Here is a 115,343-nt window from a genome sequence, read left to right as displayed (position 1 = left end):
ACATAAGCACATACAATTAAATAGTTAGCTCACGGCAAATATAGGAATTATTCCGGAAGAATATCCTCAGCAAACGCCTTTTAATACTTATTTAACATTTAGTTCTTCTTCTTCGAAGAGAACACGAGGGGTGTTGTCTCACGGAGATATGTCGTTGTTTTCCCATCCTCATAGACAGCACCGACAAGTAACTGCATCTCCATAATGGTCTTCTGATAGTCGTATGCTCCAAACGAATAAGGGGAGTTCACATAGAAAGCCACACTTACCTTGTGTTCCGCTCCACCGTAGTTCAGCGTATAATTCAGGGTCATCGGGTTGACAAGGAACTGTATCGGGGAGTTGCTGATAAATCCATAATAGCACGTCAAGGTCTGAGGATCTGCCTTTGCAAGCGCTTCCTTCATGTTTGTATTAGTAACTACGTCTGCTATCAATTTAGCAGGGAACTTGTCGACAGTGATAGTACTGTCATTGATGACCGACCATGTGGTGGCCACTGAGTCAACGCCATTCTGTGAGGTTGCCGCGTTTTTCACGGAGAAGACCAGATGACCGGTATAGTTTCCTTTAATCATCTGATAGCACTGGGCTACTTGTTCCTTGGTTAGAGGTACGATTTTCTCATTATCATCATCGTCATTGATACATGAGGTGACACACAAAGCGGTCAGACCGCAAAAAAGAACACTTAAAAATTTCGTTGCTTTCATTTCTATTAATTGTTTATTATCTGTTTCTATTATTATTGGAACTGCGAATGTAGATAAATCTTGCAGCACTGAAGAGACACTTAACTTTCTTTAACCTACTTAACCTTCGGCTTCAATTCATCCGGCGACTCGTTTGTAAACATATTCACCTGCGGTCCCTGTTTTGTGAACAGGTCTGTGATGACCTGTGGATGAAGCACGGTCGACGGGTGGAAATCATCGCTCTCCATATAGGAAAGGATCGCCCGGCGCATCTGCCTTGCCACGACACGGTGCTCCAGGTCGGAGGAGACGTCCATGGTGGTCATCAACAGTTTGCCTTTCAGGACGCTAGCCTCGACCAGCATGCCCAGTTTACGACTGACGTGCCAGGTATCGATAGGTTGTATCGGTGACTGGTAGTCCTTCGGGAACTCCATGAGATTCATCACCTGTGCCTTGTTCAGCAGCTCCCACCAGTTCAGGTTACCCCAATCGTCGGTGGGGAAGTCGTACTTGAAGAGTGGATGCGTCTTATCGATATAGGCTCCCGTAGTATGAGGCGGTCTCATCTTAAACCATGAGGTATTCCAGAACACCGGCAGGTAGTGCTGTACCACATCACTACCGAGGCGAACCTTCCCTGCCGCCGTCAACAGCACCTTGCCACCTTTTTCCAAAACCTGCAGTGCCTCAGCATCAAGGGTGTCAGCGATATGAATCTGCGTGTTGACAAATTGCACGTCGGTCGATTCGTTCGGATAGACCCAAAAATCCCAGTGATTCTTCAACTCTCCTGCCATGGTCACATGAAGTGTCAGTTTACAGGGTCGCGAGATGCTGTCAAGGGGGAAGCGTACAGTTCCGATGGGAATATTTTTCCCTAACGGCAGATCCTTTAAGGACAACACGCCACCAGCATACACCTTCATACTATCGTCATAAATATAATAAGAGGTACGAACATTTATGACATCACCATACACGGCATTATAAGCCTCGATGGGCACCACCAGTGTGTCGGCTGTCGTATAGACGAACTTCGGGAACCGAGCCAAGGCGACGACAGGCGAGCAGAACTCACGCCACTCATCTGCCGTCGTATAGCCTTTCTCCTGCCAATGCACATTGAGCACACCCTCTAGAGCGGTACCTTGTCCGCTATAGTCGTTCAGTCCCAGGAGTTGAAAACCGCCATAGTCACGAGTACGCAAATTCCTTTCAATCTCATATTTATAACAGAGTGTCTGCAACTTACCACTGGCCATCAGGAATTTCTCAGCCTGCGATGCCATGCCGTGATCACGCAACAAGTCTCGGAAAATCTCAAAGTTTCGGGCCTTGTAAACACCCGTATATTGCGGGATTTCCTTGAAATCTGGGAAGGCGCACCACTGTCCCTGTTCATGGGCAATGACAGGGGTGTTATTATCGGTCGTGTCCCGATAGTTCCTCGGACGTAGAATCTGGTCGTAATAATCGTCATCGGCATGAGGAGCATTGCGGTCCCAGTCCAGCCCTCTGGCACCGCCCTTCACATGATACTCAGAACCATCGTCCCATGCCCAGCCGCCACCGACCGACGCTCCGCAGTAGAGTCTTGTCGGGTCGTATCGTTTCATCTCCCTCACCCAGTCATTGCAATAGGCCACCCAGTCGCCGGCGGGCTCATTACCTGCCGCCATCATCACGAACGACGGATGATGACCATAGGTATCAACGATACGTTTCGACTCATCCAGCAGGTACTGGTCGATTACCTGTCCTCTCCGAAGTTTTACACCATGATTCGGCCACGACGGTCCCTCCGGCTGAAGATAGATGCCCAACTTATCCGCAGCGACAAAGGCTGCCTCCGGCGGGCAATAGGAATGAAAACGCACATGATTCAGACCATACTCCTTGACCTTCGCAAGAATTCTGGTCCACGACTCCTCGTCTGTGGGCGGATAACCCGTCTCCGGGAAACAGCAGTTCTCTACGGTTCCACGCAGGAACAGAGGCCGACCGTTGATATACAACTGTCGCCCCTCGGCCTTGATTTCACGCATGCCGAAAGTGGTCTCATAATAATCGTCACCGACGCCTATGCCTAAACGGTATAGTTGAGGATGAAACTCATCCCACAGAGCGACCTCCGTTCCGACGGGCACATCTACCGACATGGTCTTGCCCCTCAGGTCATAACTCATCATAAAGGCATAGGCATTCTCCTTGTCCTGTTGGACAGTCACCCCCATCACATCAAGCGTATAGAGCGGGTTCACCTCACCGCCAAGTACAACTTTTAGGTTGACATACCCCTTGAATGGATAAGGTGTGATCCTAACCTGCTTGATATAAAGTTTGCGAGGCTGCACCCGAAGTTCCATACGTCCGGTGATTCCGTTCCAGTTGCCTTGTGTCTGGTCTGTGACGCTATGTGAGTCCTGACCGACTCCCACATTATCTATCCCATTGTATACACAGACCTCGATTGTATTCCGCATGCCTGGTCTGATCAGGTCAGACACGTCATACTGATGGGGGGTAGAGAGCGACAGCTGATGTCCCACCCTCTGACCATTGACAAAGACCGTCGTCTCTATATGCGGGCGCTCCAGAAACAGTGTGATATGCTGTCGTTCCCATGACTGGGGGACGTAGATATCTTTCTTATACCATGCCTTTCCCACGTAGTGGTGTTCCGGGGTGAGAAAGAAAGGGAACTTCATCTGGCCTTCCACCCGATATTTCTCCATATAGGGGTTAAAATAGTAGGACGAGTCGTAGAGCGAGCCAGTCCATCTGGTATTGACCGTCACAGGATCACCTTTCCCATTAGTCAACATCGAGCCGGGCAACATTACATATTCATCATATCTAGCAGTATCGCCTACGGAGAAGTCCCATGAACCCGTCAGGTCAAGCGTCTGCTGAGCCTGAGACAGCAGGCTGCAGAAGGCACAAAAAAAAAGAAAAGCCTTTCTCATCTTGTTTTATTGGTTAGTCTTTATGAACCCCACAACATAGCTATAGGATTCGGATTGCAAAGATAGCCAAAAGATATTAGTGGGCAAAAGAAGGGGTGTTAATGTGAGTTAAAGAATCCCGGAAAAACAAGGTGCTTTTCCGGGATTCCTGTTATACGATCAGACAACCTCAATACCTAATTTTTCGCAGAGGCCGAGACTCATCTCCTTTAACTTGAACTTCTGAATCTTACCAGACCCCGTCAGGGGGAACTGATCAATAAAGAACACGTACTTCGGAATTTTATAACGGGCAATCTTACCACGACAGAACAACTGCACATCCTCCGGGGTCATCGTTACACCCTCTTCAAGGATAATGAAGGCACCGACAGCCTCACCATATTTCTTCGAAGGCACTGCAGCCACCTGTACATCGCGGATGCCAGGCATGTGATAGAGGAACTCCTCAATCTCACGCGGATAGATATTCTCGCCACCACGGATGATCATATCCTTGATACGACCCGTAATCTTATAGAATCCTTGCTCATCCTTCACGCCCAAATCACCTGAGTGCAGATAGCCGTTCTTGTCGATCACCTCAGCTGTGGCCGTCGGGTTCTTATAATAGCCCTTCATCACGTTGAAGCCCTTACAGCACATCTCGCCCTGCACACCGACAGGACACTCCTCGCCGGTCTCGGGGTCGAGCACCTTCACATCGACGAACGGATAGTCACGCCCCACAGTGGTGCAACGCTGCTCAAAGGTGTCGTTCAGACAGGTCTGCGTCATACCAGGCGAAGACTCCGTCAGACCGTACACACTCGTAATGGTCATATACATCTTCTCGCTGACCTGTTTCATCAGTTCCACAGGACAGAGCGAACCTGCCATGATACCCGTACGGAGACACGTCAGGTCGAACATATCAAACATGGGGTGGTTCAGTTCCGCGATGAACATCGTTGGTACACCATAAACGGCCGTACACCTTTCTTTATGGATAGAAGCCAACACCACGAGGGGATCAAATTTCTCGACCACCACCTCCGTACAGCCGTGTGTCAGACAGTTCATCGTGGCGAGCACCACACCAAAGCAGTGGAACAATGGCACACAGACACAGAGTTTGTCGTCCTGTGTAAAGCCCATGTTCTCGCCCGTGAAATAGCCATCGTTGGCGATACCGTAATGCGTTAGCATCACTCCCTTGGGGAAGCCAGTCGTACCCGACGTATACTGCATATTGCATACATCATAGCAGTTCACCTGACTCTTCATCTCGTTGAGTTCCTTATCCTCTACGTTCTGTCCCAACAACAGCAACTCTGCGGTATTGTACATGCCACGGTATTTCTCCATGCCGATGAACACCACATTCTTCATATAAGGGAAACGCTCACTGTTCAGATGACCGCGCTCGCAACTCTTCAGTTCCGGCAACATCGTATAGGTCATATCGACATAATTGCAATCCCATGTACCATCGGTGATACAAAGGGTATGCATGTCGGAGTCCTTACAAAGATACTCCAGTTCGTTCTGCTTATAGTTGGTATTCACCGTTACCAGCACTGCACCGATCTTGGCGGTCGCATAAAGAAAGGTGAGCCAGTCGGGAACGTTCGTTGCCCAAATACCCACATTCGAGCCTTTCTTCACGCCAATGGCAATCAGGCCCTTGGCCAGATTATCCACACGTTCGTTGAACTTACTCCATGTGAAACGTAAGTCTCTATCCGAGTAAACGATGTATTCCTTATCGGGCGTGGTTTCTGCCCAGTATTCGAGCCACTGACCGAGGGTACGCTCAGAGAGGGTGTAGCCTGTACTTCCAGTCTCAGCAGGATATGTCCTATCAGGAAGCGGACGTCCTGCCATATCTAATTTCACTTTACTCATGTCTCAGGGTAATTAGAAGGGAATATAGACTACTGCCAAGATTTTAGCTGATTTGCCGGGGGCACCATGCACATGATGCTTCACAATCGAATCATAGAAGATGCTGTCGCCCTCCTTCAACTGATAGGTCTCTTTACCATAGGCAATCTCCACCTCACCACTCATCACATAGATAAATTCCTCACCCTCATGGGCAGATAACTGGAATTCTTTCTCCTCGCTGGGGTTGATATCAATCACAAACGGCTCCATGTGACGACCAGCCTTCTGCTTTGCCAACGGATGGTACTCCATGTGTTTCCGTGCGTCGGCTGCACCATTGGAGAAACTGATGCTACTGTTCTGTTCGCGCTCTTCTGCCCGACAAACCACGGGACCTAGCGCATCATTATCATCCATAAACGTACCTAGACGCACACCCAGTGCTCTGGCTATCTTGATCAGCGGCCCTAACGAAGGTAGATTCTGATCGTTTTCTATGGATAATATCTGGTCTTCAGAAAGACCACTACGCTCGGACATCTCCTCGATAGAGATGTTTTTCGATTCCCTGATCCCTTTGATTTTGGATCCCACAAATGTATTACTATTGGGCATAAAAACAACGATAAAATAATGATTTTTTTGAAATTTGGACGCAAAAGTACTAAATTATAAGGAAATATCGGCCTGTTTTTAGAAGATTAACACATTTCGCGGCATTTTTCTTATGCAGGCATCATGACGTAGCCAGATACGACAATAAAAAAGAGGTATAAATGATGTAAACGCATCGACTATAGTTTTTGCGAGAAAGGCTTTGTTTTTTGGCAAAAAGAACGACGGTTCCATGGAATTTGCCTATCTTTGCAAGCAGATTATAACAGACTAAAACTACAAGACAATGAGAAAGATATTCCTGACCATAATAGTTCTGTTGACAGTTACGGTCACATATGCTCAAGGAGAGAAAGCGAATGAGGTGATGAACATACTGCGCCAAGTGAACAATTACTTCATGGCGAAGCACTCCGACCCTACCCTTCCCACGAACGTAGGTCGTATCCGCCCCTCTTCGCTTTGGACACGAGGTGTCTATTACGAAGGACTGATGGCACTCTATGAGATTGATGCTGACGAGCGTTACATAGACTATACCGACCGTTGGGCCTGTTTTCACCAATGGACGCCACGTAACGGGGTGAAGACCAATGATGCCGACGACCAGTGCTGCGGTCAGACCTACGTAGACCGTTACCTCCAGAGTGGTGGCAAGGAGAAAATCATACATGTCATCACAAACCTGAACAATCAGATGAGCACGCCCAACACCAAGGCCTCGGTTAAGCAGGCTCTACGAGAGACCAACGCCAACGGCGAGTTGTATGGCTGGTGGACATGGATCGACGCCATCCAGATGGCCATGCCGCTTTATATGCAAGTATATAAGGTAACAGGCGACCGCCGATATGCCGATCACGCGATGAAGATGTACCGATGGACCCGTGACACACTGGCAGGCGGACTTTTCAACGAGCGGGAGGGCCTATGGTGGAGAGATAAGGACTTCGTGGCACCCTATCAGACACCCGACGGTAAGAACTGCTACTGGAGCCGGGGCAACGGTTGGGTATACGCTGCCCTTGTACGTTGCATGAACCAGTTGTCACCCAAAGACCAGTACTATAAGGAACTCAAGAAAGACTTCCTGTTGATGAGCAGCGCCCTCAAGGCTTGTCAGCGTCCAGAAGATGGGCTGTGGAACCCGAGTCTCGTATCATATGCCGACTTTGGCGGCAAAGAGACGACGGGCACGGCACTTTTCCTCTACGGTATGGCGTGGGGTATCCGGAAGGGAATCCTAAAAGAAAAAAAATACAAGTCCGTCTGCGACCGAGCCTGGGAGGGACTGGTACGCGACTGCGTACATCCTAACGGTTTCCTCGGTTGGGTACAGGGTACAGGAAAAGCCCCCTCGGATGGTCAACCGCTTTCCTACACGAAGGTACCAGACTTCGAGGACTATGGTACAGGCTGCTTTCTCCTCGGTGGAACAGAATACTATAAGCTCGTGAAATAATGAAAAGACGACATCTGAATAAAGCAAAGAGGTACAGAGGACTAGTATTTTATCTGGTTCTCTGTATTTCCGGATCTCTGTATTCAACAAAAGCATCTGCCCAGCGCACAACGGAAAGTCTGAACTTCGGTTGGGAGTTCCGTCTGAATGATGAGGGTGAATGGAAACAAGTGGATGTGCCTCATGACTTCCAGATAGAACAGCCTTGGGTAGCACCTGCTGCCGACGAAAAAGCCGACAATACCGATGTGGCGGCAAACATCAAGAGTCGTCTGTCTAGTCGGGGGTTCAAGGAAATGGGGAAAGGGTATTACCGTCTACACTATGTTCCGTCAGAGGAACTGAGAGGACAACGAGTACTGCTCGACTTCGAGGGCATCATGTATACAGCCGAGGTACTACTCAACCACCAGCGCATCGGCGGCACCAACTACGGGTATGTAGGTTTCGAGATTGATATTACCGATAGTCTGAGATATGGCGAGGACAACCTTATTGAGGTCGTTGCCGACACTCGTGAGCCGGGCAACTCCCGCTGGTATACAGGTGGCGGACTATTCCGAGATGTGCGTATCGTCACTACCCCGAAAGATCTGTTCTTCGGACGTCATCCGCTTTATATCACCACTAAAGAGAACAGATTCGTCAGTATCTCTGCCGAGTTCACCAACCGCACCAAGGACGAGGCTACACATATCGCAGTTCATATTCTGTCACCCGACAACGAGATTGTCTACGGTGATACCATCGCCATAAGACGACACAAGATGACCCGTCATCAGGAAGAGCGCATTATCACCGACGTGCGTATCCCCGACCCACAGTTATGGGATATCAACAGGCCTCGTCTCTATACCGTTAAGGCACAGTTATTACGCGAGGACGGAACGGTTGCCGACGAGACCAACGACCAGTTTGGTATCCGTACCATCGACTTCGGTCCAGACTTCGGACTGAAGCTCAACGGTCGCAAGGTGCTCCTGAAAGGCTATGCCAACCACCATACCCTCGGCGCTCTCGGTGCAGCCGCCTATCCCAGAGCCATCGAGAAGCGCATCCTACTGATGAAAGAGTTCGGCATGAATCATATCCGCACGTCTCATAACCCTTATAGTCGTGATTTTATCAAGCTCTGTGACAAACACGGCATACTCGTTGTCGACGAGCTCTACGACAAATGGACCCAGCAGCATACCGGTGGTAAAGTGCCCTTTGAAAGGCATTGGCAGGAAGAAGTCCCTGAATGGGTGAAGCGCGATCGGAACTCCCCGTCGGTCATCCTTTGGAGTCTGGGCAACGAACTGCAGCAGGACCCGAACATGCCGTTCAACGATTTCGGGGTGACAATGTATAAACTACAGAAGACCCTTCTCGAGCGTTATGATTCGACCCGTCTCGTCACCGTGGCCATGCACCCACGCTACCGTAACTGGGAAACGGACTCACTGCCACACGACTTGGCTATGCAAACCGATATCCAAGCTTACAACTATCGTTATATGTATTTCCCCGGTGACGGACGGCGCTTTCCATGGATGACGTTCTACCAGAGTGAGGCGTCGATAGCTGCTATGGGACCGAACTTCTTCGAGATGGATCTTGACAAGGTCGTCGGACTGGCTTACTGGGGTGCCATCGACTATCTCGGTGAGAGTCAAGGGTGGCCCGCTAAAGGTTGGGCACAGGGTGTATTCGACATCTCGTTGGAACCGAAACCTAAAGCATGGCTCATGCGTTCAATGTTCAAACCAGAAGAGCCGATGGTCCATATTGCTGTCATCGACTCGAAAAACGATGTAATGTGGAATGGCATACAGACGGGCAACGACGGCATGAGCGACCACTGGTGCCGACAGTCTGGCACTCAGGTTTCCCTAATCACCTATACCAATGCCGACGAGGTGGAACTGTTGCTCAACGGCAAAAGTCTGGGAAAGAAAGTGAATCCAAAAGACAATCCCAAGCAGCGTAACCAGATTAAATGGGACCATATCACCTATCAAGACGGCAAACTCGAAGCCATTGCCTACAATAAGGTTCCATCTTCTGATCAGCGTCACCATTCGGCTCTGTCCAAATTGCCCGATCTCCAACTGAAGCCCGTGGCTCGTCACAGGATAGAGACGGTTGGCAAGGCCGTCAGACTCACAGCTACCAACGAGCCTATCAGATGGCAGGCCGACGGTACCGATCTGATGCATGTACGCATCGAGGCTGTCGACAGCAAAGGGCGTCGCGTGCCGATGGCACAGGACGAACTGCGCTTCGAAGTTACTGGCGATGCCCGCATCGTGGCCGTCACCAATGGAGACATCAACAGCGATGAGTTGAATGTCACCAACCGTCGACATCTCTGGAACGGCTCAGCCATGGTCATCCTCCGGGCCGGTCGTCAGCCATCAAAGATTACACTGACCACACGAAGCGACGACTTCAAGGCTGTCAAGCTCCAAATGGAGACGCATTAAGAAACAAACGTTCGGCTATAATTCGTATAAAGGAAAAAGGCAGTTCCCATAAAGAAACTGCCTTTTTTCGTAGCGGGAGCCGGGATTGAACCGGCGACCTCATGATTATGAATCATGCGCTCTAACCAGCTGAGCTATCCCGCCGTCTTGCTGTTAAGCGGGTGCAAAGGTAGGCATATTTTTTCATTCCACAAAATTTTTTGGGGAAAAATCTTTTTTATTCCGGGAAAAATATTAATTTTGCAGCAAGCATCAAATAACTAAGAACTACAAAACATGACGAATAACGGCAGAATCGACATCGAGTATCCGCTGACAGCCAAGTCACCCAACATCATCTGGGATCTTATCAGTAGCGCCCACGGACTGGAACGATGGATGGCAGACCATGTGGATGAAGCGGATGGCGTATTCACCTTCACTTGGGGAGAGCCATGGACAGAACAGGACGTGCACACCGCACAACTCATCGAATATGTGAAGTACGACCATATCCGTCTGAAATGGGATGAGGACGAAGATGAAGACACCTATCTTGAGATGCGCATCGAGAAGAGCGACTTGACAGGACAGTGGAATCTGCTTATCACCGACTTTGCCGGCAGGGAAGAGGAAGAAGACTTGCGGAACCTTTGGGCGGGGAACCTTGATAGACTGCACCGTACAAGTGGACTGTAACGATGGGCGAATCAAGCGTTAAGAATTAAGAATTAAGAGACAAAATTGTTGTAGTCTGACATTTTTATTGTAATTTTGCAGCCCGTAAGGCGCAAAATAGAAATGTTCCGGATTAAGAAATTAGACATATTCATCACCAAGCAGTTCGGACTGCTGTTCATTGGCACCTTCTTCATCTGCCAGTTTGTGTTGATGATGCAGTTCCTGTGGCGCTATGTGGACGAACTGATCGGAAAGGGTCTTTCGTTGGACATCATGGCACAGTTCCTCTGGTACATGGGCCTGATGCTATTGCCGCAGGCACTCCCCCTGGCAATACTGCTATCCTCTTTGATTGCTTTCGGAAACATGGGAGAGAGCTCGGAACTGACAGCCATTAAAGCTGCGGGTATATCACTGATGCAGGCCTTCCGTCCACTGATCGTCATCGTTGTGATGATCGCTGGTGTCTCCTATTTCTTTCAGGACGTCATCGGCCCAAAAGCCAATCTCTCTTTCTACCAGCTACTGATATCCATGAAGCAGAAGAGCCCGGAGTTGGAGATACCAGAAGGTATCTTCTACGATGGTATCGCTGGCTCGAATATCTACGTCCAGAAAAAAGACCTCACCACCGGCATGCTCTACGGTATCATGATTTACCGGCAGACAGGCAGCTATGAGGATCAGGCCATCATCCTGGCTGACTCAGGTATGATACAGTCGACAGCAGAGAAAAAGCACCTGCTGCTGAATCTCTACAGCGGTGAGTGGTTTGAGAATATGCGGTCACAGGACCTTGGTAGTACCGCCAGCATTCCCTATCGCCGTGAGACCTTTGTCACCAAACGTATCCTACTCGATTTCGACGGAGGATTCAATCTGGCTGACCTTAACGACATCTCCGGTAGTGCCAGTGCCAAGAGCCTTAACAAGATCATGCACGACATCGACTCGATCAAGGAGTTCAATGACAGTGTAGGACTCGCATACTATAGAGAATCGAAGTCTTATCACCTTCGACTCCCCAACGTAAATAAAGAGGACTCCGTGAAGGTACTCAAGGAGGTTACCTCAGAGGACGTCTGCTTCGACTCGTTATACGCACGACTGAAGACCTCCAAGAAACAAGAGGCCGTGAGAGGTGCGCTCAGTCAGGTGCAGTCGACGATGAGCGACATGGAGATGAAAGGCGATTACGCCAAGAGTTTACACCGCTACTATCGCAGTCACCAGATAGAGGCCATCAAGAAGTTCACGCTGTCACTGACATGCATTATCTTCTTCTTCATCGGAGCACCATTGGGAGCCATCATCAGAAAAGGAGGTTTGGGTGTACCTGTCATCATTTCAGTCCTGGTATTCATCATCTATTATATCATCGACAACACAGGCTACAGAATGGCCCGCGAGGATCAGTGGACTGTACCGTTTGGCATGCTCATCTCCTCGACGGTGCTCACACCCGTGGCAGCATTCTTTACCTACAAAGCCAACAAAGACTCCGTGGTATTCAACATCGATCTCTATAAGACCATAGTCATGCGAGTGCTCGGTTTACGCATGAAACGACACATCTACCGGAAAGAGGTGATTATAGAGGACCCGAAGTATGCTCTGGATGCTGAGAAACTGAAAAACGTCAACGAGGAAATTGAAAGCTACAGCGAGACACGCAAACTCCTGCGCTGGCCCAATCCTATCAACGTGTTCTTCCATGCCGGTGATGACCAGCAAATGGAAACCATCAACGAGAAACTGGAAGAGACTATTGAAGATCTCAGCTATACCAGAGATAAGTTGATACTTACAGAACTGAACAATTACCCCATCATAGCCACTCATGCCCATACTCGTCCGTTCCGTCACAAATGGCTGAACATAGCGACAGGTCTTATCCTACCCCTTGGCATCTTCTTCTACTTCAGGATGCTGAGATTCCGTCTGAGACTATATAAAGACCTACGTACGATCCGTCATACCAGTGAGCAGATTATCCCTAGAGCTCTGGAACTGGCCGGGCAACAAGAATAGCTAATATATATAATAAGGTGTACATATTATGGAAGAAATGAGACTTGACAACATAGAAGAAGCCGTCGAAGAGTTCGGTAAAGGCAATTTCGTCATCGTCGTAGACGACGAAGACCGCGAGAACGAGGGCGACCTCATCATCGCCGCAGAAAAAATAACGGCAGAAAAGGTGAACTTTATGTTGAAACATGCCAGAGGCGTACTCTGTGCCCCCATCACCATCGAGCGCTGCAAGGAACTGGATCTACCTCATCAGGTACAGGATAACACCTCTGTGCTAGGCACGCCTTTTACGGTCACCGTCGATAAATTGGAAGGATGCACCACCGGTGTCTCCGCCCACGACCGAGCGGAAACCATCAAAGCACTGGCCGATCCACAGTCGACCCCAGAGACCTTCGGACGACCAGGACATGTAAACCCACTCTATGCCCAAGAGAACGGTGTACTCCGCCGTAGCGGACACACAGAAGCTGCCATAGACCTCTGTAAGATGGCTGGACTCTATCCCGCCGGTGCCCTTATGGAGATCATGAACGAGGATGGCAGCATGGCACGACTGCCACAACTGATGGAAATGGCCAAGGAATGGAACTTGAAAATCATCAGCATCAAAGATATGATTGCCTACCGACTGAAGAAAGAGTCACTCATCGAAGTCGGCGAAGAAGTGGATATGCCTACGGACTACGGTCATTTCCGACTGATTCCTTTCCGTCAGAAGAGCAATGGTCTCGAGCATATCGCACTGATTAAAGGCGAATGGAAGGAAGAAGAGCCTATCTTGGTGCGTGTTCATTCCAGTTGTATGACTGGCGATATTCTGGGCAGCAAACGATGCGACTGCGGCGAACAGCTGCACAAAGCCATGCAAGCCATCGAGAAGGAAGGCAAGGGGGTAGTTATCTATATGCAACAGGAAGGACGAGGTATCGGACTGATGAATAAAATTGCCGCCTATAAACTGCAAGAGGAGGGACTTGACACAGTGGATGCCAACGTACATCTAGGGTTCAAACCCGATGAGCGAGACTATGGTTGTGGTGCACAGATGCTTCGTCATCTCGGCGTTCATAAGATGCGCCTGCTGACCAATAACCCCGTGAAACGTGTCGGACTGGAGGCTTACGGCCTGGAGATTATCGAGAACGTACCCATTGAGGTGACCCCGAATCCCTTCAACTTCCGTTATCTGGAGACGAAGAAAATACGCATGGGACACACCCTTCATCTGAAATAACTCTCAATTTGTCACTTTTTCGCTCCAAATAACGAAAAAGTGGCACATATCTTTCGTGTTCAGAAATAAAATGATTACTTTTGCACAAAATTTCTAAATCATATGGCACAATTATCCAATCGTCTGCAGCGTCTGGCTCCATCTGCCACGCTGGCAATGTCACAGAAAAGCGCAGAAATGAAGGCGCAGGGAATCGATGTTATTAACATGAGTGTGGGAGAACCAGACTTCAATACACCCGATGCCATCAAGGAAGCTGCCAAGAAAGCCGTAGACGACAATTACTCCAGATATTCACCAGTTCCGGGATATGCAGATCTCAGAAAGGCTATCGTAGCCAAATTAAAGAATGAGAATCAACTCGACTATACTGTTAATGAGATTCTGGTGTCGAATGGTGCCAAACAAAGTGTATGTAACACCGTGATGGCCCTTGTCAACGACGGCGAGGAGGTCATCATCCCTGCCCCTTATTGGGTGAGCTACCCTCAGATGGTGAAACTTGCCGGTGGTGAACCCGTCATCGTAGAAGCAGGTTTTGAACAGAACTTCAAGATAACTGCAGCCCAACTGGAGGCCGCCATTACCCCGAAGACCCGCATGCTGATTCTCTGCTCTCCCAGCAACCCAACTGGAAGCGTCTATAGCAAGGAAGAACTGAAGGCACTGGCCGATGTTATCCTAAGCCACGACGATCTGTTTGTATTAGCCGACGAGATCTATGAGCACATCAACTACGTCGGCAAGCACGAGAGCATTGCGCAGTTCCCCGGCATGAAGGAGCGTAGTATCATTGTCAACGGTGTGTCAAAGGCTTATGCCATGACAGGTTGGCGTATCGGTTATATTGCCGCACCAGAATGGATTGTCAAGGGATGCAACAAGTTACAGGGACAGTACACCAGTGGTCCTTGCTCCGTCAGTCAGAAGGCTGCCGAATTTGCATATACCTCAGACCAGCAGTGCGTGGAGGATATGCGACAAGCCTTTGAGCGCCGCCGCGACCTGATTGTCCGTCTTGCCAAGGAGATTCCTGGTTTGGAGGTAAACATCCCAGAGGGAGCATTCTATCTATTCCCCAAATGCAGTAGCTTCTACGGAAAGAGTGATGGTGAGGTCACCATTAACAATTCTACTGACTTTGCCATGTACTTGCTGGAGAAGGGACATGTCGCCACAGTGGGTGGCGACGCCTTCGGTGACCCAGACTGTTTCCGCATGAGTTATGCGACAAGTGATGAAAACATTGTTGAGGCCATGACACGTATAAAAAACACTGTTGAAAAATTGAAATAAATCAATAAATTCTTAGTTAAAAGTTATTAATTCGTTTATTATAACGCTCGAAATTGCTATCTTTGCGAGGTGAATTTCGGCCATAGCTCGCGTATGCGCTGTGGTAGAGATGTAACTCACTCTAAATCGATAATTTACAATAAAACTTTTATAATAACTAAAAAAAATTAAAGATTCATTATGGCAACAACAACAAAGGCTGCAGCCCCAGCTAAGAAATCGGGCTTCCAGGGTATTAAAGCTGCATGGATTATTCTCGTTATCTGCTGTCTCGCAGGTTATGGTGTATGGTATTTCATTATGGGTAACCCCGACAACTTCATCGGTGGCGACCGTAGCGGCCATCCCGCAAACCTTCTTGGAACAGTGTATAAGGGAGGTTTCGTTGTAGGTCTTATCCTGACCCTTCTTTTCACCGTTATCTGCCTTGGTATCGAGCGTTTCTTCGCTATCCGTACCGCTTCTGGTAAGATCAATCTCGCTAAGTTCACCGCAGACGTGAAGAAGCTGATCAAGGAGCAGAAGTTCGAAGAGGCTGACAAGCTCTGTGACAAGATGCAGGGTTCTGTAGCTAACGTCGTAAAGGCTTCTATCAAGATGTATCAGACTGTCGAGGGTGACAGCACACTGAAGAAGGCCGCTAAGATCGCTAAGATCCAGCAGGCTCACGAGGAGGCTACTCAGCTGGAGATGCCTACTCTGCAGATGAACCTCCCGATGGTTGCAACAATCGTATCTCTGGGTACTCTGACCGCTCTGTTCGGTACTGTGCTCGGTATGATCGGATCGTTCCAGGCTCTGTCTGCTGGTGGTGGTGCTGACTCTATGGCTCTGTCTGCCGGTATTTCTGAGGCTCTTGTGAACACAGCATCTGGTATCTTGACCTCTTGGGTTGCTACCGTTGTTTACAACTTCTTCTCAAACAAGATCGACAAGCTGACTTTCGCTCTCGACGAGATTGGTTACACCATCGCTGCAACATACGATTCTAACCACAACGAGGCTTAATTTTTAACCATTTAAAACTTTAAAATCGGTTTTAGTATGGCTAAAATTAAGATACAGAAAAAAGACATCTGGATTGACATGACGCCTATGTCAGACGTGATGACGCTGCTTCTGTGCTTCTTTATGTTGACCTCAACATTCTTGACGCCAGAGCCGGTATCAGTCAACGCGCCTAACTCCGTGTCAGAGCTGAAGATTCCAGAGCAGGATGTGCTGAGCATTCTGGTAACCCCAGAGGGCCGCGTATTCTGTGGTACGGAAAACAAAAACAACATGCAGGCAATGCTGGACGCCATGACCGACAAGTTCGGTGTTCAGCTCAATCCTAATCAGGTAAAGCACTTCCGTGAGGATGCGATGGTAGGTGCAAGCATGTCACAGCTCGCCAGTTACCTCAGTCTTGAACCTGACAAGATGACTGAGGCTATCCAGAAGCTCGGTCTGCCGCTTGATAGTATCAACGGAGGCAAGAGTGAATTCCAGGAGTGGATTACGGCTGCTCGCAGTGTTAACCCCGACATTAAACTCGCCATCAAGTGCGACTCAAAGACACCTTATTCTTCGATTAAGTTGTTGATGTCGGAGCTGCAGGACATGAATGAGAACCGTTTCCAGCTTATCACGAACCTCGATGTTAAACGTTTAAACGACTAGTAGTATTATGGCAAAGAAAAATCTATCCAAGCAGAAGAAGATGGATACCCGCGTGAACTTCACGCCGATGGTAGACATGATGATGCTTCTGATTACCTTCTTCATGCTGTGTACTACACTGGCCAAACCGCAGGCTATGCAGTTGACCATGCCGTCAAACGACGACACGAAGGACATGAAAGAAGAAGATAAGCAAGTTACGAAGGCTTCTCACACCATTACCCTTTATCTGGGAAGCGACGACAAGGTATGGTATGTGGCTGGTCTGCCCAACTACGACGATCCCTCATGCGTTAAGCCGACCACCTATGGTAAGGATGGTATCGAGAAGGTTCTCAATGAGCACACAACAGAGGAAGGTATCAACCCGATCGCCAAGATCAAATTGGCAAAGAGAGAGCTTGATGCCAAGAAGAACGAATATGGTTCAAAGATGACCGACGAGCAGTATCAGGAACAACTCAAGAAGCTGAAGAAGGGTGAACTCCCCAACGGCGAGAAAGTTCCGACGATGACCGTCATCATCCGTCCTCTCAACACCGCTACCTATGCAAATATGGTGGCAGCCCTTGATGAGATGCTGATTAGCAATATTGATAAGTACGTCATTGACAATGTCGACAAGATGAGTGACGACGACAAGGCACTCATCGCAAAGGCAGGTGTCAAGTGATTAACCCCTAAAATGTAGAAAGAACTATGGCAAAAATAGATCTTATAGACAATGGCTGGGTCGACCTTGTGTTTGAAGGTAAGAACCAGGCTTATGGAGCTTATCAATTGCGCAAGAACACAGGTGCCCGTAACCTCAAGGCCCTCATCGTCATGTTTGTGGCTTTCTTCATCATCGCCGCAATCGTGTATGCGAAAGTCTCTATTGAGAACTATATCGCTTCACAGAATGCAGCTATTGAGGCTGACGTAGAGTTGGCAAGTCTGGCAGACAAGCAGGAAGCCAAGGCCGAGAAGAAAGACGAGCCCGAGGTTGAGAAGATTGAGATTGAGAAAGTCAAGAGCTCTGTAGCTTTCACCGTTCCTGAAATTAAGAAGGACGAGGAAGTGAAGGAAGAGCAGGAGATGAAGTCTCAGGAGGAGCTCCAGGAAACCAACACCGCTATCGGTGCCTTCACAGTAGAGGGTAACGACGAGGCAGCAGGTGATGTGCTCAAGGTCAAGGAGACGATTGCAGAACCAGAGCCCCCGAAGGTAGAGGAGACCAAGGTCTTCGACGTCGTGGAGGAGATGCCTTCGTTCCCTGGCGGTCAGTCTGCTCTGCTCGAGTATCTGTCGAAGAACATCAAGTATCCGGTAGTCGCCGAGGAAAACGGTGTGCAGGGTCGTGTCGTTGTAACCTTCGTGGTTGAGCGCGACGGTTCTATCACCGACGTGAAGGTTGTCAAGAGCGTTGACCCATCACTCGACAAGGAGGCTCAGCGCGTGGTTAGAACCATGCCTCACTGGATTCCTGGTAAGCAGAACGGATCGGCAGTACGTGTGAAGTACACCGTACCTGTGACCTTCCGTCTTCAGTAACCTGAATTGAAATGAACGCATTCAACAAATTCACAAGATTAGTTGGATTAACACTTATATTAGGCTTGTTCCCAGGATGTGGGAACAAGCCTAATCCTGCTTTAGAGGAGGCTTATCAGAAGGCTGCCAGCGTATTGGCATCCGATGAGAGTTTCTACCCCATCATTGACGAAGAATTGTACTATTTCACGACGCAGACTCTTGACTCCATCACACCTCTCTATATCAACGAGCAGGATGCGGTGAAGAAACTGATGAAGATCGAGACTTTCCTGGCCTTCACCACCCGTGACTTTACGGAAAAAGAGCGTCAGAGTCTGAAAGACCGGAAGTACTTGCCAAGAGCGATACCTATCGCGTATGACGGTCTGGCAATCATCGTCAATAACGCCAATCCCGACTCATGTATCACCATCAAGGATTTCCGACGCATCCTGAAGGGAGAGGTAACCCAGTGGAACGAAATCTATCCACACAACAAACTTGGCGATATCGACGTGGTGTTCGACAACCCCCTGTCAAGCACCGTGCGTTGGTGTGTCGATTCAATCCTCGGAGGACAGCAGTTCAGTACGGGGAAGAATATCGGTGCCGTGAAAACAAGCGCAGCCGTCATCGACTATGTTGAGAACCACGTAAACTCTCTTGGTATCATCGGCAGCAACTGGCTTAACGACAAGCGCGATACGACCAATGTCACCTTTAAGAAGAACATTAGTGTGATGGGGGTATCCAAGATGGACTCAGCAAAGAGCTATAACAGTTGGAAGCCCTATCAATATTACCTATATAACGGCAACTATCCTTTACGCCGTACCATCTATGCGCTACTTAATGACACGCGCAACGGAGTTCCTTCAGGCTTCGCCCATTTCGTACAACTGCCCAAGGGACAGAAGATCATTTTACGTGCAGGACTGCTCCCGAGATCGGCCAACATGAACGTACGTGACGTCATCGTCAACAAAGAGTGATTAAACTTTTCAGATGATCAGACGTCATACAAACAAAGGAGATGAAGATATCAATATATGTATAACTTAAAAAATGAGAATTATGAAAACAATTAAATATCTTTTAATGGGTGTGTTGCTGGCAGGTTTCAGCGCCACCGCGAATGCACAGGAAGAAGAGCTCAACGCTGTTCTTAATGGTATCAAGTCAAAGGCTCCTAATGTGGCCGAGTTAGCAAAAACTGCTTATAAGAAGAATAAAAAGAATCCGGAGGCTCTCTTGAAGATCGGTCGGGCTTTCTATGCAGAGAAAGATACGGCTAATGCTCGTCGCTTTGCAGAGTATGCCAACGAAGCAGGAAAGCCCAAGTATCATTTTGCACCGGCTTATCTGCTGTTAGGTGATATCGAAGCCACTTATGGTACCGACGGTGGTAAAGCTGCAGGCTTCTACAACCAGGCTATCAATTTCGACCCTAAGAACCCGGATGGCTACAAGAAATGGGCTATGGTATATCGCAAGATCAGTCCTTCTCAGGCAGCCAAGAAACTTCAGGAGATGAAGGCTAACTGTCCCGATGAGGATGTGGATGCATTCACCGCCCATATCTATATGCTGGCAAACGACGAGAAGCAGGCTTACGAGAACTATGTGAAGGCTGACATCAACAAACTCGACAAGACATACCTTAACGAGTTCGTACGCTGCAGCTATTTTACTGGTCATTTCGAGGATGCACTCCGCGCTGCTGAGGCAGGTCTTAAGATTGAGCCACGCAACCCGGTGTTCAACCGTCTGGCAATGTTCTCAAACTATGAGTTGAAGAACTATGAGGCAGCCAAGAGCTATATCAATAAGTACTTCAACGAGACCGATAGTGCCAAGTTCTCTGAATATGACCACTACTACACTGCCCTGATCTATCAGGCTCTCGATGACAAGGAGAATATGTATCTCCACTATGATAAGGCTCTGGAGCTGGTCAACGAGTCATCGATGATTAAGCGTTGGGCTATTCTGAAGAGTGTTTCCGACTCCTATCTCAAAGATAAAGACTTCGACAACGCCATCAATTACTACGAGCAGTTCCTGGCCAGCAAGCCTGAGTTGACATTCGACGATAACGAAGGCCTGGCAACCATCTACTCTAAGTATGCAGAGGCTGATGAGACCAAAAAGACGGAGTATATGAACAAGGCTATCGAACTGTACAATGCCCTGGCAGAGAAATACCCCGTTCAGGAGATCTATGCCACATACATGGCCGCCAGCTTGAACAGCAAGCTCGACAACGACATGAAGAAGAATCTGGCAAAACCAGGATACCAGAAAGTGATAGAACTCCTTGCCAACAAGGCAGAGCGCACGAACGGTGAGAACATCATGCTGAAGACCAGCTACCACTATATGATGTTCAACAGCTACATCAACAAGAATGTTGCTGCCGCCAAGGACTACGCAGATAAGATTCTAGCTATCGACCCTGAGTATAAACAAGCTCTCGAGATTAAGAAGTTGAAGTAAGCAATATCCCGATAAGAATCAGAGGTGCCTCCATATGGAGGCACCTCTGATTCTTTTTATACGACAGGCCGTATTTATTTGTTTATAAATACCACCGCCATAAAACAAAGATGTGCCTCCATCTCTGGAAGCACATCTTATTTTGTTATATCCTTATCTAATTAGGGAAGGCTGATAGCCTCAGAAGGACAAACGCTTGCACAAGTGCCACACTCTGTGCAAAGATCGGGATCGATAGAATACTTCTCACCCTCAGAAATTGCCTCAACGGGGCACTCACCCTGACAAGTACCGCATGCGATACAGTCGTCACCAATTACATATGCCATAGTCTCTAAATGATAAATTAATAATGTTAATACTCACTTTTAGTGACGCAAAGGTACGACAAAATCCCGAATAATACCAAAAATTAGGTAGATTTTTATATAATTTATACGATGTCGAAATAGTCTATCACATAATAACTGAGGTAATTCTGCGTTATTGTTTAGGAGTAGAAAAGAGAAAGAAAACAAGACGCATGCGAAAAGGCATTTTCATCATATTACTGACCGTTGTTCTTGCCGTCATTACGGCAAGGGGACAGGTGCGTACCGTCCAACACAGACCATATACCGACCTGCGCCCATTACATTTTGGTATTCTGGTGGGGATGAACATGCAGGATATTGAGTTCACAAATCTCGGTCCCCAGACCATCACGCAAGAAGACGGAACAACAGCCGAGCGGACGATCCTCTGCGATGCAGATCGATGGAGCAGTGGTTTCAGCGTGGGTGTACTGGCCGACCTGCGTCTGCACACACATCTGAATCTGCGCTTCTCGCCGACCATGCATTTCGGAGCGAAGCATCTGTCGTTCAGAGACCCGTCTGCCCTTGACCAACAAGGACAACCAAGCATTCAGACACAAGACATGAAGAACACCTATATATCCTTCCCTGTCGATCTGAAATTTTCCGCTGAGCGTTGGAACAACTACCGCCCATACATGATTGCCGGTGCTAATCCGATGATAAACCTGACCAGCAAGAGTCAGGATTACATACAACTGAAACGGTCTGATCTGTTTCTTGAACTCGGCGTTGGTTGCGACTTCTATCTTCCGTTCTTCAAACTAATCCCCGAACTTAAATTCTGTTATAGTCTCAGAGACGCCCTTGACCACGGTCATTCTGACGAATTGAAAGACGCGAACAAACGTATATATACAAATGCTGTGGCCAGTGGCCACAGCAAAATGATTGTATTGACATTCTATTTCGAATAACGATTCTTTCTCGCCTTATTTTGCCAAATCAAGAACAATCTTACCCACAAAGACGCCGTGTTTTCCATTCTGGTCAACCGGAATCTGTTTGCCGTTCTTGTCGGGTGTATACTCCATGACAGGCATATAAGTATGGGTATGACCTCCCAAAACGAGATCGCAGCCTTCCGTCAGACCGATGAATTTCGCATCGTCATATTCGCCCCCCCAACCGAGGTGTGAGATACAGATAACGACATCGCACTTCTCCTGCTTCCGGAGGATATCGATGTATTTCTGGGCCGTCTCCGCAGGATCAAGGTAAACAATACCCTCACAGTTGCCATCGAAGACCAAACCCTTCATCTGAGGCGCAAGGGCAAAGAAACCAATCTTAACACCATCACGTTTGATCGTGATATATGGTTTAACCAAGCCCTCAAGCACCGTACCCGTACAGTCGTAGTTGGAACAGACGATGGGGAAGTTTGCCATCCGAAATAGTTTGGCCATATTGTCAAGTCCGAAGTCAAACTCATGATTACCGATGGTTGCGGCATCATAACCCATCTCATTCATCAATCCGACCTCTACCTCTCCTTTAAACAAAGTGTAATAGCCAGATCCCTGAGAGAAGTCACCGCTGTCGATAAGCAGGAGGTTTGGATGTTGCTGACGTTGTTCCTTCACCATATTAACACGACGAAGGAAACCACCACGTCCTGCCAAATCCTTATTATCAAGATTCTCGTTCAATGGCATGACCGTGGAATGAGTGTCGTTGGTATGGAGTATCACAAGCTGCTTTTTGCCCTTGGCACTTACCGACACAGAGGTCAGCAGTGCAACTATTATCATCAAATATATACGTTTCATATCTGTCCTTTGCTTCTTATTGACTATTCTGTTGAACCTCACTTATCCCGTTTCACGATAATACGTCCTTCGACCTTCGAGTCCACGACTTCGCCACAAGCCAGTTTCTCACGGAAATAATTCATGATCAAGAAACGGGTATTGTTACTCGCCTCACCGGGGGCCACAATATCACGGCCTTGTCCGAGGGCAGGCATACCGTCGTTGCCTTCGATCAGATAGTTGATCGTAGCCACGCGATAGTCAGCCTTAGGATCAATCTCCTGACCATGCAGTCGAGCAGAAAGCAGTTCCCCACTCTTAGTGATGACAAGTTCTGTGCCGCGACTCACGCCCTCTCCTCCCCGACGGGCGATCTGACGAAAAAGATCCATCATCTGCTCACCAGTCAGCGTGACGAAGCATATCTTGTTCTCGAAAGGAGCAATATCGAGCACATCACCATAGGTTACGTCGCCTTTCGTAAGATCAGCTCGAATACCACCCATATTATAGATGCCGAGCACAGGAGACTCATTGTAATCCTTAGCTGCCCAAACCAAGATATCAGACACGAGGTTAGACAGATCACTCTCCGGACGATCAGGATGCATATTGTGGGCCACAGCCCCAACAACGGGTCCCATAATACTGTCGTTCACACGCTTATATGGTGCGATAAAGCGAGCAGCAGACTCGTCGGGATGCTCATCGTAACGGCTGTCGACAATGACTCGTGTGCGTTCAATACCGACGATCTGATAATGCTTAGAAGCGCACGAGAGCATCAACATCGGAACAAATACACCAAGAAATATTTGCTTTTTATTCATAATTTGTAGTTTTATTGGGGCAAAGTTACACAAAGTTGAGAGCAAAACAAAGAAACTCGTTTCTTTTTTTGCCGAGTGCATGTAATTTCGCCACCTTTGATGGCAAAGTTACACAAAAATAGAGAAGAGAACAAACGTACCTTTGAGCTTCACTCTTAGGTACTTCCGTTCGAAAAATACAAAAAAGTTCCACTTTTATTTGTTTTTTTGCTCACTTATTCGTACCTTTGCACCCGCTTTTCGGCGTAATCGCTGGCAGGAAGTAACGAGTTGCCTGTTATGTTGCGTTGGAACGATACAACAAATTTAATTAGTTAAAGTACAAATGGATTTAATTAAAGTTGCTGAAGAAGCATTTGCAACCGGCAAGAAGTTCCCAGAGTTCAAGGCTGGTGACACGATTACTGTCGCTTACAAAATTATCGAGGGTTCTAAGGAGCGTATCCAGCTCTATCGTGGTGTGGTCATCAAGATTGCAGGCCACGGAGACAAGAAGCGCTTCACCGTTCGTAAGATGTCTGGTACTGTAGGTGTGGAGCGTATCTTCCCCATCGAGTCACCGAACATCGAGAGCATTGAGATCAACAAGGTTGGTAAGGTTCGTCGCGCTAAGCTCTACTATCTGCGTAAGCTCACTGGTAAGGCTGCTCGTATCAAGGAGAAGCGTCGCGCCATTACAGCTGAGTAATCAGCCTATCGAAAGAATAAGAAGAGATGCCTTTCAAACGAAAAGCATCTCTTTTTATTTGTAGTTCTCGTCGGCACTGGTATCACCATGAAGCGCATCTTGGAATGAGTCCCAGTCCTGAAAGCCGGCCAACAGCGACAGACGATCGAGCATCTTCCTGTCCGGTTTACGAAGAATCTCCTTCTCTACCGCCTCCAACAGTTTGCGGAGGGCAACACGTTTTTTCTCCATAATAATCTGTTTGTATGGTGCAAAATTACAACTTTTTTTTGTAATTTTGCACGCGAAAAGGAATTTATCGCGATCAAAATGAAAGAATTAGCACTCAAGTACGGATGTAATCCGAACCAGAAACCCTCACGTATCTTCATGACAGAGGGTGAGCTCCCCATCGAAGTGATTAACGGTCGTCCAGGATATATTAATTTCCTCGACGCGTTCAATGCCTGGCAGCTAGTGAAAGAGTTGAAGGCAGCCACCGGTATCCCGGCCGCCGCCTCGTTCAAACACGTAAGCCCCGCCGGCGCAGCTGTGGGACTACCTCTCAGTGATACCTTGAAGAAGATCTATTTTGTAGACGACGTAAAGGACCTGGACGAGAGTCCTATCGCCTGTGCCTATGCCAGAGCCCGTGGTGCCGACCGTATGTCGAGCTACGGTGACTTCGTGGCCCTTTCCGACACCTGCGATGCAACGACTGCTAGGTTGCTAAAACGTGAGGTGAGCGATGGTGTCATCGCTCCGGATTTCACACCCGAGGCTATTGAGATCCTGAAAGACAAACGTAAGGGTACCTATAATGTCATCAAGATTGATCCCAACTATGTGCCAGAGCCTATCGAACGTAAGCAAGTGTTCGGTATTACCTTTGAACAGGGTCGTAATGAGATTAAACTTGACGATGATGCTCTCTTCGAGAATATGCCCACACAGAACAAGACCTTCACACCGGAGGCTAAGCGCGACCTGATCATCGCCCTGATTACACTGAAATATACACAGTCGAACTCTGTCTGCTACGTGAAAGACGGACAGGCTATCGGCATCGGAGCTGGACAGCAGAGCCGTATCCACTGCACACGTCTGGCAGGTAACAAGGCCGACATCTGGTGGTTGCGCCAGCACCCGAAAGTGATGGCACTGCCCTTCAAGGAAGGTATCCGCCGTGCCGACCGCGACAACACTATTGATGTTTATATCTCAGAGGATGAGCACGACGATGTTCTCCGCGATGGTGCTTGGCAGCAGTTCTTCACCGAACAGCCCGAGGTACTGACGATGGAAGAGAAGAAAGCATGGATTGCCAAGAACACGAAGGTGGCACTTGGCTCAGACGCATTCTTCCCCTTTGGCGACAATATCGAGCGCGCCCATAAGAGCGGTGTGGAGTTCATCGCCCAGGCAGGTGGTAGCGTGCGCGACGATCATGTGATCATGACCTGCGACAAGTACGGCATTGCCATGGCCTTCACGGGGGTACGTCTGTTCCATCATTAAGCAACAGATTTCACAGATTATATATATGGACGATTTTCAGAAGATCCTCGAGAACGGCATTAACTTCGGTCGTGGTGGCGACAAGCCGAAAGACGACGGTAAGGTGAAGACCAAAGCCAAGAAAAAGCAGTATATCACCGGTGCCCACGGCAGCGGTTCTGCACGGCAGAAGGCCAAGTATCGCGAACAGCGTGCCAACAGGCATAAGAAATAAGTTCTATAGCACACTACAATGCAAGTGGCGCCTACCTCAAAGGTAAGCGCCACTTGGTGTTTTATCAGGAGTCTGTACGCTTAGAACGTCAGTTCCTGACCACGATAGAACTCGAGGAGTGCATGCTGATAGAGATTCTCATAACGAGCCTGAACTAAATCTGATTCAGCTTTCAGGTAAGCATTCTTAGCCTCATTAAACTCTGTGATGGTTGCCTTACCGTTTTCATACTTAGCTTGCATCAGGGTAAAGGCATCCTTTGAACTTTGGAGAGCCTCCATAGAAGATTTCTCCTTCGTCTGAGCATTCAAGGCATTATAATATACCTGCTGAATCTCTTTATATAAGGTCTTTTTGGTGTTTTCAACCTGCAATTGCTGTGTCTCTCGCTGTATAATAGCATCACGCACCCTATTGCGTGTCTGAAAACGGTTGAAGATTGGAACATTCAAGCTCAGGCTGACCCCCTGCTTGAAGTTTCCGTCAAACTGCCTTCCCATACTATTGGGCTCTACTGAGCTATAGTCCGTACTCATATTTGCTCCAAAAGAGAGCGTTGGATAATGAGCAGACTTAGCAATCTTGATATTATGATTGTAGGCTTTCAAACGCAACTGCTGAGCAACTATCTCAGGCTTAATACCCAAAGCTTCTGCATAAATCTGATCAGGTGTGACCTGAAGAGCAAGAGCATTAGACATTTCTTCGGGAATAGGACGTACAATCGTGAAATCATCAGGGGTCGGCAACTCAAGCAACTGCGTAAGCGTAAGCAAAGCCAGACGCGTGTTATTATCGGCCTGAGTAGCTGTCAGTCGACTATTAGCCAAAGCCGCGTTCTGCTGTGAAAGCTCAGCCTCAGATGCTTTGCCATTTTCCACAAAAGCCTGAAGACGCTTCACTTGGGCAGAATCAATCTCGATCTGGCGATGAGCCACGTCAGAGATCTCCATGTCATAGAGGATCTGGACATAAGCCTGAGCCACCTGCATACGGACATCATTCTTTGCCTTCTCTAAATCAGCTGTATAAGCTTCAAGGTTCAGCTGACTCATCTTGATCTCATTAGGAATACGAAAACCCGTAAAAAGAGGCATACTGGTACTGAGATTTAACGACGTACCGTTCGAATTCCTACTCACATAGACATTATCGGGAGTCAAACTACGACCGAAACTGAAACTCTGGCTTACACTACCACTGAGATCCGGTAAACGAGAGTTCTTGGCCGTAGAGACCTGCAGTTCCTGCTGACGACGCTGATTATCTTGCTGTTTGATACCGATATTATGCTCCACCGCATAATCGCAACACTCACGCAGAGTCCACTGTTTGGGTTGTGCAGAACTCAAGGTGCAATACATCATGCACAATGCACAGAAAATGTTTTTCCTCATCTCTTATACTATTTATTTTGTATCATCTGCTATAATCTCCGGGCCACGCACCTTATCCTTAGTGGTAACACCCTTCTTTATCTCGATATTCACACCGTCAGAGAGCCCTGTCTCAACCAACGTACGCTCATAGGTCTTCTGTTTCCCATTACCTTTAATAACATAGACAAAGGTAGAATCGCCACTGAACTCAATAGCGCTCTCTGGTATGCTAAGCACCTTCTCGGCCTTGGAAAGTACGATCTCAGCATTTGCACTATAGCCAGAACGAATCTTGCCGCCTTCTGTGAGCTTCACAGCAGCCTTGATCTCAAACTGATTAGCCCCATTGTTCTCAACAGCCTTCGGAGAAACATATTCCAAGGAAGCATCGAAGCTCAGATCCTGCAAGGCGCCGATAGTAATTTTCATAGGCATGCCGTTTACCAACTGTCCGACCTCAGTCTCGTCGATATTACCACGGAAGATCAGGTCATTCATGTTAGCGACAGCGGCAATAGTGGTACCATCATTAAAGGTGTTAGCTAAGATGACCGAGTTACCCACCTTCACTGGGATGTCGAGGATGACACCCGAGATCGTTGAACGGATGAGTGTAGATGAAGCCTTGGCATTCGACTGTGACACGCCATCGCGCACGACCTGAAGTGCATCTACAGCAGCTATCTTCTCTTCCTTAGCCTGCTGAAGACTCTGTTTCACCTTATCGAACTCATCGGCAGATACTAGCTTTTGGTTATAGAGGTTCTCCTCACGGGTATAATTAATCTGTGCCTGCTTCAGATTGATCTCAGCCAGACGCACACGTCCCTCTGCACTGGAGAGCTGTCCCATATCAGGAATCACCTTCACCTTAGCAATCACATCACCAGCGTTCACGTAGTCGCCTGGTTCCTTATACAACTCAGAGATAATACCCGAGATCTGCGGTTTCACATTCACCTCGTTGCGAGGCTCTATCTTACCGGTGATAATCGTTGTCTTCTGGATGTTTTCCATCTTGGGAGTGAACTCGTTGTAGACAACTTCCTTAGGCTGACCCTTCTTCCAAAGGAACACGAATGTTCCGATGAAGATCAAAGCGATAATCGCTGCGATAATAAGCTTTCTGTACCTTTTCATAACTATTTATATTTTTTCTTTTTTTTACATTCTTACTTCTTTCCTTTTATTCGTCGCGCATAGCATCTACAGGTTTGATACTCATGGCACGGGCAGCAGGAGCTAATCCTGCCAATACTCCTAGCGTGCTTACCACGAAGCCACAGAAGAGGGCTGTCCAGAAGCCCACCTGATAATGGGTGGTAATCATTCCATCTTCCATACTTCCTGTCTCGAGCATCTGAAGTATCATGACTCCAAAAAAGATGCCGCTCATACCTGCCACCAGCGTTAACACGATACTCTCTGAGATAATCTGTGAGAGAATCACCCTGGGCGTTGCCCCGATGGCACGACGAATACCGATCTCCGTTGTCCTCTCACGCACAGTCACCATCATGATATTAGACACACCGATGGCACCTGCCAGCAACGTTCCGATACCCACAAGCCAGATCAGTAAGTTCAAACCCGACATCAGACTGTCAAGCATCTGGAATACCACTTCCGTATTGAGCAACATCGCACCCTGTTCGTCTGTGGGATCGATATAGTGAGCCCTTGCCACGGTTGCACGGATACGGTCTGATATTTCCGACATCACAACACCGGGCTTTGCAGTAACGCCAATCAAATGTACTTGATTGCCCAGATTATAGACCTGTCGCATCTGAGAGAACGGCAAACAAACACCCGTTCCTGGCTCTCCGCTAAAGCTTATGCCTTCTGCTGCGCCAAAGTCTACACCCACAATCTGATAATAGGTAGAGTCAATCCGTATTGATTTTCCACAAGGATCGCCTCCATCCTTAAACAACTCTTGATATACCTTCTTCTGGATGACGCAAACCTTTCTGCGCTCCTTAATATCCATCTCGTTAATGTAACGTCCGTAGCGTAACAACGGATCTTGTATGGCACGGTATGTAGGCTCCACACCTGACACACTAATAGTCGCCTTTCTGTCGCCATAATAAGCAAAACTACTGTTACCAAACAAAATGGGTGTCACCACATCGAGTTCGGGCACCTGTTGCTTGAGTCGTGCGATATCTTTATAATCCATGTTCCAACTACGGCCCTTGCGGAATCCCTTGTAAGGCTTCGACGTGTTCTGTGCCCAAATCATGGCTGAGTTTGTTGCGAAGCCCTGAAAATTCTTTTGAATCTGCTCCTTAATACCTGAGCCTCCGCCAATGAGAACAATGAGCATGAACACACCCCAAAACACGCCAAATCCCGTCAGGAACGAACGCAGCTTGTTGCGAGTCAGCGTGTCGAGAATTTCTCTATATGAATCTATATCTATTTTCATAATCTTATTCTGCTCTTAATGCCTCAATGGGGCGGATTTTACTTGCTTTAAAGGCTGGGATAAGACCGGCGATAGTTCCGGCAATCACCATGACCATCGTTGCTTCGATACACACATCCAGTCCTACCGTCGGGTTAATGAACATCGGCATCGAACCCGCTCCGAAGTCAGCCACTCTATGTCCTACCGTAGCATCCATATATTCATTAGCAGCTATGCCCAGAACCATACCTATATAGCCAAAGAAGGTGGTAATGATCACGCTCTCAACGATAATCAATTTCAGAATGTTCCAAGGTTTAGCACCAATGGCCTTACGAATACCGAACTCGTGAGTTCTCTCTTTCACCGTGATAAGCATGATGTTCGACACACCCACGATACCAGAGAGCAATGTCAGAAGTCCAACCACCCAAAGCGCCGTATGGATAACTTTTACCGCCAGATCCATCTGAAGACTCTGTCTGTAGTTATTACGGATCCAAATGGCACTTTCATCTTCAGGATGTACATGATGATTCTCATTCAGACGCTTACGGTAGCCCTTCTCAAATTCTAAATTCTCTCCGTCGGATTCCAGGCCATGGAAAGTAAACTCGATACGTCCTGCATCATCGTTCTTAGCTCCATAGATGCGCTTGATAGCCGAATAGGAAGAATAAGCATCCGCACGGCTGTTTTCTCTTTCCTTATAGATACCAACTACCTTATATGCGAAATTACCCACCTTAACATATTGCCCCACCAGATTCTTATAGTCCTTAGGGCAAAGCTCTTTTGCTTGCTTATTACTCACGATAAGCACCTTACGACTCTGTTTTATATCAACATCGTTGATAAAACGGCCGTAAAGCATCTCCATCTTCTCAATCTTTGTATGATTTGGGTAGACACCACAGACGGAGGTTGATATATATTGTTGTCCCCGACTGACAACAGCAACAACACGATACTGCGCACCCACCTCGTCGATATTCTCCTTGAATTCTGTCTCTGTAGTGCTGATGTCGCGCTTCTGAAGATTGATCCAGCGACCTTCCTTGAGACCCCGATAGGCCTTTGAGGTCTCGCCACCATATACAATCATCGATGACGACAGGAAGCGCTGATTCTGCAAGATGGTGGCATTGATGAGACCATTACCTGAGCCCAGCAGCACGAGTAGCATGAAGATGCCCCATGCCACAGCAAAGCCTGTAAGCGCAGTACGCAGTTTATTGCGTCTGGCCGTTGACCATATTTCACTTGCTATATCTCTCATAACCTGTTTACTTCATCATGCCGTTGATACCGAAGGGACTTGCATTGTGCTCGAGGTTCTCCTCAATCTGTCCGATGATACCATCCTTGATATGTACTATCTTGTTCGTCTCATTTGCCACACCACTCTCGTGAGTCACCACGACAATGGTCATTCCATCGTCCTGATTGAGTTGCTTGAGCAACTGCATCACCTCCACGGAGGTCTTCGAGTCAAGTGCGCCCGTAGGCTCATCGGCCAGAATGATCTGTGGTTTGGTGATGAGTGCTCTGGCTATCGCCACGCGTTGTTTCTGTCCTCCCGACAGTTCATTAGGATAGTGTCCTGCCCACTCAAGCAGTCCCAGACGATCCAGGTATTCCATGGCCATCTGATGACGCTTACGGCGCGACACGCCTTGATAAAATAATGGCAACTCAACGTTTTCCACGGCGGTTTTAAAAGAGATGAGATTAAACGACTGGAATATAAAACCTATCATATGGTTACGATACTCAGCCGCCTTCCGCTCCGAGAGATTCCAGATAGGCACACCATTGAGTTCATAGGTCCCCGAGTCGTAGTTGTCGAGAATTCCTAAGATATTCAATAAGGTACTCTTACCTGAGCCCGATGCACCCATGATGGATACGAATTCTCCCTTCTTGATATCGAGTGAGATACCCTTTAGCACATGAAGCGGCTGCGCTCCCTGATAGGTCTTGTTAATGTCTTGTAAATGAATCATATATTTTATTCTACCTTAGTTCTTGCACGTTCGACGCACAAAGTTACCGGAAAGTTGCAGATTTTCGAAGAAAAAAACATTTATTTAACACTCTGTAAGCTTTTGTAGGCTTCTGCAACATCTTCGATGGATATATCGAGCAATTGCATCTGGCGGAACAGTTCCGGCAGACTTTCCTTCATAAACGCTTTCTTGCGAGCCTTGAGTATCTGTTTCCTCGCTCCCGGGGTCACGAAGTAACCCAGTCCACGTTTGTTGTAGATAACCTCCTCGCGTGACAATTGCTCGTAGGCCTTTACTGCGGTATTCGTGTTCACCTCGAGCAGTACGGCATACTCGCGTACGCTGGGGATGCGATCATCGTCTTTATATACACCCGAGAGGATCTCCTCACACAGCCGATCGGACATCTGGATGTAAATGGGTTTATCATTTGTGAAATTCATAATTTATCCACTTTTTAGTTATTAACTCGAATGCTTTGAAAATATGGAACGATGCCCAGTAATTTACCACAGAGAACACAGCGAAGAATGTTGTAAGCACGTAGGCCATGGTGCCTACATTTTCAACCTTGCCAACACCTTCTACGTAGTAGGTACAGAACATGCTGATTTCATGGTTTTTTGAAAACCAAGCCAGCATGGTAAGACCTATCACCATCACTATACTTGTAATCACAAACGCATTCTTGCGCAGTATTGTTCCACCAAGAGTAAAGAAAGAGTGCAGCCATGCAAGACCGCTTACCAAAAATGCCAGTCCTGCCAGACGATAGCCTAAAGAATGAGGCGCAACCATGCCACCAGATGATATCATATCGATCAAGTAGGGATAGGTAAAAGCATGCCACGAATCACCATAGACCAAAGCACGAAACACCACACGCAACGTATCGCCTACCCCAAACGACAGAACCATCATAAGGATACCTGATACGGTAGCATAAATAGTGGCAGACAAGAACTTCTCCATATTCGTTGCTGGCAGCATGAGGAATGCATGGCGACGAGGTTTCTTATCCAACTCAACAAAAAGATTACAGATACTAACCATTACACCTATGATCAGGTACACCACAAAGAATCCTGCCAAGGCAGCAAATTCCCGACCATCACGAGACCCACCTGTACGAATCACCGGCAGCAGCATCAGCTCGCCAAGGAAAACACCCAGCGTAAATCCCAAGGTCCACATCAGCAATGAGCGGAAGTTTACGCTTATTTTCCAGCGCAAAGTCTTTCCAAATCTATTCATATCGAAATTATTCATCACTTCAATTCTAAAATTATTAAACTCTTCAGTTCTTCACAGGTTTACAAATTTACCAATATTCTGTGTGCGACAGAAGAGCTTGTACGACAACCAGTAGTTCAGGATAGCCCATATGCCGTAAACAGCATCGGATATGTATAGCTCCGGGGTAACATGACCATCTTTCATGATTTCCCCACTGCTGAAATTGGGGAACAACCATGTCTGTACCATCGACAAGAAGATGAGTACCAAGATGGTAAGAATCCACGAATACTTAGCCGAACGGAAGAAGGTTGCTCCAAGTGCAAAACATGAATGGAACCAGACAAACGTAATAATCACCATGCTAAAAATATTAACCTTCACTGAGTCCACGCATTCCCAGTTAATTGAGAAGGTCTTCATGTGACTTGCAAGAATACCTATTACGAACTGCGGATTGTTACCTATCAGCCAGTTAATCACATACTGCACCAAGTCAGCGCCAAAGCAACCAATAAGCCAAAGACCGAATAAAACTATCCAAGTAGCGTATCGCATCAGGTACTTCTCAAAATTAGAGGCTGGCAACAGCAACAGGGCCTGCTTGTCGTATTTTCCTTTCATGCTGTAAAACATCATCGATGGACCCATGGCTATCTGAAGAAACAACATCATCACCACAACCACACAACAAGGTTTATAGCCCGTATCAGCACCTTTCAGCCAGTAAAAACTCGTGGTAAAAAACAGGAATGTCAGCGTCAATACCACAAACATCTGAAGAAACATACGCATGTAGAAGCTCTTGTCGTTAGTGAGCGACCAGCGTGCCACCTTTCTAAACCTATGTATATTAAACTGTATCATATAATTACGTGCCTTATGTTCTTTATATCAAATCTTCCCTTCGTTTACAGCATTAAACAGCAGTTCCAGATTAACATGAGTTCCAGAACTATCCTCCTTACGAGGTGCAATCACGGCATTACCCTGAAGCGAAGGCTCGGCATAAAGAACATCGTCCATCTCGGCAGGTGTACGATACTCAAAGGTGAACTTCTCCTGAATATCAGCCACACTGGCATCAAGCAACAACTTCTGTGGCGAGAGAATCAGGATATGATCAAGAAGTGATTCCACATCGTGCACCTGATGGGTTGAGATTATCAACGTGCGATCACCGCTCATATACTGGGCAACCACTTTACGGAACAGGCTCTTCGAAGGTATATCAAGACCATTCGTCGGCTCATCCATCAGCAGCACCTTGGTATTGGTAGCAAGCGCGAAACTCATAAACACTTTCTTCTTCTGTCCCATCGAGAGGGCATTCAACTTCAAGTCGCTGGTCAGCTCAAAATCCTTCAAGCAGCCCTCCAGTACGGCAGTACTGAACAAGGGATAGAAGGGACGGTTAATCTTTACATACTCATCGAGCGACATGGCGGGTAGGTCAAACTCCTCAGGTACGATAAAGATGTCCTGCAAAGTTTCAGGGCGGCGCAGCTTTGTCTCGACACCATCAAAGCTCACGGTACCCTTCTTGGGGCGCAACAGTCCAGCTATCAGGTAAAGCAGGGTGCTCTTACCCGTACCGTTCTTACCCAGCAGACCATAAATATTGTCCTGTTTCAGTTTCAGACTGAAATCATCGAACACCAGGCCCTTCTGACCTGCATACTTAAAACTAATGTTGTTTACTTCAATCATAATCGTTTTATCTTGTTATTATTAATCTCTGTTATAGTGTACCACAATAATAGTACACTGCAAAAGTAAGACTTATTTCCTTTCCATCCAAATAATTAAGAAAGAAAAAACAGATAATTAATATTCTTTAAATCTCCTGCCTCGCGTATTCCTTATTTAATATACTTATATCACCTGTCATTTCACCTTCTTTCCTTATCAACGGATTGTAGTTTTTTAACAATACAGGAGCCCTACGTTACAAAACTTTTCGTATCTTTGCACCAACTAAATTCTTCTCCCATCATGAACGGCCAAACAAAGAAAAGAGCAAGGCTGCTTTTCACAGTTCTCCTGATATGTCTGACCTGCGCGTTCTCGCAGGAAAGGAAAATGGGGGAAGAGGAGGTTCAACTGCGTAATCATGTCTACGAACTTTTCGACGGTAACGATAGTGTTGCCTTCGTTAAAGCTGTCAACAATCTGGCCAACTACTACAGGAAATCCGGCGACTGGCACCAATACTATACAGCCAGGGAAAACGAGATTGTCTATGAGATCAACCATGATCACTACTATCAAGCCCTGAAGAAGACAAGCGAGATGAACAGCGACATCCTGGAGAACGGACTGAAGGACGAATTGTACAGGATGAACTACCTGATGGGCGTTTTCTACGGATCACGCGACAATAACGAGATGTGCGAGAAATACCTGAACCTGTCGTTGGAGCAGATGGGGTCGAGCCAACAGATATCTGAGCGTGTCAATATCTACCTCATGCTGGCCAATATCCACATCTTCGACAATCCCGACTTAGCAACCATCAATATCAACAAGGCTGCCAAGGTTAGTTCTGGCAACCACCAGCTGAGTGCCGTTCTTGACATGAAATGTATGATTGAGTTCTCCAGGAACGACAAAGAGAGTTTCCATCAAGTCTATACGCAGATACAGCAGATCAAAGAGAAGACCCCCGACGAATATAATCCCACATACGAGAGATACGTAGACATCTGCCGTACTGCCTTTGACGGTGATTACGACGAGGCCATCAGACAATGCAACGATCTCATTCGCGGTGTGGAGAGATACCAGTTCCTCTGTAAGATCCATGAGATGAAGGGCGATAAGGACAGTCTGATTGTAAATCTAAGGAAACTGATTGAGGCAAAGGAGGATCGCAACAACAAGATCTCGACCATGGAGATCAACGATATCAGTCACGACATGAAACTGGAAAGGGCCCGTCGCGAAACCAGACGAGCCTACAGTCTGGTGATTCTGCTAGCCTTTATCGCTGCCATCATTGCGGTGATTCCCCTGTCCATCTTCGGATGGTCACGCCGCAAACATGTACAGGCTCTGCAGGTGCAGAACCGGGAACTGAGACGGGCACGAGACCATGCCAAGGAGGCCGACCGCATGAAGACTGCTTTCATCCGTAATATCAGTCACCACATACGTACACCGCTCAACGTCGTATCGGGGTTCTCGAATATTCTGGCCAAACAGGTCGACGAACTTTCGCAAGAAGAGCGCGAAGACCTCTCCCAGCGCATTAACCATAATGTCTACGTTATCACAAACAGTCTCAATCATCTGATTGCTCTCTCCGAGGTGGAAAGCGTGCGCGTCTCCGATACGGAAGACGAAGTCAACTGCAACGACCTGTGTCAGAGCATTGCCGATGACTTCAAACCCATAAACGAGAAACTGTCGTTCACTTATACCACATCGGTCGACGATCACACCGTCGTGAAGACCAATAAGGACAGACTCAGAAGTGTGGTTATGGAACTGTTGATTAATGCCGACAAGTTTGCAGGTGAAGGAGAGATCATGCTGAACAGCGACATCGTCGGCGATACCTGGCAGATCTCTGTGACCGACACAGGCAAAGGTATCGGAGAAGGCGACGAGGAAAAAATCTTCGGTCATTTCGCCAAGATTGACGACTTTACGGAAGGACTTGGTCTCGGCCTCACATACTGTAAGAGCATCGCCTCACAACTGGGCGGCGACGTCACCTTAGATAAGAGTTACACGGACGGTGCCCGTTTTATCGTCACTGTTCCCTTGAGACAAGCCTAACGTGCATCCTCACCCCACATCATCTTTTCACGCAGGGTATTGAAGTAACGACGTCCACTCCGCTTGACGACCTTCACGTCATAAGGAGCACGGCGCAGAGTGAGTCGTGTACCCTCCTTACATTTCTCTGAACGGCCGTCGATGGCAATCAGAAAATTATGGCTACGGCTCTCCACGGTCAGTGTAATCTCCGACGAATCGGACAGCACGATCGGTCTGATGTTCATGGAGTGCGGTGCCACGGCCGTCATGGAGAACACCTTCGTACCCGGTACGATAATCGGTCCACCATTGGAAAGCGAATAGGCGGTCGAGCCCGTCGGTGTACTCACGACCAGTCCATCGGCCTGGTAGGTTGTCAGATGATCGCCATTGATAGACGCATGGATAGAGATCATCGACGCCGTATCACGCTTCAGGATTGCCACATCGTTCAAGGCACAGTCATAACCCTCAAGAGGCTCTCCGTCGGTCTCCACCTTGATCAGAGCCCGGTTCTCGATAGAGAAATCGTCCTGATAGATGGCCTCCACACATCTCTCGATATCACCGGGACTGACATCTGCGAGAAAGCCCAGTCGGCCCATGTTCACACCAAGGATAGGAATCATCTTCTCACGGACACGACTGGCGGCCTTCAGGAAGGTGCCGTCACCACCCATAGAGATCACGAAATCTGCCTGGAAGTCATCATCCGTAAAGATCTTCGCGGCATTCACATCAATACGCTGGTTATCCTTCAGGAAGTAATAGTACTCCATGTCCACATATAGTTCCGCGCCATGTTCAGAGAGGCAGGAGAGCACTTTCTGTATCGACGCCGACTTCTTGGTCTGATAAATATTGCCGAAAAGAGCAAATCTCAATTTCCGATGTTCCATATCACTGTATATCATGAGATGGCAAAGTTACGAAAAAATATTCACAAAGGTTATAATGGCAGTGAAATTAAGTTTTTTTTTGTGTCCATGATGCCCGTTATGCCCATTTTTGTCTATATTTGCATTCTGGAAACCAAAGAACAAAAAGATCATGGCAAAAGTTTATGTATTTCTGGCCGACGGCTTCGAGGATGTTGAAGCCCTGATTCCCATTGACGTGCTTCGCCGCGGAGGTGTGGAGGTTGTGACAATAAGCACAACATTGTTCACGCTTGTAGAATCGGCTCACGGTGTGAGTATTGAGGCCGACCTGCAGTTCGACGACAGCGACTATGCCGACGCCGACCTACTGATGTTACCAGGCGGAATGCCCGGAGCCAGTAATCTGTTTGCACACGAAGGCGTCCGTAAGGCTGTGCTCGCCCAGGCAGAGAAAGGAAAGAAGATTGCCGCCATCTGCGCTGCCCCGGCCGTTGTGCTCGCGCCACTAGGTATTCTCAGTGGGAAGAAAGCCACCTGCTATCCCGGCTTCGAGAAGGCGCTTGCAGAAAGCGGTGCCACCTACACAGCCGACCTCGTCACCGTCGATGGCAATATCACCACCGCCGAGGGACCGGCCGCTGCCTTCCCCTACGCCTACGAACTGCTCACCCAGTTGGTTGACAAGCAGACCTCCGACCAGATTGCCGAAGGCATGCGTTTCAAGCACCTGATGGAATAAAAGGATATGGATTATATTATCATTGTGGCAGGCGGGAAAGGACTGCGGATGGGAGGCGACATTCCCAAGCAGTTTCTGCCTATTGGTGGGAGACCGGTGCTGATGCGGACGCTGGAGAGGTTCAGGGCGTATGCTGCGGATCTGCAGATTATCCTTGTACTGCCAGAGGCACAGCAGGATTATTGGCGCCAACTCTGCGAGGAATACCGTTTCGATGTGGAATATACGTTGGCCAATGGTGGACAGACGCGATTCCACTCCGTGCAGAACGGACTCGCAAAGGTCCCCGATGATGCGACAGGCGTGGTTGGCGTGCACGACGGTGTGCGTCCCTTCCCGAGCATCGAGGTTATCCGCGACTGCTACGAGACAGCCCGCACAGCCAAGGCCGTCATCCCGGTCATCCCGGTTGTCGAGACCGTACGCCATCTGGAGGATGGGAAGTCAAAGACGGTACCCCGCAACGACTACCGCCTGGTTCAGACACCACAGACCTTCGACATCCAACTGCTCAAGGCTGCCAATCGCCAGCCCTACAACGACGGCTTTACCGACGATGCCTCTGTCGTGGAGAGCTATGGTCATCAGATTACACTCGTCGAGGGCAACCGTGAGAACATCAAGATCACCACGCCCTACGACCTCATCGTGGCGGAAGCCATTCTTAATGCTCAACACTAATTGGATATTCTCAATCAAGACATTCAATACCTGTCGGGCGTAGGTCCGAACCGGAAGAAGATCCTGGGCGACGAGCTTGGGATCCACACCTATGGTGACCTTCTGGAATACTACCCTTATAAGCACGTCGACCGTTCCAAGGTCTACACGGTTCATGAGTTGACGGGTGACATGCCCTTCGTTCAGATTGTCGGACACATCCTCAGCTTCGAGACCTTCCAGACAGGACCGAGGAAGGAGCGTGTCGTTGCCCACTTCACCGATGGCACTGGCATCGCCGATCTCGTCTGGTTCCAAGGCGGCAAATATGCCAAACAGAGCTACAAGGTCGGTGAGGAGTATATCGTCTTCGGCAAACCGACCGTCTTCAACAATCGCATCAACATCACTCATCCCGACATCGACCGGGCAGACACACTGGAGCTCTCCACCATGGGCATGCAGCCCTACTACATCACGACGGAGAAAATGAAAAAGCGCGGGCTCTCCTCACGCACCCTGGAGAAACTGACGAGAGCCATGCTGGAGAAGCTCCCCACCCTACCTGAGACCATTCCCGACTTCATCACCCAACCCCTGCATCTGATGGGACGTGACGAAGCGCTTCGCACCATCCACTATCCTCAGAACGCCAAGGACCTGGAGAAGGCCCGTGTCCGTCTGAAGTTCGAAGAACTGTTCTTCGTGCAACTCAATATCGTCAGGTATGCCAGCGACCACCGCAGGAAATACCGCGGATATATCTTCTCACAGGTAGGCGACGTCTTCAACACCTTCTACAACAAGTATCTGCCCTTCCCACTGACAGGGGCCCAGAAAAGGGTTATCAGAGAGATCAGGGTTGACGTAGGCTCAGGAAGACAGATGAACCGTCTGCTACAAGGCGACGTAGGCAGTGGTAAGACCCTCGTGGCACTGATGTCAATGCTGATCGCCATCGACAACGGCTACCAGACCTGTATCATGGCACCGACGGAGATCCTGGCCGAACAGCATCTGCAGACGATCATGGGTTTCCTGAAGGATATGGATATCCGTGTGGCCCTGCTGACGGGTGTCGTCAAGGGCAAGCGACGGGAAGAGATTCTCGAAGGACTGGCCGACGGTACCATACAGATTCTGGTGGGTACGCATGCCGTCATCGAGGACACGGTACGGTTCGCCCGCCTCGGACTGGTTGTCGTCGACGAGCAGCACCGCTTCGGTGTGGCCCAGCGCGCCAAGCTCTGGAGCAAGAGTGAGAACCCGCCTCATGTGCTTGTGATGACCGCCACCCCCATCCCCCGCACGCTCGCCATGACCCTCTATGGTGACCTTGACGTGAGCGTGATCGACGAGCTGCCGCCCGGTCGGAAGCCTGTACGTACCACTCATGTCTTCGACTCTCGCATGACCACGCTATATGACGGTATCCGGCAACAGATCCATGAGGGACGACAGGTCTATATCGTCTTCCCACTCATCGAGGAGAGTGCGAAAAGCGACCTCAAGAATCTTGAGGACGGCTTCGAGGTGTTAAAGCAGGCCTTCCCAGAGTTCCGACTGAGCAAGGTCCACGGTAAGATGAAGCCGAAAGACAAGGAAGAGGAGATGCAACGGTTTGTCAATGGCGAGACGCAGATTCTCGTCGCCACCACGGTTATCGAGGTGGGCGTCAACGTGCCCAATGCCTCCGTGATGGTGATTCTCGAGGCACAGCGCTTCGGACTCGCCCAACTGCACCAGCTCAGAGGACGTGTGGGGCGCGGTGCCGATCAGAGCTTCTGTATCCTCGTCACTCCATACAAGCTTTCGGAAGACACCCGCAAGCGCATCGACATCATGTGCGACACGAACGACGGTTTCCGCATCGCAGAGGCCGACCTGAAGCTGCGCGGTCCGGGCGACCTGGAGGGTACCCAACAGAGCGGCATGGCCTTCGACCTGAAGATTGCCGACATCGCCCGCGACGGTCAACTCATACAGATGGCCCGCGACGAGGCTCAGAAAATCATCGATGACGACCCGGAATGCACCTCTCCGCGCTACCAGATGTTATGGAACCGACTGCGACAATTGCGGAAAGACAACATCAACTGGTCTGCCATTTCTTAGGAAAAAAGTCTGCTGAATACGCACGAAACCAGCACACGAAGTGTTAAAACTTCCCAAAACTATGTTAACGAAAACCGAATTTCTGCATATTTTCAGAATCTTTTTCCTATCTTTGCAACGCATTATAGCTTTTTTAGCAGATAAAACCAAAACCCGGATGATAACGATTAAGATTCTTAAGACAACTGTTTTTATGGCTTTCATGACACTCTCGGCGATCCCCTCACAAGGGCAGGATCTCTTGGCGCGTCAGGCACCGGTTGACCGGAAAATGAAGGCAGTTGACTCCATAGTACTCAATAGACTGATTGAACAAGAGATGCTGGAGAACCCCTCCGGCGACCTCTATAGTGAGTGGGACACAGAGGCGACCCACTATTATGGCAACACCCTGCCCGACGAGGCCACTATCGACCTTCGCGGCTTCTGCATGCCGACCCCGAGCCGCGTCATCACCTCGAACTTCGGTGCACGCTGGGGCCGTCAGCACAAAGGCCTCGACATCAAAGTATATATCGGCGACACCATCCGTGCTGCATTCAGCGGTAAGGTGCGTATCGTAAAATATGAGCCACGCGGCTACGGTAAGTATGTGGTCATCCGCCACTACAACGGACTGGAGACCTACTACGGACACATGTCCAAGCAGCTGGTCCGTGAGAACGAAGAAGTAAAAGCAGGCGATCCTATCGGTCTCGGTGGAAACACAGGCCGCAGCACCGGTTCACACCTGCATTTCGAGACACGTCTCTGCGGCGTAGCCCTGAACCCGGCTCTGATGTTCGATTTCCGCAACCAGGACGTGACGGGCGACTTCTACACCTTCCGTCGCAACAAGTACGCTGCCGAGTCGGCACAAGCCACTCGTCTGCGCGGTGTCAGTGGAAAGAAAAAGGGCGGTCGTTTCGATGCCGACTCTGACGATGACTCCGAATTGGCTATCGCAGCCCCGTCGGCCTCTTTCGCACCTGAGGTACACTTCCACAAGGTGAAGAAGGGTGAGACCCTGCAGTCCATCGCCCGCAAATGTCACACCACAGTCGATGCGCTCTGCAAGCTTAACCGTATCGGCAAGAGCATCCGTCTGATGCCGGGACAGATCTTGAAATACAACTAATCAACACATACATCCGATCAAAGGCTTCCTTAACGGGAAGCCTTTTTCATGTCAGCCCATATCTCCACGGGTGAAGCTCATACCTCCCTTAAAAGTAAAACAAGTTGTTTTGGTGTCGTAGAAGGTATCTTTACAGGTCATAGGAGACGTCTCTTTAAAGGTAAAACAAGTTGTTTTACTTTTAAAGGAGGCATCAGCATGTGTTGAGAAGATATCGTTTATCCATGACACTCCCTATTCGTGAATAGGGGAAACTTGGCCATCAAAGATGACGAAGATACTCCATCTCGGTAAAAAAAGAAAGATTTCTTTTGTTCTGCTCTCGATTTTTCGTATCTTTGCCCAAAACTTTAAACTATAGATCTTATGTTCGACAAGGAAAGAGGGCTGTATATCGCCCACTGCGCCAATGGTGCACTCAGTATCACAGGTAAGATGGCCAACCGACATGGACTCATCGCCGGTGCCACGGGTACAGGAAAGACCGTCACCCTGCAGGTGATGGCAGAAACCTTCTGTCAGGCAGGCGTGCCTTGCTTCATGGCCGACATGAAGGGCGACCTCAGCGGCATATCGCAGGTCGGAAAGCTGAGCGGCTTTATCGAGAAGCGCCTGCCCGAGTTTGGTATTGAGAACCCAGAGTTCCAGGCTTGCCCCGTCAGATTCTTCGATGTGTTCGGTGAACAGGGACACCCGATGCGCGCCACTATCTCGCAGATGGGTCCGCAGCTGCTTTCCAGACTACTACAACTGAACGAGACGCAAGACGGCGTACTGAATATCGTGTTCCGCATTGCCGACGAGCGCGGACTGCTGTTGCTCGACCTGAAGGATCTGCGACAGATGCTCGACTGGGTATCGCAGCATGCCAAGGAGTACACCACAAAATACGGCAACATCTCCATCGCCAGCATCGGCGCCATCCAGCGTGCCCTCCTGCAACTGGAGAGTCAGGGAGCGGATAAGTTCTTCGGAGAGCCCTCGTTCGACATCTACGACCTCATGCAGACCGAAGGTGGCAAAGGTGTGATGAACGTACTGGCTGCCGACAAGCTGATGATGCAGCCAAAGCTATATTCCACGTTCCTGCTGTGGCTGCTCTCCGAGCTCTACTCCACCCTGCCCGAGGTGGGCGACATGGACCTGCCGAAGCTGGTGTTCTTCTTCGACGAGGCACACATGCTCTTCGACGGTACCTCGAAGGCTTTGCTCGACAAGATCGAGCAGGTGATCCGTCTGATCCGCTCGAAGGGTGTAGGCATCTATTTCATCACACAGAGTCCGACCGACATCCCAGAGAACATTCTCGGACAGTTAGGCAATCGCGTGCAGCATGCCCTTCGTGCCTATACGCCGAAGGACCAGAAGGCTGTGAAGACGGCCGCCGACACCTTCCGTGCCAATCCGGAGTTCAAGACCGACGAGGCCATCATGAATCTGGAGACCGGTGAGGCGCTTGTGAGCTTCCTCGACCCCAAGGGTGCTCCCAGTGTTGTGGAGCGCGCGAAGATCCTGTTCCCGCTGTCACAGATCGGTGCTGTCAGCGAAGGACAGCGTCTGGACATCATCAAGCAGAGTCGCATCTACGGCAAGTATGACACCCCCGTCGACCGTGAGAGTGCCTTCGAGGTGCTGATAGCAGAAGCCGAGAAGGAAAAAGAACTGTCCGCTGAGACGACAGACGCTTCGACGGAGAAGAAGACAGAGGGCAAGAAGAAATCAGGTATGATGAGTAAGGTGATGAAGGCCATCATCACGGCCGTCACCTCGACCTTCGCCACCATCCTTGGCACCTATATCAGTGACAAGGTGACAGGTAAGAAGACCAAGTCGAAGACCTCAGGTACTGGTCGTGTGGTGAAGAATGCCACCAGCGCTGCCACCCGTACCATCACCAAGGAACTGACGCGTGATATCCTTGGTAACCTTGTGAAGTAACCCCTCTCCAAAGGGACCGGGAACTACCGAAAGGAACAGACCGTATAAATATACCGCTGTCGATCGACAGTGGTATATTTATATCTATCCGTATCAATCACCGACTTCATATCCTTGCTGATACCTGTTCCTACGAGTTTCATCGTTGCCTCTTTCATCGTCCACAAACGGATAAAGGTGGTATCGGGCTGCTCGGAAGTCTCTATGTCACGCACTTCCTCGTCGTTCATCGTATAACGACCCAGACGCTCCTTATAGGACCTGACAGACTCAACGTCAATACCCACCGGCTGGTCGCTGATGGCACAGGCCACGGCTTCCTTGCAGTGACTCAAGTTAAAGAAGATCTCAGGATGACCGACGATGAAGGGTTTCCCATGCTCGTTGTATTCAAAGACAGGATTATCCATGATGCCGTATTCCTCACGCAGTCCCTGCTTAAGAAGCAGGTAGGCAAGTACACAGAGACGGCGCCCTTGTTCATGCTTGAACCTCAACGCCTGCTCCCGGCGCTGCTCCGAGATCTCCCGCAGCGACGACTCGAGATCAAAGTCCCATATATCCTCTCTGACGTATATCATTCCAGTCCTATCTCCGGCATGGGAATCTTACGGTTAGGATTCTCCTTGGCACCAAGATCCACAAGCTCGCGCCCTTTCTGGGCCACGCTCTGACGTCCCGTGATCAGTTTGTTATTCGCATTATCATAAGCCTCCTGGACCTTATGGATCTTCTCACCCAACTCATGATAGCGCTGCACAAAGTCGCCCAAGCGGTCGAGCAACTGCTCGGCCAGTCCAAAGACCTTCTGCTGATTCTCTGCCTGCTGGTTCTGTACCCAGGCGATATGAATCATATGAAGGATACCCAGGAGGTTCTGCTCTCCCGTCACGAACACCTTCTTCTCGAACGCCTCGCGCCACAGCGTCGGGTCGTTGGCTAACGCCAACTGCAACGACGACTCGAACGGCATGAACATGATAACGAAGTCGACCGCGTCGCGCCCATTCTTGATATACTTTGAGTAATCCTTGCGAGCCAGCTCGTTCACATGACTGCGCACACTCTTGATATGCTCCTGCAGATAACGCTCCTTCTCCTCGGGTGTTTCGGCATTGACATACTTCTCATAGGCCACAAGCGACACCTTCGAGTCAACGATAGCGTCCTGTCCCTGCGGATAATGCAGGATCACATCGGGCTGCATCTCGCGCCCCGTCTCGTCGTTTTTCAGCGGACGTCCCATCTCGTCGCGTAACCGGGCCTGCACCTCATAGTGGATACCCTCCGTGAGTCCCTGACTCGCCAGTAAGTCGCCAAGGATGATCTCGCCCATATTACCACTCACCTTATTGTCGCGGCGTAACACATTTGTCAGACTCTCTGCCCGCTCGCCCAACTGCTGGGTCTGTTCCATCATCTGACGGATCTGCTCACGGAACGATGCCGAATGAGCGGCCGACTCCTTCTGGTTGTCGCTGATAGCCTTCTGCATGTTCGTGATCGCCTCCTTCAGCGGTTGGGTGATGCCAGTCATGGTCTCTGTATTCGACTCCTTCAGTTTGGCAGCACTCGTCTCCATCAACTGCTGAGCCATATTCTTAAACCGCTCCTCATGTCGTTTCAGTTCCTCATCCATCTGATGTCTAACCAGCTCCAGTTCCCGTCCTTGCGACTCTGCCTTGGCTGAGAGCATCTTGTTCTCAGCCTCCAGATGGGTCACCCGACTGGTGGCCGCACCCAACTGTTCGTTACGCATCGACAGTTCAATATCCTTCTTTCCGCCCTCAATGCGGAGTACATCCATCTTACGATCCATGAAGAGGTAGAGCACTACTGCGCCTACCACCAAACCAATCAGTATATATAATGCTATCATCATGACGCTCACTATTTTGATGGCAAAATTAGCTAAAAATATCCACAAAGGATACAAAGGAATGAAAAACTTAAAGAAAAAAATGCTCTTTGCATCCATTATAAAAGAATTTTCGTATATTTGCCGAGTAATATCCTATTTAACAATCAACTAAAAACAATTAGAGTATGGATTACAAGATTATCGACATTGAAGGTGTTGGCGACGTTTACGCAGAGAAACTAGTTGCCGCAGGTATCAACAAGGTCAGTGAGTTGTTGGAGAAGTGTGCCGCCCCTAAGGGACGTAAGGAACTGGCAGAGGCCACAGGCATCGCCGAGAAACTGATCCTCCGCTGGACAAACCATGCCGACCTGTTCCGCATCAATGGCGTAGGTCCGCAGTTCTCTGAACTGCTGGAGAAGGCCGGGGTTGACACCGTGAAGGAGTTCCGTCACCGGATAGCAGAGAATTTGCAGCCGAAGCTGGAGGAGATCAACGCCCAGTATCACATCTGTGGCCGCGTGCCTGCTGTAAGTGAGGTGCAGAAGATGATCGACCAGGCCAAGGAGCTTGAGCCGAAAATGACATACTAACACACCAAGAGCCCTGGTCCTGCCGGGGCTCTTTTTTATACGACCATTGTTAACCTTTTTTAGGAAAGGGCAAGAGGAAAGTCACAGATTATTTCGTATCTTTGTAGTCAGACACCAGATTACCAACTTACAACTATTATTACGATGACCAAACCCGACAACAGACTGCACGCAGTCCAACTGTGCTTAGTCGCTATCATGCTTATCGGCCTCATTGCCTGTACGACCGACGATGCCACCAGCCAACAGTCCTCACAGGGCGGAGCTCCCGTCTACAGTATCCGTATCCCCGCCACCTTCGGCGAAAACCTGTCAAAGACCCGCGCCGTAAACTACAATAGTGAGACGGGGGCGCTCGACGCCACCTTCACCACCGATGATGTTATCTTCGCTACCATCGTCAGCGCAGGCGACAACCAGGCAGCCACGACGATACTGAAGCCCGACAATAATGGCAACAGTGTCAACCTCGTGCCCTATACAGGTTCTACCGTGTCATTCCATGACAACACGGATCCAGATCTTTCCACCAATCCTACGCTTGTCTCTCTCACGGGCGGCGAAACGATATTCCTAGAGTATCATAGCACGGCCATCAATGAGTTCTTCGACTACACGGGCCTGTACACAGATCCTTTCGGTGTCACGCAGAACGGCACACTCGCAGGTCTGAGCCTTTTTGACTATGCCACCGCCACCGTCCAGGTCACGGGCATCACAGGCAATGAGACCGACGGCTACGCCCTCACCACCACAAACGCCTCGTTCAATAACCAGCAGTCGATGTTCAAGTTCACTTTCACCGGTCTGCCTTCGGGTGTCGGGGTCAAGAAAGTCGTCATCCACTCCAGCGAGGACAAACTTGTGACAGGATATTCACCGACATTGATGACATTAAGCACGTCTATCAGCATGCCTGCTTCTCCCATCCTCTACGGTGACATCACCATCGACCTCGGCACTGCCGCCTCTGCCAGCAACAGCACCGTCTACGCAGCCTTGCGGTTCGATCCTTTGGACAACGAGACGGCAACCGACAACATCATCTTCACCATTACGGGCACCGACAACAAGACCTACACCACCACGAAGACCTCACCCGCAGGTGGTTTTCAGAACGGCAAGTACTACTCGTCGACCGTTGCTCTGCCCACCTACCGTGTGTACACAGCCCAAAACGTTTATACCAACGAGCAGATTCCCAGTGATGCAACGAAAGTAACAAGCACTGGTCCTACCAGTTGGGGCACAGGAACCTACGTCGTCAGTGACGATGTCACCATTACAAACGGTGTGAACCTCACTGGCGATGTCAAGCTCATCCTGATGGACGGTGCATCACTGACCGTCAAAAGAATCACCAATTCAGATGAGGGGACTCTGTCTGTTTACGGTCAGAGCGCAGGTACCGGCAAGCTCACGGTTGATAATACCATTCTGAGTGATCCGAATTATAGCGCCATGACCGTAAATGGTCTGACCGTTCATGGTGGCGAGATAGAAGTGAAGGCAGCAAGAAGCAATGTCAATTATCTGGTTGGGGGGGTGCTTTCTTCTGGTCCGGTCACGGTCTATAACGGCAAAGTCACAGCAACCTCCGACAATGGTTGTGGTATCAGAATCACATACAACCATCTGATCGTCTATGATGGCGAGGTGAATATTACATCGAAGGGGGACGCAATCTTACTCTATAACGACAATAATTTGACTCATACTGACTTAGAGATCAAAGGCGGCTCAGTAACAGCCAAGAGCACCGTTGGCTCTGGAGTCCATATCAAAAGTGGAAAAGGCGATAAGATCACCATTGATGGCGGATTATTGACAGCTATTGGCGGTGAAGGGAATGGAGGAGCCGATGGATATGGCATATATATAGATCCTTGGAATAAAGCAAACATCCAAATCGAAAGCGGCACTTTAGATGTTACCGGCGGTAATGCGACAACCAGAAGAGACGGAAGACCAGGCATTTCCATCTGGGGAGACATTTCCGTTGAAGACGGCACCTTTACGGTTAAAGGCGGTGAAGGCTCTGACGACAGAAATGGCGGTCATGGCATCTACTTCAAGACCGCAGGACTTCTTACCGTCAATGGCGGCACCGTGGATATTACTGGCAGCAAAGGCGCTAACGGCATCAACGGCTCCGTCAGTTCCAGTATTCAGGCTTTCAATGGCGGACAATCATCAATTACTGGTGGAGAAGGCTCCAAGGCCTTCAATCGGGCCGTGAAGATAAAAAGCGGTCTGACAGCCTATTGCAGCAGTTCTACTGATTCTCCGAGCACCCTCATCACAGGTGAAGACCAGAACGTCACCTTATCCTATCGCTATGTCAATATCAAATAATTAGGCCTCTTTGATGACTGCTCAGATACGGAGCGAGCGTCAAAGGTTGGTCTGGGTGGGGGGCCAGTTGACGAGGTAGAGGGTCTCGGTAGCGCGTGTGAAGGCGGTATAGAGCCAGTGGATATAGTCGGGCGTAAGCATCTCGTCGGTCATATAGCCCTGATCAAGATAGACGTGGGCCCACTGACCGCCCTGCGCCTTATGGCAGGTGACGGCATACGCGTATTTTACCTGAAGAGCATTATAATACCTGTCGCCCTTCAGTTTTTTGATGCGCTCGCTTTTTAAGGAGACATCAGCATAATCCTCCATCACAGCCTGGTAGAGTTGTTCTTGCTGCTCACGTGTCAAGGCAGGCGTCTCCGACGTGAGAGAATCGAGCACCACAGTAGCCGTCAGTTCATAATCGTCGTAGTCGGGAAACCGCATCGTCACCTCCGCAAACCGGAAGCCATATTGTTCATGTATATTCCTCACCCGTTGCACTGCAGCGATGTCTCCATTAGCAATAAAAGAGGGAGCCACCACCTCTGTCCCCTCCCCTGTAGGAGCAGGAGTCGGACTGGTCCAATAGTAGTTGTTCTTCACGACCATCAGCAGATCGCCACGACAGAGCTCCTCATCACGGTCGAGTACTCTGTTACGAATGCCCTGATTATAGACATTCGCCCACTTATTACTTCGGGTGATCACAATCGTCTCGTCATGCCCAACCTTACTATAACTGTCGGCCAGAGAGTCGATCAGTTCATTACCTGGCACCATCCGGATATCAGCGAACCCCTTGAAACGGATACGTGGGAGAACCAGATGACCTTGGTTTTCCCTGATCTTCGTAGCGTTCCAAAGGATACCCGACGTCTCGCTCTGGCGGAGTACCTGGTTCAGGTCGCACTCATAGACCTTCATGCCATAACCACGGAGCACGTCGGCCATCAGCGCCGGACTCTCTGTCTCGCCAACCGGCGGCAACTGCGCCCTGTCACCTACCAGTAGCAGCCGACAGTTCAGTCCGTTATAGACGAACCGCATCAAGTCGTCGAGCAGACAACCACTACCAAAGTCTATGGCATGACCGGAATTGGAGGAAGAAAGATGATTGCCATTGGAGATCATAGAAGCCTCATCGACGATGAACAGAGTGTCGCGGTTCAGATTGACATTCAAGCCAAACGACGACAGACTATCGGCCGTCTTCTCACGATAGATACGGCGATGGATGGTGAAGGCTGAATGACCGGCATTCAGTGAGAACACCTTAGCGGCACGCCCCGTCGGTGCCAATAGTACCATCTTCTGTCGCAGCGCCATCATTCCCCGGACGATGGCACCGGCCAACGTGGTCTTACCCGTACCTGCCGAACCACGGAGGATCATCACCACCTCCTCGGAGCGGTCGGTCATAAAACAGGAGAACACATCCAAGGCATGCTCTTGCTCAGATGTCGGCACGAAACCGAACGACTGTCTGACACGGTATTTCAACTCGTCTGTGATCATATCAATTGCAAAAGTACATAATAAAAAGCAATTTTCGTTCTTCCATTCTTCCATTTTTTCATTTTAAATTATTAATTTTGCACCCAAATGCGGATTACTGACAAAGAGATCAATATCGTACTGGCACTGACTGCACTCGGACTACTTGCCATCTGTGTAGCCAGCATTATCCACGGATAGAGAATGGACAAGAGAAAGATGACCATACGCATCGGGAGAAACAGTCTCTCGTTTACCATGCTCGACGCTACGGACACGGAGCGGCCGATCATCTATGAGCCCTATATCGTGAAAGGTGGCATCTCAATGGCCGCGAACCTACGTGAGGCCTTCAAGACCGCCAGTCTGACTGCCGCAGACATGCGGAGGGTCCAAGTGCTGCTCGACACACCTTCGATGCTGGTACCTATTGAGCAGTTTGAGGAAGAAGAGAAGGAGGTGCTTTTCAATCACGCCTTCCCCGCCGGGCAGGAGCCAAGGGTTGTGCTGCACAATGTGCTGCCCGACCTGAAAGCCGTCTGTCTCTTCGCCATCAACAAAGACCTGCGCGGTGTGATCTGCGACCGTTACGATGACGTGCAGTTCATCCATGCCATGGCTCCTGTCTGGCACCATTTGCACCAACGGAGTTTCACTGGTCATCGCAACAAACTATACGGCTGTTTTCACGACAGACAGCTTGACGTGTTCTGTTTCCAACAGAACCGATTCAAGTTCTGCAATAGCTTCGAGGCAAGTCATGCACATGATGCCGTCTATTTTATACTCAACGTCTGGAAACAGCTTCGTCTTGAGGCAGAGCACGACGAGCTGCATATCGTCGGTGATATTCCCGAACAGGAATGGATGATAGCAGAGTTGAAGAAATACCTGCATAAGACCTACGTGATCAACCCAGCGGCAGACTTCCTTCAGGCACCTGCCACAAAGATCAAAGATATGCCTTATGACCTGATGACACTACTCGTCAGAGGAAGATAAAAGGAGGAAAAAGACACATGAGAATCATCACAGGGAAATATAAAGGCAGACATTTCGACATTCCAAGGAACTTTAAGGCAAGGCCTACGACAGACTTTGCCAAGGAGAACATCTTCAACGTACTGACAGGCTATATCGACCTTGAGGGTGCGACTGCCCTTGACCTGTTCTCAGGTACAGGAAGCATCTCTTTAGAACTGCTTTCACGTGGCTGTAGTCATATCATCAGCGTAGAAGCTGACCGCGACCACCACCGTTTCATCATGGACTGCCTGAGAAAGCTGGATCCAACCCTAAAGGGAGATGACCGCCACGCACAGTCTGCCATCCCTCTTGGAGAGGTAGGAAGAGTCCTTGTTCCTCTGCGCGGTGATGTCTTTCGTTTCATCAAGTCGTGCAAACAACAGTTCGACTTTATTTTCGCCGATCCGCCTTATGCATTGAAGGAACTGCCAACGATACCAGGACTGATCTTTGAGAAAGGATTATTGAAAGACGACGGCATCTTCGTGTTTGAGCACGGCAAGGATCAAGATTTCTCCAATGATCCGCACTTCGTGGAACATCGGAGTTATGGCAGTGTCAATTTCTCTTTGTTCAGAACAAGGGGGAGAGCATCCGAGTAACACTTTCCCATAGTCTGACGAAGAATCCCCCGTTCATTCGTCCTGGAAGATTGGACAAAAGCACAGAGCGTTCCTCGTCGCGGAGGAAAATCTTCTTCATACGCAGGGCTATTCCCTCGTCGTAGAAGAAGATATTCGCCTCGAAGTTATTCTCGAAACTACGGAAATCCAGATTGGTCGATCCACAAGTTGTAATGGCATCATCACAGACCATCAGCTTAGAATGAAGGAACCCCTCCTCATACAAGCTCACCTTGATACCGGCCGCCACCACTTCCCTCAGATACGAGCGACTGGCCCACTCCACAAAACGGGCATCGCTATATCGTGGACACAGCACCCTCACATCGACACCAGCCAATGCAGCTGTCTTTAACGCAAAAAGGACGGAGTCGTTAGGAAGGAAATAAGGAGTCTCCAGATACAGATAGCGACGAGCCCCCAGGATGACACGTACAAAGCCCTGCATGATTTCGGGGTAAGGAGTCACCGGCGTACTTGTCACCACCTGTGCCAGACAATTGTTCACAAGCACACCACGATCTGACGACAGTTGAGGATAGTACTTGCGATCTGAGAGCAGGGTTCTGTCCACGAAGTACCAATCAACGAGAAAAGCCCGCTGGAGTGCATAGACAGCACCACCCGTCACCTGTATCATCGTGTCGCGCCAAGGTTGGCTACCCGTACCCTTCACATAACGCAAAGCGATGTTCATTCCACCGACAAAGCCAATACTACCATCGATAACGATAATCTTACGGTGGTTACGGTAGTTGACCTTACTTGTGAACGAAGGAAACCTAACGGGCAGGAACGACACGACCTCAATACCCTCCTCGCGCATCCGCTCAAAGAAACGATGTCTGACATTCCAACAGCCCACATCATCGTAAATCAGGCGTACTTCCACTCCTTCATGTGCCTTGGCTATCAATGCGTCGGCAACCAGACAGCCCAGAGCATCCTCAGCAAAGATATACATATCGATATGGATATGACTCTTTGCCTTATGGATGGCCGCCAATAAGGCCGGGAAGAACTGGTAACCATCGGTATATATCTCCACCTTGTTGTCCTTGAAGGGCAGCGCAAGGTTCTGATTGATGAACAGATCAATCAGAGGTCTATGTCTGTCGGGCAGGCGAAGGTTTTGCTGTTCGGCGAATTCCAGCATCGAACGTTTCGTCAACTGACTCATGCTGCGTTCACTGATATGCCGTTCCTTCCGGGTGTTGAGACCAAAAAACAGATAGAACACAATACCCACCACAGGAACGAACCAGATGACCAGGACCCATGCCATCGTCTTGGCTGGTTGTCGATTATCCATGATCACATGGATCACCGCCATAATAGCAATGATCTGATAGATCAAGAATATGACATTTACCCAACTCATTTCATCTCACCAAATCATTTCCCAGTTGCTTAGCCAGAGCATCGCGCAATTGCTGCGTATCCCGATATTCCTCCAGGAGAGACTTAGCTCGTTCCATGTCGCTGCCAACATTTCTCAACTGGAGCTGAATATCCTTCAACCTTTTCTCTATGATGTCAAGTCGCAAGTCAAGTACCAGATGGAGCACATGCTGTCGCAAGGTTCCCTTCTGTTCCTTGGGCTGGAACCCTTTACCTAACTGATGACGGTCGATGGCGAGTCGGGCAGCCAGTGAACTGAGTTCAACATCAGGATGCTGCATGAAATAGGTTTCAGCCTTAAAGTCTGGATCTCCGCTATGTGCCATCGCCTCGTCCAAAATCCGGTTATAACGCTCGTCATGGAATCTCAGACCATCCTGTCCCAGATCATAACCGATATATTGGGCTACCGTCAGACTCGTTGTTCCGCCGTCTTCCGTCTCAACATTCTCGAAGATTACCTTCTCGCCGTCACGGATAATGCTTCTCACAAGCAGACGTTCCACTTCATGCGTCTGTTCATCGACAGAATGCAGACCGATGAACTCCTGAGAAGTGGAATTTGTTTGGAGAGAATCTACGTTTCCCTGTTCCTGAGACAAGGATTGTGAGACACCATCAACAGCCCTACCCCGTTCACGCTCCTTCTCTTTCTCCTCGATATCCTTTCGTATATAACCGTTCATCGAGTTGAGAAGGGTCTGCTCCTTGATACCCATCCGCTGGGAAAGTTCGCTTAGATAGGTGGAGCGTAATATCTGGTCGGGGATGACAGAGATACTCTTCACAATACCACCGATTGCCTCAGAGCGTTTCACAGGATCGGACACGTTCTCCACCGTCAGTTGCGTCTTAAACGTGATAAAGTCTGTCTGGTGCGCCTCGATATAATCCTTGAACTCCTGCGCCGTATGCTTCCGGGCAAAGGAATCTGGGTCATCGCCGTCAGGTAACAGCAACACCTTGATGTTCATGCCCTCTGCCAATAGCATATCGGTACCACGCATGGCTGCATGGATACCAGCCTCATCACCGTCGTACAACAGGGTGATATTCTGTGTAAAGCGTCGGAGCAGTCGAATCTGGTAGTTCGAGAGAGCAGTTCCGGAGTTGGCCACTACATTCTCAATACCACACTGATGCATGGCAATCACATCAGTATAGCCCTCTACCATATACACACGATCTTCCTTCGCAATTGCCTTCTTAGCCTGGAACAGTCCATATAGCTCACGTTCCTTATGATAGATCTCAGAATCGGGCGAATTCACATATTTCTGTTGTACACCCTTCGTACGAGCATCAAGCAGACGACCACCGAACGCCACGACCTTACCACTGACATTCAGCCAAGGGAAGATCACGCGCCCCGCATAACGGTCGACAAGCAGGTCTCCTTTCATATAACAGAGTCCTGTCTTGATAAGGAACTCCGGTTGATAGCCTGCCTTTTGTGCTGTCAAGGCCAGGGCATCTCGTTTTGTTAGCGCATAGCCAAGACTGAATTTCTCGATAATATCATCACGGATACCACGGCTACGGAAATACTGTTTACCAATGGCGATACCATCGGGGTCATTCTTCAGCACATCCTGGAAATATCCCATAGCCCACTCGTTGACGATGAACATCGACTCACGGTCACTCTGTTCCTTCTTCTCCTCGTCAGTCAGTTCCTTTTCCTGAATCTCTATGTTATATTTCTTCGCCAGCCAACGCAAGGCCTCCGGATAAGTGATCTGTTCATGTTTCATGAGGAAGTTTACGGCATTACCGCCTTCGCCACACGCAAAGCAATGACAGATCTGCTTCGACGGAGAAACCATAAACGACGGGGTCTTGTCGTCGTGAAACGGGCATAGTCCTTTGTAGTTCACACCTGCCTTACGGAGCGTGACGAACTCACCGACCACATCCACGATGTTGACGGCATCCATAATCTTATCTATCGTCGCCCTGTCTATCATATCTGCCGACAAAGTTACGAATTTTTCTTAAAGTGCCACTCACTTTAAGGGAAAATATGTATCTTTGCAACATAAACATTAAAATAATTAATGATGAGGAACCTATCAACACTTATAATACTCCTAACGTTTACTCTACCACTGGCAGCACAAGGTTTTGATGATCTCCCTACCCCTGGTGGTGAAGAGAAAGTCATCGACAACACCCCCGACTCTATTGCTAAGGCACTGACGAATCGTCCTGCCCCCGGCTCCACGCGTCAGGGTACGAACCCAGTGCTATTCCTGATTGGTAATTCGACGATGCGCAACGGCACCTTAGGTAATGGAAACAACGGCCAATGGGGATGGGGATTTTTCGCCAGTCAATATTTCGACAGGCGACGTATCACGGTCGAAAACCAAGCCCTCGGTGGCATGTCTACTCGCACCTTCTATACAGATCTGTGGCCTGCAGTTCGAGAGGCTCTGAAACCCGGTGATTGGGTGATCGTATCCATCGGCCATAACGACACGGCCGATTTCTTCGATGCCAAACGGGCGCGAGGAGTTATTCCCGGCGTAGACCCCGACACGTTGGTCGTCGGTTTCAACGAACGCCGACAACAGAATGACACGGTATACAGCTACGGGACCTATCTGCGTCGTTATATCTCGGAAATCCGGGCAAAAGGTGCCAACCCCATCCTGATGTCACTGACTCCACGCGATGCTTACGAGGGAGGAAAGATTGTCAGGAAGCCACAGACACAATGGGCTGCCTACGTCGCTGCAGTAGAAGGGGTACCCTTCGTTGATCTGAACGAGATATCTGGCGCCAAACTTGATCGTTTCACTCCATGGAAGGACAAATACCATTTCTTCGGTGATCATATCCACACTTCTGCTTTTGGTGCAGAATTGAATGCCCGGTCGGCTGCCGAAGGAATCTGGTACTCACAGAACCCGCTGCTGAAGCCTTTACAGGAGATGATGCAGAATATAGAACTGCCAACCTATGGAGAGAATCGCGAGGATGGCAAGCCGATGGTCTTTATCACGGGTGACTCAACGGTGAAGAATGCCGACAAAGACAAGAACGGTATGTGGGGCTGGGGCTCACAGGCCGGCCTCATCTTCGATCCAGACAAGATTACGTGGGAGAACGTGGCGATGGCGGGTCGATCAGCGCGAAGCTATCTGCGCGAAGGACGTTGGGATAAAGTATACAATGCCTTACAGCCAGGAGACTTCGTATTGATCCAGTTCGGTCATAACGATATCTGTCCGATTACCGACAAGAAAGAGCGCGGGGTCATTCCCGGTACAGCGGATACCTGTCATGTGTACCAAATGGAAACAGATGGGCGCTATGAAGTGGTCTACTCCTTTGGATGGTATCTCCGTAAGTTCATCGATGATGTTCGGGAGAAGGGTGCCACCCCTATCCTTCTCTCCCTCACGCCACGCAATGAGTGGCCCACCGGAAAGATTGAGCGGCGTAACGACACCTACGGTCGATGGTATCGCGAGGTGGTTAGTGAGACTGGTGTTGATTTTGTCGACATCCACAATATCTCGGCAGACTTCCTCGACAAGAAGTTCGCCGGAAAAAACCCAGAGAGGTGCAAGCAGAAAGCTTCAATCTACTTCAACAACGATCATACCCACACTTCCCTTATAGGAGCTCAGATGAACGCTAAGAGCCTCGCCAAAGGCCTCAAACAACTTCACCATCCTCTTGCAAACTATCTCAAGAAATAATCATCATTCATTATGAAGAAACTGTTATCAACTATTCTGTTGGCCGTCATCGTCGGAGCGGTACAAGCAAAAACCTACAGAATCATCAAAGCCCCAGAAGTAACAGGCTGCGTGAATATCAGTCAAGGTGAATTAAAAGTCCGCGAGGTGATTATGAGAGATACGGCCACTACAGTGCTCTTCACAATGGAATATCCTAAGGGTATGAACTTTGTTCTTGCAAAGAACGGCTACTTGATGGACGAAGAAGGCAACCAATACTTTCTGCACTCAGCCGAAGGGGTAGCTCTCGACGTAGGAATACTTTCTCCCGAAAATGGTCAAACAGACTTCACAATGCACTTCGACCCGATGCCTAAGAAGGTTCAAGTGTTTGATTTCATAGAGGGCGATGTATCTGGAGCTTTTATGGTCCTCGGCATACACGACAAAAACGCTAAAATGCCAGCACCAAAAGGAGATGCCATATACGAAGAACTGGTAAAAACATACCCATATGCTCTGCCCGAAGAATGGTTCAAGACCGATTCCGTAACCGTGAGAGGTCGTATAGAGGATTATGACCCAGAACAATCCGGATTTACTCAGATGACTCTTTTTGATTGGGACATATCCATGAAACACCCCGAGAGAAAGGTCATCAACATCACTCCTAATGGCTCGTTTGAGAAGACATTCATGATCAACTATCCGAGACTCTTGACGATTCAAAATGCGAAAATCAATATCGACGAATTGATACCCTACTATGCCATTCCAAACGATGTGAATGACATTACCGTGAAAAAGAATGAGCAAGGAGAATACGAATATATCTATAACAACGGCAGCAGCAAGGATGTAGAGCGTTGGCTGAAATTGACCTACATGTTCTATCCTTTTTCTTTGAGTAACGGCAATGTCGCTCAAGCCAATATCCTAACAGAACGCCTGTGGCAGAATATGATGCTCCGCCTGCGAACAGCCATCCGTCACAATCAGTTTACACCATTGGAGGTAAATCTGGCTCTTTGCAACGCACAGGTGAATATTGCCTTCAGTTTCTTGGATTACATCATGATCCACAAATTCGATGTAGTCAAACAAGAGGAACGTGACGGCCGGCGCTACACGGTCATTCTCGACAGTGCAGAATGGGCAGCGATAAACGAGCCGAAAAGCTACCCCATACTACAGCGTATTAATTTCGACAATCCTATGCTGATGGCTGCAGGTAATTATCCCATACTTGTGAATCGCATCCAATATGCAGATTATGTTCGTAGCCGCCAGATTCCCATGAACGCCCAACTGAATGTGAGTGTCAAAGACGCAAACGATTTCCTCATGAACGGCTATGCAGCCATGCGTGAACTGATGGGCACCGATCATGATAACTTGATGGCGCAAATATGCACCTATCAAAACATGCTCAACTTCTTCGATAGTTGGCGAGAGTATGAAGGTTATCTTTCAGACATCATTCCCTTATATCAGGCCTCGTTTACACATCCTTATGTGCGCCTGAAGGCAGAGCAGTTCTATGCCGATAAGATGGCTCAACAGGCATTCTCGTCACCATTGCCAGATACGCCTGCAGCCCAACTTATACGTTCACTTTCAGAACGCTATCCAGGTCGGATGCTCTTTATAGACTTCTGGGGAACAGGCTGTGGCCCTTGTCGTGCAGCTATACAAGACAGCAAGAATCTACGGGCAGAAATAGCCAAACGTGACGATGTGAAGTTGATTTTTATTGCAGGCGAACGTACAGAAGAAGGCAGCAATGCCTACAAAAAGTATGTGGATGAATGGTTGGCTGACGAAGACACCATCTGTCTAACCAACGAGGAGTTTGCCCGGATGCAAGAACTTTTCGGTTTTAGCGGTATCCCATTCTATGTTACCATCACTCCCGACTGTCATCTAGTGCGCGACGACCTGAAGATCCGCTCTTATAATTCCTTTAACGAAGATATTCAGCGGTTAAAGGAGAAGTTAAAGTAAAAAGACTACAGCGTGTGCATAATCCCTATAGCAGTAAAATGTCGTTATGGCTTCATAAAGACGAAATAGACCGCCGCCACTAAGCAGAGAGCGGCCGCAGCATGATTCCAGCGTAGCTCTTCGTGTTGAAAAAACAAGTTGGCGATAACCGCAAACACCACCAATGAGATACATTCTTGGATAACCTTCAACTGTACCAGTGAGAACGGGCCGCCATTGTCAACAAAGCCAATTCTGTTGGCTGGAACTTGACAGCAGTATTCGAAAAAAGCAATCATCCACGAGAAGGCAATCACCAGATAGAGGGGCCAATTGGTCGAGATACCCGACTGCTGTAGGCGGAGATGCCCATACCATGCGAAAGTCATAAACACATTGCTCATTATGAGCAACAGAACCGTATAAATTCCGTTTTGCATAACGCGAGTTTTTTTCGCCTGCAAAGTTACACATTTTCAGCGAACCACAATCATCTCGACTGAAGAATTTCGGTAGAGATACGGATATTAGAGGAAGAAACACCGGTTGCGAAGCGGATAAAGAGGACTGCTATGACAACTGGTCGTTTATTTGTATTGACAGAAATTGCACAAATTGACCAAAATGTGCACAAACCCGTCAATTTTGTGCATTTTTTTTGGCTGTATGCACAAAAAACAGTACCTTTGCGAGCGATTTCAGGAAATCGCCAGCAAAAACAGACCGTAACCGAGCATAGTACTACAACCTTGCATTCGTTCTGCACTGTTCTTTGCAGCACTTTTTGAATATCAAGAACATACATTATTAATAATATATTATGGCTTTAAAGATTGTTGTGCTGGCCAAGCAAGTGCCAGACACCCGTAACGTGGGTAAGGATGCCATGACCGCTGAAGGAACGGTGAACCGCGCTGCCCTACCCGCTATCTTCAATCCAGAAGATTTGAATGCCCTAGAACAGGCCCTTCGTCTGAAGGAGCAGAATCCGGGCTCCACAGTAGGAATCCTCACGATGGGTCCTCCACGTGCAGGTGAGATTATCCGTCAGGGACTTTATCGTGGTGCAGATACTGGTTGGCTGTTGACCGACCGTCTGTTTGCAGGTGCCGACACCCTCGCCACCTCTTACGCTCTCGCCACTGCCATCAAAAAGATCGGTGACGTAGACATCGTTATCGGTGGTCGTCAGGCTATCGATGGTGACACCGCTCAGGTAGGTCCTCAGGTGGCTCAGAAGCTAGGTCTGAATCAGGTGACTTACGCAGAGGAGGTCCTGAGTGTAAAGGATGGTAAGGCTACTATCAAACGTGTGATTGACGGTGGTGTGGAGACTGTAGAGGCTCCTCTGCCCGTTGTTATCACCGTTAACGGAAGTGCTGCTCCCTGTCGTCCCCAAAATGCCAAGCTGGTGATGAAGTATAAGCGTGCGACATGCCCCATGGAGCGTCCTGCCGAGGGTACACCGTACGACTATCTATATGAGGAGCGCCCTGAACTGAATCTGAATCAGTGGAGTGTCGCCGATGTTGACGGCGATGTCAATCAGTGTGGTCTGAATGGCTCACCGACAAAGGTGAAAGCCATCAAGAACATCGTGTTCCAGGCTAAGGAGTCGAAGACTTTGACGGCTTCTGATGCTGATATCGAGGGAATGATCAAAGAATTGTTGGACGAGAAAATCATTGGATAACGAGATATGGCTAATAACGTATTTGTATATTGCGAAATTGAAGGTACTCAAGTACAGGAAGTATCTCAGGAGCTGCTGACCAAAGGTCGCAAGCTCGCCAATGAACTGAAGGTTGAGCTCCACGCCATTGTTGCCGGCACAGGCATCAAGGGCAAGGTCGAGGACCAGATTCTGCCTTATGGTGTTGACAAGTTGTTTGTGTTCGATGCCAAGGACCTGTTCCCCTACACCTCCGCTCCACACACCGATATTCTCGTAAACCTCTTCAAGGAAGAGCAGCCACAGATCTGTCTGATGGGTGCCACCGTGATCGGTCGCGACCTCGGTCCTCGTGTCAGTTCGTCATTAACCTCTGGTCTGACAGCAGACTGCACAGAGTTGGAAATTGGTCCTTTCGAGGATAAAAAGAATAATAAGGTATATGAGAATCTGCTCTATCAGATTCGACCTGCCTTTGGTGGTAACATCGTAGCTACCATCGTTAACCCCGACCATCGTCCACAGATGGCTACCGTGCGCTCTGGCGTGATGCAAAAGGCTATCTACGAGGGTGCTTGCAAGAAAGAGGTTGTATATCCTGAGGTTTCTAAGTACGTTAGTCCTGAGGCTTTCGTTGTTAAGGTTCTTGATCACCATGTTGAGGCAGCCAAACACAACCTGAAGGGTGCTCCCATTGTTGTAGCTGGTGGCTACGGTATGGGCTCTAAGGAGAACTTCGACCTGCTGTTCGATCTTGCCAAGGTGCTTCACGGCGAGGTTGGTGGTTCGCGTGCAGCCGTTGATGCTGGTTGGTTGGATCACGACCGTCAGATTGGTCAGACAGGTGTTACCGTTCACCCCAAGGTATACATCGCCTGTGGAATCTCCGGACAGATTCAGCACATCGCTGGTATGCAAGACTCTGGTATCATCATCTCTGTGAACAATGATCCCGATGCCCCTATCAACAAGATTGCCGACTACGTGATTGTTGGTACTGTCGAGGAAGTAGTTCCCAAACTCATTAAATACTATAAGCAAAATTCGAAGTAATTATGGCAAATTATTATAGCGATCATCCTGAGATCGGGTTCTACTTGAACCACCCCCTGATGGCTCGTATCGTTGAGCTGAAAGAAAAGGGGTTCGCTGATGCGAAAGAATATGACTACGCCCCCGTCGATCTGGGCGATGCCATCGAGAACTACAAGCAGATTCTCGACATCACCGGCGACGTGGCTGCCAATATCATCGAGCCAAACTCCGAGAGCGTTGACCTGGAAGGTCCTCACCTCGAGAACGGTCGTATGATCTACGCCTCAAAGACCTACGAGAACCTTGACGCCACCCGTAAGGCTGGTCTGTGGGGTGTCAGTATGCCTCGCCGTTACGGTGGCCTGAACCTGCCCAACGCAGTGTTCTCTATGCTCTCTGAGATGATTTCGGCTGCCGATGCCGGTTTCCAGAACATCTGGAGCCTGCAGAGCTGTATCGATACGCTCTATGAGTTCGGTAGTGAGGAACAGCGCCAGAAATATATCCCCCGCGTTTGTGCTGGTGAGGGTATGAGTATGGACCTCACCGAGCCTGATGCTGGCTCTGACCTGCAGCGTGTGATGCTGAAAGCTACCTTCGACGAGAAGGAGAACTGCTGGCGTCTGAACGGTGTGAAGCGTTTCATCACCAACGGCGACTCTGACATCCACCTCGTATTGGCCCGCTCTGAGGAGGGCACGAAGGACGGCCGTGGTCTGTCTATGTTCATCTACGACAAGCGCCAGGGTGGTGTGAATGTGCGTCACATCGAGCACAAGCTCGGCATCCACGGTTCACCGACCTGCGAGCTCACCTATAAGAACGCAAAAGCAGAACTCTGCGGAAGTACGCGTCTCGGTCTGATCAAGTACGTGATGGCTCTGATGAACGGTGCCCGTCTGGGTATTGCCGCTCAGTCTGTGGGTGTTGAGCAGGAGGCATACAACGAGGGACTTGCTTACGCTAAGGAGCGTCAACAGTTCGGTGACAAGATTATCAATTTCCCTGCTGTCTACGATATGCTTTCTCGTATGAAGGCTAAGCTCGATGCCGGTCGTTCTCTGCTTTATGAGACAGCCTGCTATGTTGATGTCTACAAATGTCTTGAGGACATTGAGCGCGACCGTAAGTTGGAACCTGAAGAGAAACAGGAGTTGAAGAAGTTCCAGCGTCTCGCTGATGCCTTCACACCGCTAGCCAAAGGTATGAACTCCGAGTACGCCAACCAGAACGCCTACGATGCGATTTCTATCCATGGCGGATCAGGCTTTATTATGGAGTACAAGAGCCAGCGTCTGTTCCGTGATGCTCGTATATTCTCAATCTACGAGGGTACCACCCAGTTGCAGGTGGTTGCTGCCATCCGCTACATCACCAACGGAACGATGCTGAACAACATCAAGGATATGCTTGCAGCTCTGCCTGCTGATGCCAATACTGCTCTGAAGGCTCGCGTTGAGAAGCTGATTCCCGTATACGAAGAGGCTCTCGCCAACGTGAAGGCTCTCGAGAATCAAGACGCTCAAGACTTCCTCGCTCGTCGTCTCTATGACATGACGGCCGAACTCGTGATGAGTCTGTTGATTATCCGTGATGCAGCTAAGGCTCCTGAACTCTTCGAGAAGAGTGCCAATGTCTACGTCCGCATGACAGAAGAGGATGTTCTCGGTAAGAGTGCCTACATCAAGAACTTCAAGGTCGAGGATCTCGACAGTTTCCGTGCCTGTTAAGGTATCGGCTTGATACAAACGAAAAGAAGGATGTGTCCGATGTACACATCCTTCTTTTATTATCTATACTTGCTCACACCTGACGTGATGTGAGCAAGTTCTCTTTCGTGATTATTTTACGACGACTTTCTTACCATCGCGAACATAGATGCCCTTACGGTTTGGACGTCCTTCGCGACGTACACCTCTCAGATCAGTGTAAGCAACAGGAGCCTTATCACGAGCAACATTCTTAATACCCGTCGAACCGACAGAGAGATGGATATCACGAGTGCCGAGCGGTGACCAGTCACTGCTAACACGTAACAGATAGTTACCATCAGGCAGCGTACCACCAACCATCATAGTATCAACTACAGCCATTAATCGCTCACCTTTAGCGAAGGAAAGCGTCTGGCTACCAGAACGACGCTCAGTCAGTTGACCGTTGTCAACAACATCATAAAGTGTATAGCGCGCTTTCTCTGAACCTGTGAAGTCCGTCGGAGTATAAGGGTAGCCTGTCGTCAGGTGAAGTTCAAGACTGAGAGGTTGACCACTGGCTACTGCAGTATCGCCTACAAGACGAATAGAGGGTTCGTCACGAACTATGAATTCTTTGTATTTCTCACAACTAGAAAGATCCTCCCTATTTTCCCAATAGATTTTTTCATTGATATAAGACCACACGTAATACCAACCACCTCGGCGAATCTCATGTTCAATATCAAAAGAAAACTTATATGAACCGTCTTTGGCTTTCTCGGGAAGTGCGACGAGATAGTCGTAGACAGCTTTTTCCTCTCTCTTATACGTCATCTGACAATTCTCAGCAGCATCAGAGATACGAGCATGCAAGTAGATGGAGTCGGAAGGTTTCACGTTGGGTACCGTAACATCAGGAATGTCTACAAAATTTACATGATAGACAAGATGCCCTAGATGTACCTCACCATCATCCTCAACCGGAGTCGTCTGATAGTCACCACTATAGGTGTCTTTCTGTTCATAATAGCTCGAGTTTTCCACATATTCATCATATATTCCCATCAGGTTCTCCACCTCGACGACACAGTCGGCCAAGGCAGTTCCGTCAGGCAGACAAAGAATCAAGTAAACGGTACCACCACGCATTGGTTTGAATCCAAAGGTAACATCGGAGCTCTCATTTACCCGAAGATATGCACCGCTCCACAATGGATCCCCCTCAGAATACGGAGTATCGTCTGTGATATCATCAAGCTTCACATCACCGAAGTAGTATGGTATAAGTACCAATGGCATTGTACTTTCAAAAGGGCCATTATTATAAATAGTGGCCGTAATCTCATTACCCATTGCAACACGTGCCGGTCCACCTGTAAAGCCAATTTTCTTAATATCCAGATCGGGGGACATACGAAAAAGGAAGAAACGATTATCATCTGTACGTCCTGCGATGACATTATACTCCAAGGAACCAACCAGATGCCAATCGCTACCAGGAATATTGGGGAATTTAAGCATTGGGTATAGCACCTGTATATCTCCAGGCTTGAAAAGCGTTGAATCAATCCAGACCTCATGGAAATTTAATGACCTGTTATAGACAATGCTATCGGAAGGATCACCTTTATAAATCGGTTTCAGAGTACCATCTTCTTCTCGTGTGCCAAGAGCAAAATCTACGAGGATATGGTCATATGAATATGATCTGAACTTATAGCTGAAACGGACGGTATCCTGACCTTCAACACTTATGGGATCTAATTCATTAAGCCATACCTGAGGAATGGCAGTCTGGGAGTAGGTACCCTCTGGAGCGGGTTTTACTCCAATAATAACATCCTGTCCCATACAAAACCCGATACGACTGGAACTTGCTCCTGCACTAGTATTGTTATAAGGATTGAGTACGGCGAGAGCAAAATATCCGTCATCCGTTCCTTCCCATCCCCAGTTAATATGAAAAAGTCCATTGCCGTCATAACCGTCGCAGACAAAAGAATGTCCAGTTTCATCAGTATCGCCGGAATACTGCACGGGACGTCCCTCGGCCAATTCGTCATAGATCATCTGCTCCCACTCATCAATACCGCAGCAGACACGCTTGACAGAACGGAGAGCAGGATCGTAGCCAAAATACTTGACCAGGGCCTCGACAACCTCCTGTGCGTCAGAGTACGAACCCTCAGGGGAATAACCCATATAAACCGACTGACTACAATAGCGCATCAACGTAGCCACAGCATCCTGCTGAGCCTTTGTACCCTGAATCTCATATCGTTTGAGCTCATAGTTGGGCACTACATAAGTATCAAGCATGTTATCCCAGTCGAAGGTGACAGACGGTAGCGCTTCAATATGCCATATCTTCTCTTTATTCTGGTAAGCCGTCTTCAGATCATAGGCAGGAATCTCCGATGTCGCGGCCCTCGGCCACTTGTGATAGTTCATGATCTGAGCCATCGCAGTGGCAATGCAACCGACATAGGAGGCCTCACCCTCATAGTCTGGATTTGCACCTTCATAGAGAGGTACCTTATTATTATATGGAAATCCTTGATCCCATGTGGTCTTCAGCAAGGGATTGATGGGAGCACGCTCTGCCCGCGTCTTTTTCACCTTTATCGCATGCTGGAAGACGCCATCGACGAAATCATTTCTGTTACCCAACGTCTTCATGGCCGCGTCATAGCTCTTCAGCCATACACGCATGTTCTCTGGCATTTTCTCCCAGTCGATTTTACCTTTAGCAGAATAGCCAAGTACAGGTAAGGATCGACTATCTGCAGAAGCGATAACATATCCACCGCCATCTATATTGAAAGCATAGATACTTTGAGCCTCCACCTTGGTTGCATCTAGTCTCGTAGTCGCATTAGCATTCAAACCTCTGGTTTTTGCTGCCGAGTTACTCGCGAGATACCGTAAGGCACGTTCCTTAGCCTGCTGTTCTGTAATCTGTTGGGCCATGACATTAAGAGTCAGGAGGGCCAGCACAAATAAAAAGAGTAGTCGTTTTACCATTCTCAATATAATTTATGATTGATTAAAATGTAAAGGTACACACTTTCTTTATAAAAACGATATAAAATAAGTTAAAAGTGTTGTTACGACGATAAGATTGCGTATCTTTGTAATTAATAAAAGAAACAGTTCCTTCAAATAATGGAGTTGTCGCTAACCGTTAAAATCTATGGCTTCACATAACGAATTTGGGAGATGGGGCGAAACACAGGCCGCCGAGTATCTTGAAAAGAAAGGGTATACGATTATCGAACGCGACTGGAAATCTGGACGCAGAGACATTGATATTATTGCGCTTGACAAGGACATTGTTGTATTCGTCGAGGTGAAGACCCGTCGAAACAACACTTTCGGCGAACCTGAGGAGGCCGTCGACTATTGGAAACAGCAAAACTTAAAACAGGCCATCAACCACTATGTAAAATCGAAAAACATCCACATGGATTTACGATTTGACATCATCTCCGTCGTTGGAGCATTGGAAAATGAACTAGAGATCAAGCATATCAAGGATGTTGCGCTCATATAGATAAACCTATAAAGACTCCAATAGAATCTCTATTAAACGGGGCACAGCATAATCACTAAACTGCGTCTCAGGAATCCATATATAATCACTAGGAAGTTCTGGTCTTACGTCCGTCTCAAGCAAATAGAAGTCTGCATAGAGGACACGGTGGGTAAGCACATGTTTGACATCCCGACGGAGTGAAACGAGAGTCCCATTTATTCCTCTCAGGGTATTGAGGATCTCCGAGTCAGAGGACTTCGTCAGACCATCCTTCCCCTCCGAAAGGATGGTAGGAGAATATGGTTCCCACAATCCTTGCCAAATATCCCCCGCTCCACGTCGATGAATAGCCGTTTCACCTTGACAACGGATATAGACATAAACAAGATGACGCTCACATACCTTCAAGTTTTTCAACTTCACAGGCAAATTACCAACCTTCCCAGAGCGAAAAGCCTCACAGCTCTCCATCAACGGACAGACAGTACAGTGCGGTGACTGTGGGGTACACTGGATGGCTCCAAAGTCCATGATGGCCTGATTATAGACGGCATTTAGGTGTCGACAGTTATCTTTTTGCTTTTGACAAGGGGGTTCAGGAAGAAGACTCTGAGCAAGGGCGGAAAAGGTCTTTTTTCCTTCTGTGGTATTGATGGGGATATTGACACCAAAATAACGGGCGAGAACTCGATATACATTCCCATCGACCACAGCTGCAGGCAAATCAAAAGCTATGCTTCCGATGGCCGCGGCAGTGTAGTCACCCACTCCCTTCAGTCGTCTGAGATCTTCCAACGTATTGGGGAAATGGCCAAGGTCAATAATCTGACGAGCGGCATAGTGCAGGTTCCTTGCACGACTATAATAACCAAGCCCTTGCCACTCACGAAGCACTTCATCTTCTGTTGCTGCAGCCAGTGCCTCCACGGTTGGCCAACGGCATATGAACCGTTCCCAATACTCCCAGCCCTGCTTTACCTGTGTCTGCTGGAGGATAATCTCCGAAAGCCATATAGCATAAGGATCACGAGTCTGCCGCCAAGGCAAGTCACGACCGTTCTCACGAAACCATTGCAGAAGCGTTAATGCAAAATCCATACCGTCAGATTCAGCAACAGACTATAAGACCATAGGACAATCTGGCCCCGCAGTCCATTACATTTTATTAAAACTTTCCCTGGTCACCCAAATAGCTATCCTTGAAACCAAGGAAATAGAGCACTCCATCAAGACCTATCGTGTTGATGCTCTGCTTTGCGTTAGCAACCACACGCGGTTTTGCATGGAAAGCGATACCCAGGCCGGCCTCAGAGATCATCGGAAGGTCATTGGCGCCATCGCCCACAGCAATCGTCTGAGCCAAATTTACTTTCTCCACCTGAGCAATGAGTTTCAGTAACTCAGCCTTACGATGACCGTCTACGATCTCTCCTACATAACGTCCCGTAAGTTTGCCGTCCTCACCTATCTCAAGTTCGTTGGCATACACATAGTCAATTCCATAACGACGCTGTAGATACTCACCGAAATATGTGAATCCACCCGAGAGAATTGCAATCTTATAACCACAACGTTTCAAAATAGTCATCAGACGGTCTACCCCCTCAGTAATGGGCAGGTTCTCTGCGATCTCTTGCATCACACTCACATCAAGTCCCTTTAACAGAGCAACTCTACGTGTAAAACTTTCCTTGAAATCTATTTCACCACGCATAGCACTTTCCGTGATGGCCCGCACCTCAGCCCCCACACCATTTCGCTCTGCCAATTCGTCGATACATTCCGTCTGGATGAGTGTCGAATCCATATCAAAACAGATCAGTCGACGCATACGACGGAACATGTCGTCTTTTTGGAAAGAGAAATCTATCTCCATCTCCGACGAAAGTTTCATCAGCTTCGATTGCATCTCCTTCCTGTCACGAGGCTCACCGCGCAACGAAAACTCAATACAGGCACGGACATGCTTAGCAGAGTTTTTTATACTCTTGCGTCCTGTGAGTCGCAGAATAGAGTCGATATTCAATCCTTGATCAGCGATAACACGGGTCGCAGCCTCTATCTGTCGAGCCTCCAACTGTCGTCCCATCACCATAAGGATATAACGGTTTTTACCTTGATGACCTACCCAGTCCTCATACTCGTCATCACTAATCGGGGAAAAACCGATGTTCACACCCAGTTCCGTTGCTTTGAACAACAGTTCTTTCATCACCTGTCCACTATGCGTCTCTTCTATACGGATTAGAATTCCCAATGACAACGTTGAATGGATGTCTGCCTGTCCGATATCAAGGATCTGCGCATCGTACTTCGCCAATATACCCATGACCGAGGCTGTCAGTCCCGGACGATCCTGCCCGGTAATTCTCACAAGAATCTGCTCCTGCATTCTTATTTCAGTGTTCTCCTGTGCGCCATGAGCGGCAAGTAAGGAGTCGTTTTTCTGTTTATTTTCTGTCTTCATATTTTTCAATGGTTCTATTTTCGGGAACTATATCCCTATTCGCGGCACAAAGCCTCACATACTTTATCCTGATAAACCCTACCTTCTGTATGCTTCATCGCACCTTGATTAATGATACAGAAAGCCAACTGATGACCATTAGCTGCCGTGCAGTAGCCTGCCAACGATGAGACGCCAGTTACTGTACCTGTCTTCGCCTGTACCCTTCCCTTCGCACAACTGTCACCCATCCGTTTCTTCAAAGTGCCATCAACAGCTGCCACGGGCAATGAGGGACGAAGATATGAAATAATATCACGGTGTAGATAGGCGTAACGTAGCATACTCACCATCAACTCAGGAGTAACATAATTATAAAGTGACAATCCACTGCCATCGGCAACCCGATAGGCGACACCAGAAATGCCCGACTTGGCGACTGTACGTTTGATGATTTGACGGGCATGAGTTGCCTTTGCCGGACGGGCACCCGAAGAGGCCGCAATCTGAAAGAATACTGATTCGGCATAAAGGTTATCACTCTCCTTCATCATCGGCACAAGTATATCCTTCAATCGGTGAGAACGAGAGCACACAAGTAGCACATCCTTGGGAAGGATGCCTGACGTACAGGGAGCATCCACGGTCAGTCCCTTGTCACGCAACAGACTCACAAAACGACTTGCGAATTCATCCTTTCGGGATACCAGCAAGGGTGTCAACTGAGGGTTGTCATCGTCCCAACACCAACCTTCCCCGAGCAAAAACTCCTCTTTGAACGAAGTGTCGGTGACAATACGGCCTCGGATTGAGTCTACTCCCATCCGACAAACAGCCTCAGCAAAGATTTCCATATCTACCTCGTCAAACATCGGATCCATACCACCCACCAAGAAGACATCTCCCTCCAATGTACGACCATTCACCACACCCCGATAATATAGAGATGTGCGCAACGGGTAGTCGGCTCCCAGACAGTCCAATGCCGTGATAGCCGTCAACAACTTCATCGTCGAGGCTGGACGCAGCGTCTGCTTCTCGCCATAGCGGTAGAGTACTGAATCTGCACTCAAGTCATAAATCATCAATCCTAATTGCGTTCGTTCCAAGAAACGGTCGTTCGTTAAAGAATCCAACCTTGCCTGTATGTTCTCCGGCCAGGGAAGCGCCACCTGTACCGTATCTGTCGCTTGCGGCATAACAACAGAACTCTCTGTCTGCGCATGCAGACAGAGAGACTGGCATACCACAAAGACCAGTAAGATATGTTTTCTCATCTATTTTCCTTCCTCAATTCCGTCGATATTTAGATACAAGACGGTGAATAGCCTTATCAAGCGACTCCGACGGCTCAATGATATTATAATTGCTCCAATACTCTGGATCCATAAAATACTCTACCTTGTCGTAATAGGCATCCCGCGAGTCGAACGAACTGCGATTAGCTATAGGCTGCACCCCATCCGAAGTAATATCAGTGACAGCCATCTCACAAGTTGCCGTAAACGACGTAGAGAATAGGCGTTTCTTCCAATCGCAGTTGAAGCGGAAGATATTCCGCAGATAGCTGAGACGTGTTACTCCGTCCTCATAACGGTAATCCACGACACACGACAACTCACGAGGTCTGAACTTCACGCCGAAAGGTTTCTTCACTAACATCGTGCGCGTCGCCTTGTCCTTATCTCGCATGTCCAGATCCAACTCGATACGTGTGAAAGCAAGTCGCTCACGGTCTATATAGAGTTTGGCGTGATATAGGGCATACGGCATCAGCATCTTAGGCTCCATCAGTACCACATACTGCTCGCGGTCATTGATATACTCGGGATCCCCCATTCTAAACTGATAGGCATCAAGTTCCTCCTTATTAAACAGGATCTCGCGGTTCTTTACAATATCAAGCAAGACGGCCTGCACCGGACCACCCATCACCTTCACACCGAGCGTGTCACTTTCCTTCTGACTAATCAAGCGACGTCCCTTAACGATTGATACACGATCACGTCCCACCTGACGGGTATACGATGTCTTATACATATCCTCCACACCCTCGGCCACATAGATATAATGGCGACGTTTCATCGCTGTCTCCCTGTAGAAACCTTTCAGCAGCTCCGGGTTTCTGCTGTAGTTGTCCGGAATCTTACTGATGGCAACATCCACCAACTCACGCGGATTCTCGTTTGTGATAACCACCTCACGCAATTGGATTACCGTCGGTGCCAAACGGACGGTCAGATTCTCCGTCTGCCCTTCCACTACATTCACCCGACGTGTTTTATAACCCAGATGCGACACCGTGATTGACTGAGGTATCTGGGGAAGTTTAAGAGAGAAGACTCCATCTTCGTTCGTGACAACCGACAGTCTGCCTGCCGACACACTCACCTGTTTTAGTCCTTTACCTGTCTTGTCATCCAAGACAACACCTCCTATGACAACCTGCTGAGCCAGTGTTGCCAAAGGTATACACATTAGAATAATCAGCCACAGTCTTTTCATTTTATCTTCGTCTTGGTTTTGTGGCAAAGATACGAAAAAATATGAATTAAGAGTTAATATTTAAGAAAAAATATGTATAGAATACCATTTTTCTCAACTCTTAACTCTTATTTATTAACAATAATAGCTACCTTTGCAATAAATTATCAAAACACCTCCGTATTATGGTATACAAATACGATTTCTTGGTTATCGGTGCCGGCATAGCCGGCATGAGCTATGCATTGAAGGTTGCACAAGCTAACAAAGGGCGCGTATGTATGATCTGCAAGACCTCACTTGACGAGGCCAACACTTCGTTCGCACAAGGCGGCGTAGCGTCAGTGACAAACCTGGAACTCGATAATTTCGACAAGCATATTGAGGACACGATGGTTGCAGGCGACTATATCTCTGATCGGGCAGCCGTAGAGCAGGTAGTACGCAAAGCACCGGAACAGATACGTGAACTAGTAAACTGGGGCGTAAACTTCGACAAGAAGGAAGACGGATCGTTTGACCTTCATCGCGAAGGCGGACACTCAGAGTTTCGCATCTTACACCACGCAGACGATACTGGGGCGGAGATTCAGCGCGGATTAATAGAGGCTGTCAAGAACAATCCAAACATTGACATCAAGGAAAACCACTTCGCTGTAGAGATTATCACCCAACACCACCTTGGTGCCAAGGTGACGCGCCGTTCACCCTACATCCATTGCTATGGCGCATATGTACTCTCACCAGAAAATCCAGAATTACCAGAGGGACCGAACAACCCCTCGCACGTTGACACATACTTAGCTAAAGTTACAGTGATGTGTACCGGTGGCTGCGGAGCGGTGTATCTGACCACCTCGAATCCTGTCATTGCCACAGGCGACGGTATTGCGATGGTGTACCGAGCCAAGGGAACCGTGGCCGACATGGAATTCGTTCAGTTTCACCCGACAGTGCTCCATAACCCCAAGGAGACGCACCCCGCCTACCTCATTACAGAGGCTATGCGCGGTTACGGCGGTATCCTAAAGCTACCCAATGGACAGACGTTCATGGAAAAATACGACGACAGACTCTCTTTGGCGCCACGTGACATCGTGGCTCGCGCCATCGATAAGGAGATGAAGAAACACGGTCTCGATCATGTATGCCTTGATGTCACCCATAAGGATCCCGCTGAAACGAAAAAACACTTTCCCAATATCTACCAGAAATGTCTCTCCATCGGTATCGACATCACCACCGATTACATTCCAGTGCGGCCGGCAGCTCACTATATGTGTGGCGGTATTAAAGTCGACCTCAACGGACAGACCAGCATTGAACGACTTTATGCCCTTGGTGAATGTTCCTGCACAGGACTGCACGGCGGCAACCGTCTTGCCTCCAACTCACTCATTGAGGCTGTTGTCTATGCCGACACAGCAGCCAAGGACTCGCTAGAACATATCAACCTATACGACTTCAATGATCAGGTACCGGAATGGAATGATGAGGGTACGATGACCAATGAGGAAAAGGTTCTCATCACTCAAAGTGTTAAGGAGGTCAATCAGATTATGTCAAACTATGTAGGTATCGTGCGCAGCGACCTGCGTCTGCATCGTGCGTGGGATCGTCTCGATATGCTCTACGAGGAGACAGAACGACTTTTCAAACGCGTTAAGGCCTCGAAGGATATCTGTGAACTACGTAACATGATTAATGTGGGATACCTTATCACCCGTTGGGCCCTAGAGCGAAAAGAGTGCCGTGGCCTTCACTACACCACCGATTATCCTGTACACGCTTACGACAAATAACAGGAGAGTCTTTCGCATCAACTAATAAGATCTATAAACGGATTACGTCATCGCAGAGAGAGGTGACGGCTGGGCGGTGTGTAATAAAAAGCATTGTACTCCTTGGATATGCCTCAAAGAGACGATGATAGAGTTCTTTTTCGGTAGGTTCGTCAAGCGAGCTGCTGACTTCATCAAGCAAAAGGATCGTACCGGGACGCAGCAGGCCACGCGCTATCGCGATACGTTGTGCTTGTCCTTCACTTAATCCACAACCATGTTCACCCAATTCTGTATCCAGTCCCTCTGGCAAGTCGAACACGAAATCCGCACACGCTGTATGTAACACATCCTTTAACGCCTCATCTGTAACATCAGGCTTTGCCAATTGCAGGTTATAACGTATAGTACCACTCATCAGCGTGTTACCTTGCGGCACGAAACACAAATCATCTCCCACAGTAACCACGCCCTCCGTCGGTTCGACAAGACCGAGAATCAGTCGGAATAATGTGGTCTTCCCGATACCTGTCTCACCCATGATGGCAGTCTTACTGCCTTGTTTGAATTCATATGTGAAGTTCTCCAATATCATCTTATCGCCATTCGCATAGCGGAAAGCAACATTATCGAAACGGATGCCTTTCCCTAATTGATGGTCATTCCTCTCGACACACTTATTGTCATGTACTGCATCCGATGTCATATTACCAAGCTCATCCAGACGATCAATGCTTGCCGTAGCATGAATCACACCAGGCACAAGATTAAGCAACTGGAGTATCGGGTGTTGAATCATACCAACAAGCTGCAGAAAGGAGGTCATAACACCAAAAGTGATAGTGCCATTACGCAATCCTATGCCACCCCATACAAATGCTAAGAGATAACCCAATCCGAAGACACAGCCCATGATGAGACGGGCAACAACAGTAAAGCGTGTGCGTCGGATCACATTGCCATGAAGTCGCTGCTGCATAGAGTCGAGACGACTAGTGACCCACTGTTCACTGCCCAAAGAGCGCAACACGGCATTATATTCCATACCCTCCTGCACCTGCATCTGTATACGACTCTCGTCATTCCTGATGTCAAGGGTCATCTGCCGTAACCGACGGGCGATAAGTTTGCCGAACACGATGGCGACTGGTGTAAGCAACAGTAATGCCCATGCCAGTCGGGCATCAAACCAGTGCATTAACAAGAACGCGCCACAGAGTTGTATCGCGGTTATCGCCATCTGGGGCAGAGTGTCGGTACACACCGTACTCACTTGTTCAATATCCTTCGCTAATCGCGACGTAACGTCGCCCGAGTGCAGCTCCTCACCTTCGAAAAGTTGCCGACGGAACAGACTACTAAAGAAATATAGTCTGAGTTTATTCATCTGTCTGACATTGGCAACCGTAGTAAGCCAAAAACCAACTTGTCGCAGTACCACACCTCCCACGACTGTGACCACGAGCCACATCACCATCCGCAGCACATCATCAACACTTCCTATGCGGATAGTTACATCAATGAAGCGTTTGCTAAGCCACACCATCAGCAGGCCAAGCAACACTTGTCCAATACCTGCAACGATGCGCACCACCATTCTCCAACGGATGCCACGTGTGTTATGCCACAGCCACAATACGTATCTCACCTCTCAAGAATCTCTATCAGACCGGCATCCTGCCACTTTTGCAGCATCTCAGCCACATCCTTTCGGGCTTCGTCGACTGGAACATCATATTCCCCACAGAGTTCTTCTGTGAGTGACTCAATGTTAAAGGAGACCATCTGCTGAGCCCGTTTCCACAACCAAGCTGCCGTATCGTTAAGTACTAACAACTTCCCGAAGTTAACTGCATCGAGTCCCTCCCCCATAATTACCTGTTCGCCGCACACATCGCGCAGCACAAATCCTTTTTTGATTTTCATTTTTATGTTTTTTCCGCCCTTTGTAAAAGCACAATAGCAATATCTATTTCTTTATTCTTCTATAGATGGCAAGCAAATATCGACGTACAGGTCGCAGCCAGAACCATAGTCGAGCGATTTCTTTTCGCCAAGGTGTGTATAATTTATGTGTCTGTCCATCCGCATCCACAACATGCGTGGCCAACGCCTTAATATCATCCAATGCACAATGCTCTACACCAACAAGGTTACCATCGCCCATTAGAGTCACATTTTCACCATCCACACGGATGATACGATGCACCACATAGCGTATACCGTTGACCCATGCAAGCACCACGTCACCGACCTTAGGTCGGACTGCCTTCTGCAGAATAACACTCTCGCGGCCACCAATGATGAATGGTAGCATACTGCGACCATTGACGGGTAGTGTGACACACAAGCCCTCATCAACCAATCGGATTGCCTCCTCGATGATGTCCTTATCGCTCATCATACTTTATCATTATGATTATGCGTCAATGCAGCATAACAAACACGTACCGCCTCTTCATCTGGCAGACATTCCAGATAATATGCAGGTATCTGCCGTGCCAATATATTTTCCGATTGATGCAATCCATCAGCAATACGCGCGTCCCATCGTTTACCACTGATGCTGGGTACCAGCGCCGCATAAGTTTCAATACCTGTCAGACGACGTATCTTATTATAAGGTGCCTGACAGAGAAGAACAATACCACCCAAGGGATAAACGACGTTCCGATAACAGGGTGTCTTACCACTCCAGGGCGAACCATATACAACAACCTGATTGTCGTCTCCGATACACACCACCGGATTGTCATCGTTTATCAGTTCTGTCGCATCGACATACTGTTGCCAAAGACTCGAATGAGTACTTTTACCAGTTCCGCTCTTGCCTAGGAACATATAACCATATCCCTTATAGCTGACCACAGATGCATGAAACAGCAGTGTATTCTTATCGGCCGTTGCCAGCGCAAACAGTACCATCAGAGCATTGTCGATAGCCATTTTTACATGACGGTCCGTCACGACAAGTTGCCCGTCACGATAGTCGCCTGTACAGATAAGCCATCCTGCCGTTATGTTCTGCCAACGAAATTCAAACACAGGCCTACCGTCTATCGTACATCCGCAAATGATGGTCTGTTCCTCATCGTCTTGTCGTAGTTCCTCGGTGTAATCGGGTGCCTTTCCATTCTCAATGACTAAGGTAAACGTCGTCGCGTCACCGTCACTTTTAAATGGTTCATAATTTTTCATCATCGCAAAGACATCCTTCTCTGCGCTCACGCTATATAGGTGACCTGCTACCTTATAATATACTGTTTCTCTCATTTCGGAATCACACTTAACAAAAACCCTATGCCAACCCGAGCAATAGACGCCGTAATTGGAACATACGTTTCAAAATCATATCTGTAGATGGTATCATTAAAGCTACAGCGGCAAAGGTACGAACTTTTTTCGAGAATTCAAAAAAGAAAACACGAAAAAGCATCCTATCGTGTGAGCGAGAATTTTAACGACAGTCCGAAGTCACGCGTCGTCGTAGGATAACTGTTGCTTGAGAGTAAAGGAGTGTTTGTCTGCTGATCGTAATAAGCCGTCAGGGTGAGTAAACGAGAGAGCGTATAGTCAGCCATAAAAGACAACTTGAAAGCTGTGTTTCCGCTCGAGGCCGATGACACACCGGATGCAATATCACGGGTGATAGATGCTTGCCGGCGGTATGAAAGGTCTAAACGCAGATTCAGGTCATGGTTCACACCGGATTTGCCGGATGATCCAGAATATCCGACCTTCCCCGATTTACCAGATGCCGACTGTGCCCGCTTGACTTTACGGTTACCTGCAGCACCATAAAGATTAAAATCCTGAATCTTATAGCCCATCCCAACAACCCAGTCACGACTGAGTGCCTCATTGAGTTGAATACTTGTCATCGAGAGACTAAGTACACGACTCGTACGATACTCCAACTTCGCCGTGAGATTATTTTGAAACGTAGCATCGACACCGAGCAATGGTGAAAATGCTTCGTTTATGCTGACGGTAGAAACGTTGTACATCGACGACGGCTGTTGCATGCCCGTCACTTGATCTGTGATAAAACCTAATCCGTCCATATACTCCTGCCACGAACTGTATGACGCATAACTGCCTACACTATAAACACTCTTATATGCATGACTGAGAGTGAGGCTCTTCAGATAGTCGCGCACCCACGGAAGTTTTGAGAGTCCCGAGTAATGCATGGTCCAGTTCGGCAACAGACGCATCAGCGAAGGAAAGACAGCAAGCGACTTCCCGGCCCCCATCGTATAGGCGGAAAGGAAGGCCGGCACCATCACATCAGCGCTATAAGGATTGACATCAGCAAACGTGTGCGGTGCACCGTCGTACAGTTGCTGCACACGTTGTTGAAAATCGTCAACAAGCGTGCGGAAACGGTCGAAAGTTGCCGATCGATAACCGCTGTTTGCGTTACCTATACCGGCTAACGCCCCCTTGAACGATATCGTTGTCATATTGAACGTTCCGCTATAGGTTGTCGGTGTCCCTGCATACATATATTGGATGCTTCTCGCCCTATTGTCGGTACGTGAGGCATGAAGGTCAATCCGCAAGTCTCGGAGCGGTTCTAGAACTGCTCTCAGTTGCAAGTCACTGGAGCTGTTAACGGTTGCCGGTGTTGCCACGCTGTCGTTCATCAGCAACCAATCGTTCCTCATCGCCTTATCGAGATAGCCATCGCCCATCACACCGAAGGCAAAATCGAGACCAGGCGACATCACATTATCGGCCCTTTGACCGAACATATCACCTACATTGGGCAGAAAGCCCGGTAATAGCATTGCATACTGATGACGGTAGTTAACACTGACAGAACGAACCATCATCAATACACGGGCCGCGCTTTGGGCAGACTTATACCACCACTTGTTCTCCGATGTAGGCTTTGCAGAAATCGTAATCTTCAAAGATATGGTGTCAAGACTTTTTATCACAATCCTATTAGGATCAATGGTCTTATATCGGAGATTATAGAGACGACCGTCCTTCGTCCGAGCCGTCACTACAATCCGTCTAGAGTTTCTGTTATGAGCCACAGTGAGCGTTGTATCGGAGCGAAGAGTGATTTCACGCTGATAAGTGTTCCGAGAGTCTTCGAGAGAGGCCAGCTCGGCATGATCACCATAGTCACCGTCGTTTTCTGTTTTTTTATTTCTTCTGGATAACTTAGGCTTTTCTGGACTTCTGGGATTCCTGACACCGGTCTTCCTGAATCGCTCATTGACCCTTTTCAGGAATGGTATATGCTTATAGAGCGTCTCCATGTTAAAAGAACCATTGATGTTTAGGTTACGGTTACTGGAGATGGTATTACCCAAACTCGTACCGTCATCCAGTTCCGTACCTCTCACCCATGAATAACGCGCATGATAGGAAGCGTCGGCATTCACCCAATCAAAGAGCGGCAATTTGTTCAGTGGCAATTGATAGCTTGCACTGACTTGCTGCTGATAGTCGAGTGGCGTACCCCAGTTGCGGATGCTCCGTCGTACAGAGTCTTTCCATGCAGTATAGTGGTCTGGATAGAGGTCTTTGTTGACGGGTGTATACGGTTCCTCTATCTGCGCACGAGTAGCCGACTGGAAATTGAAATGCAGGTTCTTCGTAAAATCCCAACGTAAGGAGAAGTCACGGTTCCACAGGAACTGCTCGGAGAACGTCAATGGAAGACGCTGCCGATCCAGACTCTCCATATCACGCTCCTGCAATTCGTAATAGTTCCTGGTAATCTCGGAGTTGAAGGCAATACTCTGCGGCAGATAGTTGATGCCAAATGCCTTTGGAAAGTTCAGCCACTTTGATTTTCCTTTCAGGTGTTTGAAAGGTTCCCAAGTTTTATATACAGGAGAGTAATTGTAGTTTAGTGCGCTACGCCACTGGTCCTCTTTCTCGTAGACGGTCGTCTCGCCCGACGTATAACGGTGAGAATGACTGTAACTAAACGAGAAATTGGCTGGATCATAGGGCATCGGATGACGTTTCGTTCGTAGTCCCCAGCGAAGATTCGAAAGTGCAAAGTTACTGTTTGTAGTCTTTGTGACAGCAATGTTCTCAATACTGTCTCGCTCACGACGATCAGCTGCTGCATCAAGGGCGTCGCTGAGGCGCATATCGGAATCTAAAGGATTGTAACGCGGTCTTACCTCTTCCTTTGTCACGGAGTAATAAAGCGGTGCACTGACCTTCGCCTTCTCAGGGAAGAACTTACCTAGTTCCAATGATGTTGTCACACTGTATTCTTTCTGCGTATCGGTAGACCGTTGTGTCACCCCCTCCTCCAGTCCTCCGAAGCCGTCGCCGATATAACGGCCCATCATATTCACAGTACCGAAGTCAGAGAGTTGCACATTCATCGTTCCTGAGGCCGCCCATCCACCATCGTTGTTCGTTTCGGATAGGCGAAGTTCGTTAACCCATACCTCTCCTGACTTCACATCACCGGAAATATTTCGCACACCGATCATCATCACCTTCACCTCACCAAGCGACGGGTTACCAAGCACACTAACCTTATTACCGGGACGATCGGGGTCATAGATAGAAAAGGGATGACTATAGGAGGCTGTACCTTGCGATCTCGACAGATTACGCTGTTTTTTCAGTTGAGTAAAGAGATGAAGACTGATATCGAGCATATTCGTTTCGGGCCATACTTGTCGACGGTCGGCAGTAGAATATTTGCTATAGTCGCTACGGTCAGGTGTGAGTTGCAATGGAATCAGATACTCATAGTAGTTGTTCCTGTAGTCACTACCAAGGCGGATGAACACAGCCAATTGATTGTCTTGCAGATTCGTGGCATCAGGCATGAGGTGATTGGCATGAACGAACATCTGCATGCGTTTATAGTGACGCAGGTCCAAACTGGTGTTCCGATAGACTGCCTTCGACTCGCCCTGTCGCAGTTCCTTGACCACGATATCGAGTGCTTGTTCGTTGTTCTCCACAAGTTGAGGCTGTGAGGGGTCTGTCACACGACTGATACCTGGCGGCAACACATAATTCACCGGTGTCTTGTCGTTGTTCTCTTCGATATTCACGACACTGACCTCCATGACACCTCCCTCTGCTGCCGAGGTGCCAAGACTCTGCTTATATACACGCCATTCACCGCGCACAAGATCCAACGAACCAAAACGAAGAACGATAGGTTTCTGAAAACCGGTCATAAACATTCGCATGAAACGGATGCTAGTGAAACCATTAATCGACCCCACCTTACGCTCATATGCCGTCAAAGGAATACGGAACTGATACCAGTTAACACTCGTCGTATCGCCATTGCGTAACTTCACACTACTAGTACGCATGTCTGTGATAAAACAGTCGGCAGACGCCACACCGTGACGGTAAGCATCAAGAATTTCCGGACTGATACGTACCTTGTACTGATAATAACGTTCGTACTCATTGAGTGTATAGTCTTGATTTATATCCTCTACGTCCGGCCCCGTCTTATAACTGGTGTCGTACGACTCTGTTTGCTCATCAGTATCGGGAGAATTGCCTTGTGGGTTGTTGATTCGTTTGTAACGGTCGAGAATGGTCTTCCGTTCCTTGTCAAAGTCGGAGCCCCGGAAATAATGATAGTCATCGCCAGCAGGGTCGTTGCGCCACGCCTCACGGATACTGTCGTTAGTGATTATCCCACTCACGGCATCTATCCACTCTTTGTAAGCTCCATACGAGCGTTCCTCGTCATTATTTAGTCCATTGAAACCCACATCCTGTAATCGTCGCGAGCCGGTTGTCGTAGCGAAGGCATAGGTCTGCGTTGCCTGAACAGGCACCTTTCCCCATTGGGTGGTGTTGTACGAATTACTTCCGTCGACGGGCATGCCACTCTCATAGAACTTCTTACCGTCGCGGAGCACGTCCTCACTCACCTCACCGAGATTGAAGTAGAGATCGCCACTGTAATCGGATTCATTGCCCTGCTGCCGGGTGTAGATAAAGGGGTCGAGCATCCAAAACTCGATATACTCGATATTTGCCTGTTCGAAGTCGTTAGTGTCGAGTCTGCGCATCATACCACCCCATTTCGTCTCGGGCTGTCGCATAGAACCGTCACTGTTCAGATCGCGTGTCAGGTTATAGGGACCGCGTTCCTGTGGATAATAGGCGAGATTCAGCACGGGTAGCGTTGATGTTGCCCCATTATAAGTGCTCTGATCACGGTTAGGATAAAGTTCCTTCACATATACCTCACGCACATAATGATTGGATAGCTGCTCAAGATCACTCTTGATATGTCCTGGCGTAAGCGTCGATGAACGACGGGTAAATATCGGATCAACGTTATACCAAGCTAACAGTGCACGGTTCATACCACTAGTTACTCCCGTCTTGTCAACACTTTCCGGAAACATCGTCGGGACACTAGAGAGTGTCCATTGTTTCGGACTACTCACGTCGATATAGTTCTTCGTATTCTCGAAATCGTCGATATACGAGGCATTATCCTGTGTGCCACCTGCCGTTCCTGTGACGAGTTGTGCGAACTCGCCGGTGAAAGAGATATGCGATGGTTCCTTAACATGTAAGAACGGTATCTTATTGAGAACAGAAGTAAGCCACTGCGACTCCTGCTTCCAGTTGACACTCAATCCCCAGAGTGTGTTTTTCAGCGGTTCCTCACCCATCGCTACTTTCGAGATGAGTGCTTGTTCGGAGAGATGCATCAGTGTACCTCCAATCTGGAAGTTCCTAGAGAAATCGTATTCCCAATTCACACCCATCATCGTCTTCCGCTGCATGCCGTAATCAGTATTCGACTCCAGCGACACATTGACGTTTGTTCCTGCATCGATGATACTCTGGTTCAGGATCGTCACCTCACCAGCTGAATAGTCAACTGAATAGTCAGACCCCTCCTGCAAAACGATACCACCTGCAGTGACCACGACGGAGCCCTGCGGCACATTATAAGCCCCAAGAGAAATTACATTGGCGGAAGTTCCCTTATACTGTCCGGAGAGGATATACTTGTCTTTCTCTGCATTCTGTCGCGCTACCGTCTTCGTTGAGTCGTACAACTGGGAGAACACGTATTTCTCCGCATCTGCCGACGACAGTCCTTCACGGAGAAGTCGCTGACGCAGATAATCACCGAAGGGCTCTGCAGCAGGCAGGAAAACACGACCGTCGGACACGGTATAACCCTCAACGAAATCAAAATATCCATTGGCATGCGTCTTGTTGTTATTGTCCAATCGATCACAACCGAGGAGTCGCAACAAAGGAGTTCTCTTCACCTGCTGTTCTGGGATGTAGGTCAGATAGACGCCTGCCGTATCACTCTGATACTTGATATCAAGACGGAACCTGCTTTTTTCGACCGTTGAAGCGAGATAATACACGTTCCTCATCATCAGACGCCAGTTTCCCTGAGAGGGCGTAGCCGATGTATTCTTCAACGACTTCACAAACAACGCCTTTGAAGTCTCCGCAACATCACCAGCAAACTCACCCACTTGATAGGTAACCCCACCTGCCGTGAACTCATAGGCCACCGCCAGTACCTGATCTGTCTGCAAACCACCCTTCAACGACACGTAACCCAACGATTTGTTCACGGTATACTCCGAGGCAGTCAACAGACGGGCACTCGACAGTTTCTCATAGTCCACACCATTCTCAAAACCGGGGATAGCTGCCAACACGCTGTTTGTTTGATCTATATCACGGGCATCGGCATAGCTATTCACCAGTGTTGCATACTCTGTGTTTCCTGCATTACCTGGCACCGTCTGCCCGGACAGATTCCAATAGGGATTACTTACCTGTGTATTCTCTCCTAAGTCTGTCAACGCCACGATATGACGGGTATTAGCCGTCGTGCCCGTCTTGTTTGTCACCCAGATCTCCACACGGTTGATCTCAATGCCCGTCATCAGGTTCGGCAGGGTCGACATCGCCTGATCGTAATGTTCCCGGAAATAATGTGAGAGGAAGAAATGGCGGTTCTCTTCGTAGTCGGACGCATCCAGTTCAAAAGCCGTTGTCTGCGTACCACCTCTCGACGATACACTTTTCGTCGACGATTTCTTTTGCGAAAGTACCGTCTGTAACTTCAGTCTACCAAACTGCAAATCGGTACGCACGCCAAAAAGACTGCTCGCTCCCTTCACCAACGAGTTGTTCGACGGGAAAGTGACATTACCAGCCTCCACTAACTTGATGATTTCATCCTCCTTACCCTCATATTTCAGTTTCAGATTCTGAGTGTCGAAGTCGAATGTCGCATCAGTGTTATAGTTCAAGTTCATGTTCACCTTGTCTCCCACCATACCATTCACACTCAGATTGATCTTCTCATCGAAATCAAAGCTTGTTGTCTTACGGTTACGGATAGGTAGCGATGGATTATCGATATTCTTCATCGTCGCACCGAACTTCAGTTCTGCCGTTCCCTGTGTCTTGATGCGTACACCACCTGGACCGAAAATCTTCTCTGCCGGACCAAGGTCGAAATGCATGTCAGAAAACAAGAACTTATCCTTCCCGCCATTCGCCACGTTTTCCGTGTTTTTCTTTCGGAAAAACTGACGGAGTGCCCTCTGTTCTACCCACTTCTGATATTCTGCCGGCGTCATCAGTATAGGAGCCGTCAGATAAGAGTCACCCAACTTTGAACCGATATAATAGACATTAGCCGAGTCATCATACTCGACCGTTTGATGGATATTGTCAGGCCATTTTAAATCGAGGGCCGACGAGTCGAGATCGTGCACCAACATGGGGGCCGTGCGTTGGATGCGCCAACGCGCACGCAAAGAATCTTTTTGCGCATGCACACATACGCACGCGAGCACCAATCCCATGACAATTCCTATAATCCGTCTCATTAATAATGTTTGCAGCGGACAACAGGACTTCAAAAGGCCCCTATATAGCCCTCAAGTCCTGCCGTCAGTTTCAGAATGATTCCCCGAACTTACTTGATCATCTTCAATGCCTGCTTCACAACCTGTTCCACAGGAGCATTGGGCTGTTCCTGCATGATGGCGACAACCACCTTCTGACTCGGTGCTGGGGCAAAACCCAACATCGTCAGTGCACTCACTGCCTCGTCCTTCACCTGACAGTTTACCGGTGCAGACACCTGTCCACCCACAGGAATTTCCTCTGCTATGCCCAAAGCGACAATCTTATCTCTCAGGTCGACGATGATACGCTGGGCCGTTTTCAGACCGATGCCCTTGATACCCTTAATCAATCGTTCATTATTGGTTGAGATTGCATTGCATAGTTCACTGACACTCAACGACGAGAGAATCATCCGGGCCGTGTTAGCACCCACCCCACTCACCGAAATGAGTAATAGGAACATCTCTCTTTCTTTCTTGTTCACAAAGCCATAAAGTTGATGGGCATCCTCCCTAATAGCCTCATAGACATAGAGTTTCACATCCTTCTTTCCCGTTCCGTCTGCTCGTAACCCTTGGATGGCGCTGAACGTATTCAACGAGATGTTCAGTCCATAGCCGATTCCAGCAGCCTCCACCGTCGCCAACGCGGGAGTCAGTTCTGTCAGTTCTCCTTTGATATACTCAATCATAGTTCTTACAGTTTTTCATTTTCACCATTCATAAAACGCGCAATACTTACAATTTATTGTATTTCGTGTCAGAAACCTTATCAATTATCACAAAAAGAAAGATTTTAGATATTTTCCCCGTCGTTTTGTCACGTATCTCAGTAAAAAAGTGTACTTTTGCCGCTCGATAGCAATGCCTTCGCCTTACCCGCGAAGAACAGCAGTGATGGAACAACCAACAAAAGACATAAAAAAGATTATGAAGAAAATCAGAGCAGCCGTCGTGGGTTACGGCAACATCGGACAGTATGCCCTCCAGGCACTGGAGACAGCTCCCGACTTCGAGGTAGCAGGTATCGTACGTCGTAACGGTGCGGAGAACAAGCCTGCAGAACTGGCAGACTATGAAGTAGTGAAGGACATCCGCGAACTGAAGGATGTCGATGTAGCCATCCTTGCCACCCCTACTCGCAGTTGTGAGGAGTATGCGAATCAGATTCTTCCTCTTGGCATCAACACCGTCGATTCTTTCGACATTCACACGAACATCCGCGGATACCGCGAGCGTCTGATGAAGCTCAACAAAGAGACCAACACTGTCAGTGTCATCGCTGCCGGATGGGATCCAGGCTCCGACTCTATCGTGCGCACCCTCATGCAGAGTCTTGCGCCAAAAGGACTCAGCTACACGAACTTTGGTCCTGGTATGTCCATGGGACACAGCGTCTGCGTCCGCTCGAAGAAAGGCGTGAAGAATGCGCTATCAATGACTATCCCTCTCGGTGAGGGTATCCATCGTCGTATGGTATATGTTGAACTGGAAGAAGGCGCAAAACTGGAAGATGTGTCTAAGGATATCAAAGCTGATCCCTACTTCGCTTCCGACGAGACTCATGTGTTCCAAGTTGAGAGCGTCGACGATGTACGCGACATGGGGCATGGTGTAAACCTTGTACGCAAGGGTGTCAGCGGTAAGACACAGAACCAGCGTCTGGAATTCAATATGAGCATCAACAATCCTGCCCTTACCGGTCAGGTGCTTGTCAACGTGGCCCGTGCTTCCGTACGCCTGCAGCCCGGATGCTATACCATGGTTGAGATTCCAGTCATCGACATGCTCCCCGGCGACCGTGCAGATCTTATCGAACACTTAGTATAAACAGACACAGAAATACAGAGACACAGAGGAAATAATAAAAACTCTGTCCTCTCTGTATTTCTATGTTGAATAGAATGAAATGAATATAGCAATCTTTGTATCAGGCGGCGGGACTAACTGCGAAAACCTGATTAATTATTTTGCTGACAACGAGAGCGTTCATACCGCTCTCGTTGTCAGCAATAAACATGATGCCTATGCATTAGCAAGAGCAGAGCGTCTCGGCGTTCCCACCGCCGTTGCCCCCAAGGCCGATCTCCACAACCCAGACGTGATGCTACCTTTGCTTCAGAAATACGACATCGGTTTCATCGTATTGGCAGGATGGCTACCGCTCATCCCTGATTTTCTCATCGACGCTTATCCGCATAGGATTATCAACCTACACCCCGCCCTACTGCCCAAGTATGGTGGGAAGGGCATGTGGGGACATCATGTCCACGAGGCCGTAAAGGCTGCAGGAGAAACCGAGACAGGCATGACTGTCCATTGGGTGACCCCTGTCTGCGATGCAGGAGAGATTATCGCTCAATACAAGGTTGCCCTCTCCCCCAACGACACAGTTGACGACATCGCTGAGAAAGAACACCAACTGGAGATGCAATATTTCCCCAAGGTTGTTGAAGATATATTGAAAAGTCTCTAAATATTGAAGTCCGTTACTGTTCTGTAACGGACTTCAATATTTCCGCAAGGGTTGGATGAATGTGCACCATGTCGGCAAGTTCGTCGACCGTGGTGTTCTTGCACATGAGTACCGACGCCTCCTGGACGATATCAGCAGCATGAGCACCATAAGCATGACAACCAAGGATAAGACCTCCTCTCTGCCCCTCCAAAGAAGGGGACACAAAGAGTTTAAGCATTCCCTCTGTCTCACCCATCGCAAGAGCCTTACCGTTGGCACGCCAGAACGCCTTTTGGCAGGTATATGCAACACCTTGTTCCTTAAATTGATCCTCGGTAGGCCCCACGCAGGCGGCCTCTGGTTCGGTAAAGATGGCAGCGGGCATGATATCGAAGCGGATACCGTCTTTCTTGTCTAAAATATGATTGACAGCATGGATAGCCTGCATCTCCGCGGCATGAGCAAGCATCTGTCGACCATTCACATCACCGATAGCATAGAGAGGACTTCTCTCGGCTCCTCTCAACGCTACACAGAAATTATCATCGACGGGAATGGCACCATTGGGGGCAAGAGTGATGCCAAGGGCTTCCAGATTTAGGCCCTCAGTTCGAGGCTTGCGGCCCGTAGCCATTAGGATGACATCTGCCGCTATGCGTACTTGCTGTCCCTTCTTGTCTTCAAACACCACCTCTTCATCCACAATCTGTTTCACGGCACACTGCATATGGAAAGTTATGCCACGCTTCTCCAAAGTCTTACGCAGACGCTTCGCTATATCACCATCAAGGGCAGGAAGACATTCCTTCAGATACTCAATGACGGTAACCTCAGAACCATAACGCTGAAACACTGAAGCGAACTCCATACCAATGACTCCGGCACCAATGACACAGAGACGTTTGGGGAGGATGCCGAGCCGGAGCAAACCTGTAGAGTCGACAACTCTGGGACTGTCTGCACCAACAATAGATAGCCATTTTGTTTCGGATCCTGTGGCGATAATGATGTAATCAGCAATAACCAAATCACCGTCTCCATAACGAACAGTATGAGCATCGACAAAAGAGACTTTCTCACGGACAAGAGTAATATTCGGATGCGAAAGGATACCCTCCACCCCTTGGCGGAGTTGAGACACCACCTGAACCATACGTTCACGGGCCTCATCAAACGAGGTACTATGAACAAAGGTCTTCGTGGGGATACAGCCAACATTAAGACAGGTACCCCCAACCTCTCCAACCTCGAAAATCGTCACCTTCAGTCCCCGTTTGGCCGCATACTCGGCAGCCTTGTAACCACCCGGTCCTGCGCCAATAACGATCAAATCTGTCTTTTTCATCACACATTGAACATTAGGCTTCTGACTTGAGTTGACGATAGGTCACAACAGGATGTTTAGCAGCGAGCACATCGTCAGCCCTTCCAATAGGTGTTGTATGAGGAGCAGATTTCACCTTCTCGGGACTGACTTTCGCCTCCTCTGCTATCTTGCGCATCACGGCAATGAAGCCATCGAGTGTTTCACGCGACTCGTTCTCTGTCGGCTCAATCATCAGGCTCTCATGGAAAAGCAACGGAAAATAGATTGTCGGAGCATGATAGCCGTAGTCGAGCAGACGTTTCGCCACATCCATCGTTGTCACACCTGTCGTCTTATCCTTCAGACCATCGAACACGAATTCATGACAACACACTGTATCGATGGGCAACTCGTAGACATCCTTCAGACACGCCTTGATATAGTTGGCATTCAGTGTGGCCAACGGTCCCACCTCCTTTACATGTTCACGACCTAAGGAAAGGATATAGGCATACGCACGCATCATAACGCCAAAGTTGCCATGATAAGGCGACACAAAGGGGAAGAATGACTGCAAGCCCTCACGAACACCAACCGGACCACTACCAGGTCCACCGCCACCATGAGGAGTAGAGAATGTCTTATGCAGATTAACATGCATCACGTCGAACCCCATATCACCGGGACGACATGCGCCCAACATCGGATTCAAATTTGCCCCATCGTAGTACATCAGACCACCACAGTCGTGTATAAGTCTGGCAATCTCCGGGATACGCGTCTCGAAGAGGCCAAGGGTATTAGGATTCGTCATCATCATTGCAGCAATCTCCGTGCCCTGCTCAGCAACAATACGCTGCAAATCCTCAAAGTCGACCGTTCCATCTGCCCGCGAGCTCACCTCGACGATCTCCAGTCCGCAGACCGCCGCCGAAGCAGGGTTCGTCCCATGAGCACTATCGGGCACAATGACCTTCTTCCTATCGAAATCACCTCGCGAACGGTGATAGTTATCAATCGTCATCAGTCCCGTCAGTTCACCATGTGCCCCCGCATAGGGCTTGAAAGTGAAATGAGCCATACCTGTGAGTTCACAGAGCGAGCGCTCCAGCAGACTGACGATGGCCTGTGCACCACGCGTAGTCTCCGTGGGCTGTTCAGGATGTATGTTCTGGAACTGCGGCTGTGCGGCTATCTCCTCATTGATTTTCGGGTTATACTTCATCGTACAGGAGCCGAGAGGATAGAAGCCTGTGTCTACACCAAAGTTATTGTTTGAGAGGTTCGTATAGTGACGAACCACAGTCAACTCATCACACTCAGGCAGCGCCGCTTCCTTTTGACGACAGAGTTCCTTTGGAATCGTACAGGTCCCGTAATTATTTTTAGGTAGAGAGAAGCCCTTTCGACCTGCCTTTGATAGTTCAAAGATCAAATTGCCATATAACTTATTATTCATAATCGTATCATCTGAATCCTTGGCATATGCTTGTCCCTTTTCATGGGGTATCAAATAACCATTGCCTAGACTATTAATTTCACGAGGTTGTCAATCTCTTCTTTCGTACGTTTTTCCGTAACGGCAAAAAGCAGTCCGTCTTTCAGACGCACACCACCAAGGACACCTGCTTCTATAAAACGCTGATAGAGGGTGTCAACATCACCGTCGTACTTCACATAGAACTCATTGAAGAAAGGCTGGTCATAGATCAATTCAAAACGTCCCGTCTTCAACAGTTCGTCACAGAGATAGTGTGCACCGGCATAGGATAATTCCGCTGCTTCCTTCAGACCCTGACGCCCCATCAGCGACATATAGATCGTCACGAAGAGAGCCATCAGACTCTGGTTGGAACAGATATTCGAGGTGGCCTTTTGCCGCCTGATATGCTGCTCGCGCGCCTGCAATGTCAGCACAAAAGCACGCTGTCCTCGATCATCTTGTGTCATGCCGACAATACGTCCAGGCATCTTCCGGATGAGTTTCTCCTTACAACACATATAACCCACATAAGGACCACCGAACAACATTGGGATGCCCAACGATTGTCCGTCACCGACAGCAATGTCGGCGTCCCACTCTCCCGGAGTTTTCAATACGGCGAGATCAGCAGCAATACTATCGACGATAAAGAGTGCTTTCTGCTCATGGCAGGCATCGGCAATCCCCGAGAAATCCTCGACAATACCATAGACGTTTGGCTGCTGTACGATAACACCTGCCACTCCATCGAGAGTCGAAAGTTGGGAGAAGAGGACAGACCGGTCGGTAACACCGTTCTTCGCGGGAATCGTCACTAGTTCGATGCCTTGATGCAAAGCATATGTGTCAAGCACCTCGCGCGTCTTGGGGTTCAGAGTAGCCGACACCAGCACCTTGTCCATTTTCTTTCCCGCTGCCACGGCCATCATCATAGCCTCTGCACAAGCAGTCGTCCCGTCATACATCGAGGCATTCGATACCTCCATACCTGTTAGTTCGGCCATCATCGACTGATACTCGAAGATATAATGGAGCGTACCCTGCGAGATCTCCGCTTGATACGGGGTATAGGAGGTCAGAAATTCCGAGCGCTGCAACAAACCAGATATCACCGAAGGGGTATAGTGATCATACACGCCGAAGCCGGCAAAGCATGTCAGTTGTCTGTTCTGTGAGCCCAACTGTCCGAAGAGCTGTCGCACCTCCATCTCACTCATCGCAGTCGGAATCCGATAGTCGTCCTTGAAACGGATACTTTCGGGTATTTGGGCGTATAGCGCATCTAGCGACGCCACGCCCACCTTCGACAACATCGTCTGAAGATCGTCCTCCGTATGTGGAAAATACTTATAGTCCATATTATTTCTGGCAGAATGCATCGTAGGCCTTGGCGTCCATCAGTTTATCCAAATCGGCCTTGTCGCTGAGTTCTACTTTGATGATCCAGTTCTCAAAAGCATCCTCATTGATGAGTTCGGGCTGATCATCGAGCATCTCGTTCACCTCTACGACGGTACCACTCACAGGCGAAATCAGATCACTAGCTGCCTTCACACTCTCCACGGCACCAAACTCCTCTCCGGCCGTTACCTCATCGTCCACATCGGGCATATCAACATACACCACATTACCTAGCGCATTCTGGGCATAGTCTGTAATACCAATGAATCCGAAATCGCCTTCTACTCTTACAAATTCGTGTGACTCCGAGTAGTAGAGTCCTTCAATTACCTTTGCCATAATATATATTTCCTTATTACTTTTTATACTTTTTCTGATAGAACAATTTCTTCACTACCTTACCAGCAAACACCTTCTTACGGATCTGGATCTGTACCTCGGTATCGAGTTTCGCATAGGCCGCATCGACGAGCGCCATGCACACACTCTTGTCGGTGGAAAGAGTGTGATAACCCGTTGTCACCTCACCAATAGGATCGCCGTTCATGTTCAACACGGGGTATCCATGACGGGGTATCGCCTTATCGAAGAGTTCAATACCCACAAGCTTCTTAGCAGACCCATCGTTCTTCTGCTTCAACAAGGCCTCCTTTCCGATGAATGTCGGTTTCTCAAATTTCACGAACATCGTCAAACCAGCCATCACAGGGGTGATCTCCTCCGACAACTCGTCTCCATAGAGCGGCAGGCCTGCCTCAAAACGCAGTGTGTCACGACAACCAAGACCACAGGCCTGAACACCAGCAGCAATGAGTTTGTCCCAACAGTCACGGATATAGTCGTGCGAGGCATATATCTCAAAACCGTCTTCTCCCGTATAACCTGTTCGTGATATGATAAGACTTTCCTCTGTCCCTTCCTTGTGAGGGAATGAAACTTGAATCGTCTTGCACGTGTAGAATGTCAGTTCAGCACACGATAAGCCTAAGACTGTCTCTACAATATGCTCGGACTCTGGCCCCTGAACGGCTATCTGACCATAAAAGTCAGAACGGTTTTGCAGGTCGATGTCAAAACCAGTTGCATGCTCTTGCATCCACGCCCAGTCTTTGTCGATGTTCGCTGCATTGACCACCAGGAAGAAGTCGTTCTCACCCATCTTATACACCAAGAGGTCATCGACAGTACCGCCGTTTTCGTAGCACATCATCCCATATAGTATCTTACCTATTGGAATGTCTGTCACACTGTTGGTGAAAATGTAGTTCACATAGCGCTCGGCATCCTTGCCCCGCACAACGACCTCCCCCATATGGGATACATCAAAGAGTCCAACATGCTCACGAACAGCCATATGCTCTGGTGCGATACCGGCGTACTGATAAAGCAGAGGCATGTCGAAACCTCCGAACGACACCATTGTCGCGCCCAACGACACGTGCTTATCATACAAACAGGTTCGTTTCTCCTTCCTTTCCAGTTCTTGTTTTATTCCCATTGTTTCTTTGGTTTTTAGTTAATCGGTGGTCTTTCTATCCACCTGTTGCGATCATCTGTTCTATCATTTTCACGTCTGTCGGGGTGAGCATCAATTCGCCTTGACAGAGCGTCCCACGAATAAGCGTCTTCAACTCTTCGAGCGTCAACGAAGTATGATCCTTCAACAGCGTAATACGTTGGCGCACACTTTCAATACCTTTCTTCTCAAGCTTCTCTGGTCCCGGCGTGATGGCGTTCAACATGTGTTCCATCTTGGTATCGTACAGCATCGTACTGTGGACGATAATTCTGCCACTAAGGTGATAACAGGCAGTGCCACACACCTTACGATCACCGATCATAATATCGTTATGACTAGTACCTGTGGCCTTGACACCTGCCTTGTGGAGCACCAATAGAATCATGTTTACAAACTGGTTGAACGCAAAACCAACATTCTCGCCCGATGTAACGTACGACAGCATCAGGTTGTCCATATCGGCATACACACAGCCTCCTCCACTTTTGCGATGAACCACTTGGATGGCATGTTCCCGACAATAGTCGAGGTTAACCTCATTCTCCAACACCTGATTACGACCATAAATAACGGTTGGTTCAACTTGCCACATGAAGAAACACTCGGACTCGTTGACATGACGCGCCACATACTCTTCCATCGCCAAATAGAACGACAGAGGGTAGGTCTCCTCAGACGGTAAGGTGATATATTTCATGTTTTAGGCTGATCGTTTTATGATCTTTCTGCAAAAATATGAAGTTTTTATGTACTATCCAAATCTTTTAGCATTTATTTTTTTAGATTGTAGAAGTTAGGATTTTACACGAATACTTGCGTATAAAAGTATAAAAAAGGTTAAATACCACATCTCTTATGCAAGGTTTCCGGCTCTGCAGTGGTTAGAGTAGAAAAATCATTCTACAAATCGACAAACGAAAATGAAAAAGGTTCTATTTTATCTATTGGGCACATTGGTGCTCGCATTTAGCAGCTGTTCGTCGGGCGACAGTTTTCTGGCACAGATGGGACAGGCATCGCTCAGAAACGTGTGGCACAGCGACTGTCAACACCATACGATGACGCGTAACACGATTACAGAGCCTACCCGACTGAGACTCACCTACCACGAGGATACCCAGTCGATATCGGGCGAGTACCTCGACTTCCGCGTGAACTGCGCCTACACCGACGCCGGCATGAAGATCGAGGTGAAGGACAACGGCATCATCATACTGAACCCCTGGGTCGAGTCGGATAACACGGCCGACTGTATCTGTAATGTGAACATCTACTTCACCATCGAGAACATCACGGCGCAGCGCTTCCACCTGGTGCTGAACCAGCGCACAGCTGTCCTCATGGAGGGAGACGGCACGACCCACGAGGAGACGTGGACCGACTACGACGGCTTCGTGTCGTTCAAGGAGAAGAACACCATCCTGATCACCCCGTCTGAAGAATGAGAAAAGCCCTGTTACTACGGCTCATCGCCATCATGATGGCGATGGGCGCCCTGTGCGGCTGCGGCGACAATGACAGCGACCGGCCCCTAGGCGGTGTCAGGAAGGAGCTGATCGGCACATGGTGCATCACGAGCGCCTTTTCCGGGTGGGGAGGAATGACGGAGTACGAGGCAGGTGATGTCACCGTCACATTCACCGGAAACGGCGAGGCGAGGATCGTGAACCGAAGAGACGACCAGCGTCCGGTGACCACCGGCACACGGTCGTACGAGCTCATCATCATCGAGAGCTCAATCTTCACCCATGAGCCGGTCACGGCTATCGTGTTCAGCGGTCCGGAGTGGACGAGCCAGCCCTTCACCCTCAACTTTGTCGAGGGGTCGCTCCATCTGTCGCAGGAGGCCTTCGATGGCATCGGCTACACCCTGAGGCGCACGGCCCCATAGCACGCCTCGCCGTGCTGACCACTCACTGGCAACTGCGGCGAGTGGATACACTGGATAGTCTGTCGACTCTGAAAATGTTCAGCGTGATTTTTCTATCTCGGCATACTGGGCGGGTGTCATGCCGGTCTGCTTGCGGAAGACGGTCTGGAAATATGAGCGTGAGCTGAAGCCGCAGTGCTCGGCGATGGTGTCGTTGCTCCATTCGGGATGCAGGCGTATCTGCCGCTTGGCCTCTTCGAGCCGCAGGTGGGTGAGCCAAGGATTGAACAACTCCCACTCGGTGGTCTTCAGCCATGCCGTGAGCTGATAGCGGGGGATACGCATGTCGCTGACAACGTTCTGTATGGTGATGCCGCTCTTGAGATGACCGCCCTTCGACAGCCAGCGGTTCACGGCCTGCTCCACATGCAGACGGTCGGCCTCATCGATCACGCTGACGATCGTCTCATCGTTCAGTCCGCCCTCCTCGGCGTTCTCCTCGGCAGCGCTGATGGCCTGCTGACGGGCGTGGTCGAGTCCGTAGCTGTAGAAGCTGATCACACAGTAGAAGATCGTAAAGAAGAGGGTGACGGAGTAGATGATAAGCCACTGACTGGACCAGAAGATCGCTATCGGCGCGAGCACGGCCGAGACTACCAGCATCGTGACGCTGGTGTAGAGCCAGCGTATCAGCTCTTTCTTCTCCTGGTCGTAATAGCCCGCGAGCGCCCGTTTCAGTCGGCGCAGTTCCCAGAAGTCAAGACTGCTGTAATAGATCTGCATGCACAGGTAGAGCACAGCCGACGCCATCTCTGCCTTTCGCAGCTCAGGAGTGTCGGAGAGCAAGGGCTGTCCGTCGGTGATCAGCGCCCATGAGAGCATGATGAGCACGAGCAGATAGGTAACGATGCCTACCGCCCACTCACGTCGCGCGACGCGCCCCTGTCGCAGCAGATAGAGCACGGCCATACTGATACAGATGGCGCTGGGCACGAAGAACAGCAGGTTCACCATGACCGCCTGTGTGACACCCATCTGACGGAAGTGAAGGGTGTACTGCAACAGGAACTGTATGGGTAGCAGCATGGTGCCTGCGGTCATCATCCAGCGTGAACGGCTGTATACCCGATCGCCTGTCTGCCACTGCGGAAGCAGGCAGACCAGCATAGCAGTGAGCGCGCCGGTAAGCACGATGCCGGCGAACTGAATATGCTCAATAGGTATCATTTAGGTCTCTCTTTCTGAATTTGTCTGCAAAAATACACAAAATCAACGGGATACGCAAGAAAAAGGATGTTATTTTTTTGAATTTTCTAACACCCTGTTATTGATTATCTAACACCATTGTTAATTTTTGAACACCTTATCAATAAAGTTTTTCATATCTTTGCGGCCGTTTTTGGTTTGGCCGCGTAGAAATCAACTAATAACAGAGATAGAGATGAAGAAAAAAAGTTTATGCTTACTCACAATGCTCCTGTTGTGTGTGTTTGTGGGAAGTATGAAGGCACAGGAGACCTTAACCGTTTATGAGGGGAGTAATGAAAACGTTTATGTTCCTTTTCGCGTTAAGAATTTTGCGTCGCACACCAAGAGTCAGTATGTGATCCCCGCGAAAGACCTCAGCAGCATGAACGGCGGAACCATCTACTGTATCATGTACTACACCAAGAGCACCTCTATTCCACACACGACAGTCAACAAGGTCGAGGTGTGCATGAAAGAGGTCGACGACACATCGATCAGTCAGTTTGCGACCTTCGACGAGACCGACAAGGTCTATGAGGGCACCCTCGAGTTCACGTCGCTCGGCACGGGCGGTACAGTGCTGATCACACTCGACAAGCCTTATGTCTACAAGGGCGGCAACCTGCTGATAGGTACCAGGAACATCAAGGACAAGAACGGCGACAAGAATGACACCAACACGACGATCACGTTCTATGGCCAGAAGGTCAACGGCGCCGCCGTCACGGGCTGTGCCAGTCTGGAGAGCAACATCAACGTAAACCCTGCGGCGTTCATTCCCAAGACCACCTTCCTGTATGTGCCGAGACCCGTGGTCACCGATCTGACGACGACCCCGACATCGGCGACCGTCGAGTGGACAGGCAAGGTAAGCAGCTATCAGCTGCGCCATGGCAAGATCGCGTTCTTCGACGATTTCGAGAACGGCATGGACCGATGGAAGGTGGTGCGCAACGGCGGCGGCAACGAGGGCAGCGACTGGCACTGCTATCAGAAAGCCAAGGAGAACGAGACACATCGCGGCACACACTGTGCGATGTCGAGAAGCTGGAACGACACACCCTTCACCGTAGACAACTGGCTCATCTCGCCCGAGGTGACGCTGGGCGGTACGCTGAGCTTCTGGGTGCGCGACGACGGCCATTATCACGAGCACTACGAGGTGTATGTCTCGACGACGACCAACGACATCAGCGCGTTCGAGTTGCTGGCATCGCCCGGCAACGCCTCTGCCGAGTGGCAGGAGGTCGCCGTCGACCTGAGGAAGTACGAAGGAAAGAAAGGCTATATCGCCATCCGTAACCAGGATACAGACCAGGACTATCTGCTCATCGACGACCTCGGCATCTATCCGGAAGAGAACGCCTGGACGACGGTGGACGGCGCCACCAGTCCCTATACGATCAGCCATCTGGACACAGACACCTCGTACGGCATACAGGTGAGGAGTGTCAACGCCAACAACGAGACGAGCAACTGGGCGAGCATAGGCTTCATAACCGAAGGCAATCCCATACCCGTCGATGTGACCGTCACATCGACGACCAAGAACACCGCATCGGTGTCCTGGACAGGCTACGGCAAGAGCTACGAGGTAAGGTACAGGAAATCGCCTGCCAGGATCTACCTGTCGCAAGGCTTTGAGGAAGGCCTCGGCGCATGGACACTCGAGAATGGCGTGGATGGCACATCCTGCACCCTGAACGAGGCCGCACACCACTCCGGGAACGTAGGCTTCGCCTTCCACTGGACCACCAATCCTCCGCAGTATCTTATCTCGCCTGAGATGACCGCCGTGGCCGAGGGCACGACACTGCAGTTCTATTACAAGAACCGGCACACCGGCTATACGGAGTCATTCGCCGTAGGCTACAGCTCGACGACGAACGCAACAGACGCCTTCACCTTCGGTGAGGAGAAGAGCATCAAGAACAACACGTGGACACTCTTCAGCGAGGCCGTTCCAGCCGGCACCAGGTATATCTGCATCAAACACACATCGTATGACAAGAACTACCTGTTCGTCGACGACATCATCGTCGCGAAAGCCCTCCCAGGTACCGACAACTGGAAGACGGTGTCGGGCATCACGGCAACGACCATGAGCATCAAAGGACTGGAGCCCAACACCCAGTACGACTTCCAGGTCAGGAGCCTCAGGAGCAGCAAGGACAGCGACGGCACCTCGGAGTGGACGGAACAGCGGTCCTTCACGACCGACCTGGAGCAGCTGGTGCTGCGCGACAATGACGCGGCGGTGGCCGACAAGAACACCGACATCATCAGCCGTAACAACGGACAGGTGGTGAACGTCACCCTGTCGGGGCACACCTTCCACAAGGACGGTGCCTGGAACACCATCTGTCTGCCGTTTGACGTGACAATCAGCGGCAGCACCCTCGACGGTGCGACAGTGCGCGAGCTGACATCGGCCGTCGTCACTGGCACGACGCTGAGCCTGACATTCGGCAACGAGGTAACGACGCTTCAGGCCGGCAGACCGTACATCATCAAATGGGCGAACAACACGGACATGCCCACCATCACAGATCCCAAGTTCGCGGGGGTCATGATCGACGCGACCGACCGCAGGTACGACAACGGTGTGAGCGGCAAGGGATACGTGAGCTTCGCCGGACAGTACGAGCCGTTCGAGATCGTGGCCAACAACGCCGCCCTGAACAGTCATCAAGGACATCAGAACGAGATACTCCTGCTCGTGGCGAACAACACGATCGGCTACTCGAAAGAGCTGCGCACGACCGCTAACGGCAAGGCCCTGCACTGCTTCGGCGGACACTTCTACGTACCCGCCACCGACGGCAAGGCCACCACACGCAGCATCAACGTCGACTATGGCGACGGCACGACGGCTATCATCGGCATACACGACGACAGTGCTACGGGCACGATGAGAGAGGGCTGGTACACGCTCGACGGGCGCCGACTGCCGTCAGCACCCACGAAAGCGGGACTGTACATCAACAACGGCCAGAAGGTAACGATCCAGTGAGAATGAACACAAAACTCGCTCACGTCGGACGTGACATGAGCGAGCTTATATCTGAAGAATCATAAAAATACAACCCTATATGAGCAAGAAAGCATATATCACCCCTGCCATGCAGGTGTACCATCAGCAGCCCTCACAACTGCTCAGCGGCAGCTATGCCGTCAGAGCGCTCGACGAGGACTCTCTGTTCGACTGGTGCAGCAATGGCCTCGACGGCGACGACCGCTAAGGTCCGGATCACATGTCGCGGGCATCGGCGGTGGACTGGTCGACGGGAGTGGTACTGACGTCGATGGAGTCGTCGATCACCGTGATGGTGGCCTGGGCACTCACAGAGGCGTTGGCCCCTATTGTTTTCACGGAGTTTGGGATAGTCAGACTACCCGTTAAGCCGATGCAACTATCGAACGCGTTATTCCCTATCGTTTCAACGGAGGTCCCGATGGTCAGACTGCCTGTGAAGCCGACGCAACCACGGAACGCCTCGTCTCCTATCGTCTTCACAGAGCTTCCAATGGTCAGATTACCCGTAAAGCCGGAACAGCTAGAAAAAGCATGGTCGCCTATTGTCTTCACGGAGTTAGGGATGGTCAGATCGCCCGTCAAGCCGATGTAACTAGAGAAAGCACCCTCTCCTATCTGTGTCACAGTGTATGTGATACCGCCATAATCTACGCTGCCAGGAATCGTTAAAGTCCCGGTAGGATTTGTATCGCCGACATGGCCCGTCACGGTGACGGTGTTGTCTCCGTCGGCGTTGGTTTCATAATTGAGAGATCCCACCGTAAACGTCTCCGCCCACGTGTCTGCGGGGAAGGCCACGATGCCAAAGAACAGCACGGCTGCCAGTCGTGAAAGACTGGATCTGAATAGTTGTAAGGTTTTCATATGTTATTGGTGGTCTGCTAATTTGCTTGCGAAGGATCAGTGAGCCGTGCTCAGTATTCGGTCTTGTCATCTTTCTCCTGCCAGAGGCGGAAGGTACGGATGGCTTCGTCGCGCAGCAGGGGAATGATGGGGACGGTACGCTTAGTGAGCGGCTTGTCGAGTTCCTCGTAGATGAAGTCGTCGGCGAAATCGATGTCGCGGGCATCCTTCCGGGTATTACCGTAGTAGATACGACTGATACGTGCCCAGTAGATGGCGCCGAGACACATGGGGCACGGCTCGCACGAGGTATAGATGGTGCAGCCGGTGAGATCGAAGGTGCCTAGCTTACGGCAGGCCTCACGGATGGTGTTCACCTCGGCATGGGCAGTGGGATCCTGATCGATGGTCACACTGTTGCTGCTGCCAGCGATGATCTCACCGTCTTTCACGATGACGGCTCCGAAGGGACCGCCACCACGCAGCACGCTCTCGTCGGCCAGTCGGATGGCCTCACGCATGAACTGCTTGTCTTTGTCTGTGATCTGTTTCATCGTATGGTCGGGTTATTTGGATTCTGGAAGATAGCCTGCCTGCAGGAAGCGGAGCTCGGCCTCGAGCATCTCAAGTTTCGGCATACGGTAACCTGCCTCACAGGCGATCTCGATAGGACGACTATAGATATAATGGATCTCCATCTGCCGATGGAAATCGTAGTCAAGTTTCATCGATGGAGAATATGGTGTCATGTTGTCGGTCATCTCAATCATCTTGTCGACAAAAGTATCATCGAGGGCTTCGACGCCGAGGTGACGAGCGGCCCCCACGACTTCCATCATCAGGTCGCGAATGAGTCGACGGGTGGCCGGCTGTTTCAGCAGCAGGTCGGTCTGAGTATTCAATGCGACGGCCATACCGTTGAACGGCATATTCCACACGGCTTTCTTCCAACGTGCCTCCTGATAGTCGACGGCACCAGCCTCAACACCAGCGGCATTGAAGTCGGCAAGCAACTGTTGGAACAGATGCTCATCACGGCAAGAGAAATTGCCGAAGTTAATCTGTCCGTAGCACTGGTGGTTCACACGTCCGGGCTCGGTTTTGGCCGAACAAATAAACGCCAGTCCGGCAGCAAGCTGCAAATCCGGGAAGAGTTGCTGCAGATCGGACTCGACACCGATACCATTCTGTATCAGCACAACCAGCGTATGGGGATGGAGCAACGGCCGGAGCATCTCAGGCAGAAGATGGTTGTTGGTCGACTTCAGACAAACAAGCACGACATCGCAGAGAGGCATCTCGGTCGTGGTATGATAAGCGTTCACATGGTCTATATGGAAGGAACCGTCACAAGAGTCAATCTGCAGGCCGTTCTTTTTGACATAGTCATAGTCGCTATGGAACAGGAAATGAACGTCTTGTCCGCTCTTGGCCAGTTTCCCGCCATAATAGCCGCCAATGGCACCTGTTCCTATAATTCCGTATTTCATATCCTCAAAATGCTAAAATAATATCTGCATGCAAAATTAATGATTTTTTTTGTATCTTTGATAAAAAAAGCATATCTTTGCACAAAAATACTGAAGATTAAGTGGACAAAAACGAATTTACACTACTCAACAAGATACAATCCCCAGAAGATCTGCGCAAGCTATCCGTAGACGAGCTACCTTTGGTATGCAAGGAACTGAGACAAGACATCGTGGAAGAGTTGTCGGTAAACCCCGGTCATCTGGCTTCCAGTCTGGGCGTAGCAGAGATTACCGTAGCACTACATTATGTTTATGATACACCCGACGACCGTATCGTATGGGATGTAGGTCATCAGGCCTACGGGCATAAAATCCTGACCGGTCGTCGTGAGCAGTTCTGCACGAACCGCAAGTTGGGTGGCCTCAAGCCCTTCCCTTCACCCACGGAAAGCGAGTACGACACATTTGCCTGCGGACATGCCAGCAACTCCGTTTCTGCGGCGCTGGGTATGGCTGTAGCTGCCAAGTTGGAGCATAACAACAAGCGCCATGTGGTGGCTGTCATCGGCGATGGTGCCATGAGTGGAGGTTTGGCCTTCGAGGGACTGAACAATGTGTCATCCTCGCCCAATGACCTGCTGATCATCCTCAACGATAACAACATGTCTATCGATCGCTCTGTGGGCGGTATGAAACAATATCTGATTGGTCTCAGCACAAATGAGACCTATAATGCCATTCGTTTCAAGGCTGCGCGCTGGCTGCACGGCAGAGGTATGCTCAGTGAGGACCGTCGCAAAGGTCTCATCCGTCTGACGAATGCCATGAAAAGCGCCATCTCGCATCAGCAGAACGTTTTTGAAGGCATGAACATCCGTTACTTCGGTCCCTTCGACGGTCACGACATAAAAGAGTTGGTACGTATCCTCCGTCAGATGAAGGATATGAAAGGGCCGAAGCTGTTGCACCTGCATACACAGAAAGGGCACGGCTATGCACCGGCCGAGAAGGATGTCACCACCTGGCATGCGCCGGGCAAATTCAACCCAGACACTGGCGAACGCCTTGTGGACAACGATCCCAACAAGCCACAGAAATATCAGGATGTGTTCGGGCATACGCTTCTGGAACTGGCCAAACAGAATCCGAAGATCGTCGGTGTGACGCCAGCCATGCCATCGGGCTGTTCAATGAATATCATGATGAAGGAGATGCCCGATCGTACCTTCGACGTAGGCATCGCTGAAGGGCATGCCGTCACGTTCTCAGGTGGTATGGCTAAAGACGGACTGTTGCCCTTCTGCAATATCTATAGCGCCTTTGCACAACGTGCATTCGACAATATCATCCACGACGTGGCACTGCTCAACCTGAACGTGGTGCTCTGCTTCGACCGCGCAGGGCTCGTAGGCGAGGACGGAGCCACCCATCATGGGGCCTTCGACCTGGCTGCCCTCAGGCCGATACCCAATCTGACCATCTCGTCGCCAATGGATGAACATGAGTTGCGCAGGTTGATGTATACCGCACAGTTGCCCGACAAGGGACCTTTCGTGATACGTTACCCAAGAGGCGGTGGTGTGCTGCAGGACTGGCGCTGCCCGTTTGAGGAAATTGCCGTAGGCACAGGTCGTAAGTTGAAAGACGGTAGCGACGTGGCGGTCCTGAGCATCGGTCCAATTGGAAATAATGTAACGGAAGCGATTAAAAGGATGCAGGCGTCGGGAGACAAGAGTCAGGAATCGGTCTCCGTGGCCCACTATGATATGCGTTTTCTGAAGCCTATCGACGAGCAGATCCTCGAAGAGGTGGGAAAAAAGTTCCGTCGTATAGTCACCGTCGAGAACGGTACGAAGAAAGGCGGACTAGGTTCGGCTGTATTAGAGTGGATGAACGATCATGGCTATCATCCAGAGGTGATACGTCTTGGATTACCAGACGAGTTTGTAGAGCACGGAAAGGTGTCGGAACTACAGAAGATTGTTGGTCTCGACGAGGAAAGCATTATCAAGGCCATCGTCAGCTGAGAATTAAAAATCCGAGATGATATAATTACGATTTGTCATCATTAATTAGAACGATATGAAGGTTGTAATAGTCGGTGCAGGTGCCGTTGGTACTCATCTGTCGAAACTGCTGTCGCGCGAGCATCAGGACTGTGTGCTCATCGACGACAATGAGGAGAGGTTGGGCGCACTCAGCGAGTATGACGTGATGACCTATAATGCGTCGCCCACGAGCATCAAGGTGCTGAAAGAGGCCGGGGTGCAGCATGCTGATCTTTTTGTGGGGGTTACCCCCGAGGAGACGACCAACCTGACGGCGTGTATGATTGCACATCAATTGGGTGCGAAGAAAACCGTAGCCCGCATCGACAACTACGAATACCTGAGTCCACAGAATAAGGAGTTCTTCAGGAACATGGGCATCGACTCACTCATTTACCCAGAGGTGCTGGCCGCCATCGATATCAACAACGGTCTGAAACTCTCTTGGGTGAGGCAGCGCTGGGACGTGCACGACGGGGCCCTCACACTACTCGGCATCAAACTACGCGAGACGGCAGAGATCCTCAACCAGCCGTTGCGCGACCTCTGCGGTCCAGACGATCCCTATCATATTGTGGCTATCAAACGTGACGAGGAGACGATTATCCCTGGTGGACTTGACGAGTTGCGTGTAGGCGACCTGGCCTATTTCATGACCACACAGGAGTACATCCCTTATATTCGGAAGATTGTGGGTAAGGAGCACTACGCCGACGTCAAGAACGTCATCGTGATGGGCGGTGACAAAACATCGGTCAGAGCTGCCCTGACAACTCCCGACTACATGAACGTGAAAATCATCGAGAAAAGCGCTGAACGTTGTGAAAAACTCAATGAACTCCTTGGCGACAGTGATACGATGGTGATCCATGGTGACGGACGCGACCTCGGCCTGCTCGAGGAAGAAGGCATCCGTAATACACAGGCTTTCGTAGCTCTCACCGGCAATGCCGAGACCAATATTCTGGCCTGTCTGACGGCCAAGCGCTTGGGTGTACGTAAGACGGTGGCCATGGTAGAGAATCTGGACTACGTGAAGATGGCCGAGGAACTGGATATCGGTACGATCATCAACAAGATGACTATTGCTGCTAGCCATATCTTCCAGATGATGCTCGATGCCGACGTGAGCAACCTGCGTTCACTGATGCTCGTCGATTCAGAGGTGGCCGAGTTCGTAGCCGCCGAGGGTTCAAAGGTGACGAAAAAACCTGTAAAGGACCTCGGACTTCCGTTTGGTACGACCATCGGCGGACTGGTCCGCAAGGGTGTCGGTATGCTGGTCAACGGTAACTCACAGATCGAGGCAGGCGACTCCGTCATGGTTTTCTGCCATGAGGCAAAACTCAACAATATCGAAAAATTCTTCAAAAAGAACGCGATATGGTAAATTTCCGTATCATCAGTAAGATCATCGGCTCCCTGCTGTTTATCGAGGGATTCTTCATGGCCTGGTGTGTAGCCCTCTCGTTCTACCATCATGAGGACGACTGCTACGCCTTTGTGCTATCGATGTTACTGACATTCGGAAGTGGTTTCTTTTTCCTTTATTTCGGTCGTAATTCAGAGAACACCCTCAGTCGTCGTGATGCCTACGTGGTTGTGACCGCCGCCTGGGTTGTTTTCTCGTTCTATGGCATGTTCCCATTCCTCCTTCATGGCTGTATTCCCAGTGTAACCGATGCTTTCTTTGAGTCCACATCAGGTTTCACCACCACAGGAGCGACGATCCTAGATAACGTGGAAGTACTCCCACATGGCATTCTGTTCTGGCGATCGTTGATGCAGTGGATTGGCGGATTGGGAATTGTATTCTTCACCATCGCCATCCTACCTTCTCTGGTAGGTGGAAGCGTGAAAGTATTCGCCGCAGAGGCCACCGGTCCCATCAAGGCAAAGATGCACCCGCGACTATCTACCACAGCCAAGTGGATATGGAGCATCTATCTTCTGCTCACCGTCGCATGCGGTCTGTCGTTCTTGTGTGCTGGTATGAACTGGTTCGAGGCTCTGAATTACTCCATGACGACGACGGCTACAGGCGGATTCGCCATCCATAATGAGAGTACGGAGTTCTTCCACTCACCCACCATCGACTACATATCGATCATATTCCAGTTTCTATCGGGAATCAACTTCACATTATTATATGTGAGCACCATTAAACTGAAGCCGAAATCGCTGTTCACCAACTCCGAATTCAAGTTGTATATCAGTATCGTTTTTGGAGCAACATTATGGATCATGTACCTTCTCATCAGCAGGATGGGCTATGATCTGGAACACGCATTCCGGAGTTCTTTGTTCCAAGTCGTCTCCTTTATGACCACCACCGGTATGTTCAATGAGGATGCAGGCACATGGCCTCACATCACATGGGTCATCTTGGGTGTCGTGATGTATATGGGAGCATGTGCCGGTAGCACGAGTGGCGGTTTCAAGTGTATCAGAGGTGTGATGCTGCTGAAAGTGGTACGCAACAATTTCCGCCAGATCTTGCACCCGAACGCAGTATTGCCAGTGAAGGTCAACGGACAGAACATTCCCCAGTCGAAACTTATCGCCCTATTCGCGTTCTTCACACTGACAATTATGATGGTCATTGTCACCGCTACGATTATGATTGTGGCTGGAATAGACAACACAAATGCTATCACGATAGCCTTGAGTTGCGTCAGCAATGTCGGTCCGACCCTAGGTACACAGATCGGTCCTGTTATGTCATGGTCAATCCTTCCCGACTTCATCAAGTGGATCCTCTGTCTGCTCATGCTCATGGGCCGTTTGGAGATTATGACCGTACTGGTACTCTTCACGCGTAGCTTCTGGAAAGAAAACTGATTTTATAAATACCATAAACAATACCAAGACAATGTACAAATTTGAACCTTTACTGAAACAGACGCTATGGGGGGGCGACAAGATCATCCCCTTTAAGCATCTAAACACACATCAGGAGTGTGTTGGCGAGAGTTGGGAGATTTCCGGCGTCAAAGACAATGAAACCGTCGTGGCCAATGGGAAACACAAAGGTCTCACGCTGAATGAACTAGTACAGACAGAGAAAGACCTCCTTGTCGGCAAGGAGAATTACCAGCGCTTTGGCAATGAGTTCCCGCTGCTCATCAAGTTCATCGATGCCCGTCAGGATCTCAGTATCCAAGTACATCCCACAGACGAGGTAGCCCACCGTCAAGGCAAGGGTCACGGTAAAACCGAAATGTGGTATGTCATGGACAGCGCCCCCGAGGCCAAACTTTACAATGGTCTGAAGAGACAGATCACACCGGAGCTGTATAAGCAGATGGTGGCCGATGACACGATTTGCGATGCTCTCGCACAATATCCCGTCAAGGAGGGCGATTGTTTCTTCATCCCTGCCGGACGAATCCATTCTATCGGTGCCGGCTGCTTCCTCACGGAGATACAGCAGACCAGTGATGTCACCTATCGCATCTACGACTTCAAACGCAAGGATAAAGACGGTAACTACCGTCAGCTTCACACACACGAGGCTTCAGAGGCCATCGACTACGCCGTTCTCGACAACTACCGCACGGAGTATACACCGCAGAAGAACGAGGGACAGCAACTCGTAGACTGTCCATACTTCACGACAGCTGTCTATGACCTCACTGAGCCAATGACGATCGACTACAACGAGCTTGATTCGTTCGTCATCCTTATCGCAGTGAAGGGTGAAGGCACGCTAACTGTCGATGGTGAGGAGACGACCTTCCAGACTGGCGACACCATACTACTCCCCGCCACCACCGCAGAGGTGAAGGTCAACGGTTCCGTTAAGTTTCTAGAGACTTTTGTATAATGAATAATATATAGTTGATGGCATATACATTATATATGCCATCAACTATCATCTATAATCGTTCCCCCAGATAATACGTATTGAAAGCATCCCTTCAATGCTTAAGGTTATCATAAATCATTATCAAGGTATCGTCTCATATCATCCTGCACCCGACGAAACTGCTCAGAGAGCATATAGCCGCTGTTCTTCTTGAGCATCGCCTTGACATCCTGCAGCGAGTTCTCGTAGCATGACATCTCGTTGCGCTTCTGCGTCCGATGTGCCGTAGCATGGTATATCTCGTTCTGCCGTTCCTGTCGCAGCAGGTTACACACCTTCGACAGAATCGGTGAGACCACCGTGTCAAACAGATGATGTCCCTGTATATATAAATAGGTGGTCTGCGGCGTCACCCCCAGTGCCAGGAGATCGTCCTTGGTCGCCAGATACTCCTCCTTCGCGTCAGGGAACTGCCGCTGCAGGTCGTTGATCTTCGTATGCACCTTCCTCCTGACGTTCGCCACCGACGGCCATGGGTTATGTACACTGAAACCGCCGGGATCAGCAACCCTATTAAAGTCAGAGATCGAGAATTTCGGATAGTTTCCATTACGGTAGAACATGATCGACCACACGAACAACGGGAACAGTGCCTCACTGAACTGACGGAAGTACTCTTGGAAGTCGAAGATACGATGATCGTTCAGCGTCACCGACACACAGACATTATGCAGCGACGGTGCGTAGCACTGGAAGTTCTCGATGGCATAGACATACGTATGGAACACATACGGACTCTCCAGCACCCGTCGCGACTGTTGCGTGCGCCCCTGTATCAAGTAGTCGTAATCTGCATCCACACAGGCTATCATATCCTTGCCAAGAAGCAGTTCCGAACTCGGCTCCCCAGTCCGTTGCCCCTCCCCCTCGAGGAAGTTCATCAACACCGACTTCTTCCCCCTCGTGAGGTTCACCTTTGAAGGTAGCATCACCTCGAAGTAACGCTTGTCGTTCTCAAACTCACTAAGAACGGTACGCCAGAAGTAGATATCATCATAGCTCTCGACATAAGCAACAATCCTACGCCGTGCCTTTTTCGAGGTGAGCGCATTCGCCGCCTCGAAATACCTGTTGTTAATATTTCCCCTTAAACGATGAGACATAACACCCGTACGCGCTCCCAGCCTCCTTATACTGTGATGTCCGACACTTCCGTGACACTATCCATCCAACCGTTCATCACCACTGCCGGCGAGTGCGTCGTTAGGATAATCTGTACGTTGGGATTCAACTCAAGACAAAGATCGATGAGCCGTTTCTGCCACTCGAAATGTAGTGATGCCTCCGGTTCGTCCATGAAGAGCACATACGGCAGATTATCCTCCACGAGCACCGTCAGCAGGATGGCTAACATCTGCTTTTCGCCGCTCGACAACTGATAAGGCAACAACACCTCACCAATCTGCGTGAAGCGTAACTCGTTCTCCGTCCGTATGATCCTCTTGCCCGTATCTTCGAACAGTTCATCTACGATATCCTGAAAGCGTTTCTTCTTCAGCGAAAGCTGTTGTGCCGCCTCGGCATCACCTTTCTGCAGCAGTTCTATGATACGGTTACCGATGTTCACCTGATAGTCCAGATACTTCCGCTGCAGGTTGTACAACTGGATATCCAGCAGGGAGCCACCCCCAACACCAGCCAGTGCCGAGAGCGCTTGCCTCAGGAACCCCTCTCCTTCGGAGAGTGTCTGCGAAAGGTTCGAGTCGAGCGAGCGTATCACATCATATCGTATCCATTTCGCATCGGCCGGCACCACATCGAGCTTTACGCCCTTGAGCATGTGCGAGGGAAACTCCCCGCCAGCCGTCAGTCCTTTCACCACCTTGTTCAAGATTGTACTCTTGCCCACTCCGTTGATACCACTGAGGATGTTCACCTGTCGGTTCAGATCCCAGATAATGTGTTTCTTCCCGCTCCATAGCGAGTCGATCTCTATCCGTTTGATATATTCAGCGTACTTTGGCATAGTCGTCAGTTTTTATTGGCATCAGTCTATCAGCCACGTTTCGACCACAAATATACAAAAAATCCAGAACCCTCCAAAGGAATTCCGGTTTTTGTTTGCTTAAAAGATAATCTTGACTTTAGCCAAGAAGCGTTATTATTATCTAGACACATGAATATATGGCAATTGTCAAAATTCTCTATTTTACATATACTATTATATTGGCGGAGTCCATTTTTGTCATATCAGGATTGAAAAATAGGAACATTAGCGCATCAAATATGCATCTTTAATGTCTGAAAATGCATCTTGCAACAGCGTCCCACAATATGCAAACCGCTATATATTAGAATATTACAACTTATACCACTAAAAAGTCAAGTATCTGCTTTTGCAACGTTATTTGTTTGGTTTTAAGAAATAATCTACCGAATTTTGAGGCACAAAAAAGATGTTTTTTATCTGCAACGATTAAAATATTACTATTCAAAAATTAAACTATGGATATCTATAACAACAAAGAAATGAAAACCAGAGAGTGTCCATACTGTCACCAAATCATCTCATTAAAGAGATGTATTAAGTATTGGTTTCGCGGAACTAATTATTCAACCACGTGTAATCATTGTAATAATAGGGTAAAATTAGAAAAAGAGCCATTTCCGTTTATGTATAGCGTATTTGCAGGCCTCTTAAGTATTTATTTACCTATGAATTACTTCCTATATTTTTCTAAAATGCCTTTTTTGAAATCATTGCTTTATAGTCTACCTTTCGTTATAGGCTGTCTTGTCGTGATTGCAGTTTTGATTCTTCGTAGATTATTCTTCAAAAGAGATTCATAATTATGATACGTATTGCCTCAGAAAGTCTGAGGTGTCAATTAACTAATTATAAACTATAAATTATGAAAAAGAGTTTTTTTAAGAAAGCTATGACGCTCGCAGTTGTATGCGCCATTTCTGTTGAGTCTGCATGCCTCATTAAGGAGAAACAGAACCAAGAAGCTCAGGCTTATGTTGGCATTGGCTACTTGGCAGCTAAGGAAGGCGCAAGTGCAGAAGCATGTGCCATTATTGGTGTTGCTGGAGTCTGGGAAAGTGCCGTTCAGGGCTTCGCATGGGGTGCTGCCTTTGGAGGTGTAGCAGGTGCTGCTGCTGGCGCTATTGCAGGTCTTTAAGCATAAATTGAATAGCCATATGATAAAGAAATATGGATTTCTGACAATTCTTATTTTGGCCTATCTTATTGGCTATGCTATTGGCTTTTTCAGTGGTATGGATGATTTCCATACCACTGGATCTGGCCAAGGCGAAAGTCAGTCTATTTCTTTGTTCGACTTACCTATTCATGAGCGTTTTTTTGAAATATTTAAGAACAATATAGTCGTTTCGTTTAAGAATATGCTATTGGGAGCATTAAGCTTTGGTTTGTTCTCGATAATATATACTTTCTATAATGGCTTTTGTTTTGGGTTAGTGTCTGGAGCAAGTTCTCATGTATTATCATTATCGGAGATCCTTGGATCAACATTACCACATTCTTTCGAGTTCATAGGTATTGTCTTATATGGGGATATTGGCTTTTTCATTTCAGTATATGCATTTACACACAAGCAAATATTGACAAAGAAAACATTGTTGTGGATGTTCATTATCGCTACAATGATTATCTTATTTGCTGCAATTATTGAGAATTATGTTTCAATGTCAAATTAATAAACTTTCCGGGGGAATTATTCTTTCGATTATTGTGGTATTGCTCAGTTCGCTTTGTTCGTATGGAATTACTGAGTATTGTAATCATCTGCAATTTGCATTATTGCAATTAAATGATATACCTTTCTCCTATAGAATGCTCTTCAAGATGTCAAGTGGTATTGCAGCATTGGTTCCATTGATGATATTCATGTTTCTCTATTTTACATCAGATATGATGCTCAACACCGTATTTGAAGAGAAAGTGGATAGACGTTCTTTGCTAAGTATCATAGGAATATCGTATATACCAATGTTGATATATCAATACATCTTTTGGTATAACCTTATAACTTATTGCGCAATCGGAAAATTGGCTGATGCTAAGGATCTCTTGTCTGTGCCATTTATGTATGATCTTAAATTGAAAGATTTTGAGTTTATTAATCTTGTATGTTGGGGATTGATATATCTGATCGTTATTCTGTATTTAATTTTTAAGGACAAGAATGTTTTTAAAGTTATAGGATCCATACTTCTTCCTTCTATGATAGTGGCGTTGACATATTATATTATTTCGATATAGTAAACAATATAGCCTCAGAAAGTCTGAGGTGTTAATTAACTAATTATAAACTATAAATTATGAAAAAGAGTTTTTTTAAGAAAGCAATGACGCTCGCAGTTGTATGCGCCATTTCTGTTGAGTCTGCGTGCCTGATCAAGGAGAAGCAGAATCATGAAGCTGAGGCTTGGGTAGGCATTGGCTACTTGGCAGCTAAGGAAGGTGCTACTGCAGAAGAAGGTGCTGTAATCGGTGTCGTAGGAGTAGCTGACAGTGTTATTCAGGGTGCTGCCTGGGGCGCTGCCTTTGGTAATGTTGCAGGCGCTGTTGCAGGCGCTGTTGTAGGTCTTTAATGTAAATTACAAATTTGTTTCAATGGTGTGATAATCTTTCACGCCATTGATTCATTTCCTGATACCATCACATGCAAACAAAGCATCGGCTATTTATAAAAGCATTATAAGGTAAGTTGAGAAAATGGTTTTATTTACAAAAAAGGATCAAATGAAATATCGTATGTTACTATTGGCAATATTTCTGCCACTAGTGTTGTTCGCAAATGCGGAGACTAAATCAGAACGTATTCCTGTTCAAGTAAAGTCGTGTAAATTTTTAGTAACGGTACCAGAGGGCTGGGATACAATTCCTCATAGTGCTTTTGTAAAGAAATTGGATGAGAAAGCGGTTGTCTTAGCTCTGTACCCGAAGGGGACTGAATATTTTGAAGATAAATACGTGCTTCTATCCTTCCAGCCGACGGTTAAGAGTCTTAATGAATTCTCTTTTGAGACAATTGTAAAAGAGCTGAAAGAGATGAACGATAAAAATCGCAAGTTTGATTCGGACTCTATTCATGTCATTTACAACGGGATGGATACGTTCTCTAATGACGGTAAATTGGGAGTAAGCATGTCTTTGACTGTTTATAATGATTCTTCGAGTATTAATTGTCTACAGAATCTGTTGATGTCAAAATTTGGTTATATAAGTATTACATGTTATAATAAAGAGCAAATGACATCAGATTTTGAAGATATTGTGCAGGAGATTATTAAAGGCATAAATATTGATATCGATTATCTTTATATTGAACCACAGGAGAAGTCTGGTTTTACGTTCACGAATGTTGCCATAGGCTTAGGGGCTGGCATCCTTATTTTCCTAGTGCTGATGTTTTTTGAAAATAGAAAAAAGAAATGAAGAAACTGCTTAGCATATTATTCCTCATTCTATTTGTCTCATTGCATATTTCTTACCCTGGCACTTCTGTGGTAAGCTATGCCGCCTTTTTTGTAGTGGCAATAGTTCTTACATGTGTGACTATGCGGTGTATACAGGGCCGATTTATTAAGGACTTTTGGCATGGAAACACACTTGCCTTATTATATCTGTTGTTCTTGATTGCTGATTGGATAATTAGAGGGAATGCTTATGGCTCAGTTTATTGTTTCTTTGTAATAGTCTGTTGGCTTTTGTTCATATATTGGGGAAAACTTTTCGAAAGTCGGTATATTCAGAGAATAGTTCTCTGCTCCATCATCGCATGTGCGTGGATTGAGATAGCTGTGGGCTTCGGACAGCTCTATGGCCTGATGGAGAATAGTAGCTCTTTCTTCCAGTTTGGTGGTTCTCTAGGCAATCCGGGGGCTTATTCGGGATATCTGAGTGTTATATTCCCAATGGTTCTTTCTGTTTATCTGATCTATAGGCGACATAGAAAGAATGAGGATCTGCAAAATGTTCTTTTGGCATGCCTCATCTTTATGCTTGTTCTTATCGTCTTGTCCCGTTCCCGTGGAGCGTGGCTGGCATGCCTGATAGGATGTGTCTTCGTGATAGAGCACTACTATGGCGTGCTGAGATCTATCCGTAAGCATTTTAGTTGCGCCCAACGTCTCGCTTTATCCGTCTTATTAGGCGTGGGACTACTTGGTGGGGCATTCTTCCTCTATAAATTTAAGGCTGATTCTGCCGACGGAAGGCTGCTTGTATGGAAAGTGGCGCTTCAGGCTCCCCGTGAGAATATTTTATTTGGTGACGGGTTATGTTCGTTTGAGGCGAACTATAGTCGCTGGCAGCGCGATTATTTTGCCTCAGGCGAAGGGACGGAAAGAGAGAAATACCTCGCCGATTACGTGACATGTGCCTATAATGAATTCTTACAGGTGTTTATCGACCAAGGCACCGTCGGTATGTTGCTGTTCTTCGGCGTCATATTATTCGCTCTACTACGAAAGAAGTCACACTGTTCGCATGTCTTTATTGGGGCAAAGGCGTCTTTGTTGGGATTCCTTGTGCTATGTTGCGTCTCTTATCCTTTGCGTATTCCGCTGTTGTATCTTCATCTGATAATTGTCTTGGCTTTGCTCTTGACACAGGAGAGCACTTCGCGTCAACATATCGTAAAATGGATGAATTTTGTGATGCCTGTATGTATATTGATTGCGACAGTTTTTTTCTCCATGATGGGCTTGTGGATGATATATGGTATTCGATTACTTGAAAAGGGATTAGAAAGAGCAGCCCATAATGACTGGCCTGGTTCTATCGCCCAATTTCAGAAAGCATATCCGATTATGAACAACAATGGTTCTTTCCTTTTCTGTTATGCGATGACTTTAACATCAGCAAATAAACCAGAGAAAAGTATTGAGATGTTGAAAAGGGCAGAAACGAAATCCTCGAATCCTAGCATTTATAACTTGATGGGTGAGAATTACAAAAGTACCAGGAATCTCATGGCTGCAAAAGATGCTTATCAGAAAGCGGTAAATACGGTGCCCTCTCATTTGTATTCTCGATATAAGATTGTTGGGCTACTGATGGACATGGAGCACAAAGAAGAAGCTCGTGAACTGGCAAATGAGATCCTGAATATGAAAGAGAAAGTACCATCAGTCGCTGTTAGAGAAATAAAAGACGAGATGCGTCAAATAGTAAAAGAATCATCTAATAAGAATCGATAATAATGAAAAAGCTTTTGTATAGTCTTGCAGTTCTTGTCGTATCTACGACATTTCTTTCCTGTGGTGGAGATTCTTTGGAGAAAGCATTAAAACTGGCGGGTGACAACCGTCAGGAGTTAGAGAAAGTGCTGGATCATTTTAAGAACGATCCCGACCCATTGAAGTATGAGTCGGCCAAATTCCTGATTGAGAACATGCCCTACCATCACGCATTATATGGTGAGATTGCAGATCAGTATGCGAAGGCTTATGCAGCAATGGGGACGCATGCCGCTGAATATCGCGACAGTGTGGTCAATGCAGAGATGCAACAACTTTCCGGTCAGGCTGCCATGAAGGTCTCGGATATTAGAAAGATAAAAGCCGAATTCCTGATCAAGGCGATAGATGATGCCTGCGATCTTTGGGCAAAAGTGAACTGGAAAAACGAGTATGATCAATCCACGTTCTTTAATTACGTATTGCCATACAGGCTTTCCGATGAACCTGTAAGTGATTGGCGACA

95 protein-coding genes, 1 tRNA gene and 3 pseudogenes are annotated in these 115,343 nt (G+C 48.7%); 50 read left to right on the top strand and 49 right to left on the bottom strand.

The genetic code is table 11. The annotated features are described in order from the left end of the window. Nucleotides 1-98: 98 nt before the first annotated feature. The 4 genes from BLU99_RS09175 to BLU99_RS09160 all read right to left on the bottom strand — a co-directional run bounded on the left by BLU99_RS09175 (nucleotide 99) and on the right by BLU99_RS09160 (nucleotide 6,148). Entirely contained in the window at nucleotides 99-713 is a 615-nt protein-coding gene (locus BLU99_RS09175; protein WP_091901325.1) for a DUF4840 domain-containing protein, read from the bottom strand. Nucleotides 714-808: 95 nt separating this feature from the next. Beyond that, the gene (locus tag BLU99_RS09170) at nucleotides 809-3,664 is read right to left on the bottom strand and encodes a sugar-binding domain-containing protein (protein ID WP_091901323.1); all 2,856 of its coding nucleotides are present in this window, start codon (nucleotides 3,662-3,664) and stop codon (nucleotides 809-811) included. Between the two features lie 159 nt (nucleotides 3,665-3,823). Then, on the bottom strand, nucleotides 3,824-5,551 hold the full coding sequence (locus tag BLU99_RS09165; protein ID WP_255397527.1) for an AMP-binding protein: 1,728 nt from the start codon (nucleotides 5,549-5,551) through the stop codon (nucleotides 3,824-3,826). A gap of 12 nt (nucleotides 5,552-5,563) precedes the next feature. Then, nucleotides 5,564-6,148, bottom strand: coding sequence for a helix-turn-helix domain-containing protein (locus BLU99_RS09160; protein WP_091901321.1), 585 nt, complete (start codon nucleotides 6,146-6,148; stop codon nucleotides 5,564-5,566). A gap of 286 nt (nucleotides 6,149-6,434) precedes the next feature. Here BLU99_RS09160 and BLU99_RS09155 point away from each other — a divergent pair, with 286 nt between their 5' ends. Both BLU99_RS09155 and BLU99_RS09150 read left to right on the top strand, forming a co-directional pair. Then, nucleotides 6,435-7,610 carry a glycoside hydrolase family 88/105 protein gene (locus BLU99_RS09155; RefSeq protein ID WP_091901319.1) on the top strand — a complete coding sequence of 392 codons (1,176 nt, stop codon included), beginning with the start codon at nucleotides 6,435-6,437 and terminating at the stop codon, nucleotides 7,608-7,610. Continuing rightward, nucleotides 7,610-10,078: a glycoside hydrolase family 2 TIM barrel-domain containing protein gene (locus tag BLU99_RS09150; RefSeq protein ID WP_091901317.1), complete on the top strand. Its 2,469-nt coding sequence runs from the start codon at nucleotides 7,610-7,612 to the stop codon at nucleotides 10,076-10,078. The genes BLU99_RS09155 and BLU99_RS09150 overlap by 1 nt, the downstream gene beginning before the upstream one ends. Before the next feature lie 70 nt (nucleotides 10,079-10,148). Here BLU99_RS09150 and BLU99_RS09145 read toward each other — a convergent pair. Continuing rightward, a tRNA-Met gene (locus BLU99_RS09145) sits at nucleotides 10,149-10,222 on the bottom strand. A gap of 132 nt (nucleotides 10,223-10,354) precedes the next feature. Between BLU99_RS09145 and BLU99_RS09140 the strand changes: the two genes are divergently transcribed. The 10 genes from BLU99_RS09140 (at nucleotide 10,355) to BLU99_RS09095 (ending at nucleotide 20,978) form a co-directional block, all read left to right on the top strand. After that, nucleotides 10,355-10,756 (top strand): START-like domain-containing protein, encoded by a 402-nt coding sequence (locus BLU99_RS09140; RefSeq protein WP_091901315.1) that lies wholly within the window; start codon nucleotides 10,355-10,357, stop codon nucleotides 10,754-10,756. 102 nt (nucleotides 10,757-10,858) lie between these two features. Next, on the top strand, nucleotides 10,859-12,769 hold the full coding sequence (locus tag BLU99_RS09135; protein WP_091901313.1) for an LptF/LptG family permease: 1,911 nt from the start codon (nucleotides 10,859-10,861) through the stop codon (nucleotides 12,767-12,769). 28 nt (nucleotides 12,770-12,797) lie between these two features. Then, nucleotides 12,798-14,009: a bifunctional 3,4-dihydroxy-2-butanone-4-phosphate synthase/GTP cyclohydrolase II gene (locus BLU99_RS09130; protein ID WP_091901311.1), complete on the top strand. Its 1,212-nt coding sequence runs from the start codon at nucleotides 12,798-12,800 to the stop codon at nucleotides 14,007-14,009. Between the two features lie 102 nt (nucleotides 14,010-14,111). Next, a complete protein-coding gene (locus tag BLU99_RS09125; RefSeq protein WP_091901309.1) occupies nucleotides 14,112-15,305 on the top strand; it encodes a pyridoxal phosphate-dependent aminotransferase in 1,194 nt (397 codons plus the stop codon). A gap of 180 nt (nucleotides 15,306-15,485) precedes the next feature. Next, nucleotides 15,486-16,313, top strand: coding sequence for a MotA/TolQ/ExbB proton channel family protein (locus BLU99_RS09120; protein WP_091901307.1), 828 nt, complete (start codon nucleotides 15,486-15,488; stop codon nucleotides 16,311-16,313). 36 nt (nucleotides 16,314-16,349) lie between these two features. Continuing rightward, on the top strand, nucleotides 16,350-16,967 hold the full coding sequence (locus tag BLU99_RS09115; protein ID WP_091901305.1) for an ExbD/TolR family protein: 618 nt from the start codon (nucleotides 16,350-16,352) through the stop codon (nucleotides 16,965-16,967). 7 nt (nucleotides 16,968-16,974) lie between these two features. Continuing rightward, the gene (locus BLU99_RS09110; protein WP_091901303.1) at nucleotides 16,975-17,640 is read left to right on the top strand and encodes an ExbD/TolR family protein; all 666 of its coding nucleotides are present in this window, start codon (nucleotides 16,975-16,977) and stop codon (nucleotides 17,638-17,640) included. Between the two features lie 26 nt (nucleotides 17,641-17,666). Beyond that, complete coding sequence (locus tag BLU99_RS09105; RefSeq protein ID WP_091901301.1) at nucleotides 17,667-18,500, top strand: energy transducer TonB; 834 nt, start codon at nucleotides 17,667-17,669, stop codon at nucleotides 18,498-18,500. 11 nt (nucleotides 18,501-18,511) lie between these two features. Beyond that, nucleotides 18,512-19,474 carry a PstS family phosphate ABC transporter substrate-binding protein gene (locus tag BLU99_RS09100; RefSeq protein WP_091901299.1) on the top strand — a complete coding sequence of 321 codons (963 nt, stop codon included), beginning with the start codon at nucleotides 18,512-18,514 and terminating at the stop codon, nucleotides 19,472-19,474. An 82-nt stretch (nucleotides 19,475-19,556) separates the two neighbouring features. Further along, on the top strand, nucleotides 19,557-20,978 hold the full coding sequence (locus BLU99_RS09095) for a tetratricopeptide repeat protein (RefSeq protein ID WP_144006123.1): 1,422 nt from the start codon (nucleotides 19,557-19,559) through the stop codon (nucleotides 20,976-20,978). A 161-nt stretch (nucleotides 20,979-21,139) separates the two neighbouring features. On the opposite strand, the gene BLU99_RS09090 is transcribed toward BLU99_RS09095, so the two are convergent. Beyond that, complete coding sequence (locus tag BLU99_RS09090; RefSeq protein ID WP_091901294.1) at nucleotides 21,140-21,307, bottom strand: 4Fe-4S binding protein; 168 nt, start codon at nucleotides 21,305-21,307, stop codon at nucleotides 21,140-21,142. Nucleotides 21,308-21,501: 194 nt separating this feature from the next. Between BLU99_RS09090 and BLU99_RS09085 the strand changes: the two genes are divergently transcribed. Then, nucleotides 21,502-22,251 (top strand): type IX secretion/gliding motility protein PorT/SprT, encoded by a 750-nt coding sequence (locus BLU99_RS09085; protein WP_091901292.1) that lies wholly within the window; start codon nucleotides 21,502-21,504, stop codon nucleotides 22,249-22,251. A gap of 15 nt (nucleotides 22,252-22,266) precedes the next feature. Here the strand turns inward: BLU99_RS09085 and BLU99_RS09080 are convergent, their stop codons facing one another. Both BLU99_RS09080 and BLU99_RS09075 read right to left on the bottom strand, forming a co-directional pair. Next, nucleotides 22,267-23,106, bottom strand: coding sequence for a bifunctional metallophosphatase/5'-nucleotidase (locus tag BLU99_RS09080; RefSeq protein WP_091901290.1), 840 nt, complete (start codon nucleotides 23,104-23,106; stop codon nucleotides 22,267-22,269). A gap of 38 nt (nucleotides 23,107-23,144) precedes the next feature. Beyond that, a complete protein-coding gene (locus BLU99_RS09075; protein WP_091901288.1) occupies nucleotides 23,145-23,918 on the bottom strand; it encodes a 5'-nucleotidase C-terminal domain-containing protein in 774 nt (257 codons plus the stop codon). A 325-nt stretch (nucleotides 23,919-24,243) separates the two neighbouring features. On the opposite strand from BLU99_RS09075, the gene rplS reads away from it, so the two are divergent. After that, nucleotides 24,244-24,606 carry a 50S ribosomal protein L19 gene (gene rplS, locus BLU99_RS09070; RefSeq protein WP_036909694.1) on the top strand — a complete coding sequence of 121 codons (363 nt, stop codon included), beginning with the start codon at nucleotides 24,244-24,246 and terminating at the stop codon, nucleotides 24,604-24,606. 54 nt (nucleotides 24,607-24,660) lie between these two features. Here rplS and BLU99_RS12305 read toward each other — a convergent pair whose 3' ends face one another. Next, complete coding sequence (locus BLU99_RS12305) at nucleotides 24,661-24,837, bottom strand: hypothetical protein (protein ID WP_176771104.1); 177 nt, start codon at nucleotides 24,835-24,837, stop codon at nucleotides 24,661-24,663. Nucleotides 24,838-24,915: 78 nt separating this feature from the next. On the opposite strand from BLU99_RS12305, the gene BLU99_RS09065 reads away from it, so the two are divergent. Together BLU99_RS09065 and BLU99_RS09060 are read left to right on the top strand one after the other, a co-directional pair. After that, the gene (locus BLU99_RS09065; RefSeq protein ID WP_091901286.1) at nucleotides 24,916-26,103 is read left to right on the top strand and encodes a phosphoribosylaminoimidazolecarboxamide formyltransferase; all 1,188 of its coding nucleotides are present in this window, start codon (nucleotides 24,916-24,918) and stop codon (nucleotides 26,101-26,103) included. A 25-nt stretch (nucleotides 26,104-26,128) separates the two neighbouring features. Continuing rightward, complete coding sequence (locus BLU99_RS09060; RefSeq protein WP_091901285.1) at nucleotides 26,129-26,317, top strand: hypothetical protein; 189 nt, start codon at nucleotides 26,129-26,131, stop codon at nucleotides 26,315-26,317. Between the two features lie 80 nt (nucleotides 26,318-26,397). Here BLU99_RS09060 and BLU99_RS09055 read toward each other — a convergent pair whose 3' ends face one another. The 9 genes from BLU99_RS09055 to BLU99_RS09015 form a co-directional block, all read right to left on the bottom strand. Next, nucleotides 26,398-27,714 (bottom strand): TolC family protein, encoded by a 1,317-nt coding sequence (locus tag BLU99_RS09055; RefSeq protein WP_255397525.1) that lies wholly within the window; start codon nucleotides 27,712-27,714, stop codon nucleotides 26,398-26,400. A 12-nt stretch (nucleotides 27,715-27,726) separates the two neighbouring features. After that, nucleotides 27,727-28,836 (bottom strand): efflux RND transporter periplasmic adaptor subunit, encoded by a 1,110-nt coding sequence (locus BLU99_RS09050; protein WP_091901281.1) that lies wholly within the window; start codon nucleotides 28,834-28,836, stop codon nucleotides 27,727-27,729. Nucleotides 28,837-28,882: 46 nt separating this feature from the next. Beyond that, on the bottom strand, nucleotides 28,883-30,130 hold the full coding sequence (locus BLU99_RS09045; protein ID WP_091901279.1) for an ABC transporter permease: 1,248 nt from the start codon (nucleotides 30,128-30,130) through the stop codon (nucleotides 28,883-28,885). Nucleotides 30,131-30,134: 4 nt separating this feature from the next. After that, entirely contained in the window at nucleotides 30,135-31,391 is a 1,257-nt protein-coding gene (locus BLU99_RS09040; RefSeq protein ID WP_091901277.1) for an ABC transporter permease, read from the bottom strand. Nucleotides 31,392-31,398: 7 nt separating this feature from the next. Then, nucleotides 31,399-32,118, bottom strand: coding sequence for an ABC transporter ATP-binding protein (locus BLU99_RS09035; protein ID WP_091901275.1), 720 nt, complete (start codon nucleotides 32,116-32,118; stop codon nucleotides 31,399-31,401). A gap of 80 nt (nucleotides 32,119-32,198) precedes the next feature. After that, entirely contained in the window at nucleotides 32,199-32,564 is a 366-nt protein-coding gene (locus tag BLU99_RS09030) for a GntR family transcriptional regulator (RefSeq protein ID WP_091901273.1), read from the bottom strand. After that, complete coding sequence (locus BLU99_RS09025) at nucleotides 32,548-33,375, bottom strand: hypothetical protein (protein WP_144006122.1); 828 nt, start codon at nucleotides 33,373-33,375, stop codon at nucleotides 32,548-32,550. Before BLU99_RS09025 ends, BLU99_RS09030 begins: the two co-directional genes overlap by 17 nt. Nucleotides 33,376-33,426: 51 nt before the next feature. Then, nucleotides 33,427-34,224: a hypothetical protein gene (locus BLU99_RS09020; protein ID WP_091901269.1), complete on the bottom strand. Its 798-nt coding sequence runs from the start codon at nucleotides 34,222-34,224 to the stop codon at nucleotides 33,427-33,429. Between the two features lie 27 nt (nucleotides 34,225-34,251). Continuing rightward, nucleotides 34,252-35,067 (bottom strand): ABC transporter ATP-binding protein, encoded by an 816-nt coding sequence (locus tag BLU99_RS09015; protein WP_091901267.1) that lies wholly within the window; start codon nucleotides 35,065-35,067, stop codon nucleotides 34,252-34,254. A 372-nt stretch (nucleotides 35,068-35,439) separates the two neighbouring features. Between BLU99_RS09015 and BLU99_RS09010 the strand changes: the two genes are divergently transcribed. Then, complete coding sequence (locus BLU99_RS09010) at nucleotides 35,440-37,140, top strand: sensor histidine kinase (RefSeq protein WP_176771102.1); 1,701 nt, start codon at nucleotides 35,440-35,442, stop codon at nucleotides 37,138-37,140. On the opposite strand, the gene BLU99_RS09005 is transcribed toward BLU99_RS09010, so the two are convergent. Further along, on the bottom strand, nucleotides 37,137-38,021 hold the full coding sequence (locus tag BLU99_RS09005; RefSeq protein WP_091901609.1) for an NAD kinase: 885 nt from the start codon (nucleotides 38,019-38,021) through the stop codon (nucleotides 37,137-37,139). The genes BLU99_RS09010 and BLU99_RS09005 overlap by 4 nt on opposite strands. A gap of 151 nt (nucleotides 38,022-38,172) precedes the next feature. Here BLU99_RS09005 and BLU99_RS09000 point away from each other — a divergent pair, with 151 nt between their 5' ends. From BLU99_RS09000 to BLU99_RS08980, 5 genes are all read left to right on the top strand, one after another. Continuing rightward, complete coding sequence (locus BLU99_RS09000) at nucleotides 38,173-38,742, top strand: DJ-1 family glyoxalase III (protein ID WP_091901263.1); 570 nt, start codon at nucleotides 38,173-38,175, stop codon at nucleotides 38,740-38,742. Between the two features lie 6 nt (nucleotides 38,743-38,748). Then, on the top strand, nucleotides 38,749-39,423 hold the full coding sequence (locus BLU99_RS08995) for a 2-C-methyl-D-erythritol 4-phosphate cytidylyltransferase (protein WP_091901261.1): 675 nt from the start codon (nucleotides 38,749-38,751) through the stop codon (nucleotides 39,421-39,423). After that, nucleotides 39,424-41,517: an ATP-dependent DNA helicase RecG gene (recG, locus tag BLU99_RS08990; protein WP_091901259.1), complete on the top strand. Its 2,094-nt coding sequence runs from the start codon at nucleotides 39,424-39,426 to the stop codon at nucleotides 41,515-41,517. It abuts the gene before it with no gap. A gap of 157 nt (nucleotides 41,518-41,674) precedes the next feature. Then, nucleotides 41,675-42,634: a M23 family metallopeptidase gene (locus tag BLU99_RS08985; RefSeq protein ID WP_091901258.1), complete on the top strand. Its 960-nt coding sequence runs from the start codon at nucleotides 41,675-41,677 to the stop codon at nucleotides 42,632-42,634. 366 nt (nucleotides 42,635-43,000) lie between these two features. Then, nucleotides 43,001-44,572, top strand: coding sequence for a helicase HerA-like domain-containing protein (locus BLU99_RS08980; RefSeq protein WP_091901256.1), 1,572 nt, complete (start codon nucleotides 43,001-43,003; stop codon nucleotides 44,570-44,572). A gap of 23 nt (nucleotides 44,573-44,595) precedes the next feature. Here BLU99_RS08980 and BLU99_RS08975 read toward each other — a convergent pair whose 3' ends face one another. After that, nucleotides 44,596-45,153, bottom strand: coding sequence for a 4'-phosphopantetheinyl transferase family protein (locus BLU99_RS08975; protein WP_091901255.1), 558 nt, complete (start codon nucleotides 45,151-45,153; stop codon nucleotides 44,596-44,598). Then, complete coding sequence (rmuC, locus tag BLU99_RS08970; protein WP_255397524.1) at nucleotides 45,150-46,454, bottom strand: DNA recombination protein RmuC; 1,305 nt, start codon at nucleotides 46,452-46,454, stop codon at nucleotides 45,150-45,152. Before rmuC ends, BLU99_RS08975 begins: the two co-directional genes overlap by 4 nt. Before the next feature lie 164 nt (nucleotides 46,455-46,618). Between rmuC and BLU99_RS08965 the strand changes: the two genes are divergently transcribed. Together BLU99_RS08965 and BLU99_RS08960 are read left to right on the top strand one after the other, a co-directional pair. After that, nucleotides 46,619-47,026 carry a DUF4332 domain-containing protein gene (locus tag BLU99_RS08965; RefSeq protein WP_091901253.1) on the top strand — a complete coding sequence of 136 codons (408 nt, stop codon included), beginning with the start codon at nucleotides 46,619-46,621 and terminating at the stop codon, nucleotides 47,024-47,026. Between the two features lie 144 nt (nucleotides 47,027-47,170). Further along, a complete protein-coding gene (locus tag BLU99_RS08960) occupies nucleotides 47,171-49,381 on the top strand; it encodes a hypothetical protein (RefSeq protein WP_143065748.1) in 2,211 nt (736 codons plus the stop codon). A gap of 39 nt (nucleotides 49,382-49,420) precedes the next feature. Here BLU99_RS08960 and BLU99_RS08955 read toward each other — a convergent pair whose 3' ends face one another. Next, complete coding sequence (locus BLU99_RS08955) at nucleotides 49,421-50,881, bottom strand: ATP-dependent DNA helicase (RefSeq protein WP_091901248.1); 1,461 nt, start codon at nucleotides 50,879-50,881, stop codon at nucleotides 49,421-49,423. 183 nt (nucleotides 50,882-51,064) lie between these two features. Here BLU99_RS08955 and BLU99_RS08950 point away from each other — a divergent pair, with 183 nt between their 5' ends. Next, complete coding sequence (locus tag BLU99_RS08950; RefSeq protein WP_091901246.1) at nucleotides 51,065-51,862, top strand: DUF3822 family protein; 798 nt, start codon at nucleotides 51,065-51,067, stop codon at nucleotides 51,860-51,862. Between the two features lie 17 nt (nucleotides 51,863-51,879). After that, nucleotides 51,880-52,488 (top strand): RsmD family RNA methyltransferase, encoded by a 609-nt coding sequence (locus tag BLU99_RS08945; protein ID WP_091901245.1) that lies wholly within the window; start codon nucleotides 51,880-51,882, stop codon nucleotides 52,486-52,488. Here BLU99_RS08945 and cls read toward each other — a convergent pair. Both cls and dnaG read right to left on the bottom strand, forming a co-directional pair. Then, complete coding sequence (gene cls / locus BLU99_RS08940; protein WP_091901243.1) at nucleotides 52,460-53,890, bottom strand: cardiolipin synthase; 1,431 nt, start codon at nucleotides 53,888-53,890, stop codon at nucleotides 52,460-52,462. The two genes, BLU99_RS08945 and cls, sit on opposite strands and share 29 nt — an antisense overlap. A gap of 1 nt (nucleotide 53,891) precedes the next feature. Next, the gene (gene dnaG, locus BLU99_RS08935; RefSeq protein ID WP_091901241.1) at nucleotides 53,892-55,877 is read right to left on the bottom strand and encodes a DNA primase; all 1,986 of its coding nucleotides are present in this window, start codon (nucleotides 55,875-55,877) and stop codon (nucleotides 53,892-53,894) included. 90 nt (nucleotides 55,878-55,967) lie between these two features. Between dnaG and BLU99_RS08930 the strand changes: the two genes are divergently transcribed. Together BLU99_RS08930 and BLU99_RS08925 are read left to right on the top strand one after the other, a co-directional pair. Further along, a complete protein-coding gene (locus BLU99_RS08930) occupies nucleotides 55,968-57,620 on the top strand; it encodes a GDSL-type esterase/lipase family protein (protein WP_091901239.1) in 1,653 nt (550 codons plus the stop codon). Between the two features lie 12 nt (nucleotides 57,621-57,632). Further along, nucleotides 57,633-59,606 (top strand): TlpA family protein disulfide reductase, encoded by a 1,974-nt coding sequence (locus BLU99_RS08925; protein WP_091901237.1) that lies wholly within the window; start codon nucleotides 57,633-57,635, stop codon nucleotides 59,604-59,606. Nucleotides 59,607-59,650: 44 nt separating this feature from the next. On the opposite strand, the gene BLU99_RS08920 is transcribed toward BLU99_RS08925, so the two are convergent. Beyond that, complete coding sequence (locus BLU99_RS08920; RefSeq protein WP_091901235.1) at nucleotides 59,651-60,025, bottom strand: DMT family protein; 375 nt, start codon at nucleotides 60,023-60,025, stop codon at nucleotides 59,651-59,653. Between the two features lie 380 nt (nucleotides 60,026-60,405). Here BLU99_RS08920 and BLU99_RS08915 point away from each other — a divergent pair, with 380 nt between their 5' ends. From BLU99_RS08915 to BLU99_RS08905, 3 genes are read left to right on the top strand one after another with little or no spacing between them, the layout of a single operon-like run. Next, complete coding sequence (locus BLU99_RS08915; protein WP_091901233.1) at nucleotides 60,406-61,278, top strand: electron transfer flavoprotein subunit beta/FixA family protein; 873 nt, start codon at nucleotides 60,406-60,408, stop codon at nucleotides 61,276-61,278. A 6-nt stretch (nucleotides 61,279-61,284) separates the two neighbouring features. Next, nucleotides 61,285-62,310, top strand: a complete 1,026-nt coding sequence (locus BLU99_RS08910; RefSeq protein WP_091901230.1) for an electron transfer flavoprotein subunit alpha/FixB family protein — start codon at nucleotides 61,285-61,287, stop codon at nucleotides 62,308-62,310. Between the two features lie 2 nt (nucleotides 62,311-62,312). Continuing rightward, on the top strand, nucleotides 62,313-64,022 hold the full coding sequence (locus BLU99_RS08905; protein WP_091901229.1) for an acyl-CoA dehydrogenase family protein: 1,710 nt from the start codon (nucleotides 62,313-62,315) through the stop codon (nucleotides 64,020-64,022). 111 nt (nucleotides 64,023-64,133) lie between these two features. Here the strand turns inward: BLU99_RS08905 and BLU99_RS08900 are convergent, their stop codons facing one another. Continuing rightward, on the bottom strand, nucleotides 64,134-67,010 hold the full coding sequence (locus BLU99_RS08900) for a C10 family peptidase (RefSeq protein WP_091901227.1): 2,877 nt from the start codon (nucleotides 67,008-67,010) through the stop codon (nucleotides 64,134-64,136). Between the two features lie 169 nt (nucleotides 67,011-67,179). Between BLU99_RS08900 and BLU99_RS08895 the strand changes: the two genes are divergently transcribed. Further along, nucleotides 67,180-67,539: a YraN family protein gene (locus tag BLU99_RS08895; protein ID WP_091901225.1), complete on the top strand. Its 360-nt coding sequence runs from the start codon at nucleotides 67,180-67,182 to the stop codon at nucleotides 67,537-67,539. Between the two features lie 6 nt (nucleotides 67,540-67,545). Here the strand turns inward: BLU99_RS08895 and BLU99_RS12445 are convergent. Further along, nucleotides 67,546-68,010: pseudogene (locus BLU99_RS12445) on the bottom strand (NUDIX domain-containing protein); the annotation flags it as partial. On the opposite strand from BLU99_RS12445, the gene BLU99_RS12440 reads away from it, so the two are divergent. Continuing rightward, on the top strand, nucleotides 67,991-68,062 hold the full coding sequence (locus tag BLU99_RS12440; protein ID WP_369807718.1) for a hypothetical protein: 72 nt from the start codon (nucleotides 67,991-67,993) through the stop codon (nucleotides 68,060-68,062). The pseudogene BLU99_RS12445 and the gene BLU99_RS12440 sit on opposite strands and share 20 nt — an antisense overlap. A gap of 179 nt (nucleotides 68,063-68,241) precedes the next feature. Here the strand turns inward: BLU99_RS12440 and BLU99_RS12435 are convergent. The 4 genes and pseudogenes from BLU99_RS12435 to BLU99_RS08875 form a co-directional block, all read right to left on the bottom strand. Continuing rightward, nucleotides 68,242-68,619 (bottom strand): annotated as a pseudogene (locus tag BLU99_RS12435) (A/G-specific adenine glycosylase); the annotation flags it as partial. 67 nt (nucleotides 68,620-68,686) lie between these two features. Further along, nucleotides 68,687-69,913, bottom strand: a complete 1,227-nt coding sequence (serB, locus tag BLU99_RS08885) for a phosphoserine phosphatase SerB (RefSeq protein WP_091901604.1) — start codon at nucleotides 69,911-69,913, stop codon at nucleotides 68,687-68,689. A gap of 110 nt (nucleotides 69,914-70,023) precedes the next feature. Further along, nucleotides 70,024-71,244, bottom strand: coding sequence for a D-alanyl-D-alanine carboxypeptidase/D-alanyl-D-alanine endopeptidase (gene dacB / locus BLU99_RS08880; RefSeq protein WP_091901221.1), 1,221 nt, complete (start codon nucleotides 71,242-71,244; stop codon nucleotides 70,024-70,026). A gap of 13 nt (nucleotides 71,245-71,257) precedes the next feature. Then, complete coding sequence (locus BLU99_RS08875; RefSeq protein WP_091901220.1) at nucleotides 71,258-72,472, bottom strand: carboxypeptidase-like regulatory domain-containing protein; 1,215 nt, start codon at nucleotides 72,470-72,472, stop codon at nucleotides 71,258-71,260. A gap of 164 nt (nucleotides 72,473-72,636) precedes the next feature. Here BLU99_RS08875 and nadB point away from each other — a divergent pair, with 164 nt between their 5' ends. Continuing rightward, nucleotides 72,637-74,253, top strand: coding sequence for an L-aspartate oxidase (gene nadB, locus BLU99_RS08870; RefSeq protein ID WP_091901218.1), 1,617 nt, complete (start codon nucleotides 72,637-72,639; stop codon nucleotides 74,251-74,253). Nucleotides 74,254-74,284: 31 nt separating this feature from the next. Here nadB and BLU99_RS08865 read toward each other — a convergent pair whose 3' ends face one another. The 6 genes from BLU99_RS08865 to ruvA form a co-directional block, all read right to left on the bottom strand. Next, on the bottom strand, nucleotides 74,285-75,880 hold the full coding sequence (locus BLU99_RS08865; protein ID WP_144006121.1) for an ABC transporter ATP-binding protein: 1,596 nt from the start codon (nucleotides 75,878-75,880) through the stop codon (nucleotides 74,285-74,287). Beyond that, complete coding sequence (locus BLU99_RS08860; protein WP_091901214.1) at nucleotides 75,877-76,158, bottom strand: PqqD family protein; 282 nt, start codon at nucleotides 76,156-76,158, stop codon at nucleotides 75,877-75,879. The genes BLU99_RS08865 and BLU99_RS08860 overlap by 4 nt, the downstream gene beginning before the upstream one ends. Nucleotides 76,159-76,201: 43 nt before the next feature. Beyond that, nucleotides 76,202-76,636, bottom strand: coding sequence for a S24/S26 family peptidase (locus tag BLU99_RS08855; protein ID WP_255397520.1), 435 nt, complete (start codon nucleotides 76,634-76,636; stop codon nucleotides 76,202-76,204). Further along, on the bottom strand, nucleotides 76,633-77,505 hold the full coding sequence (locus tag BLU99_RS08850; protein WP_091901212.1) for a hypothetical protein: 873 nt from the start codon (nucleotides 77,503-77,505) through the stop codon (nucleotides 76,633-76,635). Before BLU99_RS08850 ends, BLU99_RS08855 begins: the two co-directional genes overlap by 4 nt. A gap of 164 nt (nucleotides 77,506-77,669) precedes the next feature. Continuing rightward, nucleotides 77,670-85,067, bottom strand: a complete 7,398-nt coding sequence (sprA, locus tag BLU99_RS08845; protein ID WP_255397543.1) for a T9SS outer membrane translocon Sov/SprA — start codon at nucleotides 85,065-85,067, stop codon at nucleotides 77,670-77,672. 113 nt (nucleotides 85,068-85,180) lie between these two features. After that, nucleotides 85,181-85,804 carry a Holliday junction branch migration protein RuvA gene (gene ruvA / locus BLU99_RS08840; RefSeq protein ID WP_091901208.1) on the bottom strand — a complete coding sequence of 208 codons (624 nt, stop codon included), beginning with the start codon at nucleotides 85,802-85,804 and terminating at the stop codon, nucleotides 85,181-85,183. Nucleotides 85,805-86,042: 238 nt separating this feature from the next. Between ruvA and BLU99_RS08835 the strand changes: the two genes are divergently transcribed. Together BLU99_RS08835 and BLU99_RS08830 are read left to right on the top strand one after the other, a co-directional pair. Continuing rightward, on the top strand, nucleotides 86,043-86,942 hold the full coding sequence (locus BLU99_RS08835; protein ID WP_091901600.1) for a diaminopimelate dehydrogenase: 900 nt from the start codon (nucleotides 86,043-86,045) through the stop codon (nucleotides 86,940-86,942). A gap of 79 nt (nucleotides 86,943-87,021) precedes the next feature. After that, nucleotides 87,022-87,588: a phosphoribosylglycinamide formyltransferase gene (locus BLU99_RS08830; protein ID WP_091901206.1), complete on the top strand. Its 567-nt coding sequence runs from the start codon at nucleotides 87,022-87,024 to the stop codon at nucleotides 87,586-87,588. A gap of 13 nt (nucleotides 87,589-87,601) precedes the next feature. Here BLU99_RS08830 and BLU99_RS08825 read toward each other — a convergent pair whose 3' ends face one another. The 6 genes from BLU99_RS08825 to BLU99_RS08800 all read right to left on the bottom strand — a co-directional run bounded on the left by BLU99_RS08825 (nucleotide 87,602) and on the right by BLU99_RS08800 (nucleotide 93,976). Beyond that, complete coding sequence (locus BLU99_RS08825; RefSeq protein WP_091901204.1) at nucleotides 87,602-88,915, bottom strand: dihydrolipoyl dehydrogenase family protein; 1,314 nt, start codon at nucleotides 88,913-88,915, stop codon at nucleotides 87,602-87,604. A 13-nt stretch (nucleotides 88,916-88,928) separates the two neighbouring features. Beyond that, nucleotides 88,929-90,335 (bottom strand): aminomethyl-transferring glycine dehydrogenase subunit GcvPB, encoded by a 1,407-nt coding sequence (gene gcvPB / locus BLU99_RS08820; RefSeq protein WP_091901202.1) that lies wholly within the window; start codon nucleotides 90,333-90,335, stop codon nucleotides 88,929-88,931. Between the two features lie 65 nt (nucleotides 90,336-90,400). Continuing rightward, nucleotides 90,401-91,717 carry an aminomethyl-transferring glycine dehydrogenase subunit GcvPA gene (gene gcvPA / locus BLU99_RS08815; protein WP_091901598.1) on the bottom strand — a complete coding sequence of 439 codons (1,317 nt, stop codon included), beginning with the start codon at nucleotides 91,715-91,717 and terminating at the stop codon, nucleotides 90,401-90,403. Between the two features lies 1 nt (nucleotide 91,718). Continuing rightward, on the bottom strand, nucleotides 91,719-92,099 hold the full coding sequence (gene gcvH / locus BLU99_RS08810; RefSeq protein ID WP_091901200.1) for a glycine cleavage system protein GcvH: 381 nt from the start codon (nucleotides 92,097-92,099) through the stop codon (nucleotides 91,719-91,721). Nucleotides 92,100-92,115: 16 nt separating this feature from the next. Beyond that, entirely contained in the window at nucleotides 92,116-93,258 is a 1,143-nt protein-coding gene (gcvT, locus tag BLU99_RS08805) for a glycine cleavage system aminomethyltransferase GcvT (protein WP_091901198.1), read from the bottom strand. A 34-nt stretch (nucleotides 93,259-93,292) separates the two neighbouring features. Further along, nucleotides 93,293-93,976, bottom strand: coding sequence for a lipoate--protein ligase family protein (locus tag BLU99_RS08800; protein WP_091901196.1), 684 nt, complete (start codon nucleotides 93,974-93,976; stop codon nucleotides 93,293-93,295). A 223-nt stretch (nucleotides 93,977-94,199) separates the two neighbouring features. Here BLU99_RS08800 and BLU99_RS08795 point away from each other — a divergent pair, with 223 nt between their 5' ends. Beyond that, nucleotides 94,200-94,724 (top strand): hypothetical protein, encoded by a 525-nt coding sequence (locus BLU99_RS08795; RefSeq protein WP_144006120.1) that lies wholly within the window; start codon nucleotides 94,200-94,202, stop codon nucleotides 94,722-94,724. Between the two features lie 218 nt (nucleotides 94,725-94,942). Next, the gene (locus tag BLU99_RS12170) at nucleotides 94,943-95,170 is read left to right on the top strand and encodes a hypothetical protein (protein WP_144006119.1); all 228 of its coding nucleotides are present in this window, start codon (nucleotides 94,943-94,945) and stop codon (nucleotides 95,168-95,170) included. Nucleotides 95,171-95,248: 78 nt separating this feature from the next. On the opposite strand, the gene BLU99_RS08785 is transcribed toward BLU99_RS12170, so the two are convergent. Beyond that, nucleotides 95,249-96,376, bottom strand: coding sequence for a helix-turn-helix transcriptional regulator (locus BLU99_RS08785; RefSeq protein WP_091901189.1), 1,128 nt, complete (start codon nucleotides 96,374-96,376; stop codon nucleotides 95,249-95,251). A 214-nt stretch (nucleotides 96,377-96,590) separates the two neighbouring features. On the opposite strand from BLU99_RS08785, the gene BLU99_RS08780 reads away from it, so the two are divergent. Then, the gene (locus tag BLU99_RS08780; protein ID WP_091901187.1) at nucleotides 96,591-99,410 is read left to right on the top strand and encodes a choice-of-anchor J domain-containing protein; all 2,820 of its coding nucleotides are present in this window, start codon (nucleotides 96,591-96,593) and stop codon (nucleotides 99,408-99,410) included. A 79-nt stretch (nucleotides 99,411-99,489) separates the two neighbouring features. Further along, a complete protein-coding gene (locus tag BLU99_RS12300) occupies nucleotides 99,490-99,639 on the top strand; it encodes a hypothetical protein (protein WP_176771101.1) in 150 nt (49 codons plus the stop codon). Nucleotides 99,640-99,647: 8 nt separating this feature from the next. On the opposite strand, the gene BLU99_RS08775 is transcribed toward BLU99_RS12300, so the two are convergent. The 3 genes from BLU99_RS08775 to BLU99_RS08765 are packed head-to-tail and all read right to left on the bottom strand — an operon-like array spanning nucleotide 99,648 to nucleotide 101,767. Beyond that, complete coding sequence (locus tag BLU99_RS08775; protein WP_091901185.1) at nucleotides 99,648-100,298, bottom strand: leucine-rich repeat domain-containing protein; 651 nt, start codon at nucleotides 100,296-100,298, stop codon at nucleotides 99,648-99,650. Between the two features lie 50 nt (nucleotides 100,299-100,348). Beyond that, complete coding sequence (locus BLU99_RS08770; RefSeq protein ID WP_091901183.1) at nucleotides 100,349-100,831, bottom strand: nucleoside deaminase; 483 nt, start codon at nucleotides 100,829-100,831, stop codon at nucleotides 100,349-100,351. Nucleotides 100,832-100,843: 12 nt separating this feature from the next. Further along, nucleotides 100,844-101,767 carry a putative 2-dehydropantoate 2-reductase gene (locus BLU99_RS08765; protein ID WP_091901181.1) on the bottom strand — a complete coding sequence of 308 codons (924 nt, stop codon included), beginning with the start codon at nucleotides 101,765-101,767 and terminating at the stop codon, nucleotides 100,844-100,846. Nucleotides 101,768-101,868: 101 nt separating this feature from the next. Here BLU99_RS08765 and dxs point away from each other — a divergent pair, with 101 nt between their 5' ends. Genes dxs through BLU99_RS08745 form a run of 4 tightly spaced genes read left to right on the top strand, consistent with a single transcriptional unit; the run spans nucleotide 101,869 to nucleotide 107,623 of the window. After that, complete coding sequence (gene dxs / locus BLU99_RS08760) at nucleotides 101,869-103,776, top strand: 1-deoxy-D-xylulose-5-phosphate synthase (RefSeq protein WP_091901179.1); 1,908 nt, start codon at nucleotides 101,869-101,871, stop codon at nucleotides 103,774-103,776. A 55-nt stretch (nucleotides 103,777-103,831) separates the two neighbouring features. After that, nucleotides 103,832-105,187, top strand: a complete 1,356-nt coding sequence (gene trkA, locus BLU99_RS08755; RefSeq protein WP_091901177.1) for a Trk system potassium transporter TrkA — start codon at nucleotides 103,832-103,834, stop codon at nucleotides 105,185-105,187. After that, entirely contained in the window at nucleotides 105,181-106,638 is a 1,458-nt protein-coding gene (locus tag BLU99_RS08750; protein WP_091901175.1) for a TrkH family potassium uptake protein, read from the top strand. Before trkA ends, BLU99_RS08750 begins: the two co-directional genes overlap by 7 nt. 31 nt (nucleotides 106,639-106,669) lie before the next feature. After that, on the top strand, nucleotides 106,670-107,623 hold the full coding sequence (locus tag BLU99_RS08745) for a type I phosphomannose isomerase catalytic subunit (protein ID WP_091901173.1): 954 nt from the start codon (nucleotides 106,670-106,672) through the stop codon (nucleotides 107,621-107,623). Nucleotides 107,624-107,733: 110 nt separating this feature from the next. Here BLU99_RS08745 and BLU99_RS08740 read toward each other — a convergent pair whose 3' ends face one another. After that, nucleotides 107,734-108,768, bottom strand: a complete 1,035-nt coding sequence (locus BLU99_RS08740) for a DUF4435 domain-containing protein (protein ID WP_091901171.1) — start codon at nucleotides 108,766-108,768, stop codon at nucleotides 107,734-107,736. A 26-nt stretch (nucleotides 108,769-108,794) separates the two neighbouring features. Then, nucleotides 108,795-109,631 (bottom strand): AAA family ATPase, encoded by an 837-nt coding sequence (locus BLU99_RS08735; protein ID WP_091901169.1) that lies wholly within the window; start codon nucleotides 109,629-109,631, stop codon nucleotides 108,795-108,797. 886 nt (nucleotides 109,632-110,517) lie between these two features. On the opposite strand from BLU99_RS08735, the gene BLU99_RS08730 reads away from it, so the two are divergent. From BLU99_RS08730 to BLU99_RS08700, 6 genes and pseudogenes are all read left to right on the top strand, one after another. After that, nucleotides 110,518-110,790, top strand: coding sequence for a hypothetical protein (locus BLU99_RS08730; RefSeq protein ID WP_091901167.1), 273 nt, complete (start codon nucleotides 110,518-110,520; stop codon nucleotides 110,788-110,790). Between the two features lie 19 nt (nucleotides 110,791-110,809). Beyond that, nucleotides 110,810-111,328 carry a stage II sporulation protein M gene (locus BLU99_RS08725; protein WP_091901165.1) on the top strand — a complete coding sequence of 173 codons (519 nt, stop codon included), beginning with the start codon at nucleotides 110,810-110,812 and terminating at the stop codon, nucleotides 111,326-111,328. Between the two features lie 651 nt (nucleotides 111,329-111,979). Next, nucleotides 111,980-112,225: a hypothetical protein gene (locus BLU99_RS08715; RefSeq protein WP_218128546.1), complete on the top strand. Its 246-nt coding sequence runs from the start codon at nucleotides 111,980-111,982 to the stop codon at nucleotides 112,223-112,225. A 151-nt stretch (nucleotides 112,226-112,376) separates the two neighbouring features. Beyond that, the gene (locus BLU99_RS08710; protein ID WP_144006118.1) at nucleotides 112,377-113,072 is read left to right on the top strand and encodes a hypothetical protein; all 696 of its coding nucleotides are present in this window, start codon (nucleotides 112,377-112,379) and stop codon (nucleotides 113,070-113,072) included. Next, nucleotides 113,069-114,838, top strand: coding sequence for an O-antigen ligase family protein (locus BLU99_RS08705; RefSeq protein WP_091901157.1), 1,770 nt, complete (start codon nucleotides 113,069-113,071; stop codon nucleotides 114,836-114,838). The genes BLU99_RS08710 and BLU99_RS08705 overlap by 4 nt, the downstream gene beginning before the upstream one ends. Before the next feature lie 2 nt (nucleotides 114,839-114,840). Beyond that, nucleotides 114,841-115,343: pseudogene (locus BLU99_RS08700) on the top strand (hypothetical protein); the annotation flags it as partial.

This window comes from Prevotella sp. lc2012 (assembly GCF_900107065.1).
GTDB lineage: Bacteria > Bacteroidota > Bacteroidia > Bacteroidales > Bacteroidaceae > Prevotella.
This window is presented reverse-complemented; position numbering and strand designations above follow the sequence as displayed.

Excerpts from the sequence above, each read along its gene's own strand:
- BLU99_RS09135 (WP_091901313.1), top strand. The coding sequence starts at position 10,859 with ATGTTCCGGATTAAGAAATTAGACATATTCATCACCAAGCAGTTCGGA.
- gcvT (WP_091901198.1), bottom strand. The coding sequence starts at position 93,258 with ATGGGAATAAAACAAGAACTGGAAAGGAAGGAGAAACGAACCTGTTTG.
- BLU99_RS12305 (WP_176771104.1), bottom strand. The coding sequence starts at position 24,837 with ATGGAGAAAAAACGTGTTGCCCTCCGCAAACTGTTGGAGGCGGTAGAG.
- BLU99_RS09000 (WP_091901263.1), top strand. The coding sequence starts at position 38,173 with ATGGCAAAAGTTTATGTATTTCTGGCCGACGGCTTCGAGGATGTTGAA.
- BLU99_RS08930 (WP_091901239.1), top strand. The coding sequence starts at position 55,968 with ATGATGAGGAACCTATCAACACTTATAATACTCCTAACGTTTACTCTA.
- BLU99_RS09025 (WP_144006122.1), bottom strand. The coding sequence starts at position 33,375 with ATGAATAGATTTGGAAAGACTTTGCGCTGGAAAATAAGCGTAAACTTC.
- BLU99_RS09075 (WP_091901288.1), bottom strand. The coding sequence starts at position 23,918 with ATGAATAAAAAGCAAATATTTCTTGGTGTATTTGTTCCGATGTTGATG.
- BLU99_RS09010 (WP_176771102.1), top strand. The coding sequence starts at position 35,440 with ATGGGGGAAGAGGAGGTTCAACTGCGTAATCATGTCTACGAACTTTTC.
- BLU99_RS09140 (WP_091901315.1), top strand. The coding sequence starts at position 10,355 with ATGACGAATAACGGCAGAATCGACATCGAGTATCCGCTGACAGCCAAG.
- BLU99_RS09105 (WP_091901301.1), top strand. The coding sequence starts at position 17,667 with ATGGCAAAAATAGATCTTATAGACAATGGCTGGGTCGACCTTGTGTTT.
- BLU99_RS08765 (WP_091901181.1), bottom strand. The coding sequence starts at position 101,767 with ATGAAATACGGAATTATAGGAACAGGTGCCATTGGCGGCTATTATGGC.
- BLU99_RS09080 (WP_091901290.1), bottom strand. The coding sequence starts at position 23,106 with ATGAAACGTATATATTTGATGATAATAGTTGCACTGCTGACCTCTGTG.
- BLU99_RS08855 (WP_255397520.1), bottom strand. The coding sequence starts at position 76,636 with ATGATGAGCGATAAGGACATCATCGAGGAGGCAATCCGATTGGTTGAT.
- BLU99_RS08775 (WP_091901185.1), bottom strand. The coding sequence starts at position 100,298 with ATGAAAACCTTACAACTATTCAGATCCAGTCTTTCACGACTGGCAGCC.
- BLU99_RS09130 (WP_091901311.1), top strand. The coding sequence starts at position 12,798 with ATGGAAGAAATGAGACTTGACAACATAGAAGAAGCCGTCGAAGAGTTC.
- BLU99_RS08740 (WP_091901171.1), bottom strand. The coding sequence starts at position 108,768 with ATGTCTCATCGTTTAAGGGGAAATATTAACAACAGGTATTTCGAGGCG.
- BLU99_RS08800 (WP_091901196.1), bottom strand. The coding sequence starts at position 93,976 with ATGAAATATATCACCTTACCGTCTGAGGAGACCTACCCTCTGTCGTTC.
- BLU99_RS08835 (WP_091901600.1), top strand. The coding sequence starts at position 86,043 with ATGAAGAAAATCAGAGCAGCCGTCGTGGGTTACGGCAACATCGGACAG.
- cls (WP_091901243.1), bottom strand. The coding sequence starts at position 53,890 with ATGAGTTGGGTAAATGTCATATTCTTGATCTATCAGATCATTGCTATT.
- BLU99_RS08830 (WP_091901206.1), top strand. The coding sequence starts at position 87,022 with ATGAATATAGCAATCTTTGTATCAGGCGGCGGGACTAACTGCGAAAAC.
- BLU99_RS08960 (WP_143065748.1), top strand. The coding sequence starts at position 47,171 with ATGACCAAACCCGACAACAGACTGCACGCAGTCCAACTGTGCTTAGTC.
- ruvA (WP_091901208.1), bottom strand. The coding sequence starts at position 85,804 with ATGATTGAGTATATCAAAGGAGAACTGACAGAACTGACTCCCGCGTTG.
- gcvH (WP_091901200.1), bottom strand. The coding sequence starts at position 92,099 with ATGGCAAAGGTAATTGAAGGACTCTACTACTCGGAGTCACACGAATTT.
- BLU99_RS08735 (WP_091901169.1), bottom strand. The coding sequence starts at position 109,631 with ATGCCAAAGTACGCTGAATATATCAAACGGATAGAGATCGACTCGCTA.
- BLU99_RS08915 (WP_091901233.1), top strand. The coding sequence starts at position 60,406 with ATGGCTTTAAAGATTGTTGTGCTGGCCAAGCAAGTGCCAGACACCCGT.
- BLU99_RS08780 (WP_091901187.1), top strand. The coding sequence starts at position 96,591 with ATGAAGAAAAAAAGTTTATGCTTACTCACAATGCTCCTGTTGTGTGTG.
- BLU99_RS08905 (WP_091901229.1), top strand. The coding sequence starts at position 62,313 with ATGGCAAATTATTATAGCGATCATCCTGAGATCGGGTTCTACTTGAAC.
- BLU99_RS08875 (WP_091901220.1), bottom strand. The coding sequence starts at position 72,472 with ATGAAAAGACTGTGGCTGATTATTCTAATGTGTATACCTTTGGCAACA.
- gcvPB (WP_091901202.1), bottom strand. The coding sequence starts at position 90,335 with ATGAATAATAAGTTATATGGCAATTTGATCTTTGAACTATCAAAGGCA.
- BLU99_RS09100 (WP_091901299.1), top strand. The coding sequence starts at position 18,512 with ATGAACGCATTCAACAAATTCACAAGATTAGTTGGATTAACACTTATA.
- BLU99_RS09160 (WP_091901321.1), bottom strand. The coding sequence starts at position 6,148 with ATGCCCAATAGTAATACATTTGTGGGATCCAAAATCAAAGGGATCAGG.
- BLU99_RS09155 (WP_091901319.1), top strand. The coding sequence starts at position 6,435 with ATGAGAAAGATATTCCTGACCATAATAGTTCTGTTGACAGTTACGGTC.
- BLU99_RS09055 (WP_255397525.1), bottom strand. The coding sequence starts at position 27,714 with ATGAGGAAAAACATTTTCTGTGCATTGTGCATGATGTATTGCACCTTG.
- rplS (WP_036909694.1), top strand. The coding sequence starts at position 24,244 with ATGGATTTAATTAAAGTTGCTGAAGAAGCATTTGCAACCGGCAAGAAG.
- gcvPA (WP_091901598.1), bottom strand. The coding sequence starts at position 91,717 with ATGGACTATAAGTATTTTCCACATACGGAGGACGATCTTCAGACGATG.
- BLU99_RS12300 (WP_176771101.1), top strand. The coding sequence starts at position 99,490 with ATGAGCAAGAAAGCATATATCACCCCTGCCATGCAGGTGTACCATCAG.
- BLU99_RS09005 (WP_091901609.1), bottom strand. The coding sequence starts at position 38,021 with ATGGAACATCGGAAATTGAGATTTGCTCTTTTCGGCAATATTTATCAG.
- BLU99_RS09095 (WP_144006123.1), top strand. The coding sequence starts at position 19,557 with ATGAAAACAATTAAATATCTTTTAATGGGTGTGTTGCTGGCAGGTTTC.
- BLU99_RS08965 (WP_091901253.1), top strand. The coding sequence starts at position 46,619 with ATGGATTACAAGATTATCGACATTGAAGGTGTTGGCGACGTTTACGCA.
- BLU99_RS08910 (WP_091901230.1), top strand. The coding sequence starts at position 61,285 with ATGGCTAATAACGTATTTGTATATTGCGAAATTGAAGGTACTCAAGTA.
- BLU99_RS08825 (WP_091901204.1), bottom strand. The coding sequence starts at position 88,915 with ATGAAAAAGACAGATTTGATCGTTATTGGCGCAGGACCGGGTGGTTAC.
- BLU99_RS09170 (WP_091901323.1), bottom strand. The coding sequence starts at position 3,664 with ATGAGAAAGGCTTTTCTTTTTTTTTGTGCCTTCTGCAGCCTGCTGTCT.
- BLU99_RS08995 (WP_091901261.1), top strand. The coding sequence starts at position 38,749 with ATGGATTATATTATCATTGTGGCAGGCGGGAAAGGACTGCGGATGGGA.
- BLU99_RS08770 (WP_091901183.1), bottom strand. The coding sequence starts at position 100,831 with ATGAAACAGATCACAGACAAAGACAAGCAGTTCATGCGTGAGGCCATC.
- BLU99_RS08795 (WP_144006120.1), top strand. The coding sequence starts at position 94,200 with ATGAAAAAGGTTCTATTTTATCTATTGGGCACATTGGTGCTCGCATTT.
- sprA (WP_255397543.1), bottom strand. The coding sequence starts at position 85,067 with ATGGGATTGGTGCTCGCGTGCGTATGTGTGCATGCGCAAAAAGATTCT.
- BLU99_RS08705 (WP_091901157.1), top strand. The coding sequence starts at position 113,069 with ATGAAGAAACTGCTTAGCATATTATTCCTCATTCTATTTGTCTCATTG.
- BLU99_RS09040 (WP_091901277.1), bottom strand. The coding sequence starts at position 31,391 with ATGAGAGATATAGCAAGTGAAATATGGTCAACGGCCAGACGCAATAAA.
- BLU99_RS08985 (WP_091901258.1), top strand. The coding sequence starts at position 41,675 with ATGATAACGATTAAGATTCTTAAGACAACTGTTTTTATGGCTTTCATG.
- BLU99_RS08785 (WP_091901189.1), bottom strand. The coding sequence starts at position 96,376 with ATGATACCTATTGAGCATATTCAGTTCGCCGGCATCGTGCTTACCGGC.
- rmuC (WP_255397524.1), bottom strand. The coding sequence starts at position 46,454 with ATGATGATAGCATTATATATACTGATTGGTTTGGTGGTAGGCGCAGTA.
- BLU99_RS09110 (WP_091901303.1), top strand. The coding sequence starts at position 16,975 with ATGGCAAAGAAAAATCTATCCAAGCAGAAGAAGATGGATACCCGCGTG.
- BLU99_RS09120 (WP_091901307.1), top strand. The coding sequence starts at position 15,486 with ATGGCAACAACAACAAAGGCTGCAGCCCCAGCTAAGAAATCGGGCTTC.
- BLU99_RS09015 (WP_091901267.1), bottom strand. The coding sequence starts at position 35,067 with ATGATTGAAGTAAACAACATTAGTTTTAAGTATGCAGGTCAGAAGGGC.
- BLU99_RS08925 (WP_091901237.1), top strand. The coding sequence starts at position 57,633 with ATGAAGAAACTGTTATCAACTATTCTGTTGGCCGTCATCGTCGGAGCG.
- BLU99_RS09115 (WP_091901305.1), top strand. The coding sequence starts at position 16,350 with ATGGCTAAAATTAAGATACAGAAAAAAGACATCTGGATTGACATGACG.
- BLU99_RS08715 (WP_218128546.1), top strand. The coding sequence starts at position 111,980 with ATGACGCTCGCAGTTGTATGCGCCATTTCTGTTGAGTCTGCGTGCCTG.
- BLU99_RS08900 (WP_091901227.1), bottom strand. The coding sequence starts at position 67,010 with ATGGTAAAACGACTACTCTTTTTATTTGTGCTGGCCCTCCTGACTCTT.
- BLU99_RS08850 (WP_091901212.1), bottom strand. The coding sequence starts at position 77,505 with ATGAGAGAAACAGTATATTATAAGGTAGCAGGTCACCTATATAGCGTG.
- serB (WP_091901604.1), bottom strand. The coding sequence starts at position 69,913 with ATGCAGGAGCAGATTCTTGTGAGAATTACCGGGCAGGATCGTCCGGGA.
- BLU99_RS08860 (WP_091901214.1), bottom strand. The coding sequence starts at position 76,158 with ATGAAAATCAAAAAAGGATTTGTGCTGCGCGATGTGTGCGGCGAACAG.
- BLU99_RS08745 (WP_091901173.1), top strand. The coding sequence starts at position 106,670 with ATGTACAAATTTGAACCTTTACTGAAACAGACGCTATGGGGGGGCGAC.
- nadB (WP_091901218.1), top strand. The coding sequence starts at position 72,637 with ATGGTATACAAATACGATTTCTTGGTTATCGGTGCCGGCATAGCCGGC.
- BLU99_RS08920 (WP_091901235.1), bottom strand. The coding sequence starts at position 60,025 with ATGCAAAACGGAATTTATACGGTTCTGTTGCTCATAATGAGCAATGTG.
- BLU99_RS08750 (WP_091901175.1), top strand. The coding sequence starts at position 105,181 with ATGGTAAATTTCCGTATCATCAGTAAGATCATCGGCTCCCTGCTGTTT.
- dnaG (WP_091901241.1), bottom strand. The coding sequence starts at position 55,877 with ATGATAGACAGGGCGACGATAGATAAGATTATGGATGCCGTCAACATC.
- BLU99_RS09165 (WP_255397527.1), bottom strand. The coding sequence starts at position 5,551 with ATGAGTAAAGTGAAATTAGATATGGCAGGACGTCCGCTTCCTGATAGG.
- BLU99_RS08955 (WP_091901248.1), bottom strand. The coding sequence starts at position 50,881 with ATGATCACAGACGAGTTGAAATACCGTGTCAGACAGTCGTTCGGTTTC.
- BLU99_RS08980 (WP_091901256.1), top strand. The coding sequence starts at position 43,001 with ATGTTCGACAAGGAAAGAGGGCTGTATATCGCCCACTGCGCCAATGGT.
- BLU99_RS09125 (WP_091901309.1), top strand. The coding sequence starts at position 14,112 with ATGGCACAATTATCCAATCGTCTGCAGCGTCTGGCTCCATCTGCCACG.
- BLU99_RS08730 (WP_091901167.1), top strand. The coding sequence starts at position 110,518 with ATGAAAAAGAGTTTTTTTAAGAAAGCTATGACGCTCGCAGTTGTATGC.
- BLU99_RS08725 (WP_091901165.1), top strand. The coding sequence starts at position 110,810 with ATGATAAAGAAATATGGATTTCTGACAATTCTTATTTTGGCCTATCTT.
- BLU99_RS09035 (WP_091901275.1), bottom strand. The coding sequence starts at position 32,118 with ATGATTCATTTACAAGACATTAACAAGACCTATCAGGGAGCGCAGCCG.
- BLU99_RS08950 (WP_091901246.1), top strand. The coding sequence starts at position 51,065 with ATGGACAAGAGAAAGATGACCATACGCATCGGGAGAAACAGTCTCTCG.
- BLU99_RS09090 (WP_091901294.1), bottom strand. The coding sequence starts at position 21,307 with ATGGCATATGTAATTGGTGACGACTGTATCGCATGCGGTACTTGTCAG.
- BLU99_RS08895 (WP_091901225.1), top strand. The coding sequence starts at position 67,180 with ATGGCTTCACATAACGAATTTGGGAGATGGGGCGAAACACAGGCCGCC.
- BLU99_RS09045 (WP_091901279.1), bottom strand. The coding sequence starts at position 30,130 with ATGAAAATAGATATAGATTCATATAGAGAAATTCTCGACACGCTGACT.
- BLU99_RS08975 (WP_091901255.1), bottom strand. The coding sequence starts at position 45,153 with ATGATATACGTCAGAGAGGATATATGGGACTTTGATCTCGAGTCGTCG.
- BLU99_RS09150 (WP_091901317.1), top strand. The coding sequence starts at position 7,610 with ATGAAAAGACGACATCTGAATAAAGCAAAGAGGTACAGAGGACTAGTA.
- trkA (WP_091901177.1), top strand. The coding sequence starts at position 103,832 with ATGAAGGTTGTAATAGTCGGTGCAGGTGCCGTTGGTACTCATCTGTCG.
- BLU99_RS08945 (WP_091901245.1), top strand. The coding sequence starts at position 51,880 with ATGAGAATCATCACAGGGAAATATAAAGGCAGACATTTCGACATTCCA.
- BLU99_RS08710 (WP_144006118.1), top strand. The coding sequence starts at position 112,377 with ATGAAATATCGTATGTTACTATTGGCAATATTTCTGCCACTAGTGTTG.
- BLU99_RS09020 (WP_091901269.1), bottom strand. The coding sequence starts at position 34,224 with ATGATACAGTTTAATATACATAGGTTTAGAAAGGTGGCACGCTGGTCG.
- dacB (WP_091901221.1), bottom strand. The coding sequence starts at position 71,244 with ATGAGAAAACATATCTTACTGGTCTTTGTGGTATGCCAGTCTCTCTGT.
- BLU99_RS09085 (WP_091901292.1), top strand. The coding sequence starts at position 21,502 with ATGCGAAAAGGCATTTTCATCATATTACTGACCGTTGTTCTTGCCGTC.
- BLU99_RS09060 (WP_091901285.1), top strand. The coding sequence starts at position 26,129 with ATGGACGATTTTCAGAAGATCCTCGAGAACGGCATTAACTTCGGTCGT.
- BLU99_RS09065 (WP_091901286.1), top strand. The coding sequence starts at position 24,916 with ATGAAAGAATTAGCACTCAAGTACGGATGTAATCCGAACCAGAAACCC.
- BLU99_RS09030 (WP_091901273.1), bottom strand. The coding sequence starts at position 32,564 with ATGAATTTCACAAATGATAAACCCATTTACATCCAGATGTCCGATCGG.
- BLU99_RS09175 (WP_091901325.1), bottom strand. The coding sequence starts at position 713 with ATGAAAGCAACGAAATTTTTAAGTGTTCTTTTTTGCGGTCTGACCGCT.
- BLU99_RS09050 (WP_091901281.1), bottom strand. The coding sequence starts at position 28,836 with ATGAAAAGGTACAGAAAGCTTATTATCGCAGCGATTATCGCTTTGATC.